The 111,792-nt window shown below is 70.1% G+C and carries 105 protein-coding genes and 2 tRNA genes (2 of these 107 only partly in view); 40 read left to right on the top strand and 67 right to left on the bottom strand.

Annotated features, from left to right (window positions below):
• The 6 genes from DJ019_RS11035 to DJ019_RS11010 all read right to left on the bottom strand — a co-directional run.
• Positions 1–1,426 carry the 5' portion of a calcium-binding protein gene (locus DJ019_RS11035; RefSeq protein WP_111276084.1) on the bottom strand. It extends 953 nt beyond the left edge of the window, so the window shows 1,426 of its 2,379 coding nt (coding positions 1–1,426); it begins with the start codon at positions 1,424–1,426; the stop codon falls past the left edge of the window.
• 191 nt (positions 1,427–1,617) lie between these two features.
• Positions 1,618–3,102, bottom strand: coding sequence for a calcium-binding protein (locus tag DJ019_RS11030; RefSeq protein ID WP_111276083.1), 1,485 nt, complete (start codon positions 3,100–3,102; stop codon positions 1,618–1,620).
• A 40-nt stretch (positions 3,103–3,142) separates the two neighbouring features.
• Positions 3,143–4,606, bottom strand: coding sequence for a calcium-binding protein (locus tag DJ019_RS21365; RefSeq protein ID WP_240606446.1), 1,464 nt, complete (start codon positions 4,604–4,606; stop codon positions 3,143–3,145).
• Between the two features lie 201 nt (positions 4,607–4,807).
• Positions 4,808–6,496 carry a calcium-binding protein gene (locus tag DJ019_RS11020; RefSeq protein WP_111276082.1) on the bottom strand — a complete coding sequence of 563 codons (1,689 nt, stop codon included), beginning with the start codon at positions 6,494–6,496 and terminating at the stop codon, positions 4,808–4,810.
• Positions 6,497–6,586: 90 nt separating this feature from the next.
• Entirely contained in the window at positions 6,587–8,254 is a 1,668-nt protein-coding gene (gene ettA / locus DJ019_RS11015; protein WP_111276081.1) for an energy-dependent translational throttle protein EttA, read from the bottom strand.
• A 188-nt stretch (positions 8,255–8,442) separates the two neighbouring features.
• Positions 8,443–8,793, bottom strand: coding sequence for a DUF8200 family protein (locus DJ019_RS11010; RefSeq protein WP_111276080.1), 351 nt, complete (start codon positions 8,791–8,793; stop codon positions 8,443–8,445).
• Between the two features lie 95 nt (positions 8,794–8,888).
• On the opposite strand from DJ019_RS11010, the gene DJ019_RS11005 reads away from it, so the two are divergent.
• The 3 genes from DJ019_RS11005 to mepK all read left to right on the top strand — a co-directional run bounded on the left by DJ019_RS11005 (position 8,889) and on the right by mepK (position 10,430).
• Entirely contained in the window at positions 8,889–9,482 is a 594-nt protein-coding gene (locus DJ019_RS11005) for a TetR/AcrR family transcriptional regulator (RefSeq protein ID WP_165843983.1), read from the top strand.
• A gap of 59 nt (positions 9,483–9,541) precedes the next feature.
• Entirely contained in the window at positions 9,542–9,724 is a 183-nt protein-coding gene (locus tag DJ019_RS11000) for a CsbD family protein (RefSeq protein ID WP_111276078.1), read from the top strand.
• Positions 9,725–9,875: 151 nt separating this feature from the next.
• Positions 9,876–10,430 (top strand): peptidoglycan L,D-endopeptidase MepK, encoded by a 555-nt coding sequence (gene mepK, locus DJ019_RS10995; protein ID WP_111276077.1) that lies wholly within the window; start codon positions 9,876–9,878, stop codon positions 10,428–10,430.
• A 2-nt stretch (positions 10,431–10,432) separates the two neighbouring features.
• Here the strand turns inward: mepK and DJ019_RS20955 are convergent, their stop codons facing one another.
• From DJ019_RS20955 to epmA, 5 genes are all read right to left on the bottom strand, one after another.
• A complete protein-coding gene (locus DJ019_RS20955; protein WP_165843982.1) occupies positions 10,433–10,735 on the bottom strand; it encodes a hypothetical protein in 303 nt (100 codons plus the stop codon).
• A gap of 11 nt (positions 10,736–10,746) precedes the next feature.
• Positions 10,747–12,207: a L,D-transpeptidase family protein gene (locus tag DJ019_RS10990; protein WP_240606445.1), complete on the bottom strand. Its 1,461-nt coding sequence runs from the start codon at positions 12,205–12,207 to the stop codon at positions 10,747–10,749.
• A gap of 199 nt (positions 12,208–12,406) precedes the next feature.
• Positions 12,407–13,432: a lysine-2,3-aminomutase-like protein gene (locus DJ019_RS10985; RefSeq protein WP_111276075.1), complete on the bottom strand. Its 1,026-nt coding sequence runs from the start codon at positions 13,430–13,432 to the stop codon at positions 12,407–12,409.
• Between the two features lie 56 nt (positions 13,433–13,488).
• A complete protein-coding gene (locus DJ019_RS10980) occupies positions 13,489–15,735 on the bottom strand; it encodes a CHASE domain-containing protein (protein WP_111276074.1) in 2,247 nt (748 codons plus the stop codon).
• Between the two features lie 79 nt (positions 15,736–15,814).
• The gene (gene epmA, locus DJ019_RS10975) at positions 15,815–16,828 is read right to left on the bottom strand and encodes an EF-P lysine aminoacylase EpmA (protein ID WP_111276073.1); all 1,014 of its coding nucleotides are present in this window, start codon (positions 16,826–16,828) and stop codon (positions 15,815–15,817) included.
• A 113-nt stretch (positions 16,829–16,941) separates the two neighbouring features.
• Between epmA and efp the strand changes: the two genes are divergently transcribed.
• From efp to DJ019_RS10950, 6 genes are all read left to right on the top strand, one after another.
• Positions 16,942–17,508: an elongation factor P gene (efp, locus tag DJ019_RS10970; protein ID WP_111276072.1), complete on the top strand. Its 567-nt coding sequence runs from the start codon at positions 16,942–16,944 to the stop codon at positions 17,506–17,508.
• Positions 17,509–17,597: 89 nt separating this feature from the next.
• Positions 17,598–18,365 (top strand): sulfite exporter TauE/SafE family protein, encoded by a 768-nt coding sequence (locus DJ019_RS10965; protein WP_111276071.1) that lies wholly within the window; start codon positions 17,598–17,600, stop codon positions 18,363–18,365.
• Positions 18,366–18,396: 31 nt separating this feature from the next.
• Entirely contained in the window at positions 18,397–18,528 is a 132-nt protein-coding gene (locus DJ019_RS21545) for a hypothetical protein (protein ID WP_276310007.1), read from the top strand.
• Positions 18,529–18,540: 12 nt separating this feature from the next.
• Positions 18,541–19,509, top strand: coding sequence for a hypothetical protein (locus DJ019_RS10960; protein ID WP_111276070.1), 969 nt, complete (start codon positions 18,541–18,543; stop codon positions 19,507–19,509).
• Between the two features lie 80 nt (positions 19,510–19,589).
• Positions 19,590–21,179, top strand: coding sequence for an amidase (locus tag DJ019_RS10955; protein WP_111276069.1), 1,590 nt, complete (start codon positions 19,590–19,592; stop codon positions 21,177–21,179).
• A 230-nt stretch (positions 21,180–21,409) separates the two neighbouring features.
• Positions 21,410–22,699, top strand: a complete 1,290-nt coding sequence (locus DJ019_RS10950; protein ID WP_338066080.1) for a glycosyltransferase — start codon at positions 21,410–21,412, stop codon at positions 22,697–22,699.
• A 24-nt stretch (positions 22,700–22,723) separates the two neighbouring features.
• Here the strand turns inward: DJ019_RS10950 and DJ019_RS10945 are convergent, their stop codons facing one another.
• From DJ019_RS10945 to DJ019_RS10935, 3 genes are all read right to left on the bottom strand, one after another.
• Positions 22,724–23,953: an acyl-CoA dehydrogenase family protein gene (locus tag DJ019_RS10945; protein WP_111276067.1), complete on the bottom strand. Its 1,230-nt coding sequence runs from the start codon at positions 23,951–23,953 to the stop codon at positions 22,724–22,726.
• Positions 23,954–24,031: 78 nt separating this feature from the next.
• Positions 24,032–25,147, bottom strand: coding sequence for an acyl-CoA dehydrogenase family protein (locus tag DJ019_RS10940; RefSeq protein ID WP_111276066.1), 1,116 nt, complete (start codon positions 25,145–25,147; stop codon positions 24,032–24,034).
• Positions 25,148–25,244: 97 nt separating this feature from the next.
• Positions 25,245–25,430: a hypothetical protein gene (locus tag DJ019_RS10935; RefSeq protein ID WP_111276065.1), complete on the bottom strand. Its 186-nt coding sequence runs from the start codon at positions 25,428–25,430 to the stop codon at positions 25,245–25,247.
• A 165-nt stretch (positions 25,431–25,595) separates the two neighbouring features.
• Here DJ019_RS10935 and pepN point away from each other — a divergent pair, with 165 nt between their 5' ends.
• Together pepN and DJ019_RS10925 are read left to right on the top strand one after the other, a co-directional pair.
• Positions 25,596–28,211 (top strand): aminopeptidase N, encoded by a 2,616-nt coding sequence (pepN, locus tag DJ019_RS10930; protein WP_111276064.1) that lies wholly within the window; start codon positions 25,596–25,598, stop codon positions 28,209–28,211.
• Positions 28,212–28,303: 92 nt separating this feature from the next.
• The gene (locus tag DJ019_RS10925) at positions 28,304–30,160 is read left to right on the top strand and encodes a PAS domain-containing sensor histidine kinase (protein ID WP_276310006.1); all 1,857 of its coding nucleotides are present in this window, start codon (positions 28,304–28,306) and stop codon (positions 30,158–30,160) included.
• Here DJ019_RS10925 and DJ019_RS10920 read toward each other — a convergent pair.
• From DJ019_RS10920 to DJ019_RS10900, 5 genes are all read right to left on the bottom strand, one after another.
• The gene (locus DJ019_RS10920; protein ID WP_111276063.1) at positions 30,107–30,601 is read right to left on the bottom strand and encodes a periplasmic heavy metal sensor; all 495 of its coding nucleotides are present in this window, start codon (positions 30,599–30,601) and stop codon (positions 30,107–30,109) included. The two genes, DJ019_RS10925 and DJ019_RS10920, sit on opposite strands and share 54 nt — an antisense overlap.
• Positions 30,598–31,017, bottom strand: a complete 420-nt coding sequence (locus DJ019_RS10915) for a hypothetical protein (protein ID WP_111276062.1) — start codon at positions 31,015–31,017, stop codon at positions 30,598–30,600. The genes DJ019_RS10920 and DJ019_RS10915 overlap by 4 nt, the downstream gene beginning before the upstream one ends.
• Entirely contained in the window at positions 31,014–31,559 is a 546-nt protein-coding gene (locus DJ019_RS10910) for an RNA polymerase sigma factor (RefSeq protein WP_111276061.1), read from the bottom strand. The genes DJ019_RS10915 and DJ019_RS10910 overlap by 4 nt, the downstream gene beginning before the upstream one ends.
• A gap of 29 nt (positions 31,560–31,588) precedes the next feature.
• A complete protein-coding gene (locus tag DJ019_RS10905) occupies positions 31,589–32,038 on the bottom strand; it encodes an EF-hand domain-containing protein (RefSeq protein WP_111276060.1) in 450 nt (149 codons plus the stop codon).
• A gap of 62 nt (positions 32,039–32,100) precedes the next feature.
• The gene (locus DJ019_RS10900) at positions 32,101–34,992 is read right to left on the bottom strand and encodes a bifunctional [glutamine synthetase] adenylyltransferase/[glutamine synthetase]-adenylyl-L-tyrosine phosphorylase (protein WP_111276059.1); all 2,892 of its coding nucleotides are present in this window, start codon (positions 34,990–34,992) and stop codon (positions 32,101–32,103) included.
• A gap of 61 nt (positions 34,993–35,053) precedes the next feature.
• Between DJ019_RS10900 and DJ019_RS10895 the strand changes: the two genes are divergently transcribed.
• Positions 35,054–35,500 carry a DoxX family protein gene (locus DJ019_RS10895; RefSeq protein WP_165843981.1) on the top strand — a complete coding sequence of 149 codons (447 nt, stop codon included), beginning with the start codon at positions 35,054–35,056 and terminating at the stop codon, positions 35,498–35,500.
• A gap of 3 nt (positions 35,501–35,503) precedes the next feature.
• On the opposite strand, the gene DJ019_RS10890 is transcribed toward DJ019_RS10895, so the two are convergent.
• From DJ019_RS10890 to DJ019_RS10815, 16 genes are all read right to left on the bottom strand, one after another.
• Complete coding sequence (locus DJ019_RS10890) at positions 35,504–36,205, bottom strand: hypothetical protein (protein ID WP_111276057.1); 702 nt, start codon at positions 36,203–36,205, stop codon at positions 35,504–35,506.
• 61 nt (positions 36,206–36,266) lie between these two features.
• Positions 36,267–37,667 (bottom strand): sensor histidine kinase, encoded by a 1,401-nt coding sequence (locus DJ019_RS10885; RefSeq protein WP_111276258.1) that lies wholly within the window; start codon positions 37,665–37,667, stop codon positions 36,267–36,269.
• 15 nt (positions 37,668–37,682) lie between these two features.
• On the bottom strand, positions 37,683–38,354 hold the full coding sequence (locus DJ019_RS10880; protein WP_111276056.1) for a response regulator transcription factor: 672 nt from the start codon (positions 38,352–38,354) through the stop codon (positions 37,683–37,685).
• 30 nt (positions 38,355–38,384) lie between these two features.
• Positions 38,385–39,947, bottom strand: coding sequence for a Do family serine endopeptidase (locus tag DJ019_RS10875; protein ID WP_111276055.1), 1,563 nt, complete (start codon positions 39,945–39,947; stop codon positions 38,385–38,387).
• Between the two features lie 152 nt (positions 39,948–40,099).
• Positions 40,100–40,555 carry a cytochrome c-type biogenesis protein gene (locus DJ019_RS10870; protein ID WP_111276054.1) on the bottom strand — a complete coding sequence of 152 codons (456 nt, stop codon included), beginning with the start codon at positions 40,553–40,555 and terminating at the stop codon, positions 40,100–40,102.
• Positions 40,552–42,516 carry a heme lyase CcmF/NrfE family subunit gene (locus DJ019_RS10865; RefSeq protein ID WP_111276053.1) on the bottom strand — a complete coding sequence of 655 codons (1,965 nt, stop codon included), beginning with the start codon at positions 42,514–42,516 and terminating at the stop codon, positions 40,552–40,554. Before DJ019_RS10865 ends, DJ019_RS10870 begins: the two co-directional genes overlap by 4 nt.
• Positions 42,513–43,010 carry a cytochrome c maturation protein CcmE gene (gene ccmE, locus DJ019_RS10860; protein ID WP_111276052.1) on the bottom strand — a complete coding sequence of 166 codons (498 nt, stop codon included), beginning with the start codon at positions 43,008–43,010 and terminating at the stop codon, positions 42,513–42,515. Before ccmE ends, DJ019_RS10865 begins: the two co-directional genes overlap by 4 nt.
• On the bottom strand, positions 43,007–44,092 hold the full coding sequence (gene ccmI / locus DJ019_RS10855; RefSeq protein ID WP_240606444.1) for a c-type cytochrome biogenesis protein CcmI: 1,086 nt from the start codon (positions 44,090–44,092) through the stop codon (positions 43,007–43,009). Before ccmI ends, ccmE begins: the two co-directional genes overlap by 4 nt.
• Before the next feature lie 46 nt (positions 44,093–44,138).
• A complete protein-coding gene (locus tag DJ019_RS10850) occupies positions 44,139–45,521 on the bottom strand; it encodes a hypothetical protein (RefSeq protein WP_111276051.1) in 1,383 nt (460 codons plus the stop codon).
• A gap of 79 nt (positions 45,522–45,600) precedes the next feature.
• A complete protein-coding gene (locus tag DJ019_RS10845) occupies positions 45,601–46,992 on the bottom strand; it encodes an ATP-binding protein (RefSeq protein WP_111276050.1) in 1,392 nt (463 codons plus the stop codon).
• A 7-nt stretch (positions 46,993–46,999) separates the two neighbouring features.
• Positions 47,000–47,692, bottom strand: coding sequence for a response regulator transcription factor (locus tag DJ019_RS10840; protein ID WP_111276049.1), 693 nt, complete (start codon positions 47,690–47,692; stop codon positions 47,000–47,002).
• Positions 47,693–47,723: 31 nt separating this feature from the next.
• Entirely contained in the window at positions 47,724–48,059 is a 336-nt protein-coding gene (locus DJ019_RS10835) for a PepSY domain-containing protein (RefSeq protein ID WP_111276048.1), read from the bottom strand.
• Positions 48,060–48,125: 66 nt separating this feature from the next.
• Positions 48,126–49,049, bottom strand: a complete 924-nt coding sequence (locus DJ019_RS10830; protein WP_111276256.1) for a DnaJ C-terminal domain-containing protein — start codon at positions 49,047–49,049, stop codon at positions 48,126–48,128.
• 201 nt (positions 49,050–49,250) lie between these two features.
• On the bottom strand, positions 49,251–49,826 hold the full coding sequence (locus DJ019_RS10825) for a hypothetical protein (RefSeq protein ID WP_111276047.1): 576 nt from the start codon (positions 49,824–49,826) through the stop codon (positions 49,251–49,253).
• 632 nt (positions 49,827–50,458) lie between these two features.
• Complete coding sequence (locus DJ019_RS10820; protein ID WP_111276046.1) at positions 50,459–50,785, bottom strand: GIY-YIG nuclease family protein; 327 nt, start codon at positions 50,783–50,785, stop codon at positions 50,459–50,461.
• Between the two features lie 434 nt (positions 50,786–51,219).
• Entirely contained in the window at positions 51,220–51,684 is a 465-nt protein-coding gene (locus tag DJ019_RS10815) for a YcgN family cysteine cluster protein (RefSeq protein WP_111276045.1), read from the bottom strand.
• Between the two features lie 68 nt (positions 51,685–51,752).
• Between DJ019_RS10815 and DJ019_RS10810 the strand changes: the two genes are divergently transcribed.
• The 4 genes from DJ019_RS10810 (at position 51,753) to DJ019_RS10795 (ending at position 56,627) form a co-directional block, all read left to right on the top strand.
• The gene (locus DJ019_RS10810) at positions 51,753–53,570 is read left to right on the top strand and encodes an ABC-F family ATP-binding cassette domain-containing protein (protein ID WP_111276044.1); all 1,818 of its coding nucleotides are present in this window, start codon (positions 51,753–51,755) and stop codon (positions 53,568–53,570) included.
• Between the two features lie 531 nt (positions 53,571–54,101).
• On the top strand, positions 54,102–55,103 hold the full coding sequence (locus tag DJ019_RS10805; RefSeq protein WP_111276043.1) for an ABC transporter substrate-binding protein: 1,002 nt from the start codon (positions 54,102–54,104) through the stop codon (positions 55,101–55,103).
• A gap of 22 nt (positions 55,104–55,125) precedes the next feature.
• Positions 55,126–55,863, top strand: coding sequence for an ABC transporter ATP-binding protein (locus tag DJ019_RS10800; protein ID WP_111276042.1), 738 nt, complete (start codon positions 55,126–55,128; stop codon positions 55,861–55,863).
• Positions 55,860–56,627: an ABC transporter permease gene (locus DJ019_RS10795; RefSeq protein ID WP_111276041.1), complete on the top strand. Its 768-nt coding sequence runs from the start codon at positions 55,860–55,862 to the stop codon at positions 56,625–56,627. Before DJ019_RS10800 ends, DJ019_RS10795 begins: the two co-directional genes overlap by 4 nt.
• 3 nt (positions 56,628–56,630) lie before the next feature.
• On the opposite strand, the gene DJ019_RS10790 is transcribed toward DJ019_RS10795, so the two are convergent.
• The 8 genes from DJ019_RS10790 to DJ019_RS10755 form a co-directional block, all read right to left on the bottom strand.
• Positions 56,631–57,287: an energy transducer TonB gene (locus DJ019_RS10790; protein ID WP_111276040.1), complete on the bottom strand. Its 657-nt coding sequence runs from the start codon at positions 57,285–57,287 to the stop codon at positions 56,631–56,633.
• Between the two features lie 74 nt (positions 57,288–57,361).
• Entirely contained in the window at positions 57,362–58,366 is a 1,005-nt protein-coding gene (locus tag DJ019_RS10785) for a TonB family protein (protein WP_165843980.1), read from the bottom strand.
• 81 nt (positions 58,367–58,447) lie between these two features.
• Complete coding sequence (locus tag DJ019_RS10780; protein WP_111276038.1) at positions 58,448–59,818, bottom strand: hypothetical protein; 1,371 nt, start codon at positions 59,816–59,818, stop codon at positions 58,448–58,450.
• A gap of 205 nt (positions 59,819–60,023) precedes the next feature.
• The gene (locus DJ019_RS10775) at positions 60,024–60,761 is read right to left on the bottom strand and encodes a pseudouridine synthase (protein ID WP_205854141.1); all 738 of its coding nucleotides are present in this window, start codon (positions 60,759–60,761) and stop codon (positions 60,024–60,026) included.
• Positions 60,758–61,672: a class I SAM-dependent methyltransferase gene (locus DJ019_RS10770; RefSeq protein WP_111276037.1), complete on the bottom strand. Its 915-nt coding sequence runs from the start codon at positions 61,670–61,672 to the stop codon at positions 60,758–60,760. Before DJ019_RS10770 ends, DJ019_RS10775 begins: the two co-directional genes overlap by 4 nt.
• 5 nt (positions 61,673–61,677) lie before the next feature.
• Complete coding sequence (locus tag DJ019_RS10765) at positions 61,678–63,285, bottom strand: peptide chain release factor 3 (protein ID WP_111276036.1); 1,608 nt, start codon at positions 63,283–63,285, stop codon at positions 61,678–61,680.
• 43 nt (positions 63,286–63,328) lie between these two features.
• Positions 63,329–64,279 (bottom strand): glycosyltransferase family 9 protein, encoded by a 951-nt coding sequence (locus DJ019_RS10760; RefSeq protein WP_111276035.1) that lies wholly within the window; start codon positions 64,277–64,279, stop codon positions 63,329–63,331.
• Positions 64,276–64,611, bottom strand: a complete 336-nt coding sequence (locus tag DJ019_RS10755; protein WP_111276034.1) for a DUF1491 family protein — start codon at positions 64,609–64,611, stop codon at positions 64,276–64,278. The genes DJ019_RS10760 and DJ019_RS10755 overlap by 4 nt, the downstream gene beginning before the upstream one ends.
• A 151-nt stretch (positions 64,612–64,762) precedes the next feature.
• Here DJ019_RS10755 and DJ019_RS10750 point away from each other — a divergent pair, with 151 nt between their 5' ends.
• Positions 64,763–65,611, top strand: coding sequence for a hypothetical protein (locus tag DJ019_RS10750; RefSeq protein WP_240606443.1), 849 nt, complete (start codon positions 64,763–64,765; stop codon positions 65,609–65,611).
• 5 nt (positions 65,612–65,616) lie between these two features.
• Here the strand turns inward: DJ019_RS10750 and DJ019_RS10745 are convergent, their stop codons facing one another.
• Entirely contained in the window at positions 65,617–67,260 is a 1,644-nt protein-coding gene (locus tag DJ019_RS10745) for a sensor histidine kinase (protein ID WP_111276032.1), read from the bottom strand.
• Positions 67,261–67,412: 152 nt separating this feature from the next.
• Here DJ019_RS10745 and DJ019_RS10740 point away from each other — a divergent pair, with 152 nt between their 5' ends.
• Together DJ019_RS10740 and DJ019_RS10735 are read left to right on the top strand one after the other, a co-directional pair.
• The gene (locus DJ019_RS10740) at positions 67,413–68,171 is read left to right on the top strand and encodes a sensor histidine kinase (protein ID WP_111276254.1); all 759 of its coding nucleotides are present in this window, start codon (positions 67,413–67,415) and stop codon (positions 68,169–68,171) included.
• Between the two features lie 44 nt (positions 68,172–68,215).
• On the top strand, positions 68,216–68,641 hold the full coding sequence (locus tag DJ019_RS10735; protein ID WP_111276031.1) for a SufE family protein: 426 nt from the start codon (positions 68,216–68,218) through the stop codon (positions 68,639–68,641).
• Here the strand turns inward: DJ019_RS10735 and mopJ are convergent.
• The 3 genes from mopJ to DJ019_RS10720 all read right to left on the bottom strand — a co-directional run bounded on the left by mopJ (position 68,638) and on the right by DJ019_RS10720 (position 70,901).
• A complete protein-coding gene (gene mopJ, locus DJ019_RS10730; RefSeq protein WP_111276030.1) occupies positions 68,638–69,147 on the bottom strand; it encodes a motility/cell cycle regulatory protein MopJ in 510 nt (169 codons plus the stop codon). The genes DJ019_RS10735 and mopJ overlap by 4 nt on opposite strands.
• A 163-nt stretch (positions 69,148–69,310) precedes the next feature.
• On the bottom strand, positions 69,311–69,730 hold the full coding sequence (locus DJ019_RS10725; RefSeq protein WP_111276029.1) for a Ros/MucR family transcriptional regulator: 420 nt from the start codon (positions 69,728–69,730) through the stop codon (positions 69,311–69,313).
• Between the two features lie 292 nt (positions 69,731–70,022).
• Positions 70,023–70,901: a crotonase/enoyl-CoA hydratase family protein gene (locus DJ019_RS10720; RefSeq protein ID WP_111276028.1), complete on the bottom strand. Its 879-nt coding sequence runs from the start codon at positions 70,899–70,901 to the stop codon at positions 70,023–70,025.
• A 119-nt stretch (positions 70,902–71,020) separates the two neighbouring features.
• Here DJ019_RS10720 and DJ019_RS10715 point away from each other — a divergent pair, with 119 nt between their 5' ends.
• Both DJ019_RS10715 and DJ019_RS10710 read left to right on the top strand, forming a co-directional pair.
• Positions 71,021–72,559 (top strand): acyl-CoA synthetase, encoded by a 1,539-nt coding sequence (locus DJ019_RS10715; protein ID WP_111276027.1) that lies wholly within the window; start codon positions 71,021–71,023, stop codon positions 72,557–72,559.
• Positions 72,560–72,644: 85 nt separating this feature from the next.
• The gene (locus DJ019_RS10710; protein WP_111276026.1) at positions 72,645–73,094 is read left to right on the top strand and encodes a MaoC family dehydratase; all 450 of its coding nucleotides are present in this window, start codon (positions 72,645–72,647) and stop codon (positions 73,092–73,094) included.
• A 39-nt stretch (positions 73,095–73,133) separates the two neighbouring features.
• Here DJ019_RS10710 and DJ019_RS10705 read toward each other — a convergent pair whose 3' ends face one another.
• The gene (locus DJ019_RS10705) at positions 73,134–73,973 is read right to left on the bottom strand and encodes a trypsin-like serine peptidase (RefSeq protein ID WP_111276025.1); all 840 of its coding nucleotides are present in this window, start codon (positions 73,971–73,973) and stop codon (positions 73,134–73,136) included.
• 281 nt (positions 73,974–74,254) lie between these two features.
• Here DJ019_RS10705 and DJ019_RS10700 point away from each other — a divergent pair, with 281 nt between their 5' ends.
• The 5 genes from DJ019_RS10700 (at position 74,255) to fixJ (ending at position 80,969) form a co-directional block, all read left to right on the top strand.
• On the top strand, positions 74,255–75,292 hold the full coding sequence (locus DJ019_RS10700) for a Tox-REase-5 domain-containing protein (protein ID WP_111276024.1): 1,038 nt from the start codon (positions 74,255–74,257) through the stop codon (positions 75,290–75,292).
• Between the two features lie 794 nt (positions 75,293–76,086).
• Entirely contained in the window at positions 76,087–78,174 is a 2,088-nt protein-coding gene (locus DJ019_RS10695) for a S9 family peptidase (protein ID WP_111276023.1), read from the top strand.
• Positions 78,171–78,716 carry a GNAT family N-acetyltransferase gene (locus DJ019_RS10690; RefSeq protein ID WP_111276022.1) on the top strand — a complete coding sequence of 182 codons (546 nt, stop codon included), beginning with the start codon at positions 78,171–78,173 and terminating at the stop codon, positions 78,714–78,716. The genes DJ019_RS10695 and DJ019_RS10690 overlap by 4 nt, the downstream gene beginning before the upstream one ends.
• A 200-nt stretch (positions 78,717–78,916) precedes the next feature.
• Positions 78,917–80,392: a two-component system sensor histidine kinase NtrB gene (locus DJ019_RS10685; RefSeq protein WP_165843979.1), complete on the top strand. Its 1,476-nt coding sequence runs from the start codon at positions 78,917–78,919 to the stop codon at positions 80,390–80,392.
• Entirely contained in the window at positions 80,376–80,969 is a 594-nt protein-coding gene (gene fixJ / locus DJ019_RS10680; RefSeq protein ID WP_240606442.1) for a response regulator FixJ, read from the top strand. Before DJ019_RS10685 ends, fixJ begins: the two co-directional genes overlap by 17 nt.
• 16 nt (positions 80,970–80,985) lie before the next feature.
• Here fixJ and DJ019_RS10675 read toward each other — a convergent pair whose 3' ends face one another.
• From DJ019_RS10675 to DJ019_RS10660, 4 genes are all read right to left on the bottom strand, one after another.
• On the bottom strand, positions 80,986–81,732 hold the full coding sequence (locus DJ019_RS10675) for a sensor histidine kinase (RefSeq protein WP_111276019.1): 747 nt from the start codon (positions 81,730–81,732) through the stop codon (positions 80,986–80,988).
• Positions 81,733–81,865: 133 nt separating this feature from the next.
• Positions 81,866–82,564: a response regulator transcription factor gene (locus tag DJ019_RS10670; RefSeq protein ID WP_111276018.1), complete on the bottom strand. Its 699-nt coding sequence runs from the start codon at positions 82,562–82,564 to the stop codon at positions 81,866–81,868.
• A 3-nt stretch (positions 82,565–82,567) separates the two neighbouring features.
• Positions 82,568–82,969, bottom strand: coding sequence for a response regulator transcription factor (locus DJ019_RS10665; protein WP_111276017.1), 402 nt, complete (start codon positions 82,967–82,969; stop codon positions 82,568–82,570).
• 266 nt (positions 82,970–83,235) lie between these two features.
• Positions 83,236–83,309 (bottom strand) — tRNA-Gln (locus DJ019_RS10660).
• Between the two features lie 153 nt (positions 83,310–83,462).
• Between DJ019_RS10660 and DJ019_RS10655 the strand changes: the two genes are divergently transcribed.
• A tRNA-Pro gene (locus DJ019_RS10655) sits at positions 83,463–83,539 on the top strand.
• A gap of 102 nt (positions 83,540–83,641) precedes the next feature.
• Here the strand turns inward: DJ019_RS10655 and DJ019_RS10650 are convergent.
• A complete protein-coding gene (locus tag DJ019_RS10650) occupies positions 83,642–84,142 on the bottom strand; it encodes a hypothetical protein (RefSeq protein WP_111276016.1) in 501 nt (166 codons plus the stop codon).
• 179 nt (positions 84,143–84,321) lie between these two features.
• Between DJ019_RS10650 and DJ019_RS10645 the strand changes: the two genes are divergently transcribed.
• The 4 genes from DJ019_RS10645 (at position 84,322) to mobA (ending at position 86,665) form a co-directional block, all read left to right on the top strand.
• Positions 84,322–84,825, top strand: a complete 504-nt coding sequence (locus DJ019_RS10645; RefSeq protein WP_111276015.1) for a hypothetical protein — start codon at positions 84,322–84,324, stop codon at positions 84,823–84,825.
• 4 nt (positions 84,826–84,829) lie between these two features.
• Positions 84,830–85,630 (top strand): hypothetical protein, encoded by an 801-nt coding sequence (locus DJ019_RS10640; protein ID WP_111276014.1) that lies wholly within the window; start codon positions 84,830–84,832, stop codon positions 85,628–85,630.
• Between the two features lie 96 nt (positions 85,631–85,726).
• The gene (locus DJ019_RS10635) at positions 85,727–86,029 is read left to right on the top strand and encodes a MoaD/ThiS family protein (RefSeq protein ID WP_133255285.1); all 303 of its coding nucleotides are present in this window, start codon (positions 85,727–85,729) and stop codon (positions 86,027–86,029) included.
• A 42-nt stretch (positions 86,030–86,071) separates the two neighbouring features.
• Complete coding sequence (mobA, locus tag DJ019_RS10630; protein WP_240606456.1) at positions 86,072–86,665, top strand: molybdenum cofactor guanylyltransferase; 594 nt, start codon at positions 86,072–86,074, stop codon at positions 86,663–86,665.
• On the opposite strand, the gene DJ019_RS10625 is transcribed toward mobA, so the two are convergent.
• Positions 86,650–87,321, bottom strand: coding sequence for an alpha/beta fold hydrolase (locus DJ019_RS10625; RefSeq protein WP_133255283.1), 672 nt, complete (start codon positions 87,319–87,321; stop codon positions 86,650–86,652). The two genes, mobA and DJ019_RS10625, sit on opposite strands and share 16 nt — an antisense overlap.
• A 175-nt stretch (positions 87,322–87,496) precedes the next feature.
• Here DJ019_RS10625 and sppA point away from each other — a divergent pair, with 175 nt between their 5' ends.
• Positions 87,497–89,275 carry a signal peptide peptidase SppA gene (gene sppA, locus DJ019_RS10620; protein WP_111276010.1) on the top strand — a complete coding sequence of 593 codons (1,779 nt, stop codon included), beginning with the start codon at positions 87,497–87,499 and terminating at the stop codon, positions 89,273–89,275.
• 4 nt (positions 89,276–89,279) lie between these two features.
• Here the strand turns inward: sppA and DJ019_RS10615 are convergent, their stop codons facing one another.
• From DJ019_RS10615 to DJ019_RS10605, 3 genes are all read right to left on the bottom strand, one after another.
• The gene (locus tag DJ019_RS10615; protein WP_111276009.1) at positions 89,280–90,293 is read right to left on the bottom strand and encodes an aspartyl protease family protein; all 1,014 of its coding nucleotides are present in this window, start codon (positions 90,291–90,293) and stop codon (positions 89,280–89,282) included.
• The gene (locus DJ019_RS10610) at positions 90,290–92,035 is read right to left on the bottom strand and encodes a tetratricopeptide repeat-containing sulfotransferase family protein (RefSeq protein WP_111276008.1); all 1,746 of its coding nucleotides are present in this window, start codon (positions 92,033–92,035) and stop codon (positions 90,290–90,292) included. Before DJ019_RS10610 ends, DJ019_RS10615 begins: the two co-directional genes overlap by 4 nt.
• A 64-nt stretch (positions 92,036–92,099) precedes the next feature.
• Positions 92,100–93,701, bottom strand: a complete 1,602-nt coding sequence (locus DJ019_RS10605; protein ID WP_111276007.1) for a tetratricopeptide repeat-containing sulfotransferase family protein — start codon at positions 93,699–93,701, stop codon at positions 92,100–92,102.
• A gap of 313 nt (positions 93,702–94,014) precedes the next feature.
• Here DJ019_RS10605 and DJ019_RS10600 point away from each other — a divergent pair, with 313 nt between their 5' ends.
• Entirely contained in the window at positions 94,015–94,977 is a 963-nt protein-coding gene (locus tag DJ019_RS10600) for a methyltransferase domain-containing protein (protein ID WP_165843978.1), read from the top strand.
• A gap of 103 nt (positions 94,978–95,080) precedes the next feature.
• On the opposite strand, the gene DJ019_RS10595 is transcribed toward DJ019_RS10600, so the two are convergent.
• On the bottom strand, positions 95,081–98,101 hold the full coding sequence (locus DJ019_RS10595; RefSeq protein WP_240606441.1) for a TonB-dependent receptor plug domain-containing protein: 3,021 nt from the start codon (positions 98,099–98,101) through the stop codon (positions 95,081–95,083).
• Positions 98,102–98,464: 363 nt separating this feature from the next.
• On the opposite strand from DJ019_RS10595, the gene DJ019_RS10590 reads away from it, so the two are divergent.
• The 3 genes from DJ019_RS10590 to DJ019_RS10580 all read left to right on the top strand — a co-directional run bounded on the left by DJ019_RS10590 (position 98,465) and on the right by DJ019_RS10580 (position 100,365).
• Positions 98,465–98,995 carry a hypothetical protein gene (locus DJ019_RS10590; RefSeq protein ID WP_111276004.1) on the top strand — a complete coding sequence of 177 codons (531 nt, stop codon included), beginning with the start codon at positions 98,465–98,467 and terminating at the stop codon, positions 98,993–98,995.
• Between the two features lie 69 nt (positions 98,996–99,064).
• Positions 99,065–99,475 (top strand): protein tyrosine phosphatase family protein, encoded by a 411-nt coding sequence (locus tag DJ019_RS10585; protein WP_111276003.1) that lies wholly within the window; start codon positions 99,065–99,067, stop codon positions 99,473–99,475.
• Positions 99,472–100,365, top strand: coding sequence for an MBL fold metallo-hydrolase (locus tag DJ019_RS10580; protein WP_111276002.1), 894 nt, complete (start codon positions 99,472–99,474; stop codon positions 100,363–100,365). Before DJ019_RS10585 ends, DJ019_RS10580 begins: the two co-directional genes overlap by 4 nt.
• A gap of 22 nt (positions 100,366–100,387) precedes the next feature.
• On the opposite strand, the gene DJ019_RS10575 is transcribed toward DJ019_RS10580, so the two are convergent.
• The 4 genes from DJ019_RS10575 to pdxH all read right to left on the bottom strand — a co-directional run bounded on the left by DJ019_RS10575 (position 100,388) and on the right by pdxH (position 104,783).
• On the bottom strand, positions 100,388–100,906 hold the full coding sequence (locus tag DJ019_RS10575) for a GNAT family N-acetyltransferase (protein ID WP_240606440.1): 519 nt from the start codon (positions 100,904–100,906) through the stop codon (positions 100,388–100,390).
• Positions 100,903–102,549, bottom strand: a complete 1,647-nt coding sequence (locus DJ019_RS10570) for a long-chain-fatty-acid--CoA ligase (protein ID WP_111276001.1) — start codon at positions 102,547–102,549, stop codon at positions 100,903–100,905. Before DJ019_RS10570 ends, DJ019_RS10575 begins: the two co-directional genes overlap by 4 nt.
• A gap of 81 nt (positions 102,550–102,630) precedes the next feature.
• On the bottom strand, positions 102,631–104,121 hold the full coding sequence (locus DJ019_RS10565) for a bifunctional aminoglycoside phosphotransferase/ATP-binding protein (protein ID WP_240606439.1): 1,491 nt from the start codon (positions 104,119–104,121) through the stop codon (positions 102,631–102,633).
• On the bottom strand, positions 104,118–104,783 hold the full coding sequence (pdxH, locus tag DJ019_RS10560) for a pyridoxamine 5'-phosphate oxidase (RefSeq protein WP_240606438.1): 666 nt from the start codon (positions 104,781–104,783) through the stop codon (positions 104,118–104,120). The genes DJ019_RS10565 and pdxH overlap by 4 nt, the downstream gene beginning before the upstream one ends.
• Before the next feature lie 82 nt (positions 104,784–104,865).
• On the opposite strand from pdxH, the gene DJ019_RS10555 reads away from it, so the two are divergent.
• A complete protein-coding gene (locus DJ019_RS10555; protein ID WP_111275999.1) occupies positions 104,866–105,558 on the top strand; it encodes a J domain-containing protein in 693 nt (230 codons plus the stop codon).
• A gap of 77 nt (positions 105,559–105,635) precedes the next feature.
• Positions 105,636–106,064, top strand: coding sequence for a hypothetical protein (locus DJ019_RS10550; RefSeq protein ID WP_133255282.1), 429 nt, complete (start codon positions 105,636–105,638; stop codon positions 106,062–106,064).
• Positions 106,065–106,100: 36 nt separating this feature from the next.
• Here DJ019_RS10550 and DJ019_RS10545 read toward each other — a convergent pair whose 3' ends face one another.
• The 5 genes from DJ019_RS10545 to DJ019_RS10525 are packed head-to-tail and all read right to left on the bottom strand — an operon-like array spanning position 106,101 to position 110,058.
• On the bottom strand, positions 106,101–106,715 hold the full coding sequence (locus tag DJ019_RS10545; RefSeq protein ID WP_111275997.1) for a GNAT family N-acetyltransferase: 615 nt from the start codon (positions 106,713–106,715) through the stop codon (positions 106,101–106,103).
• Complete coding sequence (locus tag DJ019_RS10540) at positions 106,712–107,164, bottom strand: GNAT family N-acetyltransferase (RefSeq protein WP_111276251.1); 453 nt, start codon at positions 107,162–107,164, stop codon at positions 106,712–106,714. Before DJ019_RS10540 ends, DJ019_RS10545 begins: the two co-directional genes overlap by 4 nt.
• 29 nt (positions 107,165–107,193) lie before the next feature.
• A complete protein-coding gene (locus DJ019_RS10535; protein WP_111275996.1) occupies positions 107,194–108,159 on the bottom strand; it encodes an oxidoreductase in 966 nt (321 codons plus the stop codon).
• Positions 108,159–108,938, bottom strand: a complete 780-nt coding sequence (locus DJ019_RS10530) for an enoyl-CoA hydratase-related protein (protein ID WP_111275995.1) — start codon at positions 108,936–108,938, stop codon at positions 108,159–108,161. The genes DJ019_RS10535 and DJ019_RS10530 overlap by 1 nt, the downstream gene beginning before the upstream one ends.
• A gap of 52 nt (positions 108,939–108,990) precedes the next feature.
• A complete protein-coding gene (locus DJ019_RS10525) occupies positions 108,991–110,058 on the bottom strand; it encodes an MBL fold metallo-hydrolase (protein WP_240606437.1) in 1,068 nt (355 codons plus the stop codon).
• Between the two features lie 146 nt (positions 110,059–110,204).
• Between DJ019_RS10525 and DJ019_RS10520 the strand changes: the two genes are divergently transcribed.
• The gene (locus tag DJ019_RS10520) at positions 110,205–111,359 is read left to right on the top strand and encodes a serine hydrolase domain-containing protein (protein ID WP_111275994.1); all 1,155 of its coding nucleotides are present in this window, start codon (positions 110,205–110,207) and stop codon (positions 111,357–111,359) included.
• 61 nt (positions 111,360–111,420) lie between these two features.
• Positions 111,421–111,792, top strand: partial view of a M20/M25/M40 family metallo-hydrolase gene (locus DJ019_RS10515; protein ID WP_111275993.1) — the start only. It continues 1,041 nt past the right edge of the window; the window shows 372 of its 1,413 coding nt (coding positions 1–372); its start codon is at positions 111,421–111,423; its stop codon lies off the right edge, out of view.

Here is a 111,792-nt window from a genome sequence, read left to right as displayed (position 1 = left end):
CGTCGACGTTCAGGGAATCCACGTTTCCGACCACGACGATGCTGGTTTCCGTCGGCCGGTTCGGGGCCGCTGGCACGCCGTCGGGCGCGACAGGCGGCGGCGGGTCGAAGACACCGAGATTGTACTTCGATACGTCGTCCAGGGTCCGGTCCACGAGTCGGATCGCGGAATCCATTCGCGAGCCGCTGAACGGATTGCCGAACACGATGACGTCCGCGCCGACCTGGACCGCCACCATCGTGTAGCCCTGCAACGCCAGCGCATTGGCGGCGCTGCGCGCGGCGGCGAAAGTGCCAGCGGTCGTCTCGGTGTAGTTCCCCGACTCGACCAGGAAGCGAATGGCGTCTTCGGTCGGCGACCAATCGACGATGCGCGCTTCATCCCCTTCGAAGTCGGCCTGGCCACCACCTCGCATGCGGACAAGGTCGGCGCCGGCGCCCAGATAGATCGTGTCGCCGCTGCCGTTGGAAATGATGACGTCGGCGCCGGCGTCGCCATACAGGACGTTGTCATCGCCCAAGCCATCCAGCGTGTCATTGCCGTCGCCGCCGCTGAGCGTGTCGAAGCCTGAGTACCTGCCGGCGAGACTGTCATCGCCGCCAAGGCCGTTGATGGCGCCGCCGCCAGTGCTGGTGAGGGTGTCGGCGCCCGCCGTGCCCCCTCCGGCAGACGGCTGGTTCGGTGACTGACCCGCGGAGTAGCGGACGATGTTGGCGGCTGAAATCTGGCCCAACCCTCTGCCGGCCAGCAGGATGGCGTCATCGACCGCGCCATTGTCGCCCCTCGTGTCAGCAAAGACGATGACGTCGTTGCCCACCGCGACGGCGAATACGTCGGTGGCCCCAGTCCCGATCTGTCCGTTGGCCAGGCTGAGCGCATCCGCGAAGGTCGCCGCGCTTGCCTCCGCGTACGTCGAACCGTCCACCGTCGTGAAGGCCAGCCGCTCATCGCCGGACCAGTCGGTGATCACATCGATCTTGCCTTCCAGGATCCCGCTGTCGCCGGGGGCGAAGACGAAGACGTCGATGCCGGCCTCACCCACGAGCGTGTCCTGCCCGGACCCGCCGTTCAGCGTGTCCGCGAAGGTCCCCCCCTCCAGCTTGTCGCTGCCGCCAAGGCCGTTCAGTTCGTCCGATTCCGGCCCGCCATAGAGGTGGTCTCCCGCCGCGCCGCCGCTGATGGTCGACTTGCCGTCGGTGGGGAAGACCAGCTTCGAGCCGTCTGGAAGCGTGAGCACCTCGTGGTGGGCGCCAAAGCCCAGGTTGACGCTGGCGCCCGTCGAAATGATCCTCAGAGTGTAGGCGCCGCTGACCATGATGTTGGTGGCGGTCGCGCCCGTTACCCCTGTGAACTGAAGGTCGTCAGTTGCGGCGTTGTAGCTCGCCGCCTCGGGCGTGGTGATGGTCGCAAACTGATATGTGGGCACGCCCGACTCCTGAACGCCGATGGCGGGCCGCGCAGCGCCGTGCGCAGCGCGAGGACGCCAGCGCCCCAGGCTGCGAATGTCACGTGAACGCCCCCCAAACTCTCCCGCTCGAGCCTAAGGCCAAGCTTGACGAGATCACAACCGTTTCTCGCAGGGAGAGATATTCGCGCCCATGGCGCGAGCGCGTCGGCTCAGGCGCCGAAAATCCAGCCCTGGGGGAGCGCGGACATTTGCACCCCCACCAACACCATCTGGCCGCCGCCGGTCATGCTGATCACCGTGTCTGCGCCGACCTGAGCCACCGTGTATTGCGTGCCCGGGTCGAGCTGGACGCGGTCGCCGTCCGCCAGGCTGAAGTCGATCACCCGATCGATCCCCGCGTCGCCGAACGTGTGGAAGAGGTCAGCCCCCGCCCCTCCCGCGACCGTGTCGTCGCCCTTGTCGCCCGAGACGTAGTCGTCGCCGGCGCCGCCGCTCAGGCTGTCGTTGTCCTGCCCGCCGCGGACAATGTCGTTTCCATCGCCCCCGTCGCAGGTGTCGGCCCCGAGATTGCCGTAGACGAGGTCGTTTCCAGCGTCGCCAGACAGCAGGTCATTGTCCTTCCCGCCGACCACCCAGTCCTGGCCCAGACCGCCTGATGCGGTGTCCGCGCCCATGTTGCCGTTGATGTCGTCGAAACCCGCGCCGCCGGCGATGGAATCGTTTCCATCGTCGCCGCGCAGATAGTTGGAGCCGAATTGGTCGATGATCGTGTCGTTGCCCGAACCAGCTCCGACGGTGTCGTCCCCATAACCCGAATGAACACGGTCGTTGCCTGCGTTCGTGAAGATCAGGTCATTGCCCGAATAGGCGAGGATAAGATCCGCCGTGCCCTGTCCCGTTATCGTGTCCGCCCCTATCGTCGCATCGATCTGGACCCAGCTTCCGATCTGAACCGACGTTCCGACGAACGTCCTGCCGATCGTCTCCGCCCCGTCAGGCGAATAGCCATTGAGGTTTGCCGCGACGACTTCCCCCGGCGCCACCCCGACGAGGCGTACAAAATCCTGAAAGCCGTCGCCGCCGCCGTCCTCATCAACCTGGATGAGCGTATCCAACCCGTCGGCAGAAAGGCGCAGATATCCGCCAGCGAATGGGTTGGACTGATCCCAGCCTTTGAGGATCTCTATCAATCCCAAGCGAATTTCATCGCCGCCGTCGCCGCTGCGGAACTGCTCGACCCGAAGCACAGCCCGCGTCCAGGGCACCGCGTATGACGTGTAGTAGACGATGTCGTGGCCGCCTGAACCCAGGCGAAGGGTGACCGCTGCCTGCGTGGTGCTGATCCTGAAGTCGTCGTCGCCATCGCCGCCGTCGTAGATGCCACCTGCGAACTGCCCCAGGTGGTTGATCTCGTCGTTGCCGGCTCCCGCGATAACGGTCGCTGACTGAGTTCCGCCCCCAGTCAGGGGGCCGCCCACATAGATGCAGTCATCGCCCGCGCCGCCGTCGACGCTGACCTGAGTGTTGCCCGACGTGTCGGTGGCCAAGATCGTGTCATTGCCGGCTCCGGCGTCGATGAAGTCGTTGCCGCCCCCACCCTCCAGCCGATCGTTGCCCGCGTTGCCGACAATGCGGTCATCGGCTGCCGTACCGCGAAGAGTGTCGGCAGAGTCCGTACCCGTGATGATCGCCATATTCCCCCCCCCAAGCCCTAGCCGCCCGCCGCCCTGCGGCTTAGGCCCCGAAGATCCAGCCCGACGTAAGGTTGCCCATCTGGACTCCCACCAAGACCATCTGTCCGCCGCCCGTCATGCTGATGACCGTGTCCGCGCCGACCTGGGCCACCATGTACTGCGTGCCCGGGTCGAGCTGGACGCGGTCGCCGTCCGCCAGGCTGAAGTCGATCACCCGATCGATCCCCGCGTCGCCGAAGGTGTGGAAGATATCGGCGCCCGCGCCGCCGGCGACCGTGTCGTCGCCCTTGTCGCCCGAGACGTAGTCGTCGCCCGACCCGCCGCTCAGGCTGTCGTTGTCCTGCCCGCCGCGGACGATGTCGTTCCCGTCCCCGCCCTCGCAGGTGTCGGCCCCGAGGTTGCCGTAGACGAGGTCGTTTCCAGCGTCGCCAGACAGGCTGTCGTTGTCTTTGCCCCCCACGACCCAGTCGTCGCCGAGGCCGCCTGAGGCGGTGTCCGCGCCTGTGTTGCCTTGAAGATTGTCGAACCCGGCGCCCCCAACCAACGAGTCATCCCCGTCCCCACCGGACACCTGCCCCACAGTCACGCCCTGGGCGCCGCCATAGGTGTCATGCCCAGCACCGAGTAAGACGTCACCCTGGATGCGCCCGGAATTGACGAACCGCATCGCCTCGGCCCCAAGATCGACCTTCCCAACGAGTGTTCCGGTATTCTCAAAGGCTGGCGAGGCCCTAGGATTCGGGAAATCGCTCAAGACGCGCAGGGCGTAGTCGCCTTCGATCCAGCCGCTGTTCGAGAAGACGTTCGAGGGCGGGAAGATCAACGGCGTAGAGCGAATCGTCCAGGCCACCCCTGTCGATCCGCCACCGTCACTCGAATGCTTGGCGACAATTGTCCCCGAATTCGTAAGCCTTACATCTGAGAAGGACGAGATGCTGACGCCTTGTGCACCCAAGGCGCCGGTCGCGATGATTGAGCCGCTGTTGTCGATGTCACCACTGCTACTGAATTCGACACCAAAGGCGCTCCCCACAAGCGACGTCACTGTCACCGTTCCCCTGTTGTCGAAGAACCAGCCGCCCTGCGACGAGCCGAGCACGCCCTGAGCACGACCTGAAGCCGTAACTTGTATCGAACCGAGATTGATGAGGTCTGGGGAGTAGCTGTCTTCGCCAACGAAACCGACGGCAGCGCCCATGGACCCAGCCGAGGTCGAGCGCACGTCAAGGGTTCCCGACCGCTCGATAGTCACCACTTCAGTGGCGTTTCCAGGATATATGTTCAGCGCCGATAGACCTACCGCGCGATGGAACACGGTCAGATCATATGAGACCTGCAAAGTCCCGGCGATAGTTAGAACATCAACGACGCTACTCGCTGGGCCTTGGACGACTATTCCCGTCTCATTGCTGAATCTAAGCGTCGAGCCAATCGGGAGAACATAGCCGCCGGCGACCTGAAGCGTGGCCCTCTCAAGGCCAATATCATCAGCACTGTCAATCATGGATCCCCCACGCAGAAATAGCGCAAAAAGACTTCACACAGTCAAGGTTGCGGCCCGCAGGTGAATTACTGGAACTTCTTGCCTAGGGATGAGGCTGGCAGTGCCCCGGCGGCGCGTCTTGTACGCTCCGAACGCCCGCGATTTTCCTTTGACCTGTTCGACCTCGCGAAGGCCGTGGCGCAATGGCCAAGCGCCCCAGGATCAGCCCCCGAAGATCCAGCCCGGCGTCAGGCTGCCCATCGAGACTCCCACCAGCACCATCTGCCCACCGCCCGTCATGCTGATGACCGTGTCTGCGCCGACCTGGGTCACCGTGTACTGCGTGCCGGGATCGACCTGCACCCGGTCACCCTGGGCCAGGTTGAAGTCCAGCACCCGGTCGATCCCGGCGTCGCCGAAGGTGTGGAAGATATCGGCGCCCGCGCCGCCGGCGACCGTGTCGTCGCCCTTGTCGCCCGAGACGTAGTCGTCGCCCGAACCGCCGCTCAGGCTGTCGTTGTCCTGCCCGCCGCGGACGATGTCGTTCCCGTCCCCGCCCTCGCAGGTGTCGGCCCCCAGGTTGCCGTAGACAAGGTCGTTACCGGCATCGCCGGACAGCAGGTCATTGTCCTTCCCGCCGACCACCCAGTCCTGGCCCAGACCGCCTGAGGCGGTGTCCGCGCCCATGTTGCCGTTGATGTCGTCGAAACCCGCGCCGCCGGCGATGGAGTCGTTTCCATCGTCGCCGCGCAGATAGTTGGAGCCGGCCGTATCAATGATCTTGTCGTCGCCCGCTCCTCCGAAGAGTTGGTCGTCGCCCACCCCTCCATCCAAGGAATCTCGGCCGTCTCCGCCAAAGAGCGTGTCATGGCCGCCGATCGTCGCGTACGGCGTATCCCCATAGAGATAGTCGTCGCCTGCACCCCCGAGGATATTGTCGCTTCCCTCGTCTCCCTGGACGTCGTCATTGCCGGCTCCGCCATCCAGTGTGTCGGCGCCGGCGCCGCCGGTTATGAGGTCGTATCCGCCCAAGCCGCCGATGGAGTCAGGCCCATTTGATCCCCTCAGCTCGTCAGTGCCTTCGGTGGGCGTATTGCCTGCCGCCGGCGGGGGAACGGCGCCGCTCGAAGCCCAGTCGAAGAGGTTGAAGGCCGTCAGCGTACCGGCTTCAACATTCTGGAGACGGATGATGTCGGTGAAAACGCCGCTGGCGCCCGCCGCGCCGTCATAGTCCATGCGCAGGATCGTATCGCCGCCGCTCTGCACGAGTTGAAAAAACCCGGCTGCGAAGGGGTTCTGCTGTCCGTCCCAGCCCGAGAGCCAGATGCTCAGATCGATCAAGAGGCGATCGCCCGCATCGCCGGGGGTAAAGTCGGTGACCGTGATCGCCGGGTGGCCGACGGGGAGGTCATATCGGAACCTGTCCGCACCTTCTCCCAAGGTAATCGTCACCATCTGCCGCAGACGACTGGCCTGAGAGTCGCCGACTACGACGACGTCGTCGCCAGCCCCCGCATCGACCAGTCCGCCCAAATCCCCGTAGCGGCGCAGATCGTCGGATCCCGTTCCGCCGAGGATCGTCGCCATGCCCGAGCCGCTGCGCCGGCTGATACTGACGACATCGATCCCGTCTCCGCCGTCGATGAAAAGCGAGCCGCTAGTGGTCGATGACTGAGAGCTCGTGATGATGTCGAAGCCGGGACCGCCCAGCATCTGGCCCGAGAGATCATCGTCCCGGAGCCGGTCATCGCCTTCGCCGCCCAGGAGCGTGTCGACACCCGGTCCGCCCGTCAGCTGGTCGTTGCCCGCGCCGCCGACGAGGCTGTCGTCACCTCCCAGCCCAAGAATCTGGTCGGCATCGTCGCCGCCCACCAGCGTCTCGCCGGCGTCGGTCCCGGAGATATACGGCATGTCCTGCGCCCAACGGGCGCAGGAGTGCAATTACGCCGCGACCCAGCACGTCTCTAACGCGAAGCTGGGCCGTTACTCAACCGCAGACGCCTACCGTCCGAACTTCTGGAACTTGATCCGGTGGGGGATGAGGCTGTCGGCGCCCAGGCGGCGCTTCTTGTCCTCTTCGTAGGCTTCGAAGTTGCCCTCGAACCACTCCACGTGGCTGTCGCCCTCGAAGGCCAGGATGTGGGTGGCCAGGCGGTCCAGAAACCAGCGGTCGTGGCTGATGACCACGGCGCAGCCCGCGAACTCCTCCAGCGCCTCTTCCAGGTTCTGCAGCGTCTCGATGTCGAGGTCGTTGGTCGGTTCGTCGAGCAGGATGACGTTGCCGCCCTCGGTCAGCGTCTTGGCCAGGTGGACGCGGTTGCGCTCACCGCCCGAGAGCTGGCCGACCTTCTTCTGCTGGTCGCCGCCGCGGAAGTTGAACGAGCCGACATAGCTGCGCGTGTTGATCTCGCGCTTGCCGACCGCCAGCACGTCGAGACCGCCGGAGATCTCCTGCCAGACGGTCTTGGTCGGATCCAGCGCGTCGCGGCTCTGGTCGACGTACGACAGCTTCACTGTCTCGCCGACGCGGAACGTGCCGGCGTCCGGCTTCTCCTGGCCGGTGATGATCTTGAACAGGGTCGACTTGCCGGCGCCGTTGGGCCCGATGACGCCGACGATGCCGTTCGGCGGCAGCTTGAAGCTGAGATTCTCGAACAGCACCTTGTCGCCATAGGCCTTGGACAGCCCGTCGGCCTCCAGCACCACATTGCCCAGGCGCGGACCTGGCGGGATCTGGATGGCGGCGAAGGTCTGGGCCTGGCGGGAGTTTTCCTGCTCCAGCACCATCTCCTCGTAGCGCGCCAGGCGGGCCTTGGACTTGGCCTGGCGGGCCTTCGCGCCGGAGCGCACCCATTCCAGTTCGCGGGTCATGGCGCGCTGGCGGGCTTCGCTCTCGGACTGTTCCTGGACGATCCGCTTGGTCTTCTGCTCGAGCCAGCCCGAGTAGTTGCCCTCGTAGGGGATGCCCTTGCCGCGATCGAGCTCCAGGGTCCACTTGGTCACCTGGTCCAGGAAGTAGCGGTCGTGGGTGACGAGGATCACGCAGCCCGGGAAGGCTTCCAGGTGGTGCTGCAGCCAGGCGACGCTCTCGGCGTCCAGGTGGTTGGTCGGTTCGTCCAGCAGCAGCATGTCGGGCTTGCTGAGCAGCAGGCGGGCCAGGGCGACGCGGCGCTTCTCACCGCCAGACAGCTTGTCGACCGGCCAGTCGTTGGGCGGGCAGCGCAGGGCGTCCATCGCCATTTCGATGCGGCTGTCGATGTCCCAGAGGTCGCCCGCGTCCAGCTTCTCCTGGAGGGCGGTCATCTCCTCCATGAGCTCGTCGGAGTAATCCTCGCCCATCAGGGTGGCGACTTCGTTGTAGCGATCGAAGATCTTCTTCTCTTCGCACCACGAGATGACGTTGCCCCAGACGTTGAGCTGCTCGTCGAGCTGGGGCTCCTGCTCGAGGTAGCCCATCTTCACGCCATCGGCGGCCTTGGCCTCGCCCGAGAACTCCTTGTCGATCCCGGCCATGATCTTCAGCAGGGTCGACTTACCCGAGCCGTTCACGCCGACGACGCCGATCTTGGCGTCGGAGTAGAACGACAGCCAGATGTTCTCGAACACCTTCTTGCCGCCGGGATAGGCCTTGGTCAGGCCCTGCATCTGGAAGATGTACTGCTGCGCCATGGGGCGTCCGCGCTCGCTCTCAAGGTATCGGGGGTTCGAGGCGCGGAGATAGCGGCGGCGCGGGCCCGGCGCAATGTTCGAGGCCTTCTGGGTCGAAAAGGCGCGGGAGGAGCCTCCGGTCCCCTCCCGCGCAGTGTCCCCCAATCCGGCCGGAGAAGGCGTATGGCCGCGTCGAGGGGAGGAACGGGTTACTTCTGGGCCGTCAGCATCTGCGGCGCGGCCTTGTTGCAGGCCCGGAGCTGGCCGTCGGTGAGCTCGCGGCCGCCGCTGCGATAGCTGGCGACGGTGCCGACCACCGCGACCACCTTCTTGCACTCGCGCACCACGCCATCGAGGTTGCCCTTGCGCGGCGCAGCGCCCTGGCACAACTCGCCCTCGCAGCGCCACGCCGCGCCGGCGATGACCGCCTCAGCAGGGGCCGCGGCAGGACTCTTGAGCGTCGCCTCGCCACGGTAGCCCGCCGTCTGGGCATAGGCCGCCCCCGACGCGAAAACCGCCGCGGCCACGGCGAACGCACGCACACACTTGAAGTTTTGCATTCTCGTGATCCTTTGGGTAGAAAAGAGCACGACCGGTCGCTTACGCCATAAAAAGGGCACGATCGGTCACTTTGTCAAGCGGGGAGGCTTGGCTTTTGCGCAAGGGTGAAGCGACACGGGCGCGGATCGTCGATGAGGCCGCCCGCCTGGCGGCTCAGCGAGGGCTCACCGCCGTCAGTCTGGCCGACGTGGCCGAGGCCGTCGGCCTGTCGAAAAGCGGCCTGTTCAAGCACTTCGATTCGAAGGAGGCGATGCAGGTCGCCGTCGTCGAGAACGTCATGGAGCGCTTCACGGCCCACACCTGGACCCCTGCGGCGGACCTGCCCACCGCGCGCGAGCGCCTGGAGAAGGTGTTCGAGTGCTGGCTGGACTGGGAGGACATGGTCTGGAGCGAGAGCGGCTGCCCGATCATCGCCTTCAGCGTCGAGCTGGACGACCAGCCCGGCCCGGTGCGGGACCTCCTGCAGCACAGCCTGAAACGGTGGCGTCGGACGCTGGTGAACCAGTTCGTCGACCTGCGCGAGCCGCCTCTCACCGAGACCGAGGCCCAAGCCGCCTATTTCCAGATGAAGAGCTTCGCCATGGGCTACATGGACGCCCGGCGGATGATGGGCGACACCGACGCCCGGCGCTCGGCCACCTCGGCGTTCGTGAGCCTGCTGGAGCGCACGGCCAAAGCTGCGGCGTAGGAACCCCACTCCTGGCCCCGCGTACTCCTCTCGATCCAAGACACGAGAGGAACAGCACGATGCACAAGGACGAAGCCAAGGGCGCCGCCAAGGACATCAAGGGCTCGATCAAGGAGGCCGCCGGCCGCGCCACGGGCGATGAACGGTTGGAGGCCGAAGGCGCGGCCGATCGGGTGGAAGGCAAGGTCCAGAAGGGCGTGGGGGCCCTGAAAGACGCTGCGCGAGACGTCCTGAAGAACTGACGGACGGACCGACGGGCGAGCGGGATTTCCCGCCTGCCCGATCGGCAGGCAGCCGGCGGCAGCTCGTCGCACCTGGCCTCGGTAGGGTTGACGTTAAGGATTGCCCCGCCAATCTGCGGGCTCCCTAACGACGGCCTGGAGGCGCTTTCCGTTGCCCAACCTCGTCCGCCGCAGAGAGCTGCTGACCTTTGGCGCGGCTGCCGGCCTCGCCACCATCGCCGCCCCCGCGTGGGCCCGGAACCTCGACGTCTGGGAGCCGCGCCGGGCGATCCTCAAGAACCTGCACACCGGCGATGCGTTCAACGACGTCTATTTCGCCAACGGGAGCTACATTCCCGATGCGCTGGCGGAGGCCAACCGCGTGATGCGCGACTGGCGCACCGGCGACCAGCACTTCATCGACCCGGGCCTGTTCGACGCCCTCCACGCCATCAGCGGAAAGCTGGAGGCCCGCAAGCCGTTCCAGATCATCTCCGGCTACCGCTCCCCGCGCACCAACGCGATGCTGCACTCGCGGTCAAAGGGCGTGGCCCAGAACAGCCAGCATACCCTCGGCAAGGCCATCGACGTGCGGATGGAGGGCGTACAGCTCACCCACCTGCGCGATGCCGCCATCGCCGTCGGGGCCGGCGGGGTCGGCTTCTATCCGGTCTCCAATTTCGTCCACGTCGACACTGGCCGCGTGCGCCAGTGGCGAGGGTCCTGACCTCAGGTCGGCGGATCTTCGGCGGGCGTAGGCTCAGCCGGCTCCATCGTCGTCATCCCGGTCGCCGCGGCGTCCTCCTGCACCTGCAGCTCGTCGGGCGTCGGCGCCGCTATGGGCGCAGCTTCCTGGACGGGCGGCGCGGGATTGGTGGCGACCGCGGGCGTGGCGGCCTGATCGGCGGCCGGCGCCTCCTCGACAGGCCTCGCCGGGGGCGCGCCACCGGTGAAATTGAGAGTCCGGCTGACCGCCAGCGCGAGCAGCACGGCGGCGCACGCCGCCGCGATCCACAGGACCTTCTTCAGCATCGATCGCCCCCTCAGGCCTTAACGCCGCTCGCCAGCGCGCCCACGCGCTGAAGCAGCTCCCGGTCCCAGTTATACGGGTCGGAGCGGAAGTGCATCTGCCCGTCCGCGCCCGCGAAAGCGGTCCAGTAGAGAATGTAGACCGGCACCTGCTTCGACAGGCGGGCCCGTACCGTCTTGTCCCCTTCGAGCTGACGGTCCACGGCCTCGGGCGTCCAGGTCGCATCCCCGGCAAGCAGGGCGTCGGCCAGCGCGCGCGGCTTCTCGATACGCACGCAGCCGTGGCTGGCCTGGCGGGCATAGCGGTCGAAGCCGCCCTTCGACGGGGTGTCGTGCAGGTAGACGGCGAAGGGGTTGTCGAAGTCGAACTTGAACCGCCCGAGGGCGCTGGAGTCGCCGGACGCCTGCTGGAGGCGGGGCTGACCGCCCGCGACCGGAATGACCCGGTAGCCGTTGCGCTCCAGATAGCCGGGATTCGCCCGCTCCTTGGGCCAGAGTTCCTCGTTGGCGATGCGGGTGGGCACGTTCCAAGGCGGATTGATCACCACACTGTGGATCGAGGAGACCAGCATCGGGGTCTCGTCGCCCTTCTTCCCCGACACGGCCTTCATCGACAGCACCGGCTTGTCGTCCTGGAACAGGGTGACGATGGCCGCGCCCGAATTCACCTGCACGCGCGTGGCCGGCATGGTGGGGGGAAGCCAGCGCCAGCGCTCCATGTTGGCGATGATCTGCAGGACCCGCTGGCCCACCGGCTGGTTCAGATAGGACAGAGTGCCGGCGCCGACGACGCCGTCCGGCTTCAGGCCATAGCGGCGCTGGGCCCGGATCACGGCCTCCTCCAGGGGCTTGTCGAACGTCGCAGACCCGGTGGCGACCACCTGCGGGTCCTCGGCGGCCAGACGCGCGCGAAGGGCCGGCACGCGCGCGTCGGCGGACCCCAGCTCGAGCTTGCCGCCCTCGGGGATCGCCTTCCACCCGCCCTTGGCCGCGATGTCGCGATAGCGGGCCAGACCGCGCTTCAGGGCGACGTAGCCGGAGTAGCGGGGCGGCAGGCTGTCCAGCCAGGCCTGCAGGCGGCCGTCCGCCAGCGCCTTGGCCAGATCGGCGGACGGGTCATACGCGGCCGGACGCACCTGCCAGAGCTCGGGGAACTTGTCGGGGTCCATCCGCCCGATCCGGACGTCGTGCGCGTAGCGCAGCAGCCCCTCGGTCAGCGCCTCGTTCTGGGCCGCCGATAGCGCGCCATCCTGCGGCAGGCCGGCGGGCAGGTAATCCTTCGGCTGCAGCCCGTGCTGGTCGGCGACGGCGAGGACCTTCAGCGCCGTCTGGACCTGGTCGGCGGAAAGCGCCGCGATCTCAACGGGCGGCGGGGGCGGCGGGGGAACCGGTGAGGCGGCAGGCGGCAGCGGCAGAACCGGCGCGGTCGGCTGAGCGGTGGCGCTTCCCAAGGCCAGGGGCGCGGCCAGGGCCAAGGCCAGGCAGCGTCCCAAACGTCCGCCCCGCAACCCATACGCGCCCATGTCTTTACCCGGCCTCTTCTCATGCTTGTTCGCGGACATTCTACGTCCGTAGCTGTCCCTTGGATGAACGCACATCTGGCGTCGAGGGTCCCCGCTGTCGATCCGGGCCTGACCGGTGACAGTCGGACTGTCACCTGCGGGCCACAGCGGCTCAGCTTGCCGGGGGGTAGGCGTGAACCTGTCCCTGCGGGTCCATGACACCGTCGTCCGTGACGTAGACAGGCCCGACGGGTGACTTTCCGTGGCCGCCGGGGATGTCGAGCACATAGGTCGGCTGGCAAAGCCCGGACACCCGACCACGAAGGTCGCGCATCAGAGCCTGCCCCTCGGCAAGGGGCATCCGGAAATGGCCCGTGCCCGGCGCCAGGTCCGGGTGGTGCAGGTAGTAGGGCTTGATCCGCAGCTCAACGAACCGACGCATCAGGGCCTCCAGCACCTCGGCGCGGTCGTTCACGCCCTTCAACAGCACGGTCTGGCTGACCATTGGGATGCCGGCGTCGATGATCCGGTCGCAGGCCGCGGCGGCGGCGGGCGTCAGCTCGTCGGGGTGATTGGCGTGCAGCGCGACCCAGGTGGTCTTTCCAGGCGCTTTCAGACTGGAGACCAGCTCGGCGGTCACCCGGTCCGGATCGACCGCCGGCACGCGGGTGTGGAAGCGCGCCACCTTCACGTGCTCGATCCCCGCCAGCCGCGTCATGAGATCGGCCAGGCGGCGCGGCGACAGGATCAGCGGATCGCCGCCCGTGACGATCACCTCCCAGATCCGCGGCCGCCCCGCCACATAGGCCATGGCGGCGTCGAGCTGCGCGCTGGATAGCGGGCGCTCGCCCTCGGGTCCCACCATCTCCCGACGGAAGCAGAAGCGGCAGTAGACGGCGCAGGCGTGGTTGGCCTTCAGCAGCACCCGGTCGGGATACCGGTGCACGATCCCCTCGACGGGGCTGTGCGCATCGTCACCGATGGGGTCCGCCCGCTCTTCCGGCGTCTGGATCAGTTCGGCGGCCGTCGGCACGAACTGGCGACCGATGGAATCTTCCGCATGACCGATCCGCGCCATCATGGCCGGGGTGATGGCGACGGCATACCGCGCCGCCACCCGCTCCAGCGCCGGCAGAGCCTCGGGCGTGTCCAGGCGCTCGCAGAGCGCCGCCGCCGTTCGCAGGGTTCGAGTGGACATGGCCGCGGGCGTATGGCGCCCCGGCGCGCCGGCGGCAACCGCGACGGCTTGTCCCGCTACCGCGCGCGGTCGGTCACGCCACCGTCCAGGGCCTCCCGCACCTTGCGGGCGAGCTGGTCCAGCGAGAAGGGCTTGGCGAGGGTCATCGAGTCCGTCATCGCCGCCTGGGCGTCGGTCGCCGCGCCGTGGGCGTACCCCGTGGTGAACAGCACCCGCAGGTCGGGCCTGAGGGTGCGCGCCCGCTGGGCAAGCTGGAAGCCGTTCAGGCCCGGCATCACGATATCGGTGAACAACAGGTCCAGGCGGGAGAGGCCGGGCAGCATCTCAAGCGCCTGCCCGGCGTCCTCGGCCTCGAAGACCTGATAGCCAAGCTCTCGCAGGGTCTCGACCGAGAGGCGCCGCACGTCCGCCTCGTCCTCCACGACGAGCACCGCCTCTCCTTCCACGGCCCGGAGCGGCGCGCCCTCGAGCGCCGGCCGCGCCTCGCGGACCAGCGCCTCGCCCGTCCACCGTGGCAGCAGGATCGTCACGCACGCGCCTTCCCCCGGAGCGGAATGGAAGGTCACCTCGCCTCCGGACTGGCGCACGAAGCCATAGACCTGCGACAGGCCGAGGCCGGTCCCCTTGCCCACCGCCTTCGTCGTGAAGAACGGCTCGAAGGCGCGGGCCATCACCTCCGGGCTCATCCCGACCCCCGTGTCGGCCACGCGGATCGCCACAAAGTCCCCGGGCGGCAGCCCCGCGGGCCCGCCATCACCCGACGCGGGAATGTTGGACGTCTCGATCGACAGCCGGCCGCCCTCGGGCATCGCGTCGCGGGCGTTGACCGCCAGATTCAGCAGCGCGTTCTCCAGTTCGGCGGCGTCGGCGTGCACCGGCCACAGGCCTTCGGCGAGCGTGGTGCGGATTTCCACCCGCTCCCCCAGGGCGCGCTGGAGAAGCTCGGCCATGCCGTTCACGAGCCGGTTCGGATCCACGGGCTCGGGGCTGAGCTGCTGCCGCCGGGCGAAGGCCAGCAGCCGGCCGGTCAGCACCGCCGCCCGCCGCGCGCCCTCGGCGGCGTTGTCGAGATAGCGGATGACCCGGGGGTCCTCGCCGCCGGCGAGCCGCCGCCTCGCCATGTCGAGGCTGCCGATGACGATCGCCAGCATGTTGTTGAAGTCGTGGGCGATCCCGCCCGAGAGCTGCCCGATCGCCTCCATCTTCTGCATCTGGCGGATCTGGTCCTCGGCCGCCTCCCGCCGGCCCATCTCCTCGCGCAGCTCGCGGGTCCGCGCCTCGACCCGGTCTTCCAGGCTGGCGTTCACGTCCCGCAGCTCGGCCCGCGCATGCTCGGCATGGATGGCGCCCCGCGCCTGGGCGAGGACGGCGAGCGTCAGGGCCAGGGTGACGATCGCGCCGGCCGCCGCCGACCACCAGGCCAGCGACCGGTTGCTGCCCGCCTCGAACGCAGGTCGGGCGGCGAAGGCGAGGGTCCAGGTCCGCCCCCCGATGTCGACCTGGCGCGTGGTCCTCAGCCGGGCGTCCGGTTCGTCGGGCCCGTCCGTTCCATAGAGCCGGTTCTCGCGGCGCGCGGCCCCGTCATAGATCGTCACGTCCATCAGCCGGTCCGGCCGCCGGGGGAAGACGGTCTCAAGGAGATCGTGCGCGCGCAGCGGGCTGTAGACGAAGCCGGCAAGCGGCGTCTGGTCTGCGTCCCGCCGGACCGGCAGGTACATGAGGAACCCGGGCTGCTTATCCGCGTCGATCTCCTGCACGAGCTCCACGCGGGCCGAGGCCGCGAGCTGGCCGGTCGTCGCGGCCCGGGCCATCGCCTCGCGGCGATACGGCTCGGTGAACATGTCGTACCCGATCGCCGCCGCGTTCCGCGCGTTCATCGGGGAGAGATAGACGATGCTGGTGTAGACGTCCCGTGGCGTGGCTGGCCAGACGCGGAAGTCCGGAAAACCCTGGCGCCGCATCGACGCCTCGATCTGCGCCCGGCCGGCCTCGTCCGCCCCCCGCGCCGCGTACCCGATCCCCAGCACCCCCGGATAGCGCGTACCGAGTCCGAGCTGAGCCACGTAGGCGTCGAATTCGCGGGCGTCGACCTCGTCGCTCCCGGCGAACAGCCCCGCAGTTCCGCGCAGGAGGGCGCTGTGCGCCTCCATCCGTTCCTGCAGGGCGCTGACGGCGAGGTCGGCCTGAAGGCGCATGCGTTCCTGGTCGCGGCTATCCGCGCCCCGCAGGAACAGGAAGGAAATCAGCAGCGTGGCGCATACGCCCACCAGCAGCACCAGGCTGGGGACGACGAAATAAGGCAACGCTGCGGGTAGTCGTTGTCTCACCACGGACGACAGGGGTCCGGACCGGCGCCGCAAAGTCAAGTTCGCGCTGCGGTTGTCAGGCGACCGGCGTCCACAGCACCTGGTCGATCCTGGCCGCGCCCGTGGCCAGCATCACCAGCCGGTCGAAGCCGAGAGCGCCGCCGCTGGCCGGAGACATCAGCGCCAGCGCGGCCAGGAAATCCTCGTCGATCGGATAACGCTCGCCGTAGACCCGCTGCTTCTCGGCCATCTCGATCTCGAAACGCCGCCGCTGCTCGGCCGGATCGGTCAGCTCGCCAAAGCAGTTCGCCAGCTCCACCCCGCAGGCATAGAGTTCGAAGCGTTCGGCGACGCGGGGATCCGAGGGCTTGGGCCGGGCAAGGGCGGCCTCTGAGGCTGGGTATTCGCACAGTATCGTACAACGCCCGTGGCCCAGGTTTGGCTCCACCTTCTCCACGATGATCCGGCTGAAGACGTCCGCCCAGGTGTCGTCCTCGGCAAGCCTGATCCCGATCGCCCGCGCCTGGCCGTAGAGGTCGCCGAACAGATCGACGCCCGCGTGGCGCTCGAACGCCTCCGCCACCGTCAGCCGCTCCGGATCCGCGAAAGGATCCGCGGTGGAGCCCCGCCAGCTCAGGCTCCGCGTCCCCGCCGCCTCGGCCGCCAGCCGCAGCAGTGCGGCGCAGTCATCCATCAGCACCTCGTAAGGCGCGCCCGCCCGATACCATTCCAGCATCGTGAACTCGGGATGATGCAGCGGCCCCCGCTCGCGGTTCCGCCACACCTTCGCCAGGGTGAAGATGGCCGTCTCGCCCGAGGCCAGCAGCTTCTTGCAGGCGAACTCCGGGGAGGTATGGAGATACATGGGCGATGGCTCGCCGGCCGTGGTCAGGGCCTGGGTCGCGAAGGCGTGCAGGTGGGCCTCGTTGCCGGGCGAGACCTGCAGGGCCGCCGTCTCCACCTCGGTAAGCCCCTCGTCCTCCAGCCAGCGGCGCGCGGCGCGGGTGATCCGGCCCCGCGCCTCCAGGAACGGGCGGCGGTCGGGCCGGCGAAGTGGACTCCACCAGGGCGTTTCAGGGGATCGGGACACGGCTGCGACGACGCTGGGGGCTGGAGATTTCGGCGCACATCGCTATAGGGGCGCCACAAGAATTTCATCAGCGGAATCGCGCCAGCGGTCCGCCGCATCACCGAGGACCACCCGTGAAAGTCTCCGCCAGCTCGCTGCGCAAGGGCAATGTCGTCGATCTCGAGGGCAAGCTCTACGTCGTCCTGACCGCCGAGAACATCCATCCCGGCAAGGGCACGCCCGTCACCCAGCTCAACATGCGTCGCATCTCGGACGGCGTGAAGATTTCGGAACGCTGGCGGACCACCGAGACCGTCGAGCGCGCCATCGTCGACGACCGCTCCTACACCTTCCTCTACCAGGACGGCGAAGGGTTCCACTTCATGAACCCCGAGACCTACGAGCAGGTCGTGGCGTCCGAGGAGATGGTGGGCGACGCCGCGCCGTACCTCACGGACGGCTGCACGGTTCAGCTATCGACCCATGAGGGCGTGCCGATCGCCATCGAGCTGCCGCGGACCGCCGTGTTCGAGGTCGTCGAGACCGAACCGTCCGTGAAGGGCCAGACCGCCTCGTCGTCGTACAAGCCGGCCGTGCTGTCGAACGGCCTGCGCACCATGATCCCGCCGTACATCGGCCCGGGCACCAAGATCGTCATCCTCACCGAGGACGGCAGCTACCAGGAACGCGCCAAGGACTGACGTTCCTGCCGGCCGGCCCAAGTCTTCTGACGCAGACGTGAGAGATTCTGGGCTGGCCCGCCCATCAGCTTGGCCCTAAGGCCGCGCCGATGGATCCGGATTTCTGGCTCTTCGCCGCCGTCGGCTTCGCGGCGCAGCTCGTCGATGGCGCCCTGGGCATGGCCTATGGCGTCATTTCGACCTCCGTGCTGCTGAGCTTCGGGGTCACTCCGGCCAACGCCTCCGCCAGCGTCCACGCCGCCAAGGTGTTCACGGGCCTGGCGTCAGGCCTCTCCCACATCGTCTACCGAAACGTGGACTGGAAGCTGCTGGCGTTGCTGGCGGGCGGCGGCGTCGCGGGCGGAATCCTCGGCGCCTATGTGCTGACGTCGGTACCGGGCGAGGCGGTGAAGCCGTTCGTGGTCGCCTGGCTGTTCCTGATGGGCCTCGTGATCCTCTACCGCGCCTGGCGTCAGGCGCGGCCCAAGGTGTTCTCCTGGCGATCCCCCCTGCCCCTCGGCCTGGTCGGCGGCTTCTTCGACGCCATCGGCGGCGGCGGCTGGGGTCCCGTGGTGACCAGTTCGCTGATGGGCGCCGGCGCCGATCCACGAAAGGCCATCGGCACCACCAACACCGCCGAGGTGTTCGTCGCCGCCGCGACTTCAGCCGCCTTCCTGAGCGCCCTGCTGACCGGCCACTGGGAGACGGCAGGCCTGCGCGACCTGCTCTGGTCGCTGGCGGGCCTGATCGCCGGCGGCATGATCGCCGCGCCGGTGGCGGGGTGGATGACCAAGGTGCTGCCGCTCAGGATGCTGACCTGGATCGTCGGCGTCCTCGTCGTCGCCCTGGCCGTCTGGCAGGGCGTCGGCCTGCTATAGGCGCCCTTCTCCCGACGGCGTCGCCCTTGGAATGGTCAAGCTCAACCCCCGGCCGGTGGACATGCACGTCGAACGCGGGCTCGTTGAGACGCCTGCCGGCCGCGACAGCCAGCTCGACGCCGCCGTTGTCGAGCGTCTGAAGGGGCCCGGCGTAACACCCTGAAGTATGCGTTCCATGCAGCTCCTGGATCCGCCGGCCCGGCCGGCCGTCGTTACGCCCACGGACCACGACGCCCTCGCCTGGCGGGCGGCCGCCCTGTCGCTGGAGCTGATCCTGGACGTCGAGAGGATCGGCCGCAGCCGGCGGAGCCACGACCTCATCGACGCGCTGCTGTTCACCGCCGTGCTTACCGCCAATGTGACGCCCATGCTCCGGAACCGTGACCTGGAGCTTGCCTATGCGACGATCGACGCGCCGGCGCCGCCCGAACTGCGCCGGCCGGTGAGCGTGAGCGCCATAGCCCACTCCCTTGGAATGCCCTTCGAGACCGTTCGCCGGCGCGTACGTGGCCTCGTCCGGAACGGGACCCTCGCGCACGGGGAACGTGGCGTCTTCGCGACTCCGACCAGCGTTGTCGATCCGGCCTACATCGGCATCATGCTGGACCGCCACCAGCGGATCGGCCGCTTCTACGCCGACCTGCTGGACGCCGGTGTCCTGGCGGGGCCCGAGGCCGGCGCGCCGCGCCCCGTGTCGGACGCGCCGGTCCGCGTCACGAACCGGGCGTTCGCCGAATACATGCTCCGTGCGATCGGCGACCTCGTCGCCTTTGCGGGAGACGTGATCAGCGCCCTCGTGCTGGGGGGGATCGCCCGCGCGAACACGGAAGGCCTTAATCCAGAAGCGCTGGCCCAATGGGCGTTGGAGCCGGCCACGCATGGCACGCCGATCCGGACCGGCCTGCTCGCCGAGCGCCTCGGCATCTCGCCCGAGACCTGCCGCCGGTACGCTGTGAGCCTCGAGGCCGCGGGCCTATGCGTTCGGGGGCAAAAGGGGCTCGTGGCCACCGCTTCGGCAGAGTCCCGGCGGGTTCTCGCCCGCATCGTCCAGGACAACCTCTCCAACATTCATCGGATGTTCGCCCGGCTGCGGCAGCTTGGTGTCCTGACGCCGTGGGACGACGCCCGCGCCGCCGCCGCTTGAGCGCCCCGGGATTGCCGCGTGGCGTCGCGCCCGAGCCACGATACAACCGGGCTCGCCAATGGGTTCTTTGGGAGCGTCGCATGCTGAAGGCCGCTGTTCTCGCCGGAGCGCTCGCGCTCGCCGGCCCCGGCCTCGCCCAACCCCTCAGCCCCTACGCCTCCGCCGGGGAACAGCAGGCGGCCATGAGCGACGGCCGCGTCACCTCCGAGCAGCTTGTCCGCGCCTATCTCGAGCGCATAGAGCGCATCGACCGCGCCGGCCCCAAGTTGAACGCCGTGCTGGCCCTCAACAGCCATGCGCTGGCCGACGCACGCCGGCTGGACGCGGAACGGCGCGCCGGCAAGGTCCGCGGGCCGCTGCACGGCGTCCCGATCCTGCTGAAGGACAATATCGAGTCCGCTGACGGGACGGCGACGACGGCGGGCTCGCTGGCCCTGGCGGCCAATGTCACCGGCCGCGACGCCCCGGTCGTCAAGCGCCTGACCGACGCCGGCGCAGTGATCCTCGGCAAGACCAACCTCTCGGAATGGGCCAACTTCCGCTCCACGCGGTCGATCAGCGGCTGGAGCGCCGTAGGCGGCCTCGTGCGCAACCCGTACTCCCTCGACCGAACCGCCTGCGGCTCCTCCTCGGGATCCGGCGCGGCGGTGGCCGCCGGTCTTGCGGCGGCGGCGTTGGGCACCGAGACGGACGGCTCGGTCACCTGTCCGGCCGCCATGAATGGCGTCGTTGGCCTGAAACCGACCGTGGGCCTGGTGTCCCGCGCCTACATCGTGCCGATCTCACCCGACCAGGACACCGCCGGTCCCATGACCCGCACCGTGGCGGACACCGCCGCCGTGCTGACCGCCATCGCCGGGACCGATCCGCTGGACCCGGCGACGAAGGACGCCGATGCGAGGAAGGCCGACTATCTGAAGGCCCTGAGCCGCGATGCGCTCAAGGGGGCGCGGATCGGGATCTGGCACCATTGGCGGGGCCGCTCGCCGGGGGCGGACAAGGTGTTCGACGAGGCTGTCGCCGCCCTCCGCGCCCAGGGGGCCGAGGTGGTGGAGATCAAGGGACCGGACGACGCCGTCATGGGCAAGATCGCCGAGTTGGAAGGCGACACGCTTCGCACGGAGTTCAAGGCGGCGCTGAACGCCTACCTGGCGTCGACGCCTGTCGCCGTGAAGACGCGCTCTCTCGACGACCTGATCGCCTTCAACAAGGCCGAGCCGCGCGAGACGGCCCTGTTCGGCCAGGAGATCCTCGACCAGACGGCGGCCAAGCCGCCCCTCACCGATCCGACCTACCAGGAGAAGCGCGCCACGGCGAACCGGCTCGCCCGCGAGGCGCTGGACCGGATGCTGGCGGAGAACCGACTGGACGCCATCGTCGCCCCCAGCGGCGGCCCGCCGTCCATCGTCGACCCGGTGAACGGCGGCCCCTTCTTCGGATCGCCCTCCCGGCTGCCGGCCGTCTCGGGCTACCCGCACCTGACCGTCCCCGCCGGCCATGTGAGCGGCCTGCCCGTGGGGCTCTCGTTCCTGGGCCCGGCCTGGTCGGAGGCGCGGCTGCTGGCCCTGGGCTTCGCGTTCGAACAGGCGACCCGGGCGCGGCGGGAGCCGGCCTTTCTGCCCGACGTGGCCGCCCGCCCCGAGGTCGCACGCGCTTACGATCCGCGCTGACGCAACTTCGCCGGGGCCTGCGGGTTAGACGCCTGCGGGAGGTCTCGCGCGGAGGGGTTCCATGACTTCATTGCGACCGAGGGGCCTTGAAAGCGCCGCCGTAGGCGATGACATGACGCCTGGGGCCGCTAGTATGCCCCTGCATCGAACGAAGGGCGGGACCCCTGGCCAGGATCTGGAAGAGACGCCCCCCTCGGCGCGCGACCCTCAAGGCCCTCAAGGCCAAGGTCGTGCAGCCGCCTGAGTCAGCCCGCCTGTTCACAGCCGCCGCCGACAGCATCCTCGCACGGAGATCTGGCCGCGTGTTCGACGCCTCCGCCCCCCGGTACGCCAAACTCATCCGTCTCGAGCCGGAAGCGGCCGCCAACGTGGCCGAACCGCCGGACGGCGGCTTCCACCTCGTCGACACCACGATGATGTATGCGCCGCAGTCAGGCGGCGTGAAGCGCTACCTGACGGCCAAGCGCGCCTGGCTGGCCCGGCGGCGTCCCGACGTCCGCCACAGCCTCGTGGTGCCGGGCGCCCGCACGCGCGCGGAAGCCGACGGCGTGGTGACCATAGCGGCCGCGCGCCTGCCCTTTGGCAACGGCTACCGGATGCCGGCCAGCCTGACCAAGTGGGAGGCCGTGCTGCGCCTGTTGGAGCCCGACGTGATCGAGGCTGGCGATGTCTTCGTGCCCGGCCATGCCGCGCTGTACGCGGGAGAGGCGCTGGGCGTGCCCGTGGTCGGCTTCTGCCACACCGACGCGGCGGCCCTGGCGGCCCTGCACTTCGGCGAGTGGGCCGAGGCGCCCACTTTCAGCTTCTGGGCCCAGGCCTACCAGCGCTTCGACCACGTGGTGGCGCCCAGCCGGCATATGGCCGCGCGCCTCGCCGACGCCGGCGTGACGCGGATGTCGATCCAGCAGCTCGGCGTCGACACCGCATTGTTCAACCCCTCGCGGGGCGACCGCGCCCGGCTGCTCAAGCGGCTGGACCTGCCGCCCGAGACCCGGCTGCTGGTGTTCGCGGGCCGTCCGGCGCGGGAGAAGAACATCGACTCCATGGTCGCCGCGGTGGAGCGGCTCGGCGATCCCTACAAGCTGCTGCTGGTCGGCGCCGGCAAGGACCAGAGCTGGTCGCCCAGCGTCGTCAGCCTCGACTTCGAGCGTGACCCGGTGAAGCTGGCCGGCATCCTCGCCTCGTGCGACGCGGCGCTGCACGCCAACGAGAACGAGATATTCGGCCTCTTCGTCCTGGAAGCCATGGCCTCCGGCCTGCCGGTGGTCGGCTCCCGCCAGGGCGGCGTGGGCGAGCTCATCGACGCCTCCGTGGGCCAACCGGCGGAGAATGTCGAGCCGGCCGGCCTCGCCGAGGCGATCGAGGCCCTGTTCGCCCGAGATGTCGCGGAGATCTCGAGAGCGGCGCGTCGCAGGGCCGAGACACGCCACGGCTGGGACGCCACCTTCGAGGCCCTGACCCAGCTCTACGGCCAGCTCATCGGCGGCCGGACACGACCGCCGCTGGCGATGAGCGCCTGAATCCGAACGCCTGGACGACGGGGCTCAGCGCCCCGTCGGCAGGTCCTTGAACGCCACGTCCTTGTCGACCCGGATGTCGCCGGGCAGGCCGAGCACGCGTTCGGCGATGATGTTCTTCAGGATCTCGTCGGTGCCGCCGGCGATGCGCAGGCCCGGCGCCATCATCAGCGAGGCGTGGAACGCCCCGCCCAGCGGGGCAAGGTCGGGGTCGTTGATGATCCCGTACTGATCCAGCATCTCGACGGCTGTGTTGGCCAGGTCCTGCATCTGCAGGGCCGAAACCACCTTGCCGATCGAGCTTTCCGGCCCCGGCGTCTGACCCCGGCTGAGCGCGGTCATGGTCCGGTTGCGGGTGTGCTTCAGTCCCTCGGCCTGGACATACCAGTCGGCAAGCTTCTCGCGGATGGCCTGATCCTTGATGACCGGCGCCCCGTCGAGGCCGGTGATCTGCCGCGCGGCCTCCAGGAACTGGTTCCACTGGGCGCCCGTGGCGCCGCCGACGGCGAGGCGCTCGTTCATCAGCGTCACCAGGCTGACGCGCCAGCCGTCGTTGATCGCGCCCAGCCGCTGGCTGTCCTTCACCCGCACCCCGGTGAAGAACACCTCGTTGAAGCCCGAGCCGCCCGACATCTGGTGGATCGGCCGCACCTCGATGCCCGGATCGCTCATGTCGACCCAGAACATGGTCATGCCCTTGTGCTTCGGCGCATCCGGGTCGGTGCGGGTGACGACGATGCCGAAGCTCGAGAACTGGGCCCCGGTGGTCCACACCTTCTGGCCGTCGATGATCCAGTCGCCCGACCCGTCCGGCGCGCGCACGGCGCGGGTCCGCGCAGCCGCCACGTCGGAGCCGCCGGCCGGCTCGGAGAAGAGCTGGCACCAGATCTCCTCGCCCCGCAGGGCGGGCCCGACGAACCGCTTCTTGGTGTCCTCGTCGGCGAAGGTCATCACCGTCGGCACGCACATGCCGAGACCGATCTGGAACGGGTTCGGCGGGATCGGATACTTCGCCTCTTCGGTGTTGAAGATCACCTGCTGGATCGGCGTGCCGCCCGGCCCGCCCCACTCCTTCGGCCAGGTGATCTGGGCGTAGCCCGCCGCCGCCTTCTTCGCCTGCCAGGCCTTGGACGCGGCCATCGAGCCGCCGCCCTCCATGTCCTCGAAGGTCAGGGGCGTCTTGGGCGCGTTGGCCTCGAGCCATTCGCGGACCTGGGCGCGATAGGCGGCTTCTTCCGGGCTGTCGTTGAAGTCCATTCTTCAATCTCCGTCATCCCGGCCAACGGAGCGCCGAAGGCGCGCAGGCCGAGCCGGGACCCATGTTCAATGTGCGCCTCAGGCGGCGATGTTTCTGCGCTCGAGCTGGCTGACCAGCCGCTCCTTCCAGACCCGCGGCGCGCCGGCCACGAGGGCGAGCTGGCGCGAGCGGCGATAGTAGAGGTGGGCGTCCACCTCCCAGGTGAAGCCGATGCCGCCGTGCGTCTGGATGTTCTCCTTGGCGGCGAACCAGAACGCCTCGGAAGCAGCGATCCGCGCCGCGCTCGCGGCCACCGGCAGCTCGGGCGCGTCGGTATTGAGCGCCCAGGCGCCGTAGTAGGCGTTGGACCGGGCCAGCTCGTTCTTCACATAGATGTCGGCCAGCTTGTGCTTGATCGCCTGGTAACTGGCGATCACCCGGCCGAAGGCATAGCGCTCGAGCGCATAGGCCTTGGCCATCTCCAGCGCGCGGTCGGCGCCGCCGGTTTGTTCGAAAGCCAGCAGGACCGCGGCGCGGTCGGAGATGCGCTCCAACAGGGCAAGACCCTCGCCCGCCGCGCCGAGCCGTTCGGCGGAGGCCCCCGAGAACGTCAGCTTCGCCGCGTCGCGGGTCGGATCCAGGGTCTGGAGCGCCTCCCGGGTGACGCCGCTGGACAGGTCGACGAGGAAAAGCCCGGCCTGGCCGTTCTCCTTGGCCAGCACCAGGGCGTGGGTGGCGATATCGCCGTCGGTGACCGGCAGCTTGGTCCCCGAGAGCTTGCCGCCGGAGACCGTCGCCTGCAGGTTGGCCGCCGTCACGACGCCGGGGCCTTCGGACGTCGCCACGCAGCCGATGACCTCACCCGCGGCGATCTTCGGCAGCAGGGCCGCCTTCTGCACGTCGGACCCGGCCAGCATCACCGCCTCCGCCAGGAAATAAACCGTCGAGGCGAACGGGATCGGGGCCACCACGCGGCCAAGTTCCTCGGCGATGGCGCAGAGCTCGATGTGGCCCAGGCCCAGCCCGCCGTGAGCCTCGGGGATCGCCGCGCCCAGCCAGCCCTGCTCGGCCACGGCCTTCCACAGTGCCTCGTCATAGGCCTTGGCGTCGTCGTCCAGCACCTTGCGCACGCGGCTCGTGGGGCAGTTCGCCTCCAGGAACTTGCGCGCCTCGTTCTTCAGGAACTTCTGGTCGTCGGAATAGTCGAAGTTCATCTGGGCCCTGTCCTGCCGGCGTTTCCCGGCGTGGCGTTTCCTCAATGGGCCGCAAGCATTGCGCGCCTCCGCGGCGCAAGAAAAGCGTGACCTCGCGTCAGCTCACGCCGGGTAAGAATTCATGGTCCCTGGTGAAGCGGCCGGCCATCCGTCCGCCATCCCACAGCTCGGCGCCCTGACCATCGCGCAGCAGCGGCCGGGCCCTCGCCGCGGCTTCCGCGTCGGTCCCCGCCAGGAACGTGTCGCCCAGGCGCAGGCGGCCGCCGCCATCGACGTGATACATCCGATAGGTCGCCAAACGCCCCAGCCCCAACACACAGTCCCCACCAGCACCATGGGCGCCGGCGGCGGCGGCGTCTGTCGCCTACCTGACCCCTCCGGGCGACATCTGGCGTTCGGCCCGGCTTCGCAGCCTTGGCGCCGCCTGATTGGCGAGCCTAGATGGGCCATGCGCACCGAAACGCCCCAGCCGATCCGGCTCTCCGACTACCGTCCGCCCGCGTACCTGGTGGACGACGTCCATCTCACCTTCGACCTGCAGCCGAACACCACGCGCGTCAAAGCCCGCCTCACGGTGCGCCGCAACGGCGACCACAGCGAGCCACTGGCGTTCAACGGCGAGCGGCTGAAAGCCGTATCGGTCGCGATCGACGGCCGCGTCCTGGGGGACGGCGAGTACGTGATCGACGCCGAACTCCTGACGATCCCGGCCCCGCCCGCCGCCTTCACCCTCGAGACTGAAGTCGAGATCGACCCCGAGAACAACAAGGCCCTGGAAGGCCTCTACATGTCGGGCGGCCGCTTCTGCACCCAGTGCGAGGCCGAGGGCTTTCGCAAGATCACCTTCTGGCCCGATCGGCCCGACGTCCTCTCGCGCTTCACGGTCCGCATCGAGGCCGATCGCCGGTTCCGCCACCTGCTCGCCAACGGCAACCTTGTCGAAACCGGGGAACTGCCGGGCGGGCGTCACTTCGCGGTGTGGAACGATCCGTTCCTGAAGCCCTGCTACCTGTTCGCACTCGTGGCCGGTGAGCTGGACGTGCTGGAGGATAAGCTCGTCACCAAGAGCGGCCGGACCGTCGACCTGCGCATCTACGTCGATCCCGGCATGGCGCCCCGCGCCGCCTACGCCATGGATGCGCTCAAGCGCTCGATGACGTGGGACGAGGAGGCCTATGGCCGCGAGTACGACCTCGACCTCTTCATGATCGTCGCCGTCCGCGACTTCAACTTCGGGGCCATGGAAAACAAGGGGCTGAACATCTTCAACTCCTCGCTCCTGCTGGCCGATCCGGCCACCGCTACGGACGTGGACTATGAGCGGATCGAGGCGGTCGTCGCCCACGAATATTTCCACAACTGGACCGGCAATCGGATCACCTGCCGCGACTGGTTCCAGCTCTGCCTGAAGGAGGGCCTCACCGTCTTCCGCGAACAGGGCTTCTGCGCCGACATGCGCGGCGAGGCGGTACAGCGCATCAAGGCCGTGAAGGTGCTGAGGATGCGCCAGTTCTCCGAGGATCAGGGCCCGCTGGCCCACCCGGTGCGGCCGTCCAGCTACATGAAGATCGACAACTTCTACACCGCGACCATCTACGAGAAGGGCTCGGAGGTGATCGGGATGCTGAAGACCCTGATCGGGGCGGACGCCTTCCGGAAGGGCATGGATCTCTACTTCGACCGCCACGACGGCGAGGCCACCACGGTCGAGGCCTTCATCCAGTGTTTCGCCGAAGCCTCCGGCCGGGATCTCGGCGACTTCTTCGCCTGGTACGAACAGGCCGGCACCCCGAGGATCACTCTGTCGGCGACCTATGACGAGGCCGCCCGCACCCTGGAGCTGGTCCTGACCCAGGCGACCCCGCCGAGCAACGGCCAGGAAACCAAGCGGCCGCTGCCGATCCCGGTGACGCTGGGTCTGCTGGACCACGAGGGGCGCACCCTGGCCTTCGAGCGGGACGGCCAGGCGATGGACGAGACCGTGATCGTCCTGGACCAGCCTGAGGTCAAGGTCACGCTCACCGGCGTCGACAGCCTGCCCGTGGTTTCGGCCCTGCGCGGCTTCTCGGCCCCGGTCGTCATGAAGACCGACGCCGAGCCCAAGGAGCGCTACGTCCAGCTCGCCGCCGATCCGGACCTGTTCAACAGGTGGGAGGCCGGGCAGGACCTTGCCGCCGACCTGATCCTGAGCCGCGCCGCCGGCAAGCCCAACGAGGTGGGCGAGGAGCGCTATGCCGAGGCCGTCGGCCGGGCGCTGAACGACCAGGCATCGGACAACGCCTTCAAGGCGCTGCTGCTGGCCCTCCCGGCCGAGACCGATCTCGCGCTCATGCGCAGCCCCGTCGATCCCGGCGCTCTCCACGACGCCCGCGAGGCGCTCCGGCTGCGCCTCGCCCTCCATCTCGACGCCGAGCTGCGCCGCCTGCACACCGGACTGCAGGACCTGGGCGAGTTCTCGCCCGACGCCGCCGGGGCGGGTCGCCGGGCCCTGCGCAATGCGGCGCTGGAACTGATGGCCGCCAACCCGCGCAACGACGTCGCCGACATCGCGCTTGGCCACTTCCGGGCCGCGGTGAACATGACCGACCAGATCGGGGGCCTGAACGCCCTGATGCTGATCGGCGGGCCGGCGTTCGAAGAGGCGCTGGCCGACTTCTACGCCCGCTGGAAGGACGAGCCGCTGGTCATCGACAAGTGGTTCGCCCTCCAGGGCCGCGACCCTTCCGAAACCGCGCTGGGCCGCATCCTCGGCCTGACGGCCCACCCGGCCTTCGACCAGAAGAACCCCAACCGGCTGCGGGCCCTGGTCTCCAGCTTCGCCAATTTCAATCCCGTCCGGTTCCACGATCCCAGCGGGGCCGGATACCGGTTCCTCGCCGACCAGATCATCGCCGTCGACGGCTTCAATCCCATGACCGCCGCCCGGCTCGTCGATCCGCTGGGCGGATGGCGGCGGCTGAAGCCCGAACTCGGCGCCCTGATGAAGGCTCAGCTCGAACGCATCGTCGCGGTCGAGGGACTTTCGAAGAATGTTTACGAATTGGCCACTCGGGCCCTCAACTGATGTGATTAACCCTGCGATGACCGCGGGGCCTCAATCGGTTTAGAGTGACGCACCGCCCGTCGGGGGTGCGGAACGGGAAGGGAGCAGCGGCCTTGGCCGGACGCGAGGGCCAGAGTCTCGCTGGGGTGACGCCCGAGCGGCGCGCCCATCGGCGTGCGCCGTCCGCGCGACGCTATTCCCGGCCGGCCATCTTCGTGATCATCGGCCTGCTGGCGATCATCGCCGGGCTGGGCGTGCCCCGGTTCGTCCACCTCGCGCCGCAGGCCGTCGAACTGGTGGCCTGGTTCCTCGTCCCGCTTGGCGCAGCGATCGCCCTGGGGGTGCTGCTGATCCTGGAGATGCGACGCCTGGAGCGCGTTCAGGCCGCGCGCACGGATTCAGAACAGCGGTTCCGCATGGCGGTCGAGGCCGCGCGCTGCGGCATCTGGGAATGGGACCTGGCCACCGACAAGATCTTCATGTCCGAGGTCACCGCCGCGCTGTTCGGCTGGCGGACCGGCCTCGTGGACGGCCAGCAGGTCCTGGAACGCGTGGCTCCAGGCCATCGCGACGACATGCGCGAGGCGCTGTCCACGGCGGCCATCTATGGCGACTTCGACGTCTCGTTCCGGGTGCCGCCCCTGGCCGGCGCGCGGCCGGTCTGGATCGACTTCCGCGGCCGGGGCTTCGGCGAGAGCCCGGAGGGCGGCTTCGCCCGCATCATCGGCGTCGCCCTGGACGTCACCGAGGAGCGCCTGGCTCAGGCGCGGGCCCAATCCGCCGAGGGCCGGCTGCGCGACGCCATCGAAAGCACGTCCGAAGCCTTCGTCCTGTGGGACCGCAACGGCCGGCTGGTGATGTGCAACAAGAACTTCCGCAGCTACTTCCAGCTCGAAGCGGACCTGCTGCGCACCGGCGTCGGCCGCGAGCAGGTGGAACGGGCCGCCCGCCTGGCCATCCGCCAGGAGTATCCGGCCCCCGGCGGACGCCGCGGCGTCCGCGAGGCGGAACTGACCGACGGGCGCTGGGTGCAGATCTCCGAGCGCCCCACCGCCGAGGGCGGCCTCGTGGTCACGGCCGCCGACATCACCGTCCTGAAGACCCAGGAGGAGGCGCGCCGGATCAAGGAGGAAGAGCTCCGCCGCGCGGTCATCAACCTGGAGCAGAGCCAGGAGCAGCTCTCCGAACTGGCCCGCAAGTACGAGGCCGAGAAGATCCGCGCCGAGGGCGCCAGCGCCGCCAAGAGCGAGTTCCTGGCCAACATGAGCCACGAGCTGCGGACCCCGCTGAACGCCATCAACGGCTTCTCCGAGATAATGTCGGCCGAGATGTACGGGCCGCTGGGCGATCCCCGCTACCGGGACTATGCCCGTGACATCCTGAGTTCGGGCCAGCACCTGCTGGCGCTGATCAACGACATCCTCGACATGTCGAAGATCGAGGCCGGCAAGTTCACCCTGCGGTTCGAGCCCGTCTCCGTCGAGGAGATCGCCGAGGACGCCCTGCGACTGGTGCGCAACCGAGCCGAGGCCGCCGGGCTGAGCATCGGCGTCGACTTCGGCGACCTGCCGGACGTGGAGGCCGACTACCGCGCCGTGAAGCAGGTCCTGCTGAACCTGCTGTCCAACGCCGTGAAGTTCACGCCGCGCGGCGGTCGGGTGGTCGTCCGCGCCGAGCTGCGCGACGATCCCCTGGGGCAGCGGGTGAAGGTGAGCGTGCAGGACACGGGCATCGGCATCTCTGCGGACGATCTGGAGCGGCTGGCCCGCCCGTTCGAACAGGTGGAGAGCCAGCATTCCAAGACCACCCAGGGCACCGGCCTGGGGCTGGCGCTCACGAAGGCCCTGGTGGAGATGCACGGCGGTCTGCTGGACCTGAAGAGCGCGCCGGGCCAGGGAACCACCGCCAGCTTCGCCCTACCCGTCCGGCAGAGCCGCCCGTCGGCGATCAGCGGCGCCGCCGCGGCCTAGAGCCGGGCGAGCCAGCGCCTCTCCAAAACGCGCACGTTCCTCGGCGGGCAGCCCGGCCGCAAAGTCGACGATCCTCCGGTCCATCGCCACGCGCGCCTCGTACTCAAGCGAGCGAGCCCGCTTCAGCTTGGCGAAGGCGCCGTCCGGATCGAAGGGCTCGTGGCCAAATCCCTGCATCGTCTCGCGCGCCAGCCGGCGCGCCTCCCGCCCCTTGGGAACGGCTTCGCGCAGGTAGGCGGGACTGCCGGCCCGCCAGGCGGACTGGGCCTCGGGCGACAGGTCGCGAACGGCCAGGGCCACCGGGTTGCGGCCCCGCGCCGGCGGCTCGTGGGAGCCGCCTCGCCCCCCCGCCAAATGCGAGCCGAGGAAGGCGCCGCCGATGAAGACATTGAGGGCCAGCGAGACAAACAGCCCGCCTGCCAGAAGCGTCGTCCGGTTCATCCCGCGCCCTCGTCGAGATAGAGACTGAATTCATCGTCGGCCGCGGTCATCAGCGCCTCGCCCCCGCCCTGTGGCGCAGCCAGCTGCATGCCGAGCATGACGCCGGCGGCGCAGGCGGCGGCCAGGCCCGCTCCCAGGCCCGCGGGCGCGAGCCAAGCCGGCCACCGCGGCCGCGCCCGGGGCGCGCCGGCGACGATCCGGTCGACAAGTGCGCCGGACGCGACCGGCAGGGCGGCCGAGGCCAGCATGGCGTCCAGTTCGTCGGCGCGCGCCAGGACCCGCCCGGTCCATGCAGGATCGGCGGCGATCAGCCGCGAAGCCTCGGTCCGCTCGGCGGTCGGCCAGCGATCCACATTCCCGCCGAAGGCCTCGGCCAGGGTTTCAAAACGTTCCGGAGTCATGCCGTCCCTGGTCATGCGTCCTCCTTCAGATCCATCAACGCCGCGCGCAGCGAGCGGCGCCCCCGGCCCAGCAGGCTCTCCAGCGCCTCGACGCTGACGCCCATCACATCAGCCGCCTCGATGTTGCCCAGCTCCTGATAGTGGCAGAGCACGATGGCCTCGCGCTGCCGATCGGGCAGCCGGCCCAGCGCCTCGGCTACGCGGCGTCCAGCGTCGAGCGCCTGCAGTCCCCTGTCCGGCCCGGGGCCCTCGTCTGCCTGTTCGGGCGGATTCGCGGTGGCCACCTCGCGGCGGCGACGGAGGCGGTCGTAGCAGAGATTCAGAGCCACCCGGTGCAGCCACGTGTCGAAACGCGCCGCACCGGGGCGCCACTTGGGCGCCTGCTTCCAGATCCGCACAAAGGCTTCCTGCGCCACGTCCTCGGCCTCGGATGGATCGGACAACATCCGCCCGGCGAGCGAGAGCAGCCGCGGCAGCTTGCGCGCCACGAGCGCGCGCGCCGCCGCCGGATCGCCGGCCGCGACGCGCGACAGGAGCTCGTCGTCGGAGTCTCCCAAACCTGGCCTCGACCGAAAGGGCGGCCGGGCTATCGGGGCCCCGGACCGCCACGCATCTTCTGCCGCATTGTGAGCAGCTCCTCCTTCGAGAGCCAGCCGTCCTTGTTGGCGTCCATCGCCTGGAACTGGCGCTCGGCGCCGGCGGAGAGTTCGGCGCGGGTCACGGCGCCATCCTTGTCGCCGTCGAAGCGCATCACCATGCCGCCGGGGCCGTGGCCGCGGCCCTTTCGACCCATGGACTCCGCCTGCTTGTGAGCGGCGTCAGCCTCGGCCTGGGTGACCTTGCCGTCCTTGTCGGCGTCGAGCCTCGCGAACATCCGGTCCTGGCGTTCGGCGCGGGCGGCCTTGAACTCGGCGAGCGTCACCTTGCCGTCGCTGTCCCGGTCGAAGTTCGGGCGCTCGCGCCCCGGCCCGGGCTGGGCCTGCGCGGTGGTCGAGATCAGCGCCGCCGCGGCGGCGAAGAGAAGAAAGCGGTTCATGTAGCCTCGGGTGTCAAAACGCCCCCTGACCTCTTCCACGCAGCAACGTGGGAATTCCGTCGTCAGGCCTTCACCACCTCGAGATAGGCGGCGCGGGCGGCGGCCTGCGCCTCCGCGAGCCGCTTGCCCAGCGACTTGAACGTCTTCACCTCGCCGGCCCGCGCCAGCAAGGCCTGCAGCGCCTTGGGCTCCTGGGCCGGATCGGCGTCGTCTCCCAGGGCGACCTTCAGAAGCTGGGTCAGGTTCTGCTGCAGCCGCCAGGCGTCGGCGAGCGCCGCCAGCGACTTCTCGCCGACGAAGCCGGCCGCGCCCACCGCCTCCAGCGCCTGGGCGGTGTTGGGAGCCAGCGGGCCGCCATCCGCGGCGTGGGCCAGCTGCAGGAACTGCACGGCGAACTCGATGTCCACAAGGCCGCCGGGACTGAGCTTGAGGTCCCAATCCCCCTTGGGCGGCCGCTCGCGCTCCAGCAGCTCGCGCATCTCACGGACGTCGCGAACGGTGGCCTTGCGGTCCCGGGGCCGGCGCAGCGCGCGCTCCACGGCGGCCCGGGCATCGGCGGCGAAGGCGTCGGACGTGGCCCAGACGACCCGCGCCCGGGTCAGCGCCAGGAACTCCCAGGTTTCCGCCTCGCCCTCGTAGTAGCGGTCGAAGGCCGACGCGCTCACCGCCACCGGGCCCTTGGTGCCCGACGGCCGAAGTTGCATGTCGACCTCGTAGAGCTGCCCTTCCGCCGTGGGACTGGACAGCGCCGCGATCAGCCGCTGGGTGAAGCGGCCGTAGAAGGCCGAAGCGTCCCAGCCCTTGAGCTCCGACATCGCGGCCGGGTCGGCGGCCCGGTAGAGCGTCATGAGGTCCAGGTCGGACGAGGCGCTCATCTCCCGCGATCCGCACTTGCCCAGCGCGACCACCGCCACCTCGCCGGGGAAGGCTCCGCCCATCCGCACCGCCTCGGCCAGCGCCGCCGGCGCCAGCACCTCGATGCACAGGTCGGCGAGGTCCGCGAACGCCCGGCCGGCGACCTCGGCCGTCGCGGCGCCGCTCATCACCTGCACGCCGACGCGGAACGCCTGCTCGCGATGCACCCGCCGCACCACGTCCATGGCGGCTTCGAATCCGTCGGCGCGCGCCACGGCCCGCTGCATATCGGCGCGCTCGTTCTCGATCTCGATCGGCGAGAAGAAGTCCGGGTCGAGCATGGCGTCGATCGCCGCCGGCCGCCGCGCCAGGGTGTTGGCGAGGCGCGGGGCGAAGGCCAGCACCTGGACCACCAGTTCGAACAGCTTCGGCTGGGCCAGGAACAGCGACTGGAGCTGCACGCCGGTCGTCAGGCCGCCGAAGAAGTCGCAGAAGCGGTTGAACGCCGCGTCCGGCGCGCCCGTCGCATGGGCCGCCTCCAGCAGGCGCGGCGCGAGGCGGGTGAACAGCTCCCGGCCCCGCTCGGTCCGCGTCGCGGCCACGTGGCCGTGGTGCCAGCTTCGGATGGTCTGCGACACCCAGGGTGGGTTGGTGAAGCCCATTCGGGCGATGGTGGCCAGGGTCTCGGGGTCGTCGTCGACGCCGGTGAACACCAGGCTGCCGAACCGCGACGAGAGCTGCTCTTCCTCGGCGAACAGCTCGCCGTAGCGGGCGTTGACGGTCTTCAGCGTCCGCGTGATCCGCGCGTCGAAGCTGCGCAGCGGCTCGGAGCCAGTCAGGGCCGCGACGCGCCGTCGATCGTTGTCGGACTCCGGCAGCTTGTGCGTCTGCTCGTCCTCCAGCATCTGGATGCGGTGCTCGACGGCCCGGAGCAGATGGTAGCTCTCCGTCAGGTCGTGCGCGGCCGCGTCCGTCACGTGGCCCGCCGCCCTGAGCGCCTCAAGGGCGTCCAGCGTCCGCGGACTGCGCAGCTCGGGGTGTCGACCGCCCAGGATGAGCTGCTGCGTCTGGACGTAGAACTCGATCTCGCGGATGCCGCCCCGCCCCAGCTTCAGGTCGACGCCCTTGGCCGAGACCCGCTCGTCGACCTTGTGGGCGTGGATCTGGCGCTTGATGGAATGGATGTCGGCGATGGCCGCGAAGTCGAGGTTCTTGCGCCATATGTAGGGGATGAGTTCGCCGAGGAAGGCGCGCGCCGCTGTCAGGTCTCCGGCGCACGGCCGAGCCTTGATGAAGGCCGCGCGCTCCCAGTTCTGGCCCACGGTCTCGTAGTACTCCAGGGCCGCCGGCGTCGACACCGCCGGCGGCGTCGACGAGGGGTCGGGCCTGAGGCGCAGGTCCATGCGGAAGACATAGCCATCCGAGGTCTTGGCCTGCATCAGTTCGGATACGCGATGCGTCAGCCGCACGGCGAAAGCCTGGAGTTCCACGCCCTCGCCGATCACCTCGACCAGCACTTCGGGATCGAAGAAGACCGAGACGTCGATGTCGCTGGAGTAGTTCAGCTCGAACGCGCCCTGCTTGCCCATGGCGATGCAAAACCAGCCCGGCACGGGTCCCTGTTCGCCCTCGCCCAGGCGCTTCAGGCGTCCGGCATCGACCTCGCCGCGCGCCGCCGACATCAGCGACGCCGCCACCGCCGCGTCGGCGAAGCGGGTCAGGGCGCCGGTCACCTGGTCCAGGTCCCAGACGCCACCCAGGTCGGCCACGGCGGTCAGCAGGTGGAGCTCCTGCTTCAGCAGCCTGAGCGGCGCCTGGGCCTGATCGGGCAGCAGTTCCCCCACCGCCGCCGTACGCGCCAGGATGTCCTCCAGGCGCCGATCGGGATCGCTGGCCAGCAGGTCGGCCAGCCGCTGAGGATTTCGGCGCGCGAGGCCCGCCAGATAGGCCGAGGCGCCGAACACCGGCTCCAGGGCGGGCCAGGCGCGCTCCAGCTCCGGAGACCATACGGCGTCCGCGACGATCTCCCGCGCCCGCTCGGCCGCCCGCGCGTCCAGCACCGGGCCGCAAGGGCGGAGGGCGTCGGCGATTACGGACATTTAAGTCGACCTCATGGCGTGCGCGTCCTCAACCTCGCCCATCTGCCAGGGGGGCGCACGCGTGAACATCTCGAGACTGGTTCGGCTGGACGGTCTCGCCAGGGGCGCCGACGCCGCGCTGCTGGCGCTGCGCATCGGCGTGGGCGGGTTCCTGGTCTGGGGCGTCTGGGACAACATCACCAGCGCCGAGCATATGCAGAAGTTCGTCGCCTTCCTGAAGCAGTTTGGCTTCCCCTACCCCGAGCTGCTCGCGCCGTTCGACGGCGGTCTTCAGTTCGCCTGCGGCCTGGCGTTCATCCTCGGCGCCTTGACCCGCTGGGCCGGCCTGCTCTGCGCCGCGAACTTCGTGGTGGCGATCGCCATGGTGGACCACCATGCCGGCCTGCGGGCCTCGTTCCCGTCGCTGGCGCTGGTGCTGATCGGCCTGCTCCTGGCGACTCACGGCCCGGGCCGCTTCGCCGTCGACGGACTGGTCTGGCGGCGGCGGGCGGGCCTCCAGCGCCGCTGAAGCCTACCAGCAGTACCTGGCGTCAGCGCCGTTCTGCTGTCGCGCCGCCCGGAGGGCCGCCACCTTCTTCGGATCGGAGAGATAGGCACGCTCCTCGGCCACCTCCTTGCGGAGCCCGGCGATCGACCGCGCCAGGTTCGCCCGCCGGTCGCCGCGAAGGGCCGGAAGCCTGTCCGAGAAGATTACCTGATAGGGATGTTGCTCCACCCAATCGACCGCTCGCACGCGGGCGGCCTGCTGCTTGCCGACGTCGCAGAAGGCGTAGCCGTTGATGGACGGCCCGGCGAGATAGGCGAAGTTCTTCACCGCCTCCTCGGCGCCGCCGAAGGCCGGCCCCGAGACATCGATGGTGTCGGACAGCGTGCTCCAGCGGTCCTTTGCCACGTAGAACCAGAAGACGGAGTCGTCGCGCAGGCCCACGTCGTACAGGCGGATCGCCAGGACCATCATGGTCATGGGGGTGATGAGTTCCGGATGGGCGAGCACCTTGTCGCGCGCGGCCGCCACATCCTCGCGCCGGTCCGACTGGAGCAAGGCGTCGAAGTCGCGTCCGACCTGGACCATCCGGCGGCCACCGGACAGGATGCCGGCGTCGTAGTAGGGATGAACCATCACATCGATGATCTTCACCGGCTCGGACGCCGCGGCTGAAGGCGCGGCGAGGACAAGCGCCACCGCCATCAGGCGCACTAGGATCTTTCGCATCGATTGTTCCCCACAACTGCGGCGACAGCTTTAGCGCGGCGCACGCGAACCGGCGAGTGCGTCAGGCCCTGGGCAGAATGAAGGCCACGCGCAGGCCCGGGCCCATCTCGCCGACCTTGCCAGGTCCCTCGGACAGTTCCAGCCGGCCACCGTGCGCCTCGGCCACCGCGCCGACCAGTGACAGCCCAAGGCCCGCGCCGGGCTCGTTCCGGCTGTTCTCCAGGCGAACGAACCGCTGGATGACGCGCTCGCGGTCCTCCTCGGGTACGCCGGGGCCGGTGTCGGTCACCGAGAACTCCACCTCGCCCGAGGAGCGCCGCCGCACCCGCAGCATGATCGCCCCGCCCGCCGGCGTGTACTTCACGGCGTTGTCGAGGATGTTGGCCAGGGCCTGGGCCAGGAACTCGCGGTTGCCGCGCACCGTCAGGTCCTTGGCGAGCTCGGCCGAGAAGTCGATGTCCTTCTCCTCGCAGAAGGGTTCGTAGAGTTCGGCGATGTCGGCGGCCAGATCGGCGGGGTCGAACAGCACCGGGTCGGGCGCGGCGCCGGCGGCCTGCAGCCGAGCGATCGACAGCACGGCGCCGAAGGTCTTCAGCACCCCGTCGGTGTCCTCCAGCGCCTGGGCCAGGGCCTGGGTCGGGTCGCCCTTGCCGGACTCCACGTCCAGATAGGCCGTTTCCAGCCGCGCCCGCAGGCGGGTCAGCGGCGAGCGCAGGTCGTGGGCGATGGCGTCTCCGGCGTGCTTGTGTCCGGCCATGGATCGCTCGAGACGATCCAACATCTCGTTCACGCCCTGCGCCAGCTCGTCGAACTCGTCCTTGGCCCCCCGAACCCGGGCGCGCACACCCTGTTCGCCGTTGCGCACCCGCTCCACCACCTCGATCAGGTTGACCATCGTGCGCGAGACGTTGCGGCTGACCAGCAGGCCGCCGCCCAGTCCCAGCAGGACCACCAGGGCCACCGAGGCCCACAGCGCCCGCGAGACGCGCGCCACATAGGCCTCGTCCTCGCCCGCGTCGGCGCCGACGAAGAGGATCTCCCCGCCGTGGAGCTGCTGCTGCATGCCGCGCGCGGGGTGCTTCACCTCGCGGCCGTCCGGAGTCTCGTCGGTCACCTGGAACGTCGCCCAGGCCGGGGCGCCGGTGAAGTTCTCGACCGGACTCTCCTCGATGGAGCCCGAGATGCGGCGGCCGTCCTTGGTCAGCAACAGGTAGAGGAACGGCTTCTCGCTGGCGGCCCGTTCGATCAGCGACTGGTTGACGGCATCGACGCCCGCACGGTCGTAGACATCCACCAGGGAACGCATCTCGCGAACGATCTCGCGCTCGGTCCGCCGCGTCGCCTCGCCGGCCGTCGCCACGTAGATGTAGGCCAGGAAGGCGAACGCGGCGCTCGCGAACAGCATCACGAACAGCAGCGTCAGCCGGAACGGCGTGGTGCGGAAGATGCGGGGCAGGCGCACCGCCATGGCGCGCGCTTAGGCGTCCAGCCGGTAGCCCGCGCCCCGCACGGTCTGCAGCATCGGGCGGTCAAAGCCCTTGTCGATCTTGGACCGCAGCCGCGAAATGTGGACGTCGATGACGTTGGTCTGCGGGTCGAAGTGGTAGTGCCAGACCTTCTCCAACAGCATGGTGCGGGTCACCGACTGGCCGGCGTGGCGCATCATGAATTCCAGGAGCTGGAACTCGCGAGGCTGGAGGTCGATCTCCTTGCCTTGGCGGTGCACCGTGCGGGCGATGAGGTCCATCTCCAGCTCGCCCACCTTCAGCAGGGTCTGGACCGAACCGGTGTCGCGACGGCGAGCCAGGGCCTCGATGCGCGCGATCAGCTCGGCGAAGGCATAGGGCTTCACGAGATAGTCGTCGGCGCCCGCCTGCAAGCCATCCACCCGGTCGCCCACTTCGCCCAGGGCCGAAAGGAACAGCACCGGGGTGCGGTCGCCCTCGCGACGCAGAGTCTCGACGAGTTGGACGCCGTTCATCCGCGGCATCATGCGATCGACGATCATCACGTCGAACTCGCCCGCTCGGGCCGCAGCGAGGCCTTCCTCGCCATCGGCGCCACGGGCGCACTCATGGCCGACCTCGGTCAGGCCCCGCGCCATGGCCTCGGCCGCCTCGAGGTCGTCCTCGACGATCAGGATCCGCATCTGATTCCCCGCCCCTGCTGAGTGGGGAATCTACCCCGAAATCTTCAGCGGCAGGAAGGCGGTCCGGCCGTTGCGCAGGATGCCCACCAGCACGCTGGTGCGGCCGGCCTTCTTGGCGGCGTCGACGGCGGCCGCGAGGTCGGCCGGCGCCCCCACCGCGCGGTCGTTCGCCCGCGTGATGATGTCGCCCCGGCGCAGCCCCTTGGAGCCCGCGTCAGAGCCCTGCTCCACGCTTTCCACCACCGCGCCGCGGACATCGGCCGGCAGGTTGAGCCGGTTGCGCGTCGCCTCATCGAGCGGCGCCAGCGACATGCCGAGCACTGGCGCCCGCGCGCCCGGAGCAGCCCCAGGCGGCGTGGCGGCGCCGTCCGAGTTGTCGTTGGCCGCCAGTTCGCGCTCGGAGGGGCGCACGCCCGACCGGACTTCGATGACGCGCTTCTTGCCTTCCCGGATCACGTCCAGCTTCAGGACATCGCCGGAGCGGACGCGCGCCACCTGCCGCGTGAGGTCGGACGAGCTCTTCACGGAGACGCCGTTCACGGCCACCACGATATCGCCCACCTGCACCCCGGCGCGCGAGGACGGACCGCCGGGACTGATGTCCGAGACGATCGCGCCCTTCTGGTCGCCCAGGCCCTGGGCCTCGGCCATCTCGGCGGTGAAGTTCTGGATCGTCGCGCCGATATAGCCGCGCTCCACGCGGCCGCCGGCGATGAGCTGGCGGGTTACGGTCTCGGCGACCTCCGCGGGAATCGCGAAACCGATGCCGACCGAGCCGCCTGACGGCGAGAAGATCGCCGTGTTCACGCCGATGACCCGGCCGTAGATGTCGAAGGTCGGGCCGCCCGAGTTGCCCCGGTTGATGGGCGCGTCGATCTGGATGTAGTCGACGAAAGTCTCGCCGATGTCACGGCCGTAGGCCGAGACGATGCCGGCCGTGGCGGTGCCGCCCAGGCCGAACGGATTGCCCAGCGTGATGACCCAGTCGCCCACGCGCGGCTTGCCGGCGTTCTCGAAGCTCACGAACGGGAACGGCCCCCGGCGGCTCTTGACCCGCAGCACGGCCAGGTCGGTGGCCTCGTCGCGGCCGACGATCTCGGCCTCCAGTTCGGTCTCGTCCTTCAGGACGACCTTGATGGTCTCGGCGTTCTCGACCACGTGGTTGTTGGTGACGATGTAGCCGTCGGCCGAGATGAAGAAGCCCGAGCCCGAGGATTGCTGGGTCGGCAGGCGCGGCTGGCCACGCCCGTTGCGGCCGTCTTCGTCCTCCCCATCGTCGTCACCGCCACCGCGAGGGCCAGGGAGCACGAACGGAAGGCCGGGGATCTGACGCAGCTGGGCCGGATCGACCCGGCTGGTCACGTTGATCGACACCACGGCGGGGGAAACGCGGTCGACGATGTCGGCGAACGACATCGGCGCGCCCGGAGGCGGCGCGAAGATGGGGGTCGCGGAAGCCTTGATCACGCCGCCAGCCATCGGCTGCTCGGCATGGGCCGCGGGGAGGCGCATCCCTGCGCCGGCCACCGCCGCGGCCATGACACCGGCGCCGGCGACGGCGCCCAGGAGGTACCCGTTCTTCTTCGAACTCATAAGCCTTCGTTTCCCTGCGCGCGAAACCCGCCGTCGATCGGGAGGGATCGCGCCCAAACAACCTAGGTCGGATGCACCGAAGTGCAACGCCCCTCAAGTTACGTTTAGGTCACCCTGGCTCCGCTTAACGTCGAGAGTTTGGCGGGAAGTTGTCAGGGAGCCCGTTCTTCTTCCGCCAGGTGGCGGACCCGCTCGGCCTCCGCGGCGCTGAGCTCGGCGTCCGGCGTCCGGCTCCGCAGGCGCAGCAGAAGCAGCGCCGCGCCGGCCAGGACCACCAGGAACGGTCCGCCCCACAGCAGCAGGTTCCCGGCCGAGAAGCTGGGCGTCAGCAGCACGAACTCACCGTATCGATCGGTCAGGAACCGCTTGATCTCGGTCTCGCTCCGCCCCGCCTTCACCTGCTCCCGGACGATCCGCCGCAGGTCCTGGGCCAGTTCGGCATCGCTGTCGTCGATCGACTCGTTCTGGCAGACGAGGCAGCGGACGCCCTTGAAGATCTCCCGCGCCTGCGCCTCCTGGGCCGGATCGGGCAGTCGTTCGGCCGGATCCGACGCGGCCGCAAGGCACGCCACGCCCGCGAGAGCCGCAAGGAGCGCGCGAAGTCTCATGCCCGCTCCTCCCGGCGGCGCCCGATCCCCAGGCGAAGGCGTCGGTCCGTCAGCGACACCAGGCCGCCCAGCGCCATGATCGCCGGCCCGGCGAAGATCAGGCTGGCCCATGGGTTCCAGTAGGCGCGGACGAGATACGTCCCGCCCTCGCGCCGCTCGCCGAGCACCAGGTAGATGTGCGAGGTCCCCCGGTAGCAGAGCCCAACCTCGGACGTGGTCTGGCCGCCGGCGGTGTAGAGCCGGCGCTGCGGCGTCACGCGGCACACGAACGCGCCGTCGCGGGTGACCGTGATCCTGCCCTCGTCGGCCTCGTAGTTGGGACCGGACACGGGGTGGACGTCGTCCAGCTTCAGCTCATAGGCCCCCACGGTGAGGCGTCCGCCCACCGGCAGCGCCTCGGCCGCCTCGATCTTCCACGTCGTCTCGAACACCGCGCCGAGGACGAACACGCCCAGGCCAAGGTGCGCCAAGGTCATCCCCCAGGCCCCGCGGGGCAGGCCGACGAGGCGCCGCCAGGTCTCTGCCGCCGGCGCGCGGAACGCCCGCGTGCGCTCGACGATCTCGGCCAGGGCCCCGGCGATCAGCCAGGCGCCGAGCGCCACGCCCAGGGCCCCGAACGCCTTCTTCGGGCTGACCAGCGCGATGGTGGCGAGGCCCGACGCCGCCGCGATCAGCAGGGCGACCCACAGGCGCTGGGCCACACCCCGCGCGTCGCCTCGCTTCCAGGCCAGCAATGGTCCGGCGGGCAGCAGGACGAGCATCGCCGACATCAGCGGCGTGAACGTCAGGTTGAAGTAGGGCGGACCGACGGAGATCGCCTCCCCCGTCATCGCCTCGCGGATCAGCGGGTAGAGCGTCCCCAGCAGCACCGTCGCCGTCGCCGCGGCCAGCAGGATGTTGTTCATCACAAGCGCGCTCTCGCGGCTGATCGGCGCGAACATGCCGCCGCGCCCAAGGCTCGGCGCGCGCCAGGCGAACAGGCTGAACCCGAGCCCCGCGGTCGCCCCCAGGATCATCAGCAGCAGCACGCCCCGCGTCGGGTCCACCGCGAAGGCGTGGACCGAGGTCAGAACCCCGGACCGCACCAGGAAGGCCCCCAGCATCGAGAAGCTGAACGCCGCCAGCGCCAGGAAGACGGTCCAGCCGGCCAGGGCCCCGCGCTTCTCGGTCACGATCGCCGAATGCAGCAGGGCGGCGGCCACCAGCCAGGGCATGAAGCTGGCGTTCTCCACCGGATCCCAGAACCACCAGCCGCCCCAGCCCAGCTCGTAGTAGGCCCAGAAGGCGCCGAGGGTGATCCCGACGGTCAGCATGCTCCACGCCGCCAGCGCCCAGGGCCGCACCCAGCGCGACCAGGCGGCGTCGACGCGCCCCTCGACCAGAGCGGCGACCGCCAGCGAGAACACCACCGAAAGGCCGACGTAGCCCGCGTAGAGGAACGGCGGGTGCACCGCCAGCGCCGGGTCCTGCAGCAGGGGGTTCAGCGACCGTCCCTCGGCCGGCGGAGAAGCCAGGCGCGCCAGCGGATTCGACGCGAAGACGGTGTAGGCCAGGAACACCACGCCCAGTAGGCCCTGGGTCGCCACCGTCACGGCCCGCAGACCCTGCGGCAGCGTGCGTCCCAGGCCGGCGATGGCCGCGCCGAAGCCGGTAAGCGCCAGGCACCAGAGCAGCATGGAGCCCTCGTGGCTGCCCCAGGTTCCGGCGACGCGGTACAGCAGCGGCTTCTCGGAGTGGGAGTTCGCCGCCACGTTGGCGACCGAGAAGTCCGAGACCACGAAGGCGTGCATCAGGGCCGCGAAGGCGACGGCCACGGCCAGGAACGCGGCCAGCGCCGCGCCCTCGCCCGCTCCGGCCAGGGCCGCCGAACGCCGGGCCCGGCCCGCCGCCGACAGGCCGACCTGGACCACCGAAAGCGCCAGCGCCAGCATCAGCGCGAAGGCGCCGGCCTCTGCGATCATGTGGGACCGCCGGTCCGGCCGCCGTAGCTGGGCGCAGGCGCGCCCTCCGGACGCCACTCGCCCTGCTCCTTCAGGGCGTCGGCGACCTCCTTCGGCATGTAGGTCTCATCATGCTTGGCCAGGACGCGCTTGGCCTCGAAGACACCGTCGGCCCGGTACGATCCCTCGGCCACGATGCCCTGCCCCTCGCGGAACAGGTCCGGCAGGTCGCCCTGATAGACCACCCGGTCGGCGGCGATCTTGTCCTGCACCGTGAACTCGACCCGGCCGTCCGGATGCTTCACGACGGAGCCGGCCGCCACCAGCCCGCCGAGCTGGATCGCCCGCCCCGGCGCCGGCTTGGCCTCGGCCGCCTGTGACGGCGTGTAGAACAGCGAGATCGAGTCCCGCATTCCCCAGAGGGTCAGGCCCACCGCCAGGATCACCACGGGCGAGATCACGGCCAGCAGCAGCAGGCGCGTGCGCGCCTTGCGGGATTTTGGAAGGAAACTCATCGCATCGGCTCCGCGCGGGCGGCCTCGTCCAACTGTTGCAGCACCTGCGGCGCGCCGGCGTAGCGCGCCCGGGCGCTCGCGTAGGCGGCGTCGCGTTTCTCGGTTTCGCCCAGGACGGCGTACGCGCGAACCAGCCGCACCCAACCCTCCGGGTCGTCGGGATCGGCATCCAACCTCGCCGCGAGCCCCGAAACCATGCCCTGGATCATGGCAAGCTGACCCGCGTCGACCGACGGGGCTGGACGCCCCTCCAGTTCGGCGACCGCCTTGGCCACGATCTGGCGGCGATCGTCCTCGGCAGGCATCTCGTCCAACAGGGCGCGCAGCTCACCTGCGGCCTCGGACCGCTGGCCGGCCTCGGCCTTGGCGTTGGCCAGGTAGAAGCGTGCGCCGGGATCCTTTGGCGAGAGCTCCAGCACGCGACGGAAGGCGGCCTGGGCGTCGGCGTCGACCTTGCCTCCGGCCTCGACGATCTCGGCCTCGCCCAGCATCTGCCAGATATCCACCCGCTGCGGGGCGAGCGCGGCGGCGCGGCGCAGGGCCTGGACGGCGGCGACAGGGTTCTGGGCGGCCGCCTGGACGAGGCCCAGGTAGCGGAAGCCCTCGGGGTCGTCCGGCCGCTCGCGGGTCACCTGCTTCAGCACGGCGGCGAGTTGGGGCGGCGTCAGGCTCTCGAGGTCGGCCTGGCGCCAGCTGGCCAGCCGCTCGGCATAGGGCTGGTCGGCGTAGCCGGGCGCGCCAAGCGTGAGGTAGAGGCCCAGCGCAATGGCCGGCGCGGCGACGCCCCCGGCCAGCACCCAGCGGCGGGCGCGCGGATCGGCGCTCCAGGCCTGCTGCGGCGCGTCGGCGGCGGCCAGCAGTCGGCGGGCCGCCTCGGCCTCGGCGCTGCGCCGCTCGGCCTCGCCCATCAGGCCGCGGTCGGCCAGATCGGCGATCTCGGCGAGCTGGCGGCGATAGAGAATGGGCGTCGGATCCGCCGCGGCGGCCTGACCGGCGGCGCGGGCGGCGCGCATCAGGATGAGACCTGCCGCGATGGCGGTCAGCACACCAGCCGCGGCCCAGAACACCAACATGCCGCGCATGTAGCCGAAAGCCGGGCGCGGCTCTAGGTCGGAGTGCGGCCGCAGATCAGCGCAGCGGCCATTCCTCGTTGCGCCCCGGTTGTTCGGGGTGGAGCGCCGCCTGGGTCCGGCGTCGGACGAGTTCGCCGGCCTTGCCGCCACGGAGGAGCTGGTTCAGCCGCGCGGCTACGCCCAGGAAGGCCTCGGCGTGCTCGATGTTCTCGACCTCGCCGGTGCGGATCTGGTCGATGGTCTCGTCGACGTACTGGTCGATGTGCTCGCCCAGAGACTCCATCAGCTTGTTCCGGGCCGCGGAGAAGCCGCCGTAGTTGGCCGTGGCGTGGAGCTGCTCGTTGAACGAGAGCAGGGTCATCGCACGCGCGGTCAGCCGGTCCTGCGGCGGATCGGACAGGACGGGCATCGGGCGGCGCGCGCGTTGGCGCGGCGTGTTCATCGGCAGGGCCTCGTGCACGGCCTTCTCGGCGTCGCGCAGGCGGCCTTCCACGACGCTGGCGAGGCCGGCCCGCTGCTTGTGCACGCGCAGGCCCCAGCCGTGCTCGCGCTGGAGGTCGACGCTGGTCTCCATCTCCATGAGCTGCTGGACCAGCAGGTCGACGCCCTGGGCCGCCGCCCGCGCCGCCTGCACGCCGTCGTCGGCCTTCAGGGTCGCGATGGCGCCCAGCGCGCGGTCGATGTCGGCCATCAGGTCCTCGCCGAAGCCGGCGAGCTCGGAGTCGGCCAGATAGCGCTCGGTGGGTTTGTCCATCACCGCCGAGATCACGCGCAGAACCATCCAGGGCTGCGGCATCTGGGCGGCCAGCATGTGGAAGAAACGCGGTCCGGCGTCGTCGGCGATGGCGACGGCGTCGCGATAGGCCAGACGGGCGCCCGCGGTCGTCTCGCCGCCCGCATGCGCCAGCCACTCCGGCAGGCGCTGGGCCGCGCGGCGCACGATGGCGCCGAGGTCCAGGCAGTCGGCCAGCAGGTCGGCGCCATCCGGCCTGGCCGCATCGCAGACCTCGGCCGCGGTGCGGAAGCCCGCGATCTCCCGGGCCCGCACGCCCGCCGCCGCCGCGGCCACGAGCTGGTCGCTGGCGGCGATGATGTTGTGCGGCGGGGAGTCGTCGTCCACGTCGGCGCGAAGCTGCTCGATGATGTGGCCGTGGGTCTCGCGAAGCGCGCGCCAGATGAGGTTGAGGACCCGCGGCGGGAAGGTGATCGCCTGGCTGTCCTCGCTGGCGGCGACGCACATCGGCGCGATGGGCAGGAGCGCCAGGTTCCGCAGCGTCCGGTCGGCGGCCTCGGCCTCAACCAGTTGGCGTACGCCGCCCAGCGCGCTTTCGGGCGAGGTGTCGGCCAGGGCCTGGCGCAGGCTCCCGACCACCTTGTCCGGCGCCGACTCGACCAGCGTTCGCACGATTTGGATCTGGCGCTCAGTCAGCGCGGTCATACAGCCCTGGCCTCAGGCGGACGCCATTCGTCACCTCAATGGCCACAGTCAGGTTAAGGCTTTACCAAACCAAGGCTTTTCAGTCGGCGGCCCGAGGAAGCCGCACGACCACGGAGAGGCCGCCCAGCGGCGAGTCCCCGAGACTGATCGAGCCCCGGTAGGCGCGGGCCAGTTCGTCGATGATCGAGAGGCCCAGTCCGGAGCCCGGCGCGCTTTCGTCGAGGCGGGCGCCGCGGCGGATCACCTCGTCCCGGCGATCGGGCGGCAGGCCGGGACCGTCGTCCTCAACCGAAAGCTGCATCCCGTCGGAGCCTGCGGCATCCGCGCGCACCCGCACCCGGCGGCGGCCGAACTTGCCGGCGTTCTCCATGGCGTTGCCGGCGATCTCCATGAAGTCCTGCCGCTCGCCCGCGAACCAGAGATCGTCCGGCGCGTCCCAGTCGATCTCGACGCCCTTGGCGCGGAAGATCTTCTCGAGGGTCCGGGACAGTTCGTCGAGCACCTCGGCTACGTTGGTCCGCTCGCCCGGCCCCTGGCTGCGGGCGGCCGCCCGGGCCCGGCGGAGGTGGTGGTCGACCTGCTCGCGCATGACATCGGCCTGGCGGGTCACGACCTCGGCCAGCGGGCCTGGCCGCTGCTGGGCCTCGGTGAGCATGACCGAGATGGGAGTCTTGAGGGCGTGGGCCAGGTTGCCGACGTGGGTCCGCTGGCGCTCGACGGTCTCCTGGTTGTGCGCCACCAGGGCGTTGAGTTCGTCGGTGAGCGGCGTCAGTTCGGTGGGGTAGGCGCCCGCGAGACGGTCGGCCTTGCCCCGGCGGACCTCGGCCACCTCCTCGCGCAGGCGGAACAGGGGCTGCAGGCCGACCCGTACCTGGACGACCACCGCCACGATCAGCCCCAGGCCGAGGAGAGCGAAGGCGATGGCGATGCGGGTGACCGAGCTGCGCACCTCGCGGTCGATGGGGCGCCGGTCTTCCGCGGCCATGAACACCAGCGGCGCGTCGCGGCCCGGCAGGCTGGTCCACCGCGCCACCACCCGCAGGCGCTCGCCCGGCTGCACGCCGGGGGCGTCGAAGGCGATGGGCTTGCGGGGATTGGCCTTGAGCCGCGCCGGCAGGTCGGCGGGCACGGTGAGCTGGCTGTCCCACAGCGAGCGCGAGGGCACCAGGCTGCGCACCCCGCCCTCGGGCAGGGGCTCGGCGATGTCCCAGTAGCGGCCGGAATAGGCGCGGAGCGCGCGCTGGTCGGTGAGCGCCGGCGCGATGACCTCGCCGTCCTCGATGGTCGAGCCCGAGATCAGGTTGTCGATCAGGTCGGACAGGCCGGCGTCGAAGCGGCGCAGGGCGCCCTGCTGGAACACCAGCGCCACAACCACCGCCACGACCACCAGGGCCGCAAGGCTCCAGCCGACGGCCAGCAGGACCAGCCGTCGGGCCAACGAGGGACGGGTCAGTCCCTCCGGGAGCCTCACGCGCGCATCACGTGCGGGCGGCTTCCGCGTCGATCTCGTCCGCCGGGCAGGTCAGGCGATAGCCGAGACCGCGCACCGTCTCGATCCGGTCGGCGCCGATCTTCTTGCGCACCCGGCCGATGAACACCTCGATGGTGTTGGAGTCGCGGTCGAAGTCCTGGTCGTAGAGGTGCTCGACCAGCTCTGTCCGGCTGATCACCCGGCCCTGGTGCATCATCAGGTAGTGCAGCAGGCGGTATTCCAGCGAGGTGAGCCGCAGCGGCTCGCCGTTGACGCTGGCGCGGGCGGCGCGCGGGTCGAGGCGCAGGCCGCCGCAGGAGAGACTGGGCGCCGCGTGGCCGGCCGACCGGCGCAGGAGGGCGCGCAGGCGGGCCAGCAGCTCCTCCGTGTGGAACGGCTTGGTCAGGTAGTCGTCGGCCCCGGCGTCGAAGCCGGCGACCTTCTCGCTCCAGGCGCCGCGGGCGGTGAGGATCAGGACCGGCGTGGTCATGCTCTCGCGCCGCCAGCGCTCCAGCACCGAGACGCCGTCCACCTTGGGCAGGCCCAGGTCGAGGATCACGGCGTCATAGGGCTCGGTCTCGCCGAGGAACTGGGCCTCCTCGCCGTCGGGGGCGTGGTCGACCGCATAGCCGGCGTCGGCCAGGGCCAGCTTGAGCTGCCGCGACAGATCCGGATCGTCTTCAACAAGCAGGATGCGCACCTTGGCGTTCCTCTTCCTTTCGAACCTCTCGTCAGCCGCCCTGGCGGCCGACCACCTGGCCGGACTCGGCGTCCACGACGAACACCACGACCCGGCCGTTCTCCATCTGCCACTGCACGAAATAGGCGGGCCGCCCGCCGGCATCCCCCATGGTGGTGTTGAGATGACGGCCCGGATAGCGGGACGACAGCGCGGCCAGAACGCGCGAAAGCGGAACCTGGCGCCCGCGGCCCTCGCGAACCTGGTCGGCCTCGGCCGTGAAGCCGCGGCGGCCATAGCCCCCCTGACCACCATAGCCCTGTGCATCCGCGACGGCCGGGACCGTCACGGCCGCGGCGAGCACGGCAAGGGCGAAGAGGCGTTTCATGCAGGCCCTTATGCGCGGAGGCGACTGAACCCCGGCTGAACACGGGGAACGGGGTTCCTTAATCCATCAGCGCCGCTTGGGCGAATAGGGCCGCTTGGCCTTCTGGTCCTCGGCGAAGGCCTCCAGCGCCGGATCGGGGGCGTCGGGCAGCACCACCACCAGGCGGGCGAAGAGGTCGCCGCGGCCGCCCTTGGCGTCGGCGAGGCCCCTGCCCTTCAGGCGCAGGCGCGCGCCGGTGTTGGAGCCCTTGGGCACCGTGACCATGACCGGGCCGTCGGGCGTGGCCGCCTCGACCTTCCCGCCCAGCACGGCGTCGTAGAAGGTCACCGGCAGGTCCATGACCAGCGACTCCCCTTCCCGCTTGAACACCGGGTGGGGCGCGATGGCGATCTCGATGAAGGCGTCGCCGGGACCCGAGCGGCCAGGCGCGCCCTGGCCCTTCAGGCGCAGGGTCTGGCCGTCCTGGGCGCCCTTGGGGATGGTCACATCGATGGTGCGGCCGTCCGAGAAGGCGATGCGCCGCTTGCCGCCGCGGATCGCGTCCTCGAGGTCGATCTCCAGCCGGGCGCGCGTGTCGGCGCCGCGCTGGGAGAAGCCGCCAAAGCCGCCGCCCGCGCCGCCGCGCCCGCCGCGCCCGCCGCCGAACATCTCGCCCAGGATATCGCCCAGGTCGGCGCCCTCGAAGCTCTCGGTCCGGAAGCCGCCGCGGCCCTGGCCGAACCCGCCGCCGCCGAAGCCGCCCGCGCCGAACCCGCCCGCCGTCTCGCGGCCGTCGGCGTCGATCAGGCCGGCGTCGAACTTCTTGCGCTTCTCCGGATCGCCGACGATGTCGAACGCAGCCGAGACGCGCTTGAATCGCTCTTCGGCGGCCTTGTTGCCCGGGTTGGTGTCGGGATGGTTCTCCTTGGCCAGCTTGCGGAACGCCTTGCGGACCTCGTCCGCGCTGGCCGTCCGGGCCACGCCAAGCTCCTGGTAGGGGTCACGCGCCAAGCCGTCGATCATCCTGAAAAGACCATGCCGAAGGTGTGACTACTAGATTGGCGGGACGGTTCCGTCACGCAAGGCCGGGTGTGGCAATTTTGTCACTGGAAGTGTGTCGGGGACGCGGGACGCGCCGAGGCGCCCCGGGACGCGCGGCGGCCGGGAACATCGGGTTCGGGTGTGGAGGGGGAAGCTCGGGGGGGGCGCCCGTCAGGCCGAACTGTTCCGCGGAGGCCGCAGGGACGGTGGCAGGGGGCCGCGCCAGAGGACGGTTGGTTTCGGGTCGGGTCGCGGCGGCGGACGGTCGGTCCGACGCGGGCGGCCGACCAGGCGCAGGGCCTCGGCGGCGAGGGACTCGGTCGGGCGACCCAGGAAGGCCGCCTCGCCGTCGTCGACGGCGATGGCGATCAGGGCGTCGACGAGGTCGATCTCGTCGATCCCGGTCCCTTCGGGGGCGTCGCGCTCGGTGAAGCGCAGGGCCAGGGCGCTGGCGCGGTCGATGTGGTTGCGCACCCGGGCGGGCAGGCAGTCGTGGCTGAGCGGCGGCCGCTCGGGCCGGGCGGGCTGCTCGCGCTCGCGCTTCAGCCGGGCCTTGAGGGCGATGGACTGGCGGGCCGAGCGGGCCATCCGCTGGTAGGTGCGGCCGAGGTCGTTGAACTCATCGGCCGTCTCGGCGGCCATCATCCGCGCGTGGGCCTCGACCGCGGCGGCCATGTCCATCTCGGCCAGCCGCGCGAGCATCAGCTCGTCGGGATCGGGGGCGGACGGGGCGGCGGGGGTGGCCATGGGGGGAGGAGAACATGGCTCTGCGTCAGAAGCGGACGTAGGTGTTTTCCATGAGCTGTCATCCCGGTTTCGCCGCAGGCGAAGACCGGGACCCAACGGGCCGGGAGCGCCGATGGCGGGGGTGCGCCATCGGGCTCGACGCCCCCTGCGGCCCGTCCAGGCGCACGGCCCCGGGTTGGGTCCCGGTCTTGGGCTTGCGCCCAAACCGGGATGACACCGGGAGGGGCGGGCTGAGGTGCGTGGTGCGCCTCCTCAACATCTGTCATCCCGGTTTCGCCGCAGGCGAAGACCGGGACCCAACCGTCCGAGAACGCCGATGGCGGGGGTGCGCCATCGGGCTCGACGCGCCCTGCGGCCCGTCCAGGCGCATGGCCACAGGTTGGGTCCCGGTCTTGGGCGTTCGCCCAAACCGGGATGACACCGGGAGGGGCGGGCTGAGGTGCGTGGTGCGCCTCCTCAACATCTGTCATCCCGGTTTCGCCGCAGGCGAAGACCGGGACCCAACGGGCCGGGAGCGCCGATGGCGGGGGTGCGCCATCGGGCTCGACGCCCCCTGCGGCCCGTCCAGGCGCACGGCCCCGGGTTGGGTCCCGGTCTTGGGCTTGCGCCCAAACCGGGATGACACCGGGGGATTAGCTGGCGAGATCGGGATGGAGGGGCGGCAGCGCCATCATCTCGAGGTAGAGGTCGGCCCAATGGGGATTATCGGCTTCGATCAGCCTGATCTTCCAGTCGCGGCGCCAGCGCTTAAGCTGCTTTTCGAAGCGGATCGCCTGGGTCACTTCGCCGAACCCGCGAGACCAGACCAGACGACGGCCTCCGTGGCGGCGTGTGAAACCCTCCGCTTCGCCTGCCCGATGTTCGGCGATCCGGCGCTCCAGCGAATTGGTGACTCCGACGTACAGCGTGCCGAGTTTGTCGCTCGCGAGGATGTAGACCCAGTAGGTGCGGTCACGCATGTTCTTAACATGTTCCATGTCGTGGCCAAGTGACAACCCCCGGCCGTCATCCCGGTTCCGCCGCAGGCGAAGACCGGGACCCGACCGTCCGGGAGCGCCGGATGGTGGGGCGCGCCATCGGGCTCGACGCGCCCTGCGGCGCGTCCAGGCGCACGGCCACAGGTTGGGTCCCGGTCTTGGGCGTTCGCCCAAACCGGGATGACACGTGGGGGGCGGGCTGAGGGGCGTGATGCGCCTCCTCAACGGCTGTCATCCCGGTTTCGCCGCAGGCGAAGACCGGGACCCAACCATCCGGAAGCGCCGGATGGCGGGGGCGCGACCTCGGGCCTCGACGCCCTCCGCGGCCCGTCCAGGCGCATGGCCCCGGGTTGGGTCCCGGTCTTGGGCGTTCGCCCAAACCGCGATGACCTGTAGGTTTGCGGGTGCTCGCCGCCCTACTCGTCGCCGCGTTCGATCACGAGGTCCCAGGCGGCGAAGTCGAGGGCGTCTTCGGGGTCGGCGAGGGCGGCTTCGCTGACGGTCTGGCCGCGGACGGAGACGCCGGCGCGGTGGACGCTCTCCGGGTCGCCGGTGAGGAGGGGGTGCCAGTCGGCGAGGTCGCGGCCTTCGTGCAGGCGGCGGTAGGCGCAGCTCTTGGGCATCCACTCCAGCGCCTCGATGTTGTGCGGCGTCAGCTTGATGCAGTCGGGCACGTAGCGGTGGCGCTCGGGATAGTTGGAGCAGCGGCAGGCGGCCGGGTCGAACAGCTTGCAGTGGACGCGGGTGGGGATGACCTCGCCCGTATCCTCGTCCTCGAAGCGGACCAGACAGCAGAGGCCGCAGCCGTCGCAGAGGCTCTCCCACTCCGCCACGGTCATCTGTTCGAGGGTCTTTCGACGCCAGAAGGGCTCACCCGCCATGGCGCGGATGTAGGCGCGTCGGCGCGTCGACAGAAGCGCGAACTTGCGTCGCGCCCCGGACCCTCTATGTGACCCCGCCCATGAGAGCTCCGGTCCTGGCCCTGAAGGATGTCCGCCTGGCGGATGGTCCGAACATGCTGTTCGACGGCGTGGACCTGGCGCTGGAGCCGCGGACGCGGGCCTGCCTGGTCGGGCGCAACGGGGCCGGCAAGTCGACGCTGCTGAAGATCCTGGCCGGGACGATCCAGGGCGACGCGGGCGAGCGGACGATCTCGCCCGGCACGACCATCGCCTTCGTGCCGCAGGAGCCGGACATCACCGGCGCCACGGTGCTGGACTACGCCGTCTCGGGCGGGGCGCCGGCGCACCAGGCGGAGGCCGCGCTGCAGGACTTCGGCATCGACCCGGCCAAGCCCGCCCAGGGCCTGTCGGGCGGGGAGACGCGGCGGGTGGCGCTGGCCAAGGCGTTCGCCGAGGACCCCGACGTCATCCTGCTGGACGAGCCGACCAACCACCTGGACATCCTGGCCATCGAGGTGCTGGAGGCCGAGATCGCCGCCAGCCGCGCCGCCGCCCTGATCGTCAGCCACGACCGGGCGTTCCTGGAGCGGGTGACCCAGCGCTGCTTCTGGCTGGAGCACCGGCAGGTGCGGCGGCTGGAGCAGGGCTTTTCCGCCTTCGACGACTGGGTGGAGCGGATCGAGGCGGCCGAGGCCGAGGAGGCGCGGCGGCTGGACAAGGCCATCGAGCGGGAGAAGCACTGGCTGGCGCGGGGCGTCACCGCCCGGCGGGCGCGCAACGAGGGCCGGCGGCGGCGGCTGATCGCCATGCGCGAGGCCAAGACCCAGTGGCTGAAGGAACAGCGGGGCAGCCTGAACATGGGCCTCGCCAGCTCGGGCGTCTCGGGCCAGCGGGTGGCCGAGGCCAAGGGCCTCTCCAAGGCGTTCGGCGAGCGGGTGATCCTGAAGGGCTTTTCCACCCGCATCCTGCGCGGCGACCGGATCGCCATCGTCGGGCCGAACGGGGCCGGCAAGTCGACGCTGGTGAAGCTGCTGCTGGGCGAGCTGGAGCCCGACGCCGGCGAGGTGAAGCTGGGGACCAACCTCACGGTCAGCTACATCGACCAGGCGCGGGCGGCGCTGTCGCCCGAGATGACGCTGAAGGACGTGCTGACGCCCCAGGGCGGCGACCAGGTGATGGTGCGGGGAACGCCCAAGCACGTGAACGCCTACGCCAAGGACTTCCTCTTCAAGGACAGCCAGCTTCGCCAGCCGGTGCGCAGCCTGTCGGGCGGGGAGCGGAACCGCCTGCTGCTGGCCCGCGCGCTGGCGAGCCCGGCCAATGTGCTGGTGCTGGACGAGCCCACCAACGACCTCGACATGGACACCCTGGACCTGCTCGAGGACATGCTGGCCGACTACGATGGCACGCTGATCCTGGTCAGCCACGACCGCGACTTCGTCGACCGGCTGGCCACCTCGACCATCGGGTTGGACGGGACCGGCCGGGCGGTGGAGACGCCGGGTGGCTGGCAGGACTTCCTGTCCCAGAACCCGGGCTTCTTCGGCGGGCCGCCGCAGATCCACGCCGCCAAGCCGGCCGCGCCGAAGGCTCCGGCCGCGCCCGCCGCGCCCAAGGTCGCCGCCAAGCTCAGCTACAAGGAGCAGCGGCGGCTGGCCGAGCTGGAGACCCTGATCGCCGACCTGCCGGGGAAGATGGCGACGCTGGAGACGGCGCTGGCCGATCCGGGGCTCTATGGCCGCGATCCGGGCGCCTTCGACCGCTTCAGCCGGGCCCTGGCGGCGGCCAAGGACCAGCTCTCGGCGGCCGAGGAGGAGTGGCTGGAGCTGGAGGCCCGCCGGGAGGCCCTGGAGGCCGGGCGATAGGCGCCTCGGCGCTTTCCTGTGGATGACGCCCGGACATTGAAATCGCTGGCGCATTTTGCGTTCGCCCAACGCTGATCCACCATCTTGTCACAGCTTGTTGACAGCCCGCGGGCGGGACGGCGCGCGGCGTCGCTTGCGTCATAAAAGCTTCAGGCGCACCGTCCTCTTGCCGACAGGAACTGCGGCGCGGGCGGACGGAAAGGCTGGTGACAGCGGCTCCGAAAACCAGGCGAGCGGAGTGTCCGGGCCAAGGCCAGGAACCGGGGCGACCCGGGACCGATCCAGAGGTTCGAACATCGGCCGACAGGGACAACCGCGGGGGCGACCTCGCAACCGAACTGCCGGACGGCCTGGGTGGCGCAGATCCCCCAACGGGTCTGGATGAGAGGGCGACGCTCCGGGAAACCGAAGCGCCGCCCTCTTGCTATGGAGCGTTCGCCGCTGGAGGGGTGGCCGGCGCGCGCCGTTACGGCGCCCTTGGAAGCGCCGCCGCAGCGCCCTACGTTCGCCGCTCTGACGTCTGGGGGTCCCATGAAAGCGTTGCGTGGCCTGGTGCTGGCGGTGGCGGCGATGCTGGCCGCGTGTTCGCCACAGAAGAAGGACGAGGCCGCGCCGGCCGCGGATGCGCCGGTGACGATCCGCTTCGCCACCGACTGGCGGGCCCAGGCCGAGCATGGCGGCTTCTACCAGGCGCTGGCGTCGGGCGAGTACGCGAAGCGCGGCCTGGACGTGCAGATCGTCCAAGGGGGACCCGGCTCGAACGTGCCGCAACTGCTGGCGTCGGGCGCGGTCGAGATGGGGATGGGCTCGAACAGCTTCATCGTCATGAACCTCGCCCAGGAGAAGGTCCCGGTGAAGGCGGTGGCCGCCTTCATGCAGAAGGACCCGCAGGTGCTGATCGCGCACCCCGGCACGGGGGTGGAGAGCATCGCCGACCTGAAGGGCCACCCGATCCTGCTCAGCGACGCCTCGGTCACCGCCTTCTGGGTGTGGCTGAAGGCGAAGTACGGGTTCACCGACGACCAGGTGCGGAAATACACCTTCAACGCCGCGCCGTTCCTGGCCGACAAGCGCTCGGCCCAGCAGGGCTATGTGACGTCCGAGCCCTATACGATCGAGAAGGCGGCGGGGCTGAAGCCCAAGGTCTTCCTGCTGGCCGACGAGGGTTACCCCGGCTACGCGACCATGGTGCTGGCGCCCGACAGCCTGATCGCCAAGAACCCCAAGGCCGTGCAGGCCTTCGTGGAGGCCAGCGCCCAGGGCTGGCGCGACTACCTGACGGGCGACCCGTCGAAGGCCGACGCGCTGATCCGCAAGGACAATCCGGAGATGACCCAGGACGTCCTGGATCAGGCCCGCGAGAAGCTGAAGTCGTACCGGATCGTGGAGGGCGACGAGGGCCTGCCCGTCGGGGCCATGACGGACGCGCGCTGGAAGACCTTCTTCGACATGGCCCAGTCCCAGGGCGTCTATCCGAAGACCCTGGACTACCGGACCGCCTACACCCTGCAGTTCGCGCCCAAGGCGAAGTAGAGCTTCGCGTGGGAGGCAAGATATGACCGTCGCGGCGCTGCGGGACGTCGAGGTCGACTACGACCGGGGCCGGGCGCTGGGGCCGGTGAGCCTGGAGATCGGCGCGCAGGAGATCGTGGCGCTGGTGGGCCCGTCGGGTTGCGGCAAGTCGACGGCGCTTCGGCTGCTGGCCGGACTGGAGACGCCGACGCGCGGCACGGTGCGGCGGGCGACCGGGCGGGGCGAGACGGCGGTGGTGTTCCAGGCGCCGACCCTGGCGCCCTGGCTGAGCGCGCGGGCCAATGTGGCGCTGCCGCTGGAGCTGGCCGGGATGCCGCGCGCCGAGGCCTGCGCCGCCGCGGACGCCGCCCTGGCCCGGGTGGGGCTCGCCGGCGCCGAGGCCGCGCGGCCGGCGCAGCTTTCCGGGGGCATGGCCATGCGGGTCTCGCTGGCCCGGGCGCTGGTGACCGAGCCGAAACTGCTGCTGCTCGACGAGCCCTTCGCGGCCCTGGACGAGATCACCCGCCGGGCGCTGGCGGACGACGTGCTGACGCTCTGGGCGACCACCAGGAGCGCGATCGTCTTCGTCACGCACAATGTGGAGGAGGCGGTCTACATGGCCTCGCGCGTGGTGGTGATGGGGTGCGGCCCGGGAACCATCGTCGGTGACTTCGCCGTGGAAGGCCCCCTGCCCCGGCCGCCGCAGTTCCGCACGACGCCGGGCTTCCGCACGACGGCGGAGGCGGTCTCGACCGCGCTGGCGCAGGGGGTCGGCGCATGAGGGGCCTCGCGATCCGGCTGGCGCCCTGGGCGCTGATCGCCCTGCTGCTGGCGGGCTGGGAACTGGCCTGCCGGATGCTGGAGATCCCGGTCTATTTCCTGCCGCCGCCCAGCGCGATCGGCGAGGCCGTGGTCCAGGAATGGCCGGGCCTGGTGAAGGCCGCCTGGTTCACCCTGTCGAAGGCGCTCATCGCCCTGGCCATCGCCAGCGTGGTGGCGCAGGTGCTGGCGCTGGCCGTGACCCTGAGCGGCGTGCTGGAGCGGACGGTGCAGCCGATCGCCGTGGTGCTGCAGGTGACGCCGGTGATCGCCATCGCGCCGCTGGTGAACATCTGGGCCGGCGTGGACCATCCGGAGCGGGCGCTGGTCGCCCTGGCCAGCATCGTGGCCTTCTTCCCGATCTATTCGGGCGCGGTCACCGGCTTGCGCGCGGCGGATCCGGACCTCGTGCGGCTGTTCGACCTCTATGGCGCCGGCAGGCTCCAGCGGCTGACCCGGCTGCGGCTGCCGTCGGCCGTGCCGTTCCTGCTGGAGGGGCACAAGGTGGCGGCGGGTCTCGCCATCGTCGGCGCAGTGGTGGCCGAGTTCGTCTCGGGCTCGGGCAAGGTGCAGGGGCTGGCCTGGAAGATCCTGGACGCCGGCAACCGGCTGCAGACGGCGAAGATGTTCGCCGCCCTGCTGGTGCTGGGCGCGATGGGGGTGGCGCTGTACGCCCTGCTGGCGCGGGCGGAGCGGTGGGGCCTCAGGTGGTGGCGGGGCCGCTGAGACCTATTTGGCCGCCTGCTCCACGGGCTTCAGGTCGAAGCGCACCGGCACCCGGACCCTGGCCCCGACGGTCGGCATCCCCTCGGCGCTCATCAGCTCGACCTTGAACTTGGGCGCTAGGGCCAGGATCGCCGGGCCGAAGCCCTGGCCCGCGGGCTCCTCGCGGTCGACCGCGCAGCCGTCGAGGACTCCGCCGGCCTTCACCTCGCAGACGAGGGTGACGCGCGCGTCGTTGGGCCCGCCCTCGGTCTTGGGCGCGGCGGCCTGCATGTCGGCCACGCTTGGCAGAGCCGCCCAGCGGGGGGTCCTGGCGACATAGGTCCCGCCCTTGGCGAGCGCCGGCGCGAAGGTGATGGAGAAGCGGACCTCGGCGTCCTTCACGACGCCCACAGCCTGCATCCTGGCGGCCAGCCTGCGCGCCGCCGCGCCGAAGCCATAGCCGCGCGGCTCCTCGCCCATCACGTCGCAGTCGGTCATCCCGCCATTCCGCCGCGCGGTGCAGATCAGATCGACGCCGCCGCCGATCCCTTCGGCGCGGGCCTTCTCGGGATAGGCGGCGGCCATGTCGGCGGCGGTCGGCGCGACCGTCCAGACGACCTGGGCCGCGGCGGGCGCGCCGACGGCTGCAGCGAGCGACGCAAACGTCAGGGTGCGGATCATGCGAACTCCTCCTGGGCGCGAAGATGCGCCCCGCGCACGGACGAGAAAAGGCCGATGCGACGAGCGGTTGCCCCTCAATCCGACTTCGCGGCGGCCGGCGCGGTCGCCGGCGGCTGGGCATCGAAGCGCAGCGGAATGCGGACGCGGCCGCCGACCACGGGCAACCCCTCCTCTGTCCAGACCGCCAGACGGAAGAACCTGGACAGCGCCACAGCCGCGTCGCCGTAGCCCAGGCCGTCCGGCTCCTGCGAGAGCACCTGGCACTGATCAACCGCGCCGTCGGTGATCACACCGCACTCGAGGACGACCCGGGACTTGTAGACCCCGGCCTTCCTGGCCGCCTCGGGAATGACGGCCGACATGTCGTTGATTCGGGGGACACCGACCCACTTGGGCTTCCCGATCGCGGGGCGTGCACTATCCAGTGCGTCGGTGGCGAACGCGACGTTCACATGCGCCCGCGCGCCAGCGGCGCTTCCGCCATCCGAGGTTTCAACTGGGGTATGGAACAGCGGCGCGAGCTTCTTGGCCGCCGCGCCGAACCCCTTGTTGGCCGGAGCTTCGCGCACGGTCGTGCAGTGGGAAAGCCCACCCTCCTTGCCGATCTTGCAGTCGATGACCGCCAAGCCACCGATCCGCTCCTCCCGCGCCTTGGCCGGATAGACCGCTAGAAGGTCCGCCGCGGACGGCGCCCGGCTCCATGGCAGGTTGGTGTAGACCTTGTTACTCTGGCTTGCCGGCATGGCGGCCGACATGGATTCCATGCCCTTCCAATTGATCGGGATCGACACCGTCGCCTCGACCGGCTTGCCGTTCTGGAGGGCTGGCTTGAACAAAAGTTGCGGCGCGAGCGCCAACGCCGCGCCGCCGAAGCCCATGTCGACTGGAGATTCGCTGACTACCGTGCAAGCGCGAAGCGCGCCCTGGACCGTGATGGTGCAGGAGATCGTCGCCTTGCCGTTCGCGGCCTTCCGGACAGCCTTGGTCGGGTACAGCGCCCGCAGCATCTCGGGCGTCGGCTTTTTCAGCCAGTCCGGCGGGCGATCCTGCGCGGCGGCGGGCAGGGCCAGAGCCAGCACGATCCCGAGGACCGAAAGTTGTGAAACGCGCATCCAACACCCCCGCGCGAACCTAAGCAGGTTCGCCGGGGCGTGTGAAGATCAGCGGACGCGGCTGCCGAGGTCCCGCACCCGCTCCATCGCGTCGGTCGTCAGCACGCTGAGCGAGCGCAGGCCGTGGTCGGCGAAGACGTCGAGGGCGGCCTCGAGGGCCATGAGGGCGGCGGCGCGCTCGCCCCGGTCCTTGCCGGTCATGCCGACCCGGGCCTCGTAGAGGCGGGCGAGGTGGAGCTGGGCCAGGGCCCAGCCGACCGGATCGCGGCGGGGCGACAGGGCGGCCAGTTCGATCTTCATGGCCGCCTCGGCGGCGTCCAGCACCGCCGCATCGCCGGTGAGCTCGGCGCTACGCGCGAGGCAGAGGGCCCGCGAGCCGGCGGCCAGGCCGCGGAGCGGAAGGGTCGGATTGTCCTTCAGCACCATGCCGGCGCGGTCGTAGCAGTTCACGGCGTGCTCGAAGGCGCGGGCGTCCTGCGACGCTTCGCCCAGCGCCTGGAGCGATTGGGCGAGGGCGACCTGGGTGCGCGCCCAGTCGAGCGGGCTGTGGTCGCGGGTGAGGGAATCCAGGGCCAGCGCCAGCGCCGATGCGCCGCCCGCCAGGGCGTCCACGTCGCCGACGGCTTCGCCACGGATCGCGAGGGCCTGACCATGGGCGATCCTGGCGCGGGCGAAGGTGAGCGGCTCGTAGGCCTCGTCGAGGCGGTCGCCGGCGGCGGCGGCCTCACGCGCGGCGGCGTAGAGCAGGTCGCTGTCCTTGAGACGCGCGCCCCAGCCGCACAGCAGCTCGACGCGGATCAGGCGGGCCTCGGCAGCCAGCGCCCGGGCGGCGGTGACGCGCTTGGCGATCGCATCCAGCGCCATGATGGGCGCATTGAAGCGGGCCGCCAGTTCGCGGGCCTGCGGCGCGTCCAGGCGGTCGAGCGAGGCGCGGCCTTCGATGGCCAGCAGGCCGACGTCGGCCAGGGGCGCGGCGAGGCCGCCCTTCACGTGGTTGCGCGCTTCCTGGAAGGCGATCTCGGCGGCGGCGTTGAGGCCCGGGTCGCCGAAGATCTCGGCCCCCAGCAGGGCGCAGAAGGCCTGTTCGCAGCGGGCGCGGGCCCAGCCGTCCTTGCGGTGCGCGGCTTCGAAGCCGGCGGCGGCGGTCTCGGCGGCGGCGGCGGCCTTGCGCAGCGCCACCGGATCGCCGGTGCGGCGGGCGACCTCGCGCCAGACGATGGCGGCTTCCAGCCGGCGGCGCGGCTTGTCGTTGGCGCTGATACGGCCCGCGGCGACGTCGGCCGCCTTGGCTTCCTGCGCCAGCAGTTGTGAGTCCAGGAGCTCCAGCAGCGAGGAGTCGCCGCCGGTGAGGCCATCGGCCGGCGCCTTGCCCCGGTCCGCGGCGAAGAAGCGCTTCAGTTCCCGTCCGAGTTCGAACATCGACCGGCTCCAGCCCGCCGACGTCCCACAGTGGAACGCCAATCGCGTGCTCTCTGGGAACACAGCAAAGCCGGAGCCGAAGGGTTTAACAAGTGGTTAACTTCGAAAGTATGGTTAACAACACGCACTTGTAATGAGTGTAAACGCCGAAGAAGTCTCAGCTTCTCCTGCGCCTGCCGTTAACCTTTGCTGACACCCCCGAGGGTCAGGCGAAGATCGCGGCCTGTTCTTCAGGCGTGATCCGCCGCCAGGCGCCCGGCTCCAGGTCGGCCGGCAGGTCCAGGGCGCCGATGCGGTCGCGCTTCAGGCCGACCACGTGGTTACCCACGGCTGCGAACATCCGCCGCACCTGGTGGTAGCGCCCCTCGGTGATGGTCAGGGCGGCCTCCTTCGGCCCGCGCGGCTCCAGCACCGCGGGCGCGAGCGGCTCGGTCTCGCTCTCCAGCATCAGGGTCCCCGAGGCGAACGCCGCCGCCTCGTGGCCCTCCAGCGGCCGGTCCAGGCTCACGATGTAGCGCTTGGCCACATGGCTCTTCGGCGCGATCACCCGGTGCAGGAACGGCCCGTCGTCGGTGAGGAGCAGGAGGCCCGAGGTGTCCTTGTCGAGGCGGCCGATGGTGGAGAGCGCCGGCATCCGCGCCCGCCATCGGCGGGGCAGGAGCTCATAGACGCTGGCTCCCGCCTCCTTGTGCGAGCAGACGACGCCGAGGGGCTTGTGCATGACCAGCGTGAGCGGCGCCGGCGGGTCGACCGGCTTGCCGACCACGGTCATCCGCTCGGGCAGGTCCGGCGTGACGGCGATGCGGGCGCCCGCATCCTTCAGGACCACGCCGTCCAGCTCGACCTGCTTGTGGCGGACAAGGTCGGCGACCTCCCGTCGCGAACCGTAGCCGAGGTTGGCGAGCAGGCGATCGAGCCGCGCCATCGGAGGCTTGGATGTCATCTGCGCGCCTCGATCACCTTGTAGCCGCCGGCGTCGCTGCGCACCGTCACGGCGGAGAATGCCTCGGCCAGAGCCGCCTCATAGGGCAGGTGACGGTTGGCGACGAGCCAGCAGACACCACCCTTGCGGAGCATGGCCGCAGCGGCCTGAACGAAGGCGACGCCGAGGTTGCGGTCCTCTGTTCCGCCGTCGTGGAAGGGCGGGTTCATGACCACGAAGTCTAGGTCCGATAGCCCTGCCTCGCCCACGATCCGGCGAACGTCTGCCCAGAGCACCGTGACCCGCGGGTCGTCCAGGTTGTGCCGCGCGCACTCGACCGCGCGGCGATCGACGTCGACGCAGGCCAGGGCCGTGACGGCCGGCGAGGCCAGGACGCGGGCGGCCAGCAGGCCGACGCCGCAGCCGAGGTCCGCGCCACGCCCCGCCAGCGGCGGCAGGAGGCCGAGAAGCTGGGCGCTGCCGGGGTCCAGGCGGTCCCAGCTGAACACGCCCGGCTGGGACCAGACCCCCAGCGCGGGGACCACGCGCGGGGCGCCGGCGGCGATGGCCTGGTCGATCTCGCGCGGCTGGTCCGGCCGGACGACGTTGCAGAAGCGGTGGTGCCGGCGCGCGTCCTCGACCACCGCGCACCCGAACCGCTCCAGCGCCTTCTTCAGGCGCCCGCCGCCCTTGTCCTTGGGCGCGAAGGCCAGCAGCGGCGCGCCCGGCTTCAGCACCCTGAGGGCCTGGGCCAGGACATGGTCGCGCTCGATCGTGCCGCCGGGCGCGAGGACAAGGATGCGGTCGGCGCTCGCGTCCGGCTGGGCCGCAAGGTCCTCAGAGCCGGGGCTCAGCGGCGAGACCTGCACGGCGCCGGGCGGGATCTCGACGAGGCCATGCGCGGGGGCGCCATAGAGCAGGATGCGGGTCACGACCCTTACGCCCGCTCCTTGGACCGATGGAAGGCGATCTTCGGGAAGCGCTCGGTGACGTAGCCGATCTCCCACGACGACTTGCCCAGGAACACGGGCTGTTCGTCGATGTCGGCCCCCATGGCGCTGCGGTGCTTGCCGATGAAGTCCTCGACGTCGGCCTTCTCGCCGGTGATCCAGCGGGCTTCGGCGTAGGGGCTGGGCTCGAAGATCACGTCGAGCTGATATTCCTCGCGCAGGCGGTCGGCCATGACCTCGAACTGGAGCTGGCCCACGGCGCCGACGATGAAGTCCGCCCCCAGGCTGGGCCGGAAGAGCTGGGTGACGCCCTCCTCGGCCAGGCTTTCCAGGGCCCGCTTCAGGTGCTTGGCCTTCAGCGGGTCCTTCACGCGCACGCGCTGGAGAATTTCCGGGGCGAAGTTGGGCAGGCCGGCGAAGCGCAGGGTCCCGGTCTCGGACAGGCTGTCGCCCACCCGCAGCACGCCATGGTTCGGGATGCCGATGACGTCGCCGGCGTAGGCGTCCTCGGCCAGCTCGCGGTCGGAGGCGAAGAACATCATCGGCGCGTTCACGCTGAGCTGCTTGCCGGTGTTCTGCACCTTCAGCTTCATGCCGCGGGTAAAGCGGCCCGAGCACAGCTTCAGGAAGGCGATCCGGTCGCGGTGGTTCGGGTCCATGTTGGCCTGGACCTTGAACACGAAGCCGGTGACCTCGCGATCGCCGGGCGCCACGTGGATGTCCTCGCCGTTGCGGCGGGCGGCCACGGCCTTCGGCGGCGGGGCATAGGCGCCGAGGCCCTCCAGGAGCTGGTCCACGCCGAAATGGCGCAGGGCCGAGCCGAAGAAGACCGGGGTCATGTGGCCTTCCAGGAACGCCTGGGGGTCGAAGGCCTTGAGGCCGCCCATGGCGAGCTCGGCGTTCTCGGCCAGCTCCTCCTGCTCGTCGGGCTCGAGGTAGCTGACGATGGCGTTGCCCTTGAAGGCGACGGCGGGGGGATGACCCTCGTCCTCGTCAGGACCGCCGCCGCCCTTCTTCTGGAACGGCAGGAACCGGTCGCGGCGCAGGTCGAGCATGCCCTTGAACCGCCCGCCGGAGCCGGCGGGCCAGTAGAGGGGCGACGGGTCCAGGGCCAGCTTGGAAGCGACCTCGTCGAGGAGCTCGAACGGGTCCTGCGCCTCGCGGTCCATCTTGTTGATGAAGGTGATGATCGGGATGTCGCGCATCCGGCAGACCTCGAACAGCTTCAGGGTCTGCGGCTCGATGCCCTTGGCGGCGTCCAGCACCATGACCGCGGCGTCGGCGGCGGTGAGGGTGCGGTAGGTGTCCTCCGAGAAGTCCTCGTGGCCCGGGGTGTCCAGCAGGTTGAACATCAGGCCGTCGTGGTCGAACGTCATCACCGAGGCCGAGACGGAGATGCCGCGCTCGCGCTCGATCTTCATCCAGTCGGACCGGGTGCGGCGGTTCTCGCCGCGGGCGCGCACGGCGCCGGCCGCCCGGATCGCCCCGCCGGCCAGCAGCAGGTTTTCCGTCAGGGTCGTCTTGCCGGCGTCCGGGTGCGAGATGATGGCGAAGGTGCGCCGCCGGGCGGCCTCGGCGGCAGGAGAGGTGCTCATGCCGCGGGCGCTATCACGCCGCCCGTCCCGGCGGAAGCGGCCCTTACGCCACGCCGGCCCGAACCTGGGCCTCCACGGCCGCCACCACGGGCGCCCAGTCGAGGTCGGCGCCCTGCCGCCAGATGCGGGCCGTCGGGTACCAGGGATTGGGCTCGCGCTCGGGCCAGCGCCAGTCGGCGACGAAGGGAACCAGCACCCAGACAGGCTTGCCCATCGCCCCGGCGAGGTGGGCGACGGCGGTGTCGATACTGATGACGAGGTCCAGTCCGGCGATGATGTCGGCGGTGTCCAGGAAGTCGCGCGCGCCGGTCGCCGCGGGGGCCAGGGACATGGCGCCGGGCAGTTCCAGCAGGCGCTCGCCCAGATCGGGCCCCAGGGCGCGATTGGCGCCGGCCAGGTTCTTCAGGTTGCCGGCGGTCATCACCCCGATCCTGGCGGCGGGCGCGCGCGGCGCCGGCGCGGCGACATAGGGCGCGGACGGAAGGGTTTCCCAGGTCAGGTCGAAGCCGAGCGGCAGGGCGCTGGAGGGTATGTAGAAGTCGCAGGACAGGCTGACCGGCTGGTCCGAGGGCATGGCCTTCACACCGAGGGCGGCGACGAGGCGCACCAGTTCCGGCGGACACAGCCAGCTCACCTCGGCGCCCTTCTGGACCAGCAGCCTGGCGAACCGGGCGTACATGATCTGGTCGCCGAAGCCATGCTCGGACCAGATCAGGACCCGTTTGCCCGCGACAGGCTGGCCGCGCCACGGCGGAAAGGGCAGCTTCGGCGCGCCCTTGTCTTCCCGGCCCGGCACGCGCCGCCAGGCGTCGAACAGGGGGAAGCCCTCGACCAGCCGGCCGGTCTTCAGCAGGACGCTGCCCAGGGCGGCCTGGATGGCGGGGTCGGCCGGGGCGGCGACCAGCGCGCGCCGGAGGGCCGCCTCGGCCGCGGGCAGGTCGTTGCGCTCCCAGGCGGCGCGCCCGGCCTCGAAGTCGCCGATGGCGTCGCTCATGAACCCTTTTCCACCGGCTCGACCAGGAAATGGCGGCCTTCCCGGTCCTCGATCTCCACGACCCAGACGTCCGGGTCGATCCGCGCCGCGCGCTCGACATAGCGGTCGAGGTCGGCCTCCTGGCGCGAGGCTGCCGGCTCCATCCAGATGCGCTCCCCATCGCCCCGGGTCGCCTCGGCCAGCAGGCGCGCCTCGCCTGTCGACCGGTTCAGGACCTTGACCAGCACCGCGCCGGCGCGGGGGTCGCCCTTGCGCGCGACGACGGCGAAGCCGCCGCCTATCTCGACTCGACGAATAAGGGCGCCGACCCAGATGTCGGTGGACAGCAGCATGCGGCGCACAATGCTTCGCTAACCATGCACGTCAACCGCGGGGCAAGGCGCGGGCCGCTAGAGAGAGCCCTCAGACGGCCGGAACAAGGCCGCGCCAGATGGTGGACGCATGACGAGCACGCGCAGAAGCGCGGGGCCGGCGTCTCGGTGGATGGGGTTGCTGGGCATCGCGATTCTCGCGGCGCCCTCCAGCGTCGGCGCGCAGCCGGCGGACCTGTTCTTCGAGCGGACGGTGATGAGTGCGGCGGGCGACCGCTGCCGCCTGTTCACGCCCGAAGTGGCGGCGGCCCTGGCCGCCGGAGCCGCGCAGGCGCGGGGCGCGGCCCTGCGCGCCGGATCGGACGCCCGCGCGCTGAAGGCCGTGGAAGCCGACGCCCGGGCGCGGGCAGGCCGAATCAGCTGTGACAGCCGCGACCTCGCGATCGCGGCGAGCCAGGTGCGGGACGCCTTCGCCGGCTACCAACGGGTCACCCGCATGACCTACCACGGCGATGTCGCCGGGTGGCGGGCCGATCGGGGCGTCGGCCGAACGGCGCGCTGGCGGCTGGCGCAGGACACGACCTTCGGGTCCAATCGAATGACCTTCGGCCTCGCGGGCCGTGAAGGGGCGAACGCCCTGATCGCCGTGGCCGACTTCACGGACGACGCGGCCCCCTACTCCGCCCGCCTGGTGATGCGCGACAGCGCCCGGACCCTCGGCCCCTATCTCGACAATCGGTCGAAGCAGCCGCTGGGCCGCAAGCTGCCGCCACGCGCGGCCACCCGCGCCTTCCTCGCCGAGGCGCGCGGCGAGTCCGAGGCCGAGCTGCTGCCCAAGGGCGCGAGCGGCGGCTGGGCGTTCCGGTTCCCGGCGGCGGCGGCGGCGGCCCTGGCCGAGCTCGACCCGCGCGAGGCGGTGGCGGTGGAATTCCTGTTCCCCGGCGAGCGGGTGCGGACGGCCTATGTGGAGGTCGGCGACTTCGCTGCGGGCCGGGCCTTCCTGCAGATGGCGGCGCGGTAGCGGCGTCAGCCCTGGCGGCGCAGGGGCTGCTGGGCTTCTTCCACCAGCACCGGCAGGCGGACACCGACAGTCGTCCCCTCGCCCATGGCGCTTTCCACGGTCATCTCGCCGCCATGCAGGCGGGCGAAGGCGCGGACCAGGGACAGGCCGAGCCCGGAGCCGGCCGCCCGCTGCTCGGCGTCGCCAGCCTGTTCGAAGGGGCGGCCGAGACGGTCGAGGTCGTCCTGGGCGATGCCGACCCCGGTGTCGGCGACGATCAGCTCCAGGGTGTCGCCGTGGCCCTGGACGGTCACCGTCACCGAGCCGCCGCGCGGCGTGAACTTCAGCGCATTCGAGATCAGGTTGATGGCGATCTGCTTCACGGCCCGCCGGTCGGCGTCGACGGGAAGAGGCGCGATGGGCAGGACGCCGCGCAGGGCGACGCCCGACCGCTCGGCCTGGCCGCGCATCAGGCGCAGGACCGAGGTGACGGCGTCGCGGGCGTCGAAGGTCTCGATCGTCAGCTCGAAGCGCTCGGCCTCGATCTTCGACATGTCGAGGACGTCGTTGATGAGCTCGAGCAGGTGCGTGCCGCTCTCGTGGATCAGCTCGGCATACTCGGCGTAGCGGTCGCCCAGCGGGCCGAACAGGCGCTGCCGCATGATGTCGGAGAAGCCCATGATGGCGTTCAGCGGCGTGCGGAGCTCGTGGCTCATGTTGGCCAGGAAGCGCGACTTGCCGGCGTTCTGCTGCTCGGCGGTGACGCGCTCGGCCTCCAGGCGCTTCTCGCGCACGAACTGCTCGCGGGCGTCGCGGACGGCGGCGACGATGCGGCCCTCGTCGCCGGCGCGCAGGGTGACCTCCAGCCAGCCGTCGGGATCGCCGCCCTGGGCGACATAGACCGAGGCGCGTCCCTGCCGGGCGGCCAGGGCCAGGGCGCCGGCCAGGGCAGGCAGCTCGGCCTCGGGCACCAGGTGGCCCAGGCTGCGCCCCTCCAGGTCGTGCGGAGAATAGCCGCCGATGGTCGCGCCGGCGGCGGCGAGCACGCGCCCACCCCGGTCGAGACTGGCGAGGAGGAGCGGCTGGCGCTCCAGCAGCTCCAGCACTTGATCGACCCGCTCGCGGCGGCGCACGTCGCGCTGGCTCGTCCCCTGGAAGCCGACCAGCCCGGCGGCCAGACCGAGGGCGATCGTGGCCAGGGCCAGGAGGCTCAGCCAGGGGGCAAGTTGAGGATCGGCCTGCGGGAGGGGGAGAAGGGCGGTGTCCATAGCCGAGACCGCGGCGGCGGCGACCGAGGCCGCGGCGCCGAGGGCCAGCAGTTCGCGGCGGCGGAACACGGTGGCGGCTGCGGCCGGCGCGAGGCACCAGGCCGCCAGCGGACCCGTGACGCCGCCGGTCAGGTGGCATGCAGCCGCGCCGGCGAGACCCCAGACCAGGACGGCGGCCGCGTGACCTCGATGTCCCAGGGTCGACAGGAGGCCCCCTAGCCCGGCGGCGCCCGCACCGGCCGCCAGGGCCGCGAGGTCCGGCCCAACCGCCAGCCGCCCGGCGGCGGCGAGCCCGGCGGCGGTCGCCAGGACGAGGGCCGCCCAGGCGGCATGCCAAGCGATCCCGAACGCCGCATCGCTGCGGCGGCGCGCCTTCGACGATGTCGGGCGGGCCCTGGCCATGGTTAAATCTCGCTGGCCCTGTGAAGGCCGTGGGCGGACACTACCGGTCGCAAGGGATTCGGGCGAGCGTGCAGGTATTCACGCCCGAAAGACTTTCGTAAGCGGGCGGCGCCACCTTGCAGGCCCCGACCGAGCAGGCGCATCGCCGATCCATGGCTCACGAAGCCAACTCCTCGCCCGGCGCGCAATCCCGCGCCCAAGGCCGCATCGAGGCGGCCCTGGAAGAGCAGAAACGCTCATTCCTACGGATGGTGAGCCATGAGCTGCGCACGCCGCTGAACTCCATCCTGGGCTTCTCCGAGATTCTCACTGCGGAACTCTACGGTCCTCTCGGCTCTCCTCAATACAAGGAGTATGCCGAGATCATCCACGCCAGCGGCCAGAAGCTGCTGAAGCTGGTCAACCAGGTGCTGGAGATCGCGCGCCTGGAGGGCCGGACGATCGATTTCGACAGCGCCCACGAGGCGCTCGAACCGGCGCTCGACGACGTCCTGACGGGGTTGAAGCCCGAGCTGACGGCCCGGGGCGTGACGGTGGAGGTCGACGGGCGGGGCGCCCTGCCCACGGTGACCGCCGACAGCCGCGGCCTGCGCTCGGTGCTGACCCAGCTCGTGCACAACGCCGTCGCCTTCTCGCCCGAGGGCGGCTGCATCCATGTCTCGGCCGAACGCGTGGACGACGCGGTCGACATCCACATCCGCGACGAAGGCGAGGGGGTCGATCCGGCCGAGCTGCAGCGCCTGATGGCGCCGTTCGAGCAGGGGGAGAACGCCCTGACCCGCAAGGCCGAGGGCGCGGGCCTGGGCCTTCCGATCGCGGACCTGACCTGCAAGGCCATGGGCGGGCGGCTGAAGCTGACTTCGGCCGAGGGCGAGGGCCTGACCGCGACCGTCCGCCTCCCCGCCGGCTGATGGCGGTTGCGCGCGCGGGCTTCGGTCCTTAAGTCGCGCGCCACATGTCCGACATCGACGACGCGCTGACCGAACTCCGCGACGAGTTCGACCTCCTGGGGGACTGGGAGGAACGCTACCGCTATGTGATCGAGCTGGGCCGGGACCTGGCGCCCCTCACCGACGCCGAGCGGTCCGACGCCAACAAGGTGCGGGGCTGCGCCAGCCAGGTCTGGCTGGTGACCGAGCCGCAGGAAGACGGGACGCTGAGGTTCCGCGGCGACTCCGACGCCCATATCGTGAGCGGCCTGATCGCCCTGCTGCTGCGGCTCTATTCCGGCCGCGCGCCCGCCGACATCCTGGCGTTCGACGCCAAGGCCGCCTTCGATCAGCTCGGGCTGGCGGGGGCGCTGTCGTCACAGCGGTCCAACGGGCTGGCGTCGATGGTCCAGCGGATCCGGCGGGACGCCGAGGCCGCGTTGGCGGCTTAGGCCGCGGCCGCCGCGCCGGGCGCGGGGCGGATGCCGCTGGAGATCGCGCCCATGCCCACGACGGCGTCGTAGCCGAGGATCATGTTGACGTCGCCCGCCTCGCTGACCAGCGGCAGGCGGATCCAGACGATCGAGAGGTGCGAGGCGCCGCGCCAGGCCAGGCTGTGCACGCCCACGCCAGGCTTGCGCTCCTGGACCACCTTGCCGAGCTCGTGCCGCCAGTATTCCGCGGCGGCGGAGTTGTAGATCTCGGCCAGCGTGCGGCCCGTGATCTCGCGCCCGTACACATTGTAGAGGCCGGTGCCGGCCAGGCGCACCCGATAGTCCAGTCCGTCGCCCCGCAGCACGTCCACCAGGCTGACGGTGGGCAGGAGGCGCTTCATGTGGCCGGGGTCGATCTCGCGCCGGGTCGGGGCTGGCGCCCCCGCCTTCAGCGAGTTCCAGTAGGCGAACATTTCCTCATGCGCGCGGATCGCCGCGGCCGGGGGACCTAACTGCGCCGCCATGTGATGAGTCTGCAATAACGGCTTGGATTCATGATGAATCACATAAGGCCTGACCCGCGAATCGGCGGCAAGCCGAAATTGGTTAACGCCAAAGAAAAACGCCCGCCGGTGTGTCCGGCGGGCGTCTTCGCATCACGTCGGGCGCGCGGCGCGCGCCGGCGCCTCAGCGCTTCTTCTTGGGCGCCTGGCGGCCACCCTGGCCGAGGCCCATCTGCTTGGCGAGGTCGGACCGCGCCTTGGCGTAGTTCGGAGCCACCATGGGATAGTCCTTCGGCAGGCCCCACTTGGCCCGGTATTCCTCAGGGCTCATGTTGTACTTGGTCCGCAGGTGCCGCTTCAGCGACTTGAACTTGCGGCCGTCCTCCAGGCAGACGAGGTAGTCGGGCGTGATCGACCGGCGGATCGGCACAGCCGGTTCCTTCGGCGCGACTTCGACCGTCTCGGTTCCGGACGAAACGCCGGCCAGGGCCCGGTGAACGCTCTGGATCAGCCCCGGCAGGTCGGCGGCCGCCACAGTGTTGTTGCCCACATAGGCGGAAACGATGTCCGCCGTCATCTCGATGACTTCCGTCTTCTCGTCCATTTCTCTGGTTCCGAAGTTCGACGCCGGATTACGACGTCTTGTGATTCTCAAACTCGGTTCGCCGTCATTATCGGCATCCGAGACACTATACAACCGGGAAACACAGAATTGCGGACACGCCTATTCCGAGAACAGAAGTCGCGTGCAACGTAAACAACGCTTCAACCACGCAGTCGAATTGGCTTCCGCCTCTACCTTTTCGAACGACTTGGCCCGGCGTCCGAGAACGGCCCCCAAAACGAAACGGCGCCCACGAGGGGCGCCGCCGGATCCGTAGCTGGGGATCGAAGACCTATTCGAAGGTCGGTTTGGTCCAGTGCGGCCAGATATTCGGCACGTCCTTCGAGACCTTGTCCGGGTAGTTCGGCGGGCGCTTCTCGAGGAACGAGGTCACGCCCTCCTTGGCGTCGCCCGAGCGGCCGCGGGCCTCGATGGCGCGGCTGTCGGCCTTGTGGGCCTCCATCGGGCCGGAAGCGCCGGCCATGCGCCAGATGAGCTGGCGGGTGATGGCGATCGATACGGGCGCGGTGTTGTCGATGATCTCGCGCGCCAGGGCGCGGGCCGCGGGCAGGAGGTCCTCCGGCGCATGGATCGAGCGGACCAGACCCTTGTCCAGGCCTTCCTGGGCCGGGAAGATCCGACCGGTGAAGCACCACTCCAGCGCGGTCTGGATGCCGACCAGATGCGGCAGGAACCAGGACGAGCCGGCCTCCGGATTGATGCCCCGGCGGGCGAAGACGAAGCCGTAGCGGGCGTCGGTCGAGGCCAGGCGGAAGTCCATGGCGAGCTGCATGGTGACGCCGATGCCCACGGCCGCGCCGTTGCAGGCCGAGATCACCGGTTTCAGGCTGTCGTAGATCCGCAGGGTGACAAGGCCGCCGCCGTCGCGGTGCACGCCCTGCTCCTGCCGGGCCGCCTGGTCGGCGCCGCCGCGGGAATCGTAGTCGAAGGTCTGGGCGCCGGCCGAGAGGTCGGCCCCGGCGCAGAAGGCGCGTCCGGCGCCGGTGATGATCACCGCCTTCACATTGTCGTCCCCGTCGGTCTCGTCGAACGCGGCGATCAGCTCCTTCATCATCGTGGTGTTGAAGGCGTTCAGCTTGTCCGGCCGGTTCAGCGTGATCGTCGCGATCCCGTCTTCCACCGAATAGAGCAGCGTTTCGAAGCTGGGCATGAGGTCTCCTGGTCTCTTTTGCGCGCGCCATACCGGGCGGTTGACGGACGGTAGGTCAAGGCCCGCAATTCGCGTCTGACAGAGGGCCGGCGAAAGACCGGCGCCCGGGAGACTTGTGCATGCATCCGGCGACCCACGCGAAGACCCATCCCGACCGCCCCGCGTACATCATGGCGGGCTCGGGCGAGACCGTGACCTACAAGCAGCTCGACGAGCGGTCGAACCAGGGAGCGCACCTGTTCCGCTCGCTGGGCCTGAAGGCTGGCGACGTGATCGCCATCTTCATGGAGAACCACCCGCGCTACTTCGAGATCGCCTGGGCGGCGCAGCGCAGCGGCCTCTACTACACCTGCATCTCGTCGAAGCTGACGGCCGGTGAAGTCGAATACATCGTGGGCGACTGCGGCGCTAAGGTGCTGATCACCTCCGCCGGCGTCGGCTCGGTCGTGGACGACCTGCCGGCGCACCTGAAGGGCGTGAAGCTCTACATGGTCGGCGAGACCCGCCCGCCCTACGAAAGCTTCGAGGCGGCGCGCGAGACGTTCCCGACCACCCCGATCGCCGACGAGACCGCCGGCTCGGACATGCTCTATTCGTCCGGCACCACCGGCCGGCCCAAGGGCATCAAGCCGGCCCTGACCGGCGCGGCCATCGACGAGCCGAACGCGCTCGTCATGATGACCCAGACCCTGTTCGGCTTCCCGCCGGGGTGCACCTACATCTCGCCGGCGCCGCTGTATCATGCGGCCCCGCTGCGCTGGTGCATGAGCGTGCACAAGCTGGGCGGCACGGTCATCGTCATGGAGAAGTTCGACCCCGAGGTCGCCCTCCAGCTGATCGAGAAATACAAGGTCAACGTCGGCCAGTTCGTGCCGACCCACTTCGTGCGGATGCTGAAGCTGCCGGAGGAAGTCCGGAAGAAGTACGACGTCAGCTCGATGGTCTCGGCGGTGCACGCCGCCGCGCCCTGCCCCGTCCCCGTGAAGGAGCAGATGATCGCCTGGTGGGGCCCGGTGATCTACGAATACTACGCCGGCACCGAGGGGAACGGCTTCTGCTTCATCAAGGCCGACGAGTGGCTGACCCACAAGGGTTCGGTCGGCCGCGCCGTGCTGGGCGAACTGCGCATCTGCGACGAAGAGGGCGAGGCCCTGCCCCCGCGCACCGAGGGCGTGGTCCACTTCGCCGGCGGCCCGCCGCTCAGCTACCACAACGCCCCCGAAAAGGTGGCCGAGGGCACCAACAAGCACGGCTGGACCACCCTGGGCGACGTGGGCTGGGTCGACGAGGAGGGCTTCCTCTACCTCACCGACCGCAAGAGCTTCATGATCATCTCGGGCGGGGTGAACATCTATCCGCAGGAGATCGAGAACCTGCTGATCGGCCACCCCAAGGTCGCCGACGCCGCCGTGGTCGGCGCGCCGCACGAGGAGATGGGCGAGCAGGTGGTCGCGGTCATCCAACCTGCCGACTGGGCCGAGGCGGGCGACGCCCTGCGCGACGAACTGATGGCCTTCGCCCGGGCGAACCTCAGCCACGTGAAGGCGCCCCGGAAGCTGGACTTCATGGAGGAGCTGCCGCGCCACCCGACCGGCAAGCTCTACAAGCGCCTGATCCGCGACGCCTACTGGGGCAAGGAAGGCTCGAAGATCGTCTGAGCCGGACCTCGCCGCTCCGTCTTCGCACGGACGGCGAGCCCTGCTACAGCCGAACACCTGTTTTACCGCACGAGGGAGCGAACGAATGAACCCGGTCGAAATCAAGGACCTGCCCGGCATGGTGGGCCAGGAAGTGGGCGTGTCGGACTGGGTCCTCATCGACCAGGACCGGGTCAACAAGTTCGCCGAGGCCACCGGCGACCACCAGTGGATCCACGTGGACGTCGAGCGCGCCACCAAGGAGATCGGCGGCCCGATCGCCCACGGCTACCTGACCCTGTCGCTGATCCCGATGCTGGGCGCCGGCATGCTGCCGGTGAAGGGCGTGACCCGCGGCATCAACTACGGCTCGGACAAGGTGCGCTTCACCAACATGGTCCGCGTCGGCAAGCGCGTGCGCATGCGCCAGAAGCTGATCGGCGCCGAGCCCAAGGCCGGCGGCATGCAGCTCAAGAACGAGTGCACCATCGAGATCGAGGGCGAGGATCGCCCGGCGTGCGTCGCCGAGACCATCTCGGTCCTGTACGGCGCCTGAGGACGCAAGGCTCCTCCGGTCCGCCGGGGGAGCCGCTTCCTAGTTGCGCGCGGCCTCTTCGGCGGAGGCCGTCCGCCCACCCGCGACGCTGGTCGTCGTCTCGGCGACCGTGGCCGGGGCCAGCGGGTTCTGCATCAGGTCGATCGTCTCGCGGATGTATTTCGCGTGGGTGACGATGCCGATCTCCAGCCGCTCGCTGTTCAGCTCCACCTGCTGGGTCAGGAGACCCGCGATGAAACCCGGGTCGCGCGGCGCGTCCGACACCTGGGTCACGCCGGGCTGCGCCTTGGTCGCGCGGCTGACGAACACCGGCCCGCCCGAGTTGCCGGGGAAGACCGAGAAATCGAGCAGGAAGGTGGGGAACACCTTGGCCGGCGCGATCGGGTAGGACGCGATGCGGCCCGAGCGCAGGATCGGGAAGCCGGCGGAATTGGCCGACAGGCCGCGCGGGAAGCCGAGCGCCATCATCTCGTCGCCGGCGCCGACCTGCTCCTCAGCGAAGGTGTCGTCCGCGGCCAGGTAGTTCACCGGCAGGGCGGCCCTGGCGAACTCCGGCGGCGCCTTGATGCTGATGGCCGCCACGTCGCGGCTGGGGTGGTGCGTCCAGAGCGCCCCGCCCTCGGCGTCGCGGATCTTGAACGGCTGGGGCGCATAGCTCCACGACCCGTCCGGGTTGGAGACCCGGTAGCCGATCCGCACCGTGGCGCCCGGCATCTTTTCCAGCACATGGTTGGCGGTGACCAGGACCGTGCGCGGCGCGCCGTCCGGGCCGGGCGCCGAGATGAGGAAGCCGGTGCCTACCGTGCGCGTCCCGTCGCCGAGCGGCTGCTCGAGCTGGACAGTCGCGTGGATCAGCTCGACCGCAAGGTCCATGACCATGGTGGTCCCCGTTACTCTACTTAGGCCCCTCGCGTCCTTGATGCGCGATCTCGATGCACAAGTAGTGAATCACGGAATCCGCGGCGCCAACAAGTCGCCACTTTTCGCTGCGGCCCGACGCCGCGCGCGGGATCGCGCAGGGGGGGCAATCGAGGCCCAACCCCGTTCAGCGCGCGGCCAACAGACAGCACGTTGCGCCTTCAACAAGCACCACCATAAGTTCTTGCTTTGTTCCCACCTTCGTGAGACAACCTTACGGCGAAGGTTGGTGGGGGAGCGATTTGGAAGCGAAGCGGAACTACCCAGACAGGCTGGAAGGCGAAGCGCTGCGGCGCTGGTACGAGCGCAGCCCTGAAGAGATCGGAGAAGAGCGGCGGCTTGCCGAGCAACTGGAGTTCGACGCCTACAATGCTCGGACCCGCCGGCTGGCGCGAATCGTCGACGATGTCGCGGCCGAGCGCGTCGCTGACGCCTATCTTGCGGATCAGGACAGCGGGATCTGGCAGGAAGCGCGGCTCACGCCTCGGCCCGTACGCCCGCCACTCCGGGCGCCTGAAGCACCGCGTGCTGGCCCCATCCCGCGTTACCCATCCACGCCGACCAAAACAGAGCGGGGCTTCTTCGGCGATTTCGATCCGATCCCTAATCCTAACCTGGGACCTGCCTATCTGACCGGGCTTCCAGCCCCGCTCGGACAGGTCGAGCCGAAGGGCGGTGATCGCTACAGGCTGAGCGACGGCAGTGTGGTTAGCCGCACGGAAGTCGATCGGCTCTACGCTGAGCAGCGGCTCCGCATGGAAGGCCAGGAAGACGCCGAGCCGGCGCCGTACGCCAAGCGGGTCGATCGCCTGCGCGATGGCTCTGTCCCAGTCGCGGCGCAGCTCCGGCCTCGCGAGCGAGAGTACGATCCCACCTGTCACCCCAACGGCGGTTGGGAGCTGGACGCGAACTTTCCAAAGTACCCGGAGCGCACCAAACGGTTCGAGACTCAGATCACTCGCGCGACGGGCGTCGATTACGTCGTGCGGAACCCGGGCGAGCGCCCCGTGAAGTTCGACGGCTGCGCAGTGTGGAGCCCCCGACGCGAACTCCTGGAGGCGAAAGGGCCGGGGTACGATGCACTGATCGACGCCGGAAGCCGATATCGCTTCCTGCCCAGCATCACGCGCAAGGCGGCGACTCAGATGGGGCGGCAAGCCGCAGCCACGCAGGGCCGGCTCATCAACTGGCATGTGGCCGAACCTGGAGCCAATGACTTCTTTTCGGAGCTCCTCCCGGCTGGCGCCCCGATCACTGTTCAACACACCCCGGCGAGGTGATCATGGAGCTGATCTCACCCTTTTGCTCCGATAAGCGACACAGGCGTCGTGTGTTCGCTTGCGCGTGGCCTGAGCGCCCCGAAGACGGGCGACAGGTCGCCGAGCGGCTGCACGACCTGTCCGGTCGACTTCTGGAGATCCCCGCCTTGGCCTTCGACATATGGCCGGCGTTCGATATGAGGGCGGCGCGAGTGACTGACCCCGGCCCGGTAAGATCCATGACGGTGGAGGATCTCGGGCGTCTGATGGAGCGGCGCGGGCGGTTTGATCCACCCAGGCTGCCGGCGCCCGTAGGGCCTGAGGGGTACAATATCGCGTTTGGCGGCCACGCGAGTTTCCCGCCTACGCGCGCAGAGGAGCTTGCCGTATACATACGGATAGGGCGCTCGAGGCCCGGAAGCCTGAACCATGCCTATGTTGAACCACGGCTCGACAGCGCGATCTGGTCGGAACCAGAAACGTCCCTGCGCCTCCTGGATTCAATGATCGAGGTGTTCGAAGCGCCCTGGGCCACTGCGTTCGGACGGATTCTGGGTGGTCTGGTTCCTGGCGCGACTGGGTCGATATGTGAACGTCCCTGGATGATTTGGTCCACCGAGCCCCCACCCCCAGCTTCCTGGGAACTCCAGAATTGGCAGCGCGCGCTGAGCGACTTTGGTCCGGCCCCGGAGGTGAGACCCCACCGGGGCGGACGCCTGTCCGTCTGGCCCTGACGGTGGAGAGAGCCCTCCTAACCTGGACATGCTCCCGTCTGGCCGCTTGAGCGCGGCGGCGCGCCGTCGCATCTAGCTGGCATGAGCCTGCCCACACCGCCCGTCGCCCCCAAGGTCCCCACGCGGATCGAACAGCTCGGCCGCGTCCGCACCGACGACTATGCCTGGATGAAGGACGACGGGTGGCAGCAGGTGCTGCGCGACCCCAAGGCCCTGCGCGCCGATGTGCGCGCCCACCTGGAGGCCGAGAACGCCTACACCAAGGCCGTGCTGGCCGAGACGGAGGCGCTGCAGGCGCAGCTGTTCGCCGAGATGAAGGGGCGCATCAAGGAGGACGACAGCTCGGTCCCCAGCCCCGACGGTGCGTTCGACTACTACGTCCGCTACGACCTGGGCGCGGAACACCCGATCCACGCCCGCCGCCCGCGCGGCGCCGAAGGGCCGGAGACGGTGCTGCTGGACGAGGAGGCGCTGTCCAAGGGCAAGGCCTATTTCCACGTCGGCGCGGCGAGCCACAGCCCCGACCATGCCCTGTTCGCCTGGGCCGCCGACGACCAGGGCTCGGAATACTACGAGATCCGGGTGAAGGACCTGGCCACCGGCGCCGAGCTGGGGACGCCGATCGAGAGCGCGTATGGCGACTTCGTCTTCTCGCCCGACAGCCAGTGGATATTCTGGATCTGGCGCGACGAGAACGCCCGGCCGGCCAAGGTCTTCCGTCGGCCGGCCCGCGGTGGCGAGGACGCGCTGGTCTACGAGGAGGCCGACGACGGCATGTTCCTGGGCGTCGGCGTCGCGGCGGACGACAGCCACATCCTGATCCACGTGGGCAACCAGGAGACCACCGAGCTGTGGCTGATCCCGGCCGCCGAGCCGACGGCCGCGCCGGTGGTGGCGGAGCCGCGACAGGTGGGGGTGAAGTACGCCCTGGACCACTGGACCGACCGCTGGGTGATCCGCACCAACGCCGACGGCGCGGTGGACTTCAAGCTGTGCGTTTCCGAGGCGGCGGTCCCGACGAAGGGCACGTGGCGCGACTGGATCGGCCATGAGCCGGGCCGCTACATCACCGGCTTCGCCGCCTATGCCGGCCACCTGATCCGCGCCGAGCGGGTGAACGCCCTGGACCGCCTGGTGGTGATGGCCCGGGGCGGCGAGGAGCACATCGTCGACTTCGACGAGGAGGCCTACGCCCTGAACCTGGAGGGCGGGTACGAGTACGAGACCACGCTCACCCGCTTCGTCTATCAGTCGCCGACCACGCCGCGGCAATGGTTCGACTACGACATGGCGAGCCGCGCGCGCACCCTGCGCAAGACCCAGGAGGTGCCGTCGGGCCACGACCCGTCGCGCTATGTCGCCCGCCGGCTCCACGCCAGGGCGGCCGATGGGGCCGAGGTGCCGATCACCCTGCTGATGCGGAAGGATGTGGCCCAGGACGGCTCGGCGCCGGTGCTGCTCTACGGCTACGGCAGCTACGGCCACGCCATGGAGCCCAGTTTCTCGATCCGCAACCTCAGCCTCGTTGACCGCGGCTGGATCTGGGCCACGGCGCACATCCGCGGCGGCTCGGACAAGGGCTGGGGCTGGTTCCTCGACGGGCGCAAGGAGAAGAAGCCCAACACCTTCACCGACTTCATCGCCTGCGCCGAGCACCTGGTGGCCGAGGGCTATGCCTCCAAGGGCCGGATCGCGGCCTACGGCGGCTCGGCCGGCGGGATGCTGATGGGGGCGGTGGCCAACCTGAGGCCCGACCTCTGGGGCGCGATCATCGCGGCGGTGCCGTTCGTGGACGTGCTGAACACCATGAGCGACACCACCCTGCCGCTGACGCCGCCCGAGTGGCCCGAGTGGGGCAACCCGATCGAGGACGCGGCCGCCTACGACCTGATCGCCAGCTACAGCCCCTACGACCAGGTGGGCGCGAAGGCCTATCCGCCGATCCTGGCGACCGGCGGCCTCTCGGACCCGCGCGTCACCTACTGGGAGCCGGCCAAGTGGGTGGCCAAGCTGCGCGAACATGCGACGGGGGACGCCCCGATCCTGCTCAAGATCAACATGGAGGCCGGCCACGGCGGGGCCTCGGGGCGTTTCGACTTCCTGAAGGAGATCGCCCTGGACTACGCCTTCGCCATCTGGGCGCTGGAGAAGAGCTGGACCAAGGCATGATCATCCGGGCGGCGACGGCGGACGATGCGGAGGCGCTGGCGGCCATCTATGGTCACCACGTGCTGCACGGCTTCGGCACCTTCGAGGAGGAGCCGCCGTCGGCCGCCGAGATGGAGAGCCGGCGGGCGGCGATCGCCGGGCGCGGCCTGCCCTATCTGGTCGCCGAGGACGCGGGCCGGGTGCTGGGCTTCGCCTACGCCGGGCCGTTCCGCCCCAGGCAGGCCTATCGCTACACCCTGGAGGACAGCGTCTACATCGCCCCCGACGCGGTCGGCCGGGGCGTGGGCAAGGCCGTGCTATCGGCGGTGATCGCGGCCTGCGAAGCGCTCGGCATAAGGCAGCTCGTGGCCGTGATCGGCGATTCCGGGAATGCGGCGTCAATCGGACTGCACCGGTCGCTGGGGTTCATGGACGCCGGCGTCGGCAGGAGCTTCGGCTGGAAGCACGGGCGCTGGGTCGACATCGTCTGGATGCAGAAGGCGCTGAACGGCGGAGACCAGACGGCGCCGGTTGGCCCGGGCGCCCGTCTGTCGGGAAGCTGACGCAAGTATAGACGTCGAGAGGCGAAGATCCGGCCGAAAATTCGCGAAATAGGCGAGCAGGCCGAGAGGCCTACACCCTTATGTAGATGTACGTAATTGCTTAGCGGGCGAATTTTCCGCACAACACGTTTCGTCGGCGGGGACCGACGCGGAATGCACAATACATGCTTCGGTTGTGGACGGGAGACAACACAACCGACGTGGCAGATTCAAGGACACCCCCCAGCGCAGCGAGGGGGCAGCTTGTCGCGATCGCGGCGAGCATTGTCGTCCTGGCGGTCCAGCTCTGGCTGCGCCCGATCTTCGGCCACTCGGTTTACCTGCTATGCGCGCCCGCGCTGCTGGCGAGCCTGTGGCTCGGCGGCTGGCTGGCGGGCGTCAGCGTCACCATCCTGACCGTCGGCGCAGGGTTCGTCCTCGACCTGGGCGGCTCGGCGGGCCTGACGCATCAGGTGGTCGAGCCCGCCACCTTCATGGGCATCGGGCTGCTGGCGTCGGAAGGTTTCCGCCGGCTGGAGGACGAGCGACGCCGGACCCTGGACCTGGTCCGCCGCCAGCGCCGGCGCGAGGCGCTGCTGCAGGCCGGCCTCGACATCGTGGCCGACGCCCTGGTGGTCACCGAGGCCGACGGCCAGATCCACATGTTCAGCAACGCCGCCGAGCGCCTGTTCGGCTGGAAGGCCGACGACATGATCGGCCAGAGCTTCAGCCGCCTGATGCCCCCCGGCGAGGACGCCGCGCTGTCGGACGCCGACGGCGAGGACGTCAGCGGCAGCATCCGGCAGGTCACCGGCCTGCGCCGCGACGGCTCGACCTTTCCGATGGAGCTGCAGATCGCCGAGGTGCGCGCCGACGCCTCGCGCTTCCTCGCCATGGTGGTGCGCGACCTGACCTCGACCCAGGAGGCCGAGCGCCGGTCCGAGGAGCTGCGGGCCCAGCTCACCCAGCTCTGGAGCGCCAACTCCATGGGCGAGATGGCGTCGGTGCTGGCGCACGAACTGAACCAGCCGCTGTCCGCCGTGGCGAACTACCTGCGCGCCGCGCGCAACATCATCGCGCGGATGGAGCTGGAGGACGACGACCTGATCGACGCCGTGGCGCGGGCCGGCGACCAGGCCGTGCGGGCCGGCGAGATCGTCCGCACGATGCGCGACCTAGCGACGCGGGGCGGGACGCTGCAGAAGCCGGAGAGCCTGTCGGCGATCATCCGCGAGGTGGACTTCATCATCGCCCTGATGGCCCGGGACGCCAATGTCCGCGTCGTCTACGACCTCTACAAGGGCGACGATACGGTCATGGCGGACCGGATCCAGATACAGCAGCTTGTGGTCAACCTGGCGCGGAACGCTATTGAAGCTGTCACCAAGTACCCGAACCGTCAGCTCAACATTTCCACCAAACTGGATTCAGCGAACCAGCTGATCACATCTGTAGAAGACAGTGGTCCAGGCATCGACCCCAGCGTCACCGACCGCCTGTTTCAGCCGCTGGCCAGCACTAAGCCCGAGGGAATGGGGCTGGGCCTGTCCATTTCGAGTGCTATAGTCGAAAACCATAGGGGGCGGATCTGGGTCGAGCCTAGCCGTCTGGGTGGCGCCGCGTTCTGTTTTGCGTTGGCGCGGGCAGGTGAGGATGGTGGCGACAACGGCCGAGAGGACGGTGTACGTCGTCGATGACGACGACGCGGCGCGGGACTCGCTGGTCATGCTTCTCAAGTCGGACGGACTGCTCGCCAAGGGCTTCGCCTCCGCGCACGACTTCCTGGCGACCTTCGACCCCGAAGCCCGCGGCTGCATCGTCAGCGACCTGCGGATGCCCGGCATGGACGGGATCGAACTGATCCGTGAGCTGAGGAGCGTCGGCTGCATCCTTCCGGTGATCGTCATCACCGGCCACGCCGACGTCAGCCGGGCGGTGGACGCCATGAAGGCCGGCGCCAGCGACTTCATCGAGAAGCCGTTCGAGAGCGAGCAGCTCCTGCGCGTGATCCGGGCCTGCCTGGAGGACAACGACGCCGCCGTCGACGCCAATTCGGCCAAGACGCGCGTCCTGCGCCGCCTGGAAAGCCTGACCGCCCGCGAGCGCCAGGTGCTGGACCTGATCATCGAAGGGGCCAGCAACAAGATCATCGCCGCCCGGCTGTCGATCAGCCCGCGCACGGTGGAAATCTACCGCGCCAACGTCATGTCGAAGATGCGCGCCGACAGCCTCTCGGACCTGATCCGCTCGACGATCACCGCCGGCGCGGCCTGAGCTCTCCCACCCGCCGTCACGCCCTCGGCAGATAGATGATCGCCGTCGTCCCGCGCCCTTCGGCCGAGACCAGCCGTAGCGCGCCGCCGGCGCGGTGGACGAAGTCCTGCACGCTCGACAGCCCCAGGCCCGAGCCACCGCAGGCCCCGCGGGTCGTGAAGCGGGCCTCGGTCGCGCGCGCAAGCACCTCCGGCGACATGCCGACTCCGGTGTCCGCGACCGAGAAAGCCACGTAGCGGCCCGGCGAAAGCCCGAGGTCGGCGGCGGCGAGCGGCGTCAGCTCAACGCCATCCGCGGCGAGGACCATGTCGCCGCCATCCGGCATGGCGTGGCCGGCGTTGACGCAGAGATTGAGCAGCGCCGAGTCCAGGTCGATCGGGGGCGCCGCGCAGAGCAACGCAGGCTCGCTGGCCGTCGCCGTCACGGTCACGCCCCGCGGCGCCGACAGTCGCGCCATGCGCGCCGCCGCGCACACGGCCTCGGCGCCATCCACGAGCGAGGGCGCGGGACCCGGCCGGGTCAGGTCCACGAGGCGCTGGAGCAACTCGGCCCCGCGCTCGGCCGCATCCTGGCTGAGTTCGGCCAGCTCGCGGCCGTCGGAGCCTTCCGGAAGGCGCGAGGCCAGCGCCTCGTTGGCCGCCAGGATCACGGCCAGCAGGTTGTTGAAATCGTGGGCCAGCACGCCGGCCTGCCGCTGCAGGACGGCCAGTTCGTCGGCTGGCCGCGCCGCCGGGCTCCGTTCCGCGAAACCGTCGAACGCCACTGGGGTCGCACCTCGATCATGGCCGGAATGTGGCCAGACAAATCTTCATCATGCGCGCGGCCGGGGCGCACCCCGAGACGACTACCTAGGTAGACTCCCTGAGCACGTGGCCCCGCCCCTGCGCCGCCCCGGTTCAGGCCGCCAGGCGGTCCTGCGCGCCGGGCTTGTCGCGCAGCATGTAGCCGCCGCCCCAGACCGTCTCGATCAGGTTCTCGCCGCCCGCCGCCGCGATCTTCTTGCGCAGCTTGCAGATGAAGACGTCGATGATCTTGATCTCCGGCTCCTGCAGCCCGTTGTAGAGGTGGTTGAGGCACGCCTCCTTGGTCAGGACCGTGTTCTTCCGGAGCGAGAGCAGCTCCAGCATCTTGTACTCGCTGGGGGTCAGGTGGATCGGCTGGCCGTTCACCTCGGCGCTGCGGGTGTTGAGGTTGAGCGCGATCGGACCGGTGCGGATGACCGAGTCCACGTGGCCGCGGGAGCGACGGACGACGGCGTTGATGCGGGCCGACAGCTCGGCCTTGTGGAACGGCTTGGTCACATAGTCGTCGGCGCCGGCGGCCAGGGCCGAGACCTTGGAATCCACGTCAACGGACCCGGTCAGCATGATCACCGGGATGCCGATCTTCTTCAGCCGCAGCTCGCGCAGGGCCTCGGCGCCGGTGATGTCCTCGAGATCCAGGTCCATCAGGATGGCGTCGTACTCATAGATCTCGGCCAGTTCCACGGCCTCCTCGCCCGAGGCGGTGAGCGAGACGTTGTGCCCGTCGGCCGCGAGGATGAGCTGAACGCTGCGCGCGGTGGCCGGATTGTCTTCGACGAGAAGGATGTGCATCGGTCAGTTCCCCAGTTCGGTTGCGCCAGGAAGTCCGCCCGCGATGACGGACTTCGAAATCTTCATCAGCTCGGCCATGCGGAAGGGCTTGGCGAGGACCTCGTCCGCGCCCAGGTGCTTGGCCCAGCTCAGGTAGTCGGCGCCCCGCGAACGGCCGGCGCCGGAAATGGCGATGACCTTCGGCGGCCGCGCGCCCTGTTTGATGGCGCGGATGGCCCCGATGCCCTCGATGTCGGGCATGACGATGTCGGTGACGACCAGGTCCGGCCGATGGGCGCTGGCCATGCGCACGCCCTTGCGGCCGTTGTCGGCGGAGACGACGCCGAAGCCCGCGGCCTGGAAGGCCATGGCCATCAGGCGCAGCAGCGCCGGATCGTCGTCGATGATGAGGACCTTGCCCTGCATCTGCTCCCCCGAGCCCGCTTCAGTCGTACGCCGTGGGGCTGCTGGATGGCCCGGCCACGTCGCTCGCGAAGAACAGGTGGCGGGTGGTCATCCGGGCGTCCCTCATCCGGTGTTCACTATGGTTAACGACTAAGAACCACAGTGATTCGGGGGCTGGAAATCCGGGGTGATTGCTTAAGTAGAATCCCGTGTGACGGGCTGTCGCAGCACGTGAGGGTTGCGGGATGAACCTAGGCTTGAGCCGGCCGCGGGGCTCAGGGGGGAAGTGGCTGGGGAACTAGGACTCGAACCTAGAATGACGGTACCAAAAACCGCAGTGTTACCATTACACCATTCCCCAGCAGGAACGGCTTCGTCGGGCGCGGAGCCCTTGGAGGCGGGGGAGATAGCGCAGCCGGCGGGCCGATGCAACGCCCTGTCGCAATCCCTTTTCAAAGCCTGTTCTGGCCGCTTGCGGGGCCGCCGCCCCTCCTCTATAAGCCCGCCTCCAAGTCGGAGTGTGGCTCAGTCTGGTAGAGCACTGCGTTCGGGACGCAGGGGTCGCAGGTTCAAATCCTGCCACTCCGACCATCTTCTCCGCCGCGCAAGCGGCGTGAGTTTCCTTTCCGAGAATTGACCCGCAAGGTCGGCCGCCGACCCGATCGGCGCGTGCGATCTTCGTCCCGGCGCCGCCTAGCGACCGCGCGCCGCGTCGGTTCGCGCGAGCCGCCCGTCCCGCCAGGCCAAATGCTGCACGCAGGGATCCGAGCCGGTTCCGCCGCAGTGGACGCCGTGCAGCTCCAGCCGCAGCGCCGGCGGCGTGTCGGAGACGGCGTGCCCCAGGACCTGGCGGTCGAGGACGACGCGATAGCGTCCGCCGGGCGTCGCGGCCCACACCTGCAGCGGGCAGCCGCCCGTGCCGCACAGGCGGCCGAGCGGGACCGCCGCGTAGTCCACCAGCCAGTCCGGCGTCGCGGCGCCGGAAAGCCGGACCGGGCGGAAGAGACCTTCGCCCTGGGCCAGGGCGTCCTCGGTGGCGCCGGCCTTCCGCAGGCGGGAAAGCGCCGAGCGTTCGACCTCGGGCGGCGGACGCGGGGCTTCGGCGGCGACGGACGCGCCGGCGGCGAACAGGTTTGGGCCGAGCAGGCCGGCAGCGACAATGGCCGCGGCGGCGGCGTTGCGGAGAATTCTCAAGGCGGCGGATCCATTTCGGTGTTGCCGTGCGGACGTGCGCCGTCGTAGCGCGTCGTCCAGTTTCCATGGTCTAGCTTCGCAAGCATGCGTTCGAAACCACCCACCGCCGGCGCGCAGGGGCATTCCGCCTGAACGACCCCCTGCTCATCGCCGTACGCCTGGCCGGCGCCTTCTATTTCGTGACGGCCTTCCTGGTCGTCCGCGCCGCCGCGCAGACCGCGCTGATGGACGCGGTCCTGGGCGCCCTGTCGGCGAACGTGGAGCCGGCCGGGCAGAGGGCCAGCGACATCCGCCGTCTGTGGCTGACGGCCGGCGCGGTGCTGACCGGGCTGGGCGGCCTGGCCGCGGCGGTCGGCTGGAGCGCCGCCGCCCCGCTGTTCCTGGCGGCCTGCATCGGCCAGTGGACCTGGCTGCTGATCGTCGCCCCTCGATTCGTCGATCCTTCCGACGCGCCCGATCCCGCCGGCCGCCGGGCGACGCGGAACGCCGCCCTGGGCCACACGGCCCTGACGATCGCCGTCCTGGCCGCCTGGGGCCAGCTCGTGGGTTGGCCCGCCCTCGCCCTGCCGATGCAGGCGGCGGCGGGCGCCGGCGGCGCGGCGCTCATCGCCTTCGCCCTGCAGATGTTGCGGCAGGGATCCCTGGGACGCCGCGGCGCCCCGCCACCCCCAGACGAGGATTGACCCCATGGCGCGGATTGGCCGCCTGAAGCTGCTCGCCGGACTTCTGGCCCTCGCGCCTGCATCGGCGCTGGCGCAGGAGCGGTGCGCGGCCGTGACGCCGCTCCCCGACAGCGAGGCGGCGGCCGCGGCCAAGGCCGTGCGCGGCGGCCAGGCGGTGACGAGCTGGACGCTGCCGGTCGCGGGGGGAACCCTCGGCTGCGCCGAGGCGGTGACGCCGGACGGCAAGCAGATCCTGGCGTTCCGCAGCGAGCGTTTCACGATCAACGGCGTGCCGATGATCGCCCTGTACGCCAGCCCCAACGCCTATGTGGGCTATGCCCAGAACGGGACCCCGCGCCTCTCCAACCCCGCGCCGGCCGACGGCTTCTCCTGCGAGCGCGGAACAGCCGGCGGCCAGCCCCTCACCGTGTGCGGCTCGCGTCACGATGCAGACGGCAGGGTCGAGGTGAAGGCCGGCGTCACCGGCCCCTACTCGCTGGCCCTCCTGTCGGCGGATGGCGTGCTGTTCGGCGACTTCCAGGCGCTCGACCTCAGCAAGCCGCCACAACTCGTCAAGGACGGGGCGGGCGTCGACGGCGTCTGGCAGAAGAAGATGCTCTATGCCGTTCCCTATGGCGCGGTCGCGGTCTTCGAAGGCCCCGCGTTCGGACAGTTCGTGTCGGAACTGAAGCCCGGCGAGTCGCTGGTGATGCGGGTCTGGAAGAAGGACGCCGAGGCGCCGCGCACGGCGCGAATGAGCGCCGAGCAACTGATCCAGCAACTCCAGTCCATCCTGGCGGTGGCCAAGGCGATGTCGGGATCCTGAGCCCGTCCGCGGCGCCCGGTCGCGGTCGCCGTTTTGATCTCCGACAATCCGTCGCCGAAGCGGCTGGGCTATCCGTGTCCGCAGGCGAACGAACGGATGACCAGCACCCACACCAGTCAGGCGCAGTGGCCTTCGGCAAACGGCGAGCGGCCGGTCCGCCTGCTCTTCTTCGGGGCCGTTGCGGACACGCTGGGGCGTTCGGCCGACATCCAGGTTCCGCCCGGAGGCTGCACCATCGCCGCGCTCCGGAAGCTGGTCGCCAGGCGCTTTGACGGGGCGGGGTCAGCACTGGAAGCCCCCGGCGTCGGGATCGCGGTGAACCAGCAGGCGGCGGACGAGCATGCCTGGGTCTGCGCCGGAGACGAGGTGTCCTTCGCCGCGAGGACTCCCGGCGCCTGACGCGCCTTGACCGGCCCGGACAAGGACGGCGTTGTGGCGGGCATGAATGAGGATTTGGCCGTTGTCGTGCTGGCCGGTGGCGAGGGGCGCCGGATGGGCGGCGGCAAGCCGCTGCGCGTCCTGGACGGCGCGACACTGCTGGAGCATGCCCTCGCCCGCGCGCGTGGCTGGTCGCGATCGGTGGCGATTGCGGTCCGCGAGGCCGGTCAGGCCGGCGACGTCGACGCGCGCCTGATCCTGGACCACCCGGCGATCGGTGGCCCGGCCGCCGGGCTGGCCTCGGCCTTCGCCTTCGCGCGTGAGCAGGGCGCCAGCCGGCTGCTCACCGTGCCCTGCGACGCCCCGCGACTGCCGGCCGATCTTCCCATCCGGCTGGCCGCCGCGCTCACCGGAGACGTGGGCTGCGCGGTCGCCGCCAGTCTCGGGCGGCTGCATCCGACCTGCGCCCTCTGGCGGGTGGAGATGGCCCAGCGCCTGCCCGCGTACCTGGAGCAGCGCGCGTCGCTGCGGGGATTCGCCGAGGCCTGCGGCATGGCGGTGGTCGATTGGGACGCCGGGCCCGAAGACGATCCGTTCGCCAACGTGAACACGCCCGAAGACCTCGCCGCGCTCGAGGCAGGTCACCGGGCGAGCTGATCCCGCGCCCAGCGGATGGCGTCGACGAACTCGGCGTTCGCCAGCTTGGGGACGTTGTGTCCGGCGCCCGGACACTCGACGACCTCGATATCGGGGTGCGCCCGCAGCAGCACGCGGCTGGGCTCGTCGACGAAGCTCGGCAGGATCTCGGCCTTGCGCTCCGGGGCCAGCGGCACGCCGCCCAGCAGGACGCGTGTGGGGCAGGCGATCGTGGACAGAAGGCCGGAATAGTCCCGCGGCTCGTGCGCGGTCGCCGACACGCCCAGCACGTTCCAGAGGAAGGCCTCGCTGCCCGGCGGCGCGCTGGCGGGATAGGCGCGGAGCGGCCATACCTCGCCGGTGCGCAGCGGCGGTTCGACCAGGACGAGGGCCGCGGCCTCCGGCGCGCGCATCGCCAGGGCCACCAGGGCGCCCACCGACACGCCCAGGATCGCGGCCGGGCGCCCGCGCAGCCGCTGCCCAAGGGCCTCGGCGTAGGCGGCGCCGAACACGCCGACCGAGTTCGCGACCAGCTCGGGGCAATGGTTTCCCGGCAACTGCGCCCGCCAGACGTCGAGCTCGGGGAAGAAGCCGGGCAGGCGGTACAGGTAGTCCGGATGGGAGAACGCGCCCGCGACGGTGAACAGGACCGGGCGGCCCGTGTCGGCGCCGCGCATCTGCACGGGTCCGTAGCGTGTCTCGATCCTGACCGGCGGTTCCACACCGTGGTGGTAGGCGAATTCCGCAGCCCTTGGAACCGTGGGCCGGCGCTCTCGTCGCACCCAGCTTCCGCAGGGGCGCAATGTGTGCGAGAGCCGCAGTGACGGGCAGCGATCGGCGCGCAACGGACGAATGAAACAGTTCCTCATCACCATGGCCGGGGTCTTCGCCGGCCTGATGGTCTTCCTGGTCGGCGTGCCCATCATGCTGGTGGTGATGGCGCTGTCCTCGGCCTCGCCGGCCGCCGTGCCGCAGAAGAGCGTGCTGGAGCTCGACCTTCGCGCGCCGCTGACCGACCAGGCGCCGCAGAACCCGCTGTGGAACATCGGCCGCAATTCCACGGCGGTCATGTCGATCATCGAAACGCTGCGCCATGCCGAGACGGACGACCGGGTGCGGGGCCTCCTGCTGCGCCTGCCGGAAGGCGGGCTGGAGCCCGCGATGGCGGACGAGATCCGCCTGGCCGTGCTCCGGCTCCGCGCCGCGGGCAAGCCGGTCTACGCCCATAGCCAGGGCGTCTATCCCGGCGGCGTCGTGACCTCGACCTACATGCTCGGGCGCGCGAGCGACCAGTTCTGGATGCAGCCCGGATCGTCGCTGCAGGTGACCGGCGTCGCGACCGAGGACCTGTTCCTCAAGCGCTTCTTCGACAAGTACGGGATCGCCCCGCAGTTCGAGCAGCGCGAGGAATACAAGAACGCCGTCAACGGCTACCTGAACAGCGACTACACCCCGGCGCACAAGCAGGCGACGCTCTCGTGGCTGGGGTCGGTGTACCAGTCCAACCTCGCCTTCGCCGCCGCGGATCGGAAGGCCGACCCCGGTGCGCTGCGCCAGGCGCTGGAAGCCGGCCCCTACCTCGCCGAGGACGCCCAGCGCCTGAAGCTGATCGATCGGGTGGGCCAGGTGCGCGAGGCCCAGCAGGCCCTGCTGGAGAAGGCCGGCGACGGCGCCGAGACGGTGAGCTTCGACGACTACGCCAACGCCAGGGACTGGCGGGAACGGCGCCCCGGCGACTCCATCGCGGTGATCGAGGCGGAGGGGCCGATCATGACCGGCCGCGACCAGGGGACGAACCCGTTCACCGGAGGGTCGACGATCTATTCAGACGACCTGGCGGAGGCGATCCTGCGCGCCGGGCGGGCGAACTCGGTCAAGGCGATCGTCCTCAGGATCAACTCCCCGGGCGGCTCGGACACCGCCTCGGAGCAGATCCTGGACGCCATCCGGGTCGCCAAGGCGCGGGGCAAGCCCGTCGTCGTCTCCATGGGCCCCTATGCCGCGTCGGGTGGCTACTGGATCGCGTCCGAGGCCTCGGCCATCGTCGCCCAGCCCACCACCCTCACCGGCTCCATCGGCGTCTTCGGCGGTAAGTTCGCCCTGGGCGAGGCCGCGGCGCGCTTCGGCGTCGACCTGCGCCAGACCGGTGTCGGCGGCGACTACGCCTCGGCGTTCAACATGGGGCAGACCTTCACCAACGCCCAGCGGACCGCCTTCGCGGGCTGGATGGATCGCATCTATGCGAACTTCATCGCCCGGGTGGCGGCCGGCCGGAACCTGCCGGTGGAGCGCGTGCGGGAGATCGCCAAGGGCCGGGTCTGGACGGGCGCACAGGCGCGGAGCCTGGGGCTCGTCGACGAGGTCGGCGGCTTCTATCAGGCCGTGGAAAAGGCCAAGGCCCTGGCCAAGCTGGAAGGCGACGTGCCGCTGCGCCGGATGACGCCGACCGAGGGCGCCTTCGAGGCCCTGCAGAAGGCTCTGGGCGTCTCGGCCACGTCGGCCCGCACGCTGGTCGCCGCGGCCTGGATCTTCGGCGATCCGCGCGCGGAGGCGGTTCTGGACCAGCTCTCGGAAGCGAAGCTGCGGGAAGGCGGCGGCGGCACGGTGCTGGCGCCGACGCCGCTGAGGTAGGGCGTCAGGCCGCGGCCCCGCGGCGGCCGCGGACGAAGGTGACCTCCTCGCGCCCGAAATCGAGGCTCACCTCCTCGAAGTGACGCAGCACGTCCACGCCGACCAGGATGGCCGGCCGGTCGTCCAAGTCCCACAGGCTGAAGATGTGGAGGGGCGCGAAGGCCGCGCGGATGTTGTTCAGCGCCATCCCGCCCAGGCGCAGGCGCGGCAGGGCCGCGAGGGTGGCGGGCGAGGTCTGGCCGGTGGCGCTGATGAGCTGGGTCTCGGTCATCCTGTCCTTCAGGCCGGGCCGATGCTCCAGCAGCGTCTTGCGCAGCACGTCGTTGCCGCAGGTGACCTGGGCGCCGGAGTCGAGGAAGGCGCGGACCGGCACGCCATCCACGTCGGCGTCGAAGATCACGAGCTGGCCGGAGCGATACTGCGCCGGCACGGTGATCCCCGCGTCGCGGCCGGGAATGCGGGTGCCCCCGCCGCCGCCGAGCATGTTGACCGCCGCGCCCTTGCCCGAGGGGCCCACCTCGAAGGTGTTGCGCGCGAAGTTCAGCCGGATGCGGCGCCCCTTGAGGACGTCGATCCCCAGCAGGCCGTCGGCGCCGAGGCTGTCGCGGGGCAGGACCGGCAGGCTCAGATTTTGCGATTGGACCTGCCCGACCCTCAGGCGCGGGACCTTCACCAGCGACGCGGGCTGGACCCCGGCGATGCCGTGCACGGGGGTGGAGCCATCCGCGAGCAGGCTGCACGCCACGGCCGTCTCGGCGCCGACGACGGTCCGGTTGGCGCCGGTGTCCACCACGAACTGGAACGGCCCGCGCCGGCCCAGGTAGACCGGCACGGTCATCCGGCGCGCCTCGTCGAAGGCCGTTTCCAGGCGCGTGGGCTGGTCCGGCGGCGCCGGCGGCGGCTGGACGCCGGACAGGTTGATCGAGACCAGCGGTTCGGGCGCCCGCGGCGTCGCGCAGGCGGCCGCCAGTCCGCCGAGGACCAGCGTCTGGGCGACGCGGCGGCGGGACAGGCTCATTCCGGCTCGTACCCGAAGCGCTCGACCCAGGGCGCCAGCGTCGGCAGCGCGGGCGCGAGCTGGTCGCGGTAGCGGCGCCAGGCGCCGACGCCTTCCGCCGACAGGCCGCGGGAGAGTTGCACACCGCTCGGCGTGGCCACCGCGCGATCCCGCGCCTTGTCGGCGAAGTTCCGCATCGATTCCGAAAACGGCAGGCCGAGGAAGGCGCAGACCTCGCCAACCACGCCGTCGAAATCCTCCACCAGGGATTCGTGCCGCACGATCTTGGTGCGCGGCGCCATCGCTGGCTCCAGCCGCTCGGCGATGCGCATGGCGACGTCGTAGTAGCCCGCGGCCGCCGGCAGCGTCAGGAACTGATAGGCCGAGCTGCTCATGGTGAAGCGGCGCCGGTAGCAGGAGAGGACCACGTCGCGCGGATCGCGCCGGGCGAAGAGGATCTTCGCGTCCGGGAACAACTTGAGGATCAGCGGCAGGCGGAAGGTGTTCAGCGGGTGCTTGTCCACGAAGACCTTGCCCTCGGGCTGGCCGCCCTCGGCCCGCACGCGCTCCCAGTAGGCCGCCCGCAGCGACGCCAGCTCCGCCTCCCCCGCCCGGGCCAGACGCGCCACGTCGCCGGACTGCATGAAGAAGGCGCGCTGGGCGTCGACCAGGGTCTCGCGCTCCTCGAGCGCCTCCACGTCCGGATGGCTGGCCAGCACCTGTTCCAGGAGTGTGGTGCCCGAACGGGGAAAGCCCAGCAGGAACACATGCGCCTTCGGGCTTTCCGCAGGCGCCGGCGGAGGCTCCGAGGTCCAGGCCTCCGGCGCAATATCGGCAAGAGCGTCGGCGACGCCGCGGGCGAATTCCAGGGCGCTGACGCCCTGGCCGTAAGCGGGGGCGTAGGCGCGCCAGAGGGCCATGTTGCAGGCGGCGTAGGCCTGGAACGCCTCTGCGGGCAGGTCCTGGGCGTCCAGCACGTCGCCGAGCTGGCCCTGGGCCAGGGCGCGCTGCTGCACCGTCAGGCGCTCGTCGCCGATCAGCAGCTCCAGCCGCCGTTGGGCCCGTTCGCCCGCCCCCTCGGCGGCGTCCGCGGCGGCCAGGACCATCACCGCGTCGGGGAAATTCGGCTCCGCCTCCAGCACCGCCTCGGCCAGCGGCTTGGCCTCGGCATGCGCGCCCCGGCGGCTCAGCAGGTTGGCCAGGCCCTGCGTGGCGCCCAGGTTCTCGGGCTGGAGGTCCAGGGTGTGGCGGTAGGCGGCCTCGGCCTCCTTGAGCCGGCCCATGGATTCGAGGGCCGCACCGCGGGCGCAGTGGGCCCCGGCGAAGTCCGGCTGGATCGCCACCACGCCGTCGAACACCGCCAGAGCTTCGCGGTAGCGCTCGGTGCGCGCCAGGATCAGCCCCATGGCGTTCCGCGAACCGATGTCCTGCGGCGCGATCTGGACCGCCCGCTCCAGGATCTTCAGCGCATCGTCGAACCGGTTCTCCTGCTCGGCCTTGAGCGCCGCCAGGTTCAGCACCATCGGGTGCTCCAGCCCATCCTTCAGGGCAGCGTCGGCGAGCGTGGCGGCGCGGGGGAAGTCGCGGGCCTGGGCGGCGGCCTGGATGGCCTGCAGACGCGCGCGGTCAGCGGTGGCGTCCCGGGCGCCCGGAGCCGGCGAGACAGGCACCGGCGTGACGGCCGCCTGGGCAGGCGCGGCCGACTTCGCGGGCGTGAACCCGCCCACCTTCACCTTGATCTGTCCAACCTTCCACTGGCTCAACGCACCGTCCCCAAGCTTTTCGCAGGCGGCGCTAGCCTAGCAGCGGGCTCGGCGCAACGCGCGCCTAGAACGATGGGGCGGCCGGATAGCTCGACAGAACCGGCCCCAACGCCGCTTTGAGGGGGCCGAGCCACGGTTCGTAGTTGCGCCAGTGGTCGGCGGCGTCGGTGAAGATCGGCCGGCGCACCTGCTCGGAACTGGCGGTCCGCACCGCCCGGTCGTTCTCGTAGAAGCGCAGGCAGGCCTCCTCGAACGGCAGGCCGCAGTGCGTGAGCAGAGCGCGGGTCTGCGCCTCGGGGTCGGCCACCATCTCCTCGTAGATCACCCGATGGATCCGGCCGGGCAGGATTTCGTCGAAGTGCGCCATCAGTTCCACGTAGTCGCGGTAGTACCGGCCCAGATCGCCGAGGTCGTAGCTGAAGGGCTGGCCCACGGCGAAATGCTGCTTGAAGGCCGAGAAGCAGCAACCGAGCGGGTGCCGGCGCGCGTCGATGATCTTCGCGTTGGGCAGGATCAGGTGGATGAAACCGGCGTGAATCCAATTGTTGGGCAGCTTGTCGATGAAGAACGGCCGGCCCAGCTTTCGGTGAACCCGCGCCCGTTCCAGGTACTCCGCGCCGAGAGCCGCCAGTTCGTCGGGCGAAAGCGCCGCCAGGATGTCGGGATAGGCGCCCTCGCTCTCGCGCCGCGCCCGCCCGGCGAGGCGCGCCGCCAGGTTCGGGACATAGGGCAGCTCGTGGGTTCCCTCCACCTGGCTGTGGCTGGCGAGGATCTGTTCCACCAGCGTCGACCCCGACCGGGGCAGGCCCAAGATGAAGATCGGGTCCGGACGCGGGTCCCCCTGGCCGGCCCGCAGGACGAAGAAGGTCTTTCCCATCAGCGCCTTGGCGCGGCGCATCTGGATGGTGGTCTCCTCGGGGGCGTAGTCCAGCCGCCGGCGCTGGATGGCCGCGCCGTCCGCATAGCGCTGGAACGCCTCCGCATGGCGGCCGGCGTCCTCCAGGGCCTTGCCGAGGGCGAAATGGAGCTGCAGCCGGTCGGCTTCGGCCAGCTCGCCTTCCAGGGTCGCGGCCATTGCGGCGATGTCCGCCTCCCCGAGACGCACCGTCTTGAGGTTCGCGAGGCTCCACCACGCCTCCCCGAGCCGCGGGTCCAGCTCCAAGGCGCGACGGTAGGCGGCCACGGCTTCGGCGGTGCGCCCGACGGTCTTGAGCACGTGGCCATAGCTCATCCAGGTGAGCGGCTGGTCCGGATGGACCGCGAGCACCGCCGCATAGGCCTGCGCCGCGGCGGCTTCCTCCCCCAGGCGCAGCAGCGACGAGGCGCGCAGGTGGAGGAACATGGGGTTGGCGGGTTCGACGGTAAGCAGGCGGTCGGCCTCCGAAAGTGCTTCCGGCAGCCGCTCCCGCCAGGTCAGGACGAGGGCCAGCGCATAGCGGGCCGGCGTGAAGCCCGGGGCCAGGTCCAGGCACCTGCGCAGCAGGGTCTCCGCCTCGCCGTTCCGCCCGCCTCGGGAGACTACGTCGCCCAACATCCACAGGGCGTATACGTCCGCCGGACGATGCTCGACGGCCTCGCGAAGCAGCGCGTGCGCGTCCGCGGGCTGGCCCGCGATCAGCGCCTCTGCGGCCGCTACGAGGTCGGGCGCGGAGACCGTCGCCCGCATTTCCCGAGCGTGAGCCAGATCCGCCCCGGCGACGTCGCCTGCCAGCCGCAATCGCTGCCCCTCGGCCGCCCAATGGGCCGCGAGCGCGGCGTCGGCGGGAGCAGGCGCGGCAGGCGGCGGCCCCGGCGTCGCAGCGGCAGTCACGCTGAACCGTCCGAAGTTCCAGGTGGTCAAGCTGCGCTCCTTGGCGATTGGTCTCTTGTTACCTGGGGCGCCCTGCGCCGTCACGGCCGCTCGGTCGATCTTGGCGCTGGATCGGCCTTCCAGTACCTCAGTCGTCACTTCGCACCGGCGACCGCTTCAGAGGATGCACATGAGCCGCACCACGAACACCGGTCGCCGCCCGGGCTGGCACTGGAGCGAGTACTGGCAAAGCGGCCGGACCGAGATCATGACCATCGGGACCGAGGGGGGCGAGATCGTCTTCGATCCCGGCGCCAGCTGGCGGGCGTTCTTCGGATCGTTCGATGCGGGCGCGCGTCTGATCGACCTGGCGACGGGCGGTGGCCAGGTGGCGAGGCTCGCGCATGAGGTGGGCGCGGCGACGGACAAGGGCTTCGACGTGGTCGGCGTCGACTATGCCGACCTAGGGCCCAGCGGCGGTGACGTCGCGCCCGGCCTGAGGCTGATAGGCGGCGTCGCATTGGAACGCCTGCCCTTTGACGACGCATCCTTCGACGGGGCGGCGTCGCAGTTCGGGATCGAGTATGCGGACACCCGCCTGGCGCTCGGCGAGCTCGCGCGGGTTCTGAAGTCCGGCGGACGGGCGCGGCTGCTGGTGCACAGCACGGAAAGCGCCGTCAGCCAATCGACGGCCGCGCAGTCCGCGGCGCACGACCGGGTCATGCCGGACGACGCCTTGATCCAGAAGGCGCGCCGGGCTTTCAACGCCCATATGCGGCGCTCGCCCCGTGACGTTCTCTCCGCGCAGGAGCAAGCCCTTCGGGAGGCCGTACAGAAGGCGGCGGCCAAGATCGTCGATGACGCGGCTTATGACCCCGTCCGCTACCACCTCGACTACCTGGCGGATCTGGCCAGAGGCGTCGCACGCTACGAACCGCGAAGCGCGTTGGCCCGCCTCGACGTCTTCGAGGCCGGCGTGGCCGCCTGGCGTCAGCGCCACCGGAGCCAGATGAAGGCGGCCCTGGATCGGCCGGGCCTCGATGCCTTCCTCGACCGCGCCGTGCGGAAGGGCTTGCGGCCCCTGGAGTCCGGGGGTGAGACCGATGCGCGGGGCGCCCTGGTGGCCTGGCGCGTCGACCTGATCCGGGACTGAGCCTCCTCGGCCCGCCGCGACCGCCCTCGGACCTCTTCAACTCGCCCAAGAAAAAGGGGCGGCGGATTGCTCCGCCGCCCCGATCTCTTGTCCTGTCGTCGACTTAGAAGTCGGCGGTCAGGCCGATGAAGAAGTAACGGCCGAAGGCGTCATAGACTTGCGGCCAGGTGTTGCCGTTGCAGGGCCCGGTCGGGCAGTTCGACGAACCCGTCAGCGGCGGATCCTTGTCGAACAGGTTGTTCACGCCTGCACGGAAGTTGAGGTTGTCGCGCATCGTCCAGGACGCCGTCAGGTCGAAGTAGTCACGCGCCTTGAGGGTGCGGTCCGACTCGTACTGCAGGCCCGGATTGTTGAGCTGCGCGTCGTTCGAGTAGGCGTCCAGCGTCACCTTGCTGATGTGGCGCCACTGCAGCGACATCGAGAAGTCCTTGAACCACTCGCCGTAGGTGAACGGCGTGGTCCAGGTCAGGCGGGCCTTGTGGCGCCACTCGGGGTTCGGAGCCGTCAGGCCGCCCGAGACCGAGCAGATCGTGCCGTAGTAGCCGGCGCAATCGAAGGCGTCGCCACCCGGCAGGCTCTGGACCTTCAGGGTGTCGAGGTAGGTGCCCACGAAGTTGACGTTGATGCCGCCCATGTTCTCGAGGCCGATGGCGTCGAGATCGGTGCGGTAGCCGAGGTTGAAGTCGAAGCCGGTGGTGGACAGCGAACCGGTGTTCAGGGTCGTGTCGATCACGTAGCCGGTCGGATCGAGCCAGATCGAGCCGTTCGCATCGCGGTTGACCAGCGAGCAGAAGGTCGGGTCAAGGGTGTCGACGCAGCGGTTGATGATCGTATCCGCGCCGATGCCCGAGATGAAGTCCTTCACCTTGATGTCGAAGTAGTCGACCGACACGTTGAAGCCCGGCAGGAACGAGGGCTGGAACACGAAGCCGAGGGTATAGGTGTCGGCCGTTTCCGGATCCAGGTTCGGGTTGCCGCCGGTCAGACCGTTGTACTGGTTGGCCGGGTTGGCTTCGATGGCCAGGACCTGAGCGGTGGTCAGGCCGAACGCCTGGGCGCAGCGGGCGACCAGCGGATCGCTGGCGGCCAGACCGGCGCAGGGGTCCTGCGTGCCGTCGAGCACGACGTTCTGCGGGCTGAACAGCTCGAGGACGTGCGGCGCGCGAACGGCGCGGTTGTAGCCGCCACGGAGGCGCAGGCCGTCGATCGGTTCCCAGTCACCGGCGATCTTGTAGGTCTCGGTGGTGCCGATCGAGGAGTAGTCCGAGTAACGGAACGCCAGCTCGAGGGTCAGGTTCTTCGCGAAGGCGGCGTCCTGCACCAGCGGGATGCGGCTTTCGGCGAACATTTCGTACACGTCGAACGAGCCGTTCACCGGCGGCGAGGCGCCGCCCGAACCGTTCAGCGCACCCGACGCGGCCACGTAGTCGGCGGCGTAGTCGAGGGTCTCACGACGGTATTCCGCGCCGATCGACACGCCAACGCCATCGTTGGCCCACGGCGACTTCACGCCGTACTCGGTGAGGTCACCGCCCAGCGAGAAGTTCACGACGCGCTCGAACAGGTTACCCGCCTGCGAGGAGGGGGTTTCCAGGTAGTCGAGCGCGGCTTGCGTCACGCCGCCCAGCGAGAAGATGTTGTAGGGGACGCAAGCGGTGTCCGAGCCGTTGACCACGGAGGCGCAGGTCGGCACGCCGTTCACCGACACGACGTTCAGGGCGTTCTGGATCGCGGTGGTGCGGAAGAAGCCCGTCTGGACCTGGTTGAACGACACGCGACCGTATTGCATCGCGAAGTCGTAGTTCCAGTTGTCGTTCAGGTCGCCGCGCAGGCCCACGACGTAGCGATACTGCTGGTGCTGGGTCTTGCCCTGACGGCCGCCGCCTTCGACGTTCCGGCGCGAGACGATCCCCGTGAAGGTGCCGGCCGGGTTGGTGGCGCAGGTGCCGCCGCCCGAAGCGGTGGTCGCCGGCATCAGGCCACGCTGTTGAGTCGACAGCAGCGGGTTGGCGCAGTTGATCGAGAAGGTGCCGGCGAAGATGCCGCCCGGCGCGATCTGGTACGTGGACGTGTCGTCCATGTACATGACGTCCATGTAGGCCTTGGCCCAGTCGGTGATCTCGTACTCGGCGAAGGCGCCCAGCACGTAGCGGTCATCCGGACGCTGATAGTAGTTGGTCGGGCCGTAGTTGTAGACGTCGCGCGAGCCCACGCGGGTCCGGAACGTGTTGCCCGGGCCGGTCACGTCCACCACCTGGCTGCCAACGCGGGCCGGGAAGGCCGTGCCGGAGCCGCCGCAGCCGAACTGGCCGAAGTCGGGCGAACCCGAGAAGAACGAGCAGGCGCTGTAGTCGCGGTTGCCCTGCAGGATCGGCTCGACGTGGCGGTAGCCGGCGTAAGCCGTCACATTGCCCTTACCGTCCGGCGAGTTCACACCCATGACGAGGGTGACCTGGGACATTTCGCCGTCGCGAACGTTGTCCTTCGGCAGCTGGTAGAATTCCGGGCTCGCGGACGAGGCCTGCGCGCGTTGGACGATGCTGGCGACGTCGTTGCCGTTGTCGTGCTGGTACAGGCCGTACTGAGCGTCGACGCGCACGCCTTCGAAGTTGCGCATCATGATGAAGTTCACGACGCCGCCCACGGCGTCGGCGCCGTACACGGCCGAGGCGCCGCCCGTCAGCACGTCAACGCGCTGGATCAGGGCCGAGGGGATGAAGTTGATGTCGGCGGCCAGAGCGCCGCCCGAGGTGTTCGGCGTGCCGGGCATCAGGCGACGGCCGTCGATCAGGACCTGGGTGCGGGTCGCGCCGAGGCCGCGGAGGCTGACGGTGGCCGTACCGGTGGAGCCGTTGGAGAGCGCCGCGCCCTGGGCCGCGAAGGCTTGGGGCAGGCTGTTGATCATGTCTTCGACCCGGGTCACGCCCGTGGCCTTGATTTCAGCCGCGCTCACCGCGGTGACCGGGCTGACGCTCTCGAGGTTCGGCGACGGGATGCGCGTGCCGGTGACGACGACTTCGGAGACTTCCTCCTGGGCCATCGCCGGCGCCGCGACGCCCAGCAGAGCCGCGCCGCAGATCATGGAAGACGCCAGAAGGCGTTCCCGCATGGATTTGAAATTCACGGTCTAGATCCTCCAGCGGTCCTGCCTCAAGGGGCGGCCGCTCCCCACAAAAAGAGATCGGTCCCGGGGACGGGTGGTCTCCGGTTATGGCGGAGTTACGAGGCTGGCCGTCGAGCGGTCAACGAACATTAGCAGTCGGCAATGTTTCGGGCGCCCACCTGTCGCATTCTGGTCACAGATTGCCGCACCCCCGCCGAAACCAGGCAAGGTTTCGTCAACAATGGTTAACCGGCGAAGGCCCGCCCAAAGGCGTGGACCGCCGCTCGGCGGGACCATCGTTAAGGTTTGGAATCAGCCTGGGCGTCGTTGCGCGACCGCGCGAGCGGCGCTTAATGGTCGCAGGTCCAGCCCGGAATCGCGTTCATGAACATTCGCCGCGCCCCTGCCGTCTGCCTTGCCCTGGCTTGCTTCGCCGCGTCCGGCGCGGTCGCCCAGCCCAAGGCCGACTCGCGGGCCGAGACCGTCCGGAAGCTGATGGACTGCCGCAAGGTGGCCGACGACGCCGGCCGCCTGGCCTGCTTCGACCAGGCCGCCGCCGCGCTCGACCAGGCCGAGGCCAAGGGCGATGTGGTGATCGTGGATCGCGAGCAGGCCCGCCAGGTCCGCCGCCAGGCGTTCGGCTTCGCCCTGCCCTCGATCTCCATGTTCGAGAAGGGCGAGACCAAGGAGGAACTCGACAACGTCACCGGGGTCGTCGACAGCGCGCGGCAGAACGGGGCCGGCAAATGGGTCGTCAAGCTCAAGGACGGCGCGGTCTGGACCCAGGTCGACGCCAGCGAGCTGCATCGCACGCCGAAGGCCGGCATGCCGGTGAAGATCCGCCAGGCGGCGATGGGCAGTTTCCTGATGAGCATTGATGGGGGCGGCGCATTCCGGGTTCGCCGGGTGGAATAGCCCAGGCTGACCGTTGCAGTCCGAGCCCCAGGCGCCAATGATGCGCCTCCCCCCAGTTCGGAGCCGGCCATGAGTGATTTCCGACGCGTCACCGACGACTTTACGACCTCGCCCCAGATCAGCCTCGCCGACGTGGATGAGGCCGCCCGGCTCGGCTTCCGGACGATCATCAACAACCGCCCCGACGGCGAGGCCGCCGATCAGCCCGCCGGGGCCGAGATCGAGGCGGCGGCCCGGGCGGCGGGCCTGGCCTATTTCCATGTCCCCGTGGTCGGCGGGCCCGGCCCCGACCAGGTGGAGGCGGTCCGCCGGATCCTGGACGAGGCCGAAGGGCCGGTCCTGGCCTTCTGCCGATCGGGCACCCGCTCGATCGTCACCTGGTCGCTGGTCCAGTCGCAGTCGGGCGCCCGCGCGCCAGGCGAGCTGGTCAGCCTGGGACGCCAGGCCGGCTACGACCTCTCGGGCGTGCTGCTCGGATGATCCCCTACGTCCGCGACATCGACATCGAGTACGGCCGCTGCGACCAGGTCTCGCCGCTGATCCGGCGGGTGACGGCCAACAACCCGGGCCCCTTCACCTTCAAGGGGACGGGGACCTACATCGTCGGCCGGGGCGAGGTGGCCGTGATCGACCCAGGGCCTGACGATCCGGCGCACCTGGAGGCGATCCTGGAGGCCGTCGCGGGCGAGCGGGTGACGCACATCGTCATCACCCACCACCACTCCGACCACTCGCCGCTCGCGGGCCCGCTCAAGGCGCGCACGGGCGCGACGATCTACGGCTGCGCCGTGGCCGCGCACGACGAGGACGACGGCGGGGTGAAGATGGAGGCGGGTCACGACCTGTCGTTCCAACCCGATGTGTCGCTGTGCGGCGGCGGGACGATCTCGGGGCCGGGCTGGACGCTCGAGGCGATCCCTACGCCGGGCCACACGTCCAATCACCTCTGCTTCGCCCTGCCGGAGGAGAACGCCTGCTTCTCGGGCGACCACATCATGGGCTGGTCCACCACCGTGATCACGCCGCCCGACGGCGACATGACCGACTATCTGGAAAGCCTGGAGGCGATCCGCGCGCGCGGGTTCGATGCGTTGTGGCCGACGCACGGCCCGCCGATCCGCGAGGTCGACGCCTTCATTCTCGCCTATGCCGAACACCGGCAGGAGCGGCTGGACCAGATCACGGAGGCGCTGAGGGCGGGGCCGGCGCGGATCAACGAGCTGGTCCCGCGGCTCTACGCCGATGTGGACTCCCGCCTGCATCCGGCGGCGGCGCGATCGATGCTGGGGGGCATGATCCACCTGGTGCGCCAGGGCGTGCTGACGGCGGACGGAGAGCCTGGCCCGGACAGCGTCTACGCGCTGGCGTAGGCCGGCGCGGACAGGCCGCCCTCTACAGCGCCTTCTCCAGCACCTCGAAATACAGCCCCTCCCGCGTCGGCGTGCCGAAGCGGGCGTCGCCGTAGGGAAAGGGCTTGGTCTCTCCGGTCTTCCCGTACCCGCGACGGCCGTACCAGGCGATCAGCGCCTCCCGCGCGTGCAGCACCGACATCTGCATGCGTCGGGCGCCGTGTGCGCGGGCATAGTCTTCCGCCGCCTCGAGCACCGCCCGGCCAAGGCCCCCGTCCTGGCGGTCGGGACGGACCGTCAGCATGGAGAGGTACCAGGCGCCGCCCTCGCCGGCGTCCAGGCGGACGTGGCCCACGTGCTCGCCCACGGCGTCCCGGGCGATCAGCAGCACCGCGCCGGGCTGCGCCAGGTCATCGGCCAGCAGCGAGGCGTCGATGCGCTGGCCGGCGACCAGGTCCTCGACCTTCCAGTCTGTCTGGCCCTCGGCCTGGCGGTAGGCGCGGTTTGTGAGCGCGATGATGGCGTCGTGGTCCGTCGGCAGCGCCTCGACGAGCTGGATCACGCCGTCGCCTTCTCCTTCGCGGTGGGCAGGACGTAGTCCTTCATCCGCTCACGGATCAGCTTCTTGTCGATCTTGCCGGTGGCGCCCAGCGGGATGTCGTCGACGAAGACCACGTCGTCCGGCGTCCACCACTTGGCGATCTTGCCTTCCAGGAAGGCCAGGAACTCTTCCTTCGTGCCGGTCTCGCCTTCGCGGAGCTTGACCAGCAGGACCGGCCGCTCGTCCCATTTGGGGTGCGCCGCGCCGATCACCGCCGCGTTGGCCGCCTTCGGGTGGCCCATGGCGATGTTCTCGATCTCGATCGAGCTGATCCACTCGCCGCCCGACTTGATGACGTCCTTGGCCCGGTCGGTGATCTGCATGAAGCCGTGCTCGTCGATCGTGGCGACATCGCCGGTGTCGAAGAAGCCGTCCTCGTCGAGGACCTCGCCGCCCTCGCCCTTGAAGTATTCGCCGACCACGAACGGCCCCTTGACCTTGAGGCGGCCGAAGGTGGTCCCGTCGTGCGGCTGGCGGGCGCCGGCGTCGTCGGTCAGCTTCATCTCGATGCCCAGCGGCGGACGGCCCTGCTTCAGCTTCGACTTGAGCTGGGCCTCGGCGTCCATGGCGGCGATGGCGGCGTTGGGCGCGGCGATCGTGCCCAGAGGCGACAGTTCGGTCATGCCCCAGGCGTGGGTCACGTCCACGCCGTACTCGTCGCGGAAGCCGCGAACGATGGCCTCAGGCACCGCCGAGCCGCCGATCACGACGCGCTTCAGGGTGGTGAGCTGGCCCTTCGTCTCGCGAAGGTGCGTCAGCAGCATCTGCCAGACGGTCGGCACGGCCGCCGAGAAGGTGACGCCCTCCATCTCGATCAGCTCATGGATCGAGGCGCCGTCCAGCTTCTGGCCCGGCATGACCATCTTCGCGCCCGCCGCCGGGCACGACAGCGCCAGGCCCCAGGCGTTGGCGTGGAACATCGGCACCACCGGCAGCACCGTCTCGGTGGCGCCCAGGTCCATCACGTCGCGCTGCATCGTGATGATCGTGTGGAGGAAGTTGGAGCGGTGGGAGTAGAGGACCCCCTTGGGATTGCCGGTCGTGCCCGACGTGTAGCAGAGGCCGGCGGCGGTGTTCTCGTCGAAGCCGCCCCAATGGCAGTCCGGCGAGTTCTGCTCGACCAGGTCCTCGAAGCAGAGGGCGCCCGGCAGGTTCACGCCCTTCATCCCCTCGCGATCGGTCATCACCACGACGTGCATCACCGTCGGGAGCTTGGACCGGTTCTCGGCCAGCAGCGGCACGAAGGTCAGGTCGGTGAAGATGATCCGGTCTTCGGCGTGGTTGATGATGTAGCAGAGCTGCTCGGCGAACAGCCGGGGGTTCAGGGTGTGGCAGACCGCCCCGATCCCCATGATCCCGTACCAGGCCTCGATGTGCCGGCCGGTGTTCCAGGCCAGCGTCGCGACGCGGTCGCCCTGGCGGATGCCCATGCCCTTCAGCGCGTTCGACAGGCGCTTGGCGCGCTCGTGGATCTGGGCCCAGGTGGTGCGGACGATGGGGCCCTCGACCGAGCGCGTGACGACTTCGCGATCCCCGTGCCAGGCCTTGGCGTGATCGAGGATCCTGTCCACCGTCAGCGGCCAGTTCTGCATGAGGCCCAGCATCGAGCGTCTCCCGGGTTATCAGTTGTTACTTGGGATTACGCTTAGTCAGGCCGCGCCGCTTTCGCAACGCAGCACGGCGGTTCAGGCGTCCAGCCACGCCCGCGCGGTCGCACTTGAAGGCGCCGTGGCGTCCACGTGCGGCCAGCCCGGCGGTTCGGTGAGCCGGGCGGCCTGGTCGCGCAGCACCTGCACCGTCGCATCCGAGGCGTCGCCGGTGCGCCCGGCGACGCGCGCCTCCAGCACCGCGAGCGGCGCATCCATCCAGGCGCCGCGGAACGGCACGCCGCACTCGGCGGCCAGGGCATGCGCGCGGCCGCGCAGGGCGGGGTCCAGGAAGGTGGCGTCCAGCACCACCGCACGACCGGCCCTCAGCAGGGCGCGGGCATTGTCGAACATCTCGTCATAGGCGCGCCCCTGCGCCTCCGGCGTATAGGCCTCGCGGGGCAGCGGCTGGGTCGGCGCCATGCCCGCCAGTCGCTTCCTCACCTCGTCGGTCCGCAGGATCACGGCGCCCGGCGAGGCGCCCATCAGTGGCGCGGCGGCGCGGGCGAAGTGCGACTTGCCCGAGCCGGACAGCCCGCCCACGGCCGCCAGCATCGGCGGCTGCGGCGACAGGTGGGCGATGGCCGCCTCCACATAGGCGCGCGCGGTGGCGGGATCGTTCGAGTGGGCGGTGACGTGCGCCCGAACGGCGGCGCGGGTGGAGAGCATCAGCGGCAGGGCGGCGAGGCCCTCCCACATCTCGGGCGGGAAGCTGCGCGCGGCCTCGTCGAGATAGCCGGACAGCGCGCGGACGCCGGCGTCCCGCCGGCCCCGGAAGTCGAGATCCATGAGCAGGAAGGCGATGTCGTAGAGGACGTCGAGATCCGACAGCAGGTCGTTGAACTCGATGCAGTCGAACAGCACCGGCCGGCCGTTCTCCAGCAGGATGTTCCCCAGGTGCAGGTCCCCGTGGCAGCGCCGCGCGAAACCGCTCGCGGAACGATGGGCCAGCAGCGGCGCCTGGCGCTCCAGCTCGGCCTCGGTCAGGGCGACCATCGTCTCGACGCGAGCCTGGTCCAGCCCCTGGCAGGTCTCGCGCAGGAGCTGGGCGTTCGACCCGACGGTGAACGAGAGGGCTGTCAGGCCGCCGGCCGGACGCAGCGGCGCCCTGGCATGATAGCCGGCGACCATCCGGCCCAGGGCCTCGGCCAGGTCGCCGTCGACCGCCTCGGGCTGGGCGGCCAGCACGCCGCGGTCGTCGAAGCGGCGCATTTCGAGGACGTAGTCGACGGGCTCGCCGCCGCCATCCAGCGCCAGTTCGCCGCCCGGCTCGCGCGTGATCCGGCGCACGGCGCGGTAGATGTCCGGCGCCCCGGGCCTGTTGAACTCCAGTTCCCGGTCCAGGGCCCACTTGCGCTGGCCCAGGGTGGAGAAGTCGGCGTAGCCCAGGTCGGCGTGGCGCTTCATCTTCCAGGCGGTCTCTGGGCCCAGGAAGACATGGGCGCAGGCCGTGTCCACCCGCCGCTCGCCGCGCGGGGCCAGCCAGTCCATGACCTCCGCCTCGAGGGCGGTGAGCGACTGAACGCTCAAGGATAGAGCCGGCGGGTCGTCCAGCCGCCCTCGGCGCGGTCGAACACCAGCCGCTCGTGCAGGCGGAATGGGCGGTCGCGCCAGAACTCGATCACCTGCGGCGTCACGCGGAAACCCGACCAGTGCGGCGGCCGCGGAACCTTGCCCAGGCCGAACTTCAGGCCGAACTCGGCGATCCGCTTCTCCAGGGCCAGGCGGTCGGGCAGGGTTCGCGACTGTTCCGACGCCCACGCGCCGAGCTGGGCGGGGCGGGCGCGGGTGGCGAAATAGGCGTCGGCCTCCGCGTCGGTCACCGCGCTCACGGTCCCGCGCACGCGCACCTGACGACGCAACGACTTCCAGTGAAACAGCAGGGCGGCCTGCGGATTGGCCGCCAGCTCCCGGCCCTTGGCGCTGCCGAGGTTGGTGTAGAAGACGAAGCCCTCCGGATCGACGTCTTTCAGGAGGACCATCCGCACGTCGGGCAGGCCGTCGGCGTCGGCCGTGGCCAGAGCCATGGCGTTGGCGTCGTTCGGCTCCTTGTCGAGGGCCTCCTTCAGCCACTCGTGGAAGAGCGCGAACGGATCGGTTTCGCTGAGCAATGGCGGCGGCTCGGCGGCGGCCACCTGGCGGACGTAGTCGTCCTCGGTCGGGGACGGCGGGATGGGGGGCTTTTCGGTCACGTTTCCGCCTATAGCGCGGCCGGCGGCGCTCTCTCCAGCTCTTAACCGACCGTTGACGTCGTTTACCCTAGTGTTGGCTGTCATGACTCGGCCGGTTCCCGAGATGTCGCTGCGAGACGCCCGCGAGGTGCTGGGCGTGGGAGCGGACTCGACCCCCGCCGAGATCCGCCGCGCCTATCGCGACGCAGTGCGCCGAGCCCACCCCGACGCCGGTGGCGATGTCAGCGTCTTCCGCCAGGTGGTCGACGCCTACCAGCGCCTCCAGGACCCTCTCAGCCCGCCCCTCGCGCAGGCGCCGCCGCGTCCGAGACCGACGCCCGACCCCGATCTCGAGATCAGCCCAAGGCAGGCGCTCGAGGGCGGCGAGGTCGACCATCACTTCCCGGACGGTCGGGCCATCCGCATCACCCTGCCCCCCGGCCTGCGGTCCGGCGACCGGGTCCAGGCGGGCGGCGTGGAACTCTGCGTCTATATCCGCGCCCATGACGGGGTGCTTGTTCGCGGCGACGACGTCTGGATGACCGCACGCGTCGCGCCCGGCCTGCTGAAGAAGGGCGGCCGGATCACGGTCGACACCCCGCTCGGGCCACGCAGCGTCTGGATCGACCGCAAGGCCGCCGAACGTGGGCTCGTCCGGGTGGAATGCCAGGGACTCCCGGCGCGCGGAGATCGACAGCGGGGCCATCTCTTCATCCGCCTGTCGGCGGCGACCGGCCTCGCCGACAGCGCCGCCATGTCCCTCCTTCGCCGCTTCGCCGCCGCCTGGGCGGCCTGACCTCCGCATCCCGCCAGCCAGCCCCACCTGCTGGTACAGTTCTTGCTTAACTGTACATCACGCAAGGAGGAGTGCGCATGTCAGTGAGTGGGATCGGCGCGATGCTGGGCATCGCCGCGCCGCAGACAGTGAAGCCGGGAGAAAAGCCCGAGAAGACGCGGGATCCAGCCGAGATCGCCAAGGCCAAGGCCGAGGCGTCGGCTGCGCGCCAGAAGTCCGACCTGGAAGCGATCCGGGACAAGGGCATCTACGCCTGGGCCCAGGAGCAGAAGTACGAGAAGATCAAGGAGAAGCTGCGCGAGGAGATGGAAGCCCGCGCCGCATCGAAGCGCAAGGGCGAGGTCGAGGGCGATCCCGAGACCTGGAACAAGCCCGATCTGGCCATCGAACAGGCCGTCGCGCGGGAGATGCGCGCCATCCTCGAAGCCGCCATGAAAGCGGAGAGCGAAGCCGCAGCGGCAGAGGGCAAGCCGCCGCAACCCATGATCATCGACATATCGGTCTGATCGTCTGGCGGGCAGAATCGGCCCGGCGGGATTTGCCTACAGGGTGTGCCGCGCCCGCCACTCGTCGCGGGTCATCTCCCAGTAGACGGAGCGCCGGGTCGTGCCGTCGGGACGTACGGCCTCGCGCTCCCCCATCCGCCGGAAGCCGGCCGCGTCGATGCCCTTCTGCGAGCGGACGTTGTCGAGCGCGGCGGTCAGGCACATGAGGCGCACGCCCAGGGCCTCAAAGATCCACGAGAAGCTGCGGATCATGCCGGTCCCGCCCTGCCCCATGTTCTGGAGATCGGCGCGGATGGCGCCTGCGATCTCCGCCGACGAACGCTCGGGCCAGACGCTGATCCGAGAGTAGCCCGCCACCTGGCCGATGTCGTCGAGGTTGACGATCAGCAGGGCGTCGCCAGACAGCATCTGGGCCTGGTTCTCGGCCACCCAGCGCGTGATGCTCTCCTCGGTGATCGGCCGCGGCAGGTCGTAGATGGGCCCCGACACCCGCTCGTCGGACAACAGCGCCACGAGACCCGGCACATGGTGCAGATCCGCCCGCTCGCGCCCGGGCCCCAGGGCGCTCACGTCGACCGTACGCACCGCCTGTCGGATGGCCTCGGCCTCTTCCTCGGTGGCGTGCAGGACGGTCTTGGGCGGGGCGCTCATGAAACCGCCAGGCGCTCCAGCGCCTCTCCGTCCAGCCGCCGCACCGTCCACTCGGTCATCGCCCCCGCCCCCAGCGAGTCGTAGAAGGCGATCGACGGCGCGTTCCAGTTCAGCACCGCCCATTCCAGCCGGCCCAGGTCGGCGTCCATGCACCGCTGGGCCAGCCTGCGCAGCAGCGCCTTGCCGGCGCCCACGCCCCGCGCCTCGGGCCGCACGAACAGGTCTTCCAGGTAGATGCCCGCCCGCCCCCGGAAGGTGGAGTAGTTGTAGAACCAGAGGGCGAACCCCACCGCCTTGCCCTCGAACTCGGCGATGTCGCAGAAGCAACGCGGGTTCTCGCCGAACAGGTCGCGGCGGATATCGGCCTCGGTGGCCTCGACCTCGTGCAGCAGGCGCTCGTATTCGGCCAGCTCGCGAATGAACTGCAGGATCAGGGGCGCGTCGCCCATGGTCGCGACGCGGATGTTGACGGCCGCGCTCAAAGCCGCGCCCCCGTGGTCTCTTCCGACACGTCCCACAGGCGTTCGGCCGCCTCTGGATCGAGCGCGTGGGGCATCACACCTTCGAACGGGTTCGCCTCGGTCCACGGCAGGGCCTGGTTGCAGTGCTCCAAGTAGAGCCCGCCGACACCCTCCAGTTCGGGCGCCAGGGCGGCCCAGACGCTGGTCGCCGCGCCCTGCTCGGGCGTCTTGAAGCGCTCGTTGACCCGACCCTGCTCGTCGATCCACCCGAAGGCGCGCATTTCCTCGTCGGTCAGGTGCCGCTGCAGCGGGGTGCGGATACCGCCCGGCATCACCGAATTGGCGGTGATCCCCAGGTCGGCGAAGCGCTCGTGGAAACCCACCGCGAACAGCGCATTGGCGGTCTTGGCCTGGCCATAGGCTTCCCACTTGTCGTAGGGCCGCTGGCGGTAGTGGATGTCCTCGAAGTGGATGCCGCTCCGGCGGTGGCCGATGGACGACAGCGACACGACCCGGCTCGACCGCCCGTCCTCGCCGCCGTTCATCAGCGCCCGCGCCAGCAGCACCGAGAGCAGGAAGTGGCCGAAGTGGTTCGTGCCGATCTGCATCTCCAGGTCCTGGGCCGTGTAGCTCAGCGGACAGGCCATCACCCCGGCGTTGTTGATCAGGATGTCGAGCGGCTTGTCGCCCCAGGTGTTGGCGAACGCCGCCACCGAGGTGAGGTCGGACAGGTCCAGCCGGCCCACCGAGACCTTGCCGGGCGCGGTCTTGCCGATGTCGGCGGCGGTGGCTTCGCCGGCCGCGGGATTGCGCACTGCGAGCATGACCTCGGCCCCGGATTCCGCCAGGGCGCGGGCCGTCTCGACGCCGATCCCGGAGGCGCCGCCCGTGACGATGACTGCGACGCCGTTCAGGTCGTGGCCTTCCGCCACTTCGCGGGCCGTCGACCTGGCGCCGAACTCCGACGTGATCCGCCCGTCCATCACGCCACCTTCGAGAAGTCGGGGGCGCGCTTCTCGGCGAAGGCGGCGAACGCCTCCTTGGCCTCGGCGGACTTGAGCTGGGCGGCGAAGATCCTGCCCTCGGCTTCCATCTGGGCGGCGACGGCGGCCGGGTCGCGCATCAGCGCCTTGGTGGCGCGCACGGCGGCCGGCGGCTTGGCCGCGACGCCCTCGGCGGCGGCGCGAGCCCGGGCGCGGAGTTCAGCCGCGGGAACGGCCGCGTTGGCGATGCCCCAGGCGGCGGCGGTCTTGCCGTCCACCGCCTCGCCCAGGGCGAACATCGAGAACGCCCGCGCGTGGCCGATACGGGCCGGCAGCAGCAGCGACGAGGCCGCCTCGGGCACCAGCGCCAGGTTCACGAACGGCGTGGTGAGCAGCGCGTCCTCGGCCACGAAGACCAGGTCGCAGTGCAGCAGCATGGTGACGCCCACGCCCACCGCCCGGCCATGCACCGCCGCCACGATCGGCGCCTTGGCGCGGGCCAGGGCCTTGAGCAGCGGATTGCCGTCCTCGCGCGCGGCGTTGGCGCCCGAGTCGCCGGCGTTCACCGCCGCGAAGTCGCCGAGGTCATTGCCGGCGGTGAAGATGTCGCCGTTGGCCTGGATCAGCACGCAGCGGATCGACGGGTCGTTCGAGGCCCGGTCGATGCCGTCTCCGAGGCCCTGGTACATGGCCCGGGTCAGGGCGTTCTTCTTCTCGGGCCGGTTGATGGTCAGCGTCAGGACGCCGCCGGAGAGCTCCGACAGGATGTGATCGGTCATGGAGTGTCGGGCCCTCCCGAGCCTCAAACGTTCGTTTGTCCCGACACTACAGTTAAGCGGCGACGCGATACCAGTCGACGCCGTTATCATCCCGCTCCCGCACCGCCTCGCCGCGGGCGACGAGGCAGTTGAGGTGCGCGAGGCTCTCACCGGTGGCCAGCCCCAGCAGGCCCTCGTCGATCTTCCGGCGGAACAGCACGTGGAAGACGTCCACGACCCGCTTCGGCTCGGCAAGCAGCGTCTTCAGGCGCTCCAGTCCGCGCTCGTGGCCGCCGACCAGGTGGTCGATGCGCGCGTGCAGGCCGCGGAAGGGCTCGTTGTGCGCCGGCAGCACCAGGGTGTCGTCCGGCACGCGGCCCTTGATGGCCGTGAGCGACGTCATCCAGTCGGTGAGCGGATCGCCCTCGGGCTCGGTCGGGAACACAGACACATTGGACGAGATCTTCGGCAGCACCTGGTCGCCTGAGATCATCAGTTTCAGGTCGGGGCAGTAGAGGCTGCCGTGCTCCGGGCTGTGACCCGAGCCGACCACCACCTCCCAGTCATGATCACCGATGCGGATGCGCTCGCCGTCGACGATCCGCCGGTAGCTGTCGGGCAGGGCGTAGAGGCCCCGCCCGAAGCCGCCGAACCGGGCGCGGTAGGTCTCCAGCGCTTCCTCGTCCCAGCCGGCGCCGCGGAAGAAGACGATGGCGTCCTCGGGCGCCTCGCGGCCCGTGTCGGCGGCCAGCGAGCGGCAGGTGACGAACTCCAGCCGGGTGATCCACAGCCGGGCGTCGAACTTGCGCGTCAGGTAGCCCGACATGCCGATGTGGTCGGGATGCATGTGGGTGACGAACACCCGCGTCACCGGCTTGCCCTCCAGCGGCCCCTTCAGCGCGGCGCGCCAGGCGTTGCGCGTCTCCACGCCCGAGATGCCCGTGTCGACGATCGCCCAGCCGTCGCCGTCGGCGATCGCCCAGACGTTGATCCAGGCCAGGGAGCCGCCCAGCGGCATCCGCAGCCACTTCACGCCGGGGGCTATGTCCACCGCCTCGCCCGTCTTCGGCGCCTGCTCGAACGGATAGGTCAGCTTCGGCCGATGGCTTTCCCAGCCGCCCTGTTCGATCCCGTCACGCAACGCCGCCCACTCCCCACTGTTTGAGCGGCATTATCCCGCGCGGACGCTGGGGAGGGCAAACGGCGATTGCGTCGCGCCCGGTTGAATGACGCGGCGTCGCCGGGCTAGGCCTTCGGCAAACCATAAGCAAAGCGAAGGAGACGCCGTTGGCCACGCTCGAGGACCGTCCCGACACCGCCCTGTCCGCAAGGCTCGACCCGATCCTCGACGCCGCGCTCGCCGAGGGCCGTATCGCCGGCGCCGTGGTGCTGGTCGCGCGTGACGGCAAGTTGGCCTACGCCCGCGCCGCCGGGCAGGCCGACATCGAGGCCGGACGCCCGATGGCGCGCGACGCGATCTTCCGCGCCTCATCGCTCACCAAGCCGATCGTCACGGCCGCGGTGCTGAGCCTCTCCGAGGACGGTGTCATCGGCCTCGACGATCCGATCATCCGCTGGCTGCCCGACTTCCAGCCCAAATGGGAAGGCCAGGCGCCCACCATCACCCTGCGCCAGCTCCTCACCCACACCGCCGGACTCTCATACGGGTTCATGCAGCCCGAGGACGGCCCCTACCTGAAGCTCCGCGTTTCCGATGGCATGGACCAGCCCGGCCTATCATTCGCCGAGAACCTGAAGCGCATCACGGAAGCGGGCCTCACCTTCCCGCCGGGCGCGGCCTGGCTCTATTCCGTCGCGATGGACGTGCTGGGCGCCGCGGTCGAGGCCGCCACCGGCCGCACGCTGGGCGAGGTGGTCGCTGAGCGGGTGACGAAGAAGCTGGGCATGGCCGACACCGGCTTCGCCGTGGCCGACCGCGCCCGCCTGGCCCGCGCCTATGCCGATGGCCCGCCGCCGGTCCCGATGGGCGAGACACATGTGGTCCCGTTCGCGGGGCTCTCCGGCATCCGCTTCGCGCCCGACCGCATCTTCGATCCGGGCTCGTTCCCATCGGGCGGCGCGGGGATGGCCTGCTCGGCGCCCGACTTCCTCACCTTCCTGGAGACGATCCGCCAGGGCGGCGGACCGGTGGTCAGCGCCGAGACCGCCCAGGACATGATGACCAACCAGACCGGCGAGCGCGCCATCGTCACCAGCGGTCCCGGCTGGGGCTTCGGTTTCGGCGGCGCGGTGCTGCTGGATCCCGCCGCGGCGGCCTCGCCGCTGCCGGCCGGCTCCTGGATGTGGGGCGGCGTCTACGGCCATAGCTGGTTCGTCGACCCCGCGGGCAAGACCAGCTTCGTCCTCATGACCAACACGTCCACCGAGGGCATGAGCGGCCAGCTTTCCCGCGATCTGATGGCGGGCGCCGCCACGGCCTAGCTGCGCTTGTCCCCGGCGGGCGGGCGGTGCATCGTCCGGCCGCTTTCGGGGAGAGTGTTCGATGTTCAGGTTCGCCGCAGCCGCCACGGCCGTCGCCATGTTCGCAACCGCGGCGTCGGCCGCGCCGCCGAAGGACACCGGCGAGGCCGCCTTCCGCAGCCTCTACAAGGAGCTGGTCGAGACCAACACCACCGGCTCGGCGGGAAGCTGCACCCTCGCGGCCGAGCGGATGGCCGCGCGCCTGAAGGCGGCGGGATTCCCCGACAGCGACCTCGTCCTCTTCACGCCCGAGGGCAGGCCCAAGGACGGCGGGCTCGTGGCCATCTACCCCGGCAAGGATCCCAAGGCGAAGGCGGTCCTGCTGCTGGCCCACATCGACGTGGTCGAGGCCCGGCGCGAGGACTGGACCCGCGATCCATTCGTGATGGTCGAG

This window comes from Phenylobacterium kunshanense, from assembly GCF_003254525.1.
In the GTDB taxonomy this organism is placed as follows: Bacteria; Pseudomonadota; Alphaproteobacteria; order Caulobacterales; family Caulobacteraceae; genus Phenylobacterium; species Phenylobacterium kunshanense.
Note: the sequence above shows the minus strand (reverse complement) of the source record. Positions and strands in the feature narration are given on the sequence as shown.

What these genes read in the sequence shown, in the direction of transcription:
- DJ019_RS10890 (WP_111276057.1), bottom strand. Translation starts at nt 36,205, where the DNA reads ATGCGAAAGATCCTAGTGCGCCTGATGGCGGTGGCGCTTGTCCTCGCC.
- DJ019_RS10635 (WP_133255285.1), top strand. Translation starts at nt 85,727, where the DNA reads ATGACCAGCACCCACACCAGTCAGGCGCAGTGGCCTTCGGCAAACGGC.
- DJ019_RS10940 (WP_111276066.1), bottom strand. Translation starts at nt 25,147, where the DNA reads ATGAACTTCGACTATTCCGACGACCAGAAGTTCCTGAAGAACGAGGCG.
- DJ019_RS10715 (WP_111276027.1), top strand. Translation starts at nt 71,021, where the DNA reads ATGCATCCGGCGACCCACGCGAAGACCCATCCCGACCGCCCCGCGTAC.
- DJ019_RS10760 (WP_111276035.1), bottom strand. Translation starts at nt 64,279, where the DNA reads ATGAGCGACGCCATCGGCGACTTCGAGGCCGGGCGCGCCGCCTGGGAG.
- DJ019_RS10615 (WP_111276009.1), bottom strand. Translation starts at nt 90,293, where the DNA reads ATGAGCCTGTCCCGCCGCCGCGTCGCCCAGACGCTGGTCCTCGGCGGA.
- DJ019_RS10985 (WP_111276075.1), bottom strand. Translation starts at nt 13,432, where the DNA reads ATGTCCACTCGAACCCTGCGAACGGCGGCGGCGCTCTGCGAGCGCCTG.
- DJ019_RS10800 (WP_111276042.1), top strand. Translation starts at nt 55,126, where the DNA reads ATGACCGTCGCGGCGCTGCGGGACGTCGAGGTCGACTACGACCGGGGC.
- DJ019_RS10710 (WP_111276026.1), top strand. Translation starts at nt 72,645, where the DNA reads ATGAACCCGGTCGAAATCAAGGACCTGCCCGGCATGGTGGGCCAGGAA.
- DJ019_RS10920 (WP_111276063.1), bottom strand. Translation starts at nt 30,601, where the DNA reads ATGAACCGGACGACGCTTCTGGCAGGCGGGCTGTTTGTCTCGCTGGCC.
- DJ019_RS11010 (WP_111276080.1), bottom strand. Translation starts at nt 8,793, where the DNA reads ATGCAAAACTTCAAGTGTGTGCGTGCGTTCGCCGTGGCCGCGGCGGTT.
- DJ019_RS21365 (WP_240606446.1), bottom strand. Translation starts at nt 4,606, where the DNA reads ATGATTGACAGTGCTGATGATATTGGCCTTGAGAGGGCCACGCTTCAG.
- DJ019_RS10720 (WP_111276028.1), bottom strand. Translation starts at nt 70,901, where the DNA reads ATGCCCAGCTTCGAAACGCTGCTCTATTCGGTGGAAGACGGGATCGCG.
- DJ019_RS10640 (WP_111276014.1), top strand. Translation starts at nt 84,830, where the DNA reads ATGGCGCGGATTGGCCGCCTGAAGCTGCTCGCCGGACTTCTGGCCCTC.
- DJ019_RS10790 (WP_111276040.1), bottom strand. Translation starts at nt 57,287, where the DNA reads ATGATCCGCACCCTGACGTTTGCGTCGCTCGCTGCAGCCGTCGGCGCG.
- DJ019_RS10835 (WP_111276048.1), bottom strand. Translation starts at nt 48,059, where the DNA reads ATGAAACGCCTCTTCGCCCTTGCCGTGCTCGCCGCGGCCGTGACGGTC.
- DJ019_RS10915 (WP_111276062.1), bottom strand. Translation starts at nt 31,017, where the DNA reads ATGACCAGGGACGGCATGACTCCGGAACGTTTTGAAACCCTGGCCGAG.
- DJ019_RS10935 (WP_111276065.1), bottom strand. Translation starts at nt 25,430, where the DNA reads ATGTATCACGTCGATGGCGGCGGCCGCCTGCGCCTGGGCGACACGTTC.
- DJ019_RS10535 (WP_111275996.1), bottom strand. Translation starts at nt 108,159, where the DNA reads ATGGACGGGCGGATCACGTCGGAGTTCGGCGCCAGGTCGACGGCCCGC.
- DJ019_RS10725 (WP_111276029.1), bottom strand. Translation starts at nt 69,730, where the DNA reads ATGGACGAGAAGACGGAAGTCATCGAGATGACGGCGGACATCGTTTCC.
- DJ019_RS10945 (WP_111276067.1), bottom strand. Translation starts at nt 23,953, where the DNA reads ATGGACTTCAACGACAGCCCGGAAGAAGCCGCCTATCGCGCCCAGGTC.
- ccmE (WP_111276052.1), bottom strand. Translation starts at nt 43,010, where the DNA reads ATGAGTTTCCTTCCAAAATCCCGCAAGGCGCGCACGCGCCTGCTGCTG.
- DJ019_RS10600 (WP_165843978.1), top strand. Translation starts at nt 94,015, where the DNA reads ATGAGCCGCACCACGAACACCGGTCGCCGCCCGGGCTGGCACTGGAGC.
- sppA (WP_111276010.1), top strand. Translation starts at nt 87,497, where the DNA reads ATGAAACAGTTCCTCATCACCATGGCCGGGGTCTTCGCCGGCCTGATG.
- mopJ (WP_111276030.1), bottom strand. Translation starts at nt 69,147, where the DNA reads ATGGCGGCGCAGTTAGGTCCCCCGGCCGCGGCGATCCGCGCGCATGAG.
- DJ019_RS10540 (WP_111276251.1), bottom strand. Translation starts at nt 107,164, where the DNA reads ATGGGCGACGCGCCCCTGATCCTGCAGTTCATTCGCGAGCTGGCCGAA.
- DJ019_RS20955 (WP_165843982.1), bottom strand. Translation starts at nt 10,735, where the DNA reads ATGCTGAAGAAGGTCCTGTGGATCGCGGCGGCGTGCGCCGCCGTGCTG.
- ettA (WP_111276081.1), bottom strand. Translation starts at nt 8,254, where the DNA reads ATGGCGCAGCAGTACATCTTCCAGATGCAGGGCCTGACCAAGGCCTAT.
- DJ019_RS10905 (WP_111276060.1), bottom strand. Translation starts at nt 32,038, where the DNA reads ATGAACCGCTTTCTTCTCTTCGCCGCCGCGGCGGCGCTGATCTCGACC.
- DJ019_RS10625 (WP_133255283.1), bottom strand. Translation starts at nt 87,321, where the DNA reads ATGCGCGGCGCCGACACGGGCCGCCCGGTCCTGTTCACCGTCGCGGGC.
- DJ019_RS10740 (WP_111276254.1), top strand. Translation starts at nt 67,413, where the DNA reads ATGGCTCACGAAGCCAACTCCTCGCCCGGCGCGCAATCCCGCGCCCAA.
- DJ019_RS10965 (WP_111276071.1), top strand. Translation starts at nt 17,598, where the DNA reads ATGGATCCGGATTTCTGGCTCTTCGCCGCCGTCGGCTTCGCGGCGCAG.
- DJ019_RS10870 (WP_111276054.1), bottom strand. Translation starts at nt 40,555, where the DNA reads ATGAGACTTCGCGCGCTCCTTGCGGCTCTCGCGGGCGTGGCGTGCCTT.
- DJ019_RS10880 (WP_111276056.1), bottom strand. Translation starts at nt 38,354, where the DNA reads ATGCGGATCCTGATCGTCGAGGACGACCTCGAGGCGGCCGAGGCCATG.
- DJ019_RS10690 (WP_111276022.1), top strand. Translation starts at nt 78,171, where the DNA reads ATGATCATCCGGGCGGCGACGGCGGACGATGCGGAGGCGCTGGCGGCC.
- DJ019_RS10695 (WP_111276023.1), top strand. Translation starts at nt 76,087, where the DNA reads ATGAGCCTGCCCACACCGCCCGTCGCCCCCAAGGTCCCCACGCGGATC.
- DJ019_RS10570 (WP_111276001.1), bottom strand. Translation starts at nt 102,549, where the DNA reads ATGCTGGGCCTCATGCAGAACTGGCCGCTGACGGTGGACAGGATCCTC.
- DJ019_RS10825 (WP_111276047.1), bottom strand. Translation starts at nt 49,826, where the DNA reads ATGGCCACCCCCGCCGCCCCGTCCGCCCCCGATCCCGACGAGCTGATG.
- DJ019_RS10805 (WP_111276043.1), top strand. Translation starts at nt 54,102, where the DNA reads ATGAAAGCGTTGCGTGGCCTGGTGCTGGCGGTGGCGGCGATGCTGGCC.
- DJ019_RS10705 (WP_111276025.1), bottom strand. Translation starts at nt 73,973, where the DNA reads ATGGTCATGGACCTTGCGGTCGAGCTGATCCACGCGACTGTCCAGCTC.
- DJ019_RS10815 (WP_111276045.1), bottom strand. Translation starts at nt 51,684, where the DNA reads ATGGCGGGTGAGCCCTTCTGGCGTCGAAAGACCCTCGAACAGATGACC.
- DJ019_RS10820 (WP_111276046.1), bottom strand. Translation starts at nt 50,785, where the DNA reads ATGCGTGACCGCACCTACTGGGTCTACATCCTCGCGAGCGACAAACTC.
- DJ019_RS10530 (WP_111275995.1), bottom strand. Translation starts at nt 108,938, where the DNA reads ATGACCGATCACATCCTGTCGGAGCTCTCCGGCGGCGTCCTGACGCTG.
- DJ019_RS10775 (WP_205854141.1), bottom strand. Translation starts at nt 60,761, where the DNA reads ATGACATCCAAGCCTCCGATGGCGCGGCTCGATCGCCTGCTCGCCAAC.
- DJ019_RS11000 (WP_111276078.1), top strand. Translation starts at nt 9,542, where the DNA reads ATGCACAAGGACGAAGCCAAGGGCGCCGCCAAGGACATCAAGGGCTCG.
- DJ019_RS10865 (WP_111276053.1), bottom strand. Translation starts at nt 42,516, where the DNA reads ATGATCGCAGAGGCCGGCGCCTTCGCGCTGATGCTGGCGCTGGCGCTT.
- DJ019_RS10780 (WP_111276038.1), bottom strand. Translation starts at nt 59,818, where the DNA reads ATGTTCGAACTCGGACGGGAACTGAAGCGCTTCTTCGCCGCGGACCGG.
- DJ019_RS10960 (WP_111276070.1), top strand. Translation starts at nt 18,541, where the DNA reads ATGCAGCTCCTGGATCCGCCGGCCCGGCCGGCCGTCGTTACGCCCACG.
- mobA (WP_240606456.1), top strand. Translation starts at nt 86,072, where the DNA reads ATGAATGAGGATTTGGCCGTTGTCGTGCTGGCCGGTGGCGAGGGGCGC.
- ccmI (WP_240606444.1), bottom strand. Translation starts at nt 44,092, where the DNA reads ATGCGCGGCATGTTGGTGTTCTGGGCCGCGGCTGGTGTGCTGACCGCC.
- DJ019_RS10755 (WP_111276034.1), bottom strand. Translation starts at nt 64,611, where the DNA reads ATGCTGCTGTCCACCGACATCTGGGTCGGCGCCCTTATTCGTCGAGTC.
- pepN (WP_111276064.1), top strand. Translation starts at nt 25,596, where the DNA reads ATGCGCACCGAAACGCCCCAGCCGATCCGGCTCTCCGACTACCGTCCG.
- DJ019_RS10875 (WP_111276055.1), bottom strand. Translation starts at nt 39,947, where the DNA reads ATGAGTTCGAAGAAGAACGGGTACCTCCTGGGCGCCGTCGCCGGCGCC.
- DJ019_RS10795 (WP_111276041.1), top strand. Translation starts at nt 55,860, where the DNA reads ATGAGGGGCCTCGCGATCCGGCTGGCGCCCTGGGCGCTGATCGCCCTG.
- DJ019_RS11020 (WP_111276082.1), bottom strand. Translation starts at nt 6,496, where the DNA reads ATGCCGTATATCTCCGGGACCGACGCCGGCGAGACGCTGGTGGGCGGC.
- DJ019_RS10850 (WP_111276051.1), bottom strand. Translation starts at nt 45,521, where the DNA reads ATGACCGCGCTGACTGAGCGCCAGATCCAAATCGTGCGAACGCTGGTC.
- DJ019_RS10580 (WP_111276002.1), top strand. Translation starts at nt 99,472, where the DNA reads ATGATCCCCTACGTCCGCGACATCGACATCGAGTACGGCCGCTGCGAC.
- DJ019_RS10955 (WP_111276069.1), top strand. Translation starts at nt 19,590, where the DNA reads ATGCTGAAGGCCGCTGTTCTCGCCGGAGCGCTCGCGCTCGCCGGCCCC.
- DJ019_RS10750 (WP_240606443.1), top strand. Translation starts at nt 64,763, where the DNA reads ATGGGGTTGCTGGGCATCGCGATTCTCGCGGCGCCCTCCAGCGTCGGC.
- DJ019_RS10550 (WP_133255282.1), top strand. Translation starts at nt 105,636, where the DNA reads ATGTCAGTGAGTGGGATCGGCGCGATGCTGGGCATCGCCGCGCCGCAG.
- DJ019_RS21545 (WP_276310007.1), top strand. Translation starts at nt 18,397, where the DNA reads ATGGTCAAGCTCAACCCCCGGCCGGTGGACATGCACGTCGAACGCGGG.
- DJ019_RS10765 (WP_111276036.1), bottom strand. Translation starts at nt 63,285, where the DNA reads ATGAGCACCTCTCCTGCCGCCGAGGCCGCCCGGCGGCGCACCTTCGCC.
- DJ019_RS10555 (WP_111275999.1), top strand. Translation starts at nt 104,866, where the DNA reads ATGACTCGGCCGGTTCCCGAGATGTCGCTGCGAGACGCCCGCGAGGTG.
- DJ019_RS10605 (WP_111276007.1), bottom strand. Translation starts at nt 93,701, where the DNA reads ATGCGGGCGACGGTCTCCGCGCCCGACCTCGTAGCGGCCGCAGAGGCG.
- DJ019_RS10545 (WP_111275997.1), bottom strand. Translation starts at nt 106,715, where the DNA reads ATGAGCGCCCCGCCCAAGACCGTCCTGCACGCCACCGAGGAAGAGGCC.
- DJ019_RS10585 (WP_111276003.1), top strand. Translation starts at nt 99,065, where the DNA reads ATGAGTGATTTCCGACGCGTCACCGACGACTTTACGACCTCGCCCCAG.
- DJ019_RS10735 (WP_111276031.1), top strand. Translation starts at nt 68,216, where the DNA reads ATGTCCGACATCGACGACGCGCTGACCGAACTCCGCGACGAGTTCGAC.
- DJ019_RS10590 (WP_111276004.1), top strand. Translation starts at nt 98,465, where the DNA reads ATGAACATTCGCCGCGCCCCTGCCGTCTGCCTTGCCCTGGCTTGCTTC.
- DJ019_RS10745 (WP_111276032.1), bottom strand. Translation starts at nt 67,260, where the DNA reads ATGGCCAGGGCCCGCCCGACATCGTCGAAGGCGCGCCGCCGCAGCGAT.
- DJ019_RS10900 (WP_111276059.1), bottom strand. Translation starts at nt 34,992, where the DNA reads ATGTCCGTAATCGCCGACGCCCTCCGCCCTTGCGGCCCGGTGCTGGAC.
- DJ019_RS11030 (WP_111276083.1), bottom strand. Translation starts at nt 3,102, where the DNA reads ATGGCGATCATCACGGGTACGGACTCTGCCGACACTCTTCGCGGTACG.
- DJ019_RS10670 (WP_111276018.1), bottom strand. Translation starts at nt 82,564, where the DNA reads ATGCACATCCTTCTCGTCGAAGACAATCCGGCCACCGCGCGCAGCGTT.
- DJ019_RS10665 (WP_111276017.1), bottom strand. Translation starts at nt 82,969, where the DNA reads ATGCAGGGCAAGGTCCTCATCATCGACGACGATCCGGCGCTGCTGCGC.